The organism is Actinokineospora alba (assembly GCF_004362515.1).
GTDB lineage: Bacteria > Actinomycetota > Actinomycetes > Mycobacteriales > Pseudonocardiaceae > Actinokineospora > Actinokineospora alba.
Window position 1 is genome coordinate 6166674 of the sequence record NZ_SNXU01000001.1, and the last position, 112159, is coordinate 6278832.

A 112159-nucleotide genomic window follows, 5' to 3' on the forward strand; every position below is an offset into this window, starting at 1 on the left:
ATGTTGGCGGCAAGGGAACGAACGACATGTGCTCGTTACCGTTTCGAAATCAACAACTGGGGACGATCGGAGAACCCCTACTCGGCATGGCGCTCTGGTGTCACCCCGCCGGATGGGGCATCCTGGGAAGCTCGGTGTGCCGACCGATGAAGGATGGGCAGCGATGGCTCAAGTCAGCTTCGATTCCGCGTCGCGGGTCTACGCCGGATCCCCGCCGGTGCGGGCCGTGGACCGGCTCGACCTGTCCATTGAGGATGGCGAATTCCTGGTCCTGGTGGGCCCGTCCGGCTCGGGCAAGTCGACGGCGCTGCGGATGCTCGCGGGCCTTGAGGACGTCGACGAGGGGACCATCCGCATCGGCGACCGCGACGTCACCCATGTGCCGCCCAAGGGCCGTGACATCGCGATGGTGTTCCAGTCCTACGCGCTGTACCCACACATGACGGTCGCCCAGAACATGGGCTTCGCGCTCAAGCTGCAAGGCCTGCCGAAGACCACCATCACCGAGAAGGTCGCCGAGGCGGCCAAGCTGCTCGACCTGGAGAAGTACCTCGACCGCAAACCCAAGGCACTCTCCGGCGGCCAACGCCAGCGCGTCGCCATGGGCCGAGCCATCGTGCGCGACCCGGCCGTGTTCCTCATGGACGAACCACTGTCCAACCTGGACGCCAAACTCAGGGTGGAGACCCGCGCCAACATCGCCGCACTCCAACGACGACTCGGCACCACGACCATCTACGTGACCCACGACCAGGTCGAAGCCATGACCATGGGCCACCGGGTCGCCGTCCTCAAAGACGGGCTGCTGCAGCAGTGCGACACCCCGCGGGCGTTGTATGACCGTCCCGCCAACGCGTTCGTCGCCGGGTTCATCGGCTCCCCCGCCATGAACCTGCTGACCCTCCCGGTCCACGACGGCTCGATGCGCCTGGGCGGCGCCGACATCCCGCTGCCGCGCGCGGTCGGGAGCGGCGTCGACACGGTCACGGCGGGCATCCGCCCCGAGTCGCTGGAGCTGGCGCCGACGGGCACGGAGAACGGGGTGTCGCTCGTCGTGGAGCTGGTTGAGGAACTGGGCGCCGACGCCCTGGTCCACGCCGCCATCCAAGACGACCCCAACACCCCGCGCGTCGTGATGCGGGTCGACGGCCGGACACCGCCCGCCCTGGCCCAGACGATCACCGCCACGCTGCGCCACCCCGAGGAGATTCACCTGTTCGACGCCACCACCGGCGAACGCCTGGACTGAGCCCGAGCCGGACAGGCTGCGGCTCCGACGCGACCGCCGAGGGGTTCGCGGCCGCGCTTCGCCCGGTGGGCTTGGGCGGGCCGCGGACGAGCGGGGATTGTCGGTCGGGCCGGCTAGGGTGTCGGCATGGATTTCGCCGCCGAATTAGTCGACCAGAACCGCCTCTTCGCCGACTTGACCCGCACCGCCGACCCGGACGCCGACGTACCCACCTGCCCCGGCTGGACGCTGCGCCAACTGGTCACCCACGTCGGCCGCGGCCACCGGTGGGCGGCCACCATCAGCGGTGAGCGATCCCAGGTCGTTATCGACCCCAAGACCGTCGCCGACGGCAAACCCCCGGCTGACTGGGCGGCAGCGGTCGACTGGATGGCCACAGGCGCCCAACTCGTCCTCGACAGCGTCGAGAAGGCCGGACCGGAGACGCCGGTGTGGACATTCACCGGCCCCAAGCCGACCGCTTGGTGGATCCGCCGACGCCTACACGAGACAGTCATCCACCGCGCCGACGCCGCCATCGCGGCCGGAGTACCGTTCGAGGTGGAACCCGACGTCGCCGCCGACAACCTGTCCGAGTGGCTGGGCCTGGTCGCCGCCCGCCCCGCCACCGACGACGCACCGCTGGCCGAGGGCACGTCACTACACCTACACGCCACCGACCACAACCTAACGGTGCCCGGCGAGTGGATCCTCCGGACGGCTGACGGACGGATCACGGTGGAACACGAACACGCCAAGGGAACGGCCGCAGTGCGCGGCAAGGCGGCCGACCTGGCGCTGGCGATGCTCCGCAGGCTGCCCGCCGACCACCCCGGCTTGAGCATCGTCGGCGACGCAGCGGTGGTCGCGACCTGGCTGGACCGCACCCAGTTCTAGAGCTGTGGCCACAGGAGGTCCCACCACCCGCGACCGCAAGGAAGTCGGCCAACGCCGGCGGGCGCGACGGGCGGGTTCACCCCGACGAGATCGAACGCCGCCGCTCGGCCGCTTAGATGGACGCGGTAAGTCCCTCACCCGATCGGGAAACTCCCGTCCTGAACGTCGAACTCACCCGCCGGAATGGGCGACTCACTTACCGGAAGGGGCGACTCGCGGCTGACCGACTCGGCGGACCGGGGCTGCACGCGGGTGACCGACTTGGCGGACCGGGGCGACTCGCGGGTGACCGACTCGGCGGACCAGGACTGCACGCGGGTGACCGACTCGGCGGGCCGGGGCGAGCGGGGGCAGGGCGGCGAAACGGCGAAACGGCGAAGCGCGCGGCCTCCATCCCAACCACCGCCAATCGCAAGGGGCCCAACAGAACGGCCTGTTTGGGTGGTTCGCCTTGATTCGGGGGGAGAAGGACCTAAACTTTCGCGGCGCGGGGCAGTTTCTTCACCCTGCCCGCTTTACCCGCGCAGGTCCTTCTCCGGGGTCCCCGAATCAAGGCGAACCACCCAAACAGGCACCACCAGCCCCAAGCCGCCCGCGAACAAGACCGGGACGGGCAACGTGGCGAACGGGCCCTCCATGACGCTGACCGCCAGCCGAAGCTGGCGAACAGGCCGCTAGAACCAGCTCACCAAGTCGGCCGCAGAGGCATCCCAGAAACCCCCTTCTCCCCCACCTTCACCCCAAGCAACTGGTGCAGCTCAAGCTGATGCCGGTCGAAAGCCAACTGCGAAGCCGCCATATACAACGCCCACACCCGAGCCCGAGCGACCCCAGCGTCCTGGACAGCTTCCTCCCAGTTCTCATCGAGATTCGCGCACCAGGCCGCGAGTGTCTTCGCGTAGTGCTCACGCAGGTTCTCGTCGTGCCGGATCTCGAAACCGTTGTCCTGCATGGCGGACGCGATCTCGCCGATGCCTTCCAGTTCACCGTCCGGGAAGACATAGCGGTCGAAGAACGGGCCGACCTTGTGCGGTGCGGTGGTGTTCGTCCGCGTGATGCAGTGGTTGAGCAGCCTGCCCTGGGGCCGCAGCTTCCCATAGAGGAAGCTGAAGTAGGCGGGCAGGTTGCGGGCGCCGACGTGCTCGGTCAGCCCGATCGAGGACACCGCGTCGAAGCCGGTTTCGGTGACGTCGCGGTAATCCAGGTGGCGCACCTCGGCCTTGTCGGACAGGCCCCGCGCGGCGATCTCCTTCTGGGCCCACAATGCCTGCTCGCGCGACAGGGTCACGCCGAGTACGTCGACGCCGTAGTGCTCGGCGGCGTGCATCGCCATGCCGCCCCAGCCGCAGCCGACGTCGAGGAGGCGCATTCCCGGTTCCAGCGCCAGTTTGCGGCACACCAGGTCGAACTTCTGCCACTGCGCCTCTTCGAGCGTGGCGTCCGCGGTCGGGTAGCAGGCGCAGGTGTAGGCCATCGACGGGCCGAGGACCAGTTCGTAGAAGCGGTTCGACACGTCGTAGTGCCGGGAAATGGCTACGGAGTCACGGTTTCTGGAGTGCCGCAGCCCGAGGGCCGCTCGCCGTGCGCGCCCCGGGAGTTCCTCCGGTGGGGCCTGGACGGGCCGCAGGTGGGTGGGCGCCAACTCGCGCAGCAGCTTGATGCCGTCGCGCAGGTGCAGGTCGTCGATGATCGGCACCAGCACGTCGAGGAGGTTGTAGAGGCCGCCGGTGACCGTCAGGTGGCCGGTGACGTACGCACGCGCCAGACCCAGTTCGCCTGGCGCGGAAAGCAGATACGTCACCGCTTCCGGTGTGGACAGTTCCAATCGGACCGGAGCGTCCGGGTTTCCGGCGACGCTGCCGTCATAGGCGGACACGGCCAGCCCGCCGTCCGGCGGGATGAGGCCCTCGAAAGCCGAAGCGATTCTCGGAGTGGTCATTGCTCTCCCCTGGTCAGCGCCCCCGGACGCATTTGTCGTACAGATCGAGCAGTCTTGCCCCGGGGTCATAGCGAGTCTTGAGATCCCGGTAGGCGGGTCCGTTGTAGAGGGACCAGAACTCATCCTCTTCGTGGAAACTGGCGGAGTACAGCGATTTGCGGCCACGCATCTCGGTGACGGTCTTCTCGATGAGCCGGTTGTGGGTGTCGGCGGGCTCGCCCGGGTCGAGCGGGACCGACGACCAGAAGCCGAAGTTGACGTAGAGCGAGTCCGGGTCCATGACGTAGAGCGGCCACTGGGTCTTGTCGCGCAGCCGCACCGGGCACACCCAGACCGGGTTGATCGGGATCTCGCGGTGGAAGAAGTCGAGGAACGCCGCGGCCTGGTCGATCGGGACCTCGATGTCCTGCACGACGGTCTCCCGCTCGGGCAGGCCGCGCCACCTGTCGATCCGGGCGGACACGCCGAGCTTGCGTTCGAGGGCGACGACCTTCCAGTAGACGTCCGAGCGGAGCCGTTTGCGGCCCAGCACCCGCCGCACGAAGCGGTTCTGCACGCCGAGGGCGGCCGAGCACCAGAACCAGTCGGTGTCCCAGCGCCACAGGTAGTCGCGGACGGTCAGGTAGTCGTCGGTGCGGCCCTGGATGGAGCGGTAGTAGATGTCGAGCCAGGTGTAGTCGCTGGTGTAGGGCGCCTCGTCGGTGAAGGTGCCGAGCGTCAGATACAGCTCGTCGGGGCCGAACACGGTGCCGTCGACGAAGTCGACGGGCTTGCCGCCGTGGGTGCGGGTCTCGCAGACCTCGGCCAGCTCGGCGAAGTAGCCCGCGGCGTCGCGGTGGCGCAGGTGGCGGACGTGGACGTAGGGGCGCACGGGTTCGAGTTCGATGGTGAGCCGCAGCGCGTAGCCGAGGGTGCCGTAGGAGTTCGGGAAGCCGTGGAACAGGTCGCGGTGCTCGTTGTCGGGGCGCGCGACGACGACCTGGCCGTCGCCGGTGAGGACCTCGAGTTCCAGCACCGACTCGTGCGGCATGCCATTGCGGAAGGACGACGACTCGATGCCGAGCCCGGTGACCGCGCCGCCCAGGGTGATGGTCTTGAGCTGCGGGACGACCAGCGGCATCAGCCCGTGCGGCAGGGTCGCGTCGACCAGTTGCTCGTAGGTGACCATGCCCTCGACGTCGGCGGTGCGCGCCTCCGGGTCGACGGACAGGACGTGGGTGAAGTCGGCGACGTCGATGGTCCCGGCGCCGCTGCGGTCGCGGAACAGGTTGGATGTGCGCTTGGCCAGCCGGATCGGCGAGTCCGGCGGCAGGGCGGCGAACCGCTCGCGCAGGCGCTCCACCCGGTCCTGGTGCGCGGTCCCCGCGCTGGTCGTGGCACCCGTCATACCTGTCATTCTCACCCTATTCGGCTCGACCGGTACAGCTCTGACCGGCGCGGTCTCGTAGTCATCCCTCAGTGATAGCCGACCGGCGCGCATTTCGCTCGCGCAAGATCGGAGTTGACGGGACCGCCACGCGTGGGAAGGTGATCGGGTGAGCGAGGACGAAGTGCGCGACGGGGTGTCGCTGACCAATCTCGACCAGCCGCTGTTCGACGGGGCCGAGGCCACCAAACGCGACCTGGTCGACTACCTGGACGCGGTCCGCGACCGGATAATCCCGGTGCTGCGCGACCGGCCCCTGTCGGTGATGCGGGTGCGGCCCGGGCAGCAGCCGTTCATGCAGAAGAACCTGCCGAAATACACCCCGGACTGGGTCAAACGGGCCACCGTGTGGGCGGAGGCCTCCAAGCGCGAGATCTCCTACGCCCTCTGCGACGACCGTCGAACCCTCCTGTGGTTCGCGAACCAGCGGTCCATCGAGTACCACCCGACCCTGACCGTGCTGGAGCGGCCGGACCATGTCACCCACCTGATCCTCGACCTCGACCCCCCGGCGGGCGACGACAGCTTCGGCGCCGCCGTCCAGGCCGCTCTGCTGGTGCGGCAGGCATTGACCGACTCGGGACTCACCGGCCTGGCCAAGACCAGCGGCGCGAAGGGCGTCCACGTCTTCGTCCCGGTCGACCCGGAAGCGTCCATGGAGGACGTCGCCGCCGCCACCCGAGCCATCGCCGCCCGCGCGGAACGCATCGACCCGGCCCTGGCCACGACGGCCTACATCGTCGACGACCGGGCGGGAAAGGTCTTCCTCGACTCCACCCGGTCGGGCGGCGCCACCGTGGTCGCCGCCTATAGCCCCCGGATCCGCCCCGGCACCCCCGTCTCGTTCCCCGTGGCGTGGGAGGACCTCACGTCGGTCAAGCCCACCGACTTCACCGTGAAAACGGCCCCGGCGCTGCTCGGCGACACCGACCCGTGGGCCACCGGAATGCCCGACCCCCAGCCGCTCCCGGCTGACCTGGTCGCCGAAGGCCACACCATCCCCGTCGCCCGCGTCCAGGCGATGCACGAGGGCAAGCGGAGGGCCCGGGCCCGCAAGGCGGCGGAGGAGTCCACGTCCGGGTAGCGGTCGTTTTGCCGAACGGGGACGGGGGTAGACCCCAGCCGAACCCCAGGGAGGCCATCATGAGCGATCTCGACCCCGCCGACACCGGCGCGGAAGACTTGGACGAGGACGCATTGCACGTGGACCCGCTGGAAGAGGGTGTCGAACCCCCCGAACACTGGTCGGCGGCCGACAAGTACGGCACCACCCCGTCGGAGGCACTCGCGGGCGAGGGCCTGGAGCGGAAACTACGGGCCGAACAGGCGGACGTGACCCCGGATGACGTCCCGGACACCCCCGTGGCCGCCGCCCCGATCGACGACCTCGACGAATCCGTGGACGCCACGAACGAACCCGAGGGCTACGAGATGCCCGAACCCCAGCGACAGATCCCGGACGACGCCGCCCGGAGAGGCCAGTCGGCGGATGAGGCGGGCGGCTCGATGGCGGAAACCATTCGCACACCGCCGGACATCGACTAGAACCCGCAACTCGCAGATGGAACGCAGCACCAGACCCACGACTCGGCGACGGTTCCGCCGTGCCCATGCGAGGGAGGGTTCTTCACTTCGCACCTCCGAATGGGGCCGCCATCGGAGACAGCGCTCGCCCCGAACCTCGAACGGGGCGACTCGTCCCCCACACCTCCGGACCGGGCCACCACCAGCGACAACTCGTCGCCCTGAACGTCCGAACAGGGCCACCATCAGCGACAGTTCGTCTCCTGCACCTCCGAACAAGGCCAGCTTCGGGGATGCCCTCGTCCCTGCACCTCCAGACGTGGCCACCATCAGGGACGCCCTCGTCCCTGCACCTCCGAACAAGGCCAGCTTCGGGGATGCCCTCGTCCCTGCACCTCCAGACGTGGCCACCATCAGGGACGCCCTCGTCCCTGCACCTCCGAACAAGGCCAGCTTCGGGGATGCCCTCGTCCCTGCACCTCCAGACGTGGCCACCATCAGGGACGCCCTCGTCCCTGCACCTCCGAACAAGGCCAGCTTCGGGGATGCCCTCGTCCCTGCACCTCCAGACGTGGCCACCATCAGGGACGCCCTCGTCCCTGCACCTCCAGACGTGGCCACCATCAGGGACGCCCTCGTCCCTGCACCTCCGAACAAGGCCAGCTTCGGGGATGCCCTCGTCCCTGCACCTCCAGACGTGGCCACCATCAGGGACGCCCTCGTCCCTGCACCTCCAGACGTGGCCACCTCCAGGGACGGCTCTTCGCCCCTGCACTTCCCCCTTGCCCCTCGTCCTGGCCGCTTTTAATTCTCGATCATCGCTGTCAAGGGTCGCGCAGCGATCGCGCAGCGACGGCCGTTTACGGCCGCCCTTGACAGCGATGATCGAGAATTAAACAATCGCGCCAGAGGGGCCCACCCACTTCTCTTTGGTACCAACAAGAACAGTCCCCCTCGGCCATAATTGTTTAACTCTCGATCATCGGCGTCAAGGGCGGCGCAAGCGCCGTCGCTGCGCGATCGGCAAGCCGACCCTTGACACCGATGATCGAGAGTTAAAGATGGCCAGGACGAGGGGGCAGGGGGTAGAGCAGGGATTAAAGCCAAAGACCGCAAAGGCAACCCGCTTGGAGTGGGGCTGTGGGCGGTTTGGTTTGGCTGTGCGGCTCGGCCTGAGTTGGTGGATGCAGGCCGAGTGATGGTGTGGGCAGTGCAGTTCGGTTGGTGGTGAGTGGGGCGGTAGCGGGCTGGCCGAATGAGGTCTGTCTTGCCGTCCGGGAAGCCTCGACCCGCGACGTCAGGCGAAAGGCACTGATCGCTAGTACCGTCGATTCATGTTGATGAGGCGGGTCGCTGTGGTGCTCGCTGCCCTGGTGGGTCTCTCAGCTTGTGGGGGCGATCGCATCCGGGAGGCGGAAGACGTGGCGCGGGCCTTTCAAGGGGCGTTGGCCGAGAACCGCCCCCAGGAAGCCTGCGCCCTGTTCGCGCCGCGGGTGCTTCAGGATGAGGAATGTGCCGCCGTCCTTGAGAAGTTGAAGCCCGCCACCATCGAGGAGACCGAGGTGTGGGGTGACGGCGCCATCGTGCGGGCCGGGGCCGACACGATGTTCCTCGCCGAATTCAACCAGGGTTGGTTGATCACCGCCGCCGGGTGCGTCCGCCGCGGCGAGATTCCCTACGACTGCGCGGCGGGTGGGCCATGATCGCCCGGCTGATGTTCAACCTGACCCTGGCCATCGTGGTCGGCGGCTGTGTCTACTTCATCCTCATCGGGTTGCTCCACCGATGACGGACGACGAGAGCGAAGGCGACCGGCTGCGGCGCAACGTCAACGAGTTGCTGCAGGAACTGCGGGTCGCTCAGGCCGGGGTGCAGATCCTCTTCGGCTTCCTTCTCGCCGTGACGTTCACCGAGTCCTACGAACAGGCGACGAAGTTCCAGCAGATGGTGCATCTGGTGACAGTGCTGCTCGCCGTGTTGGCGATCGCGTTGTTCACCGCGCCCGCGGCGTGGCATCGGGTGCTGTTCCGGCAGGGCAGGCGCGACCTGATCGTCGACAGCGCCAACACGTTCGCCATCGTCGGGTTGGCCACGCTCGCCCTGGCGGTCACTGGCACCGTCCTGCTGCTCACCGATGTGATCATCGGCCAGCCCGCGGCGGCCATCCTGGCCGCGGTCACCGCTATCGGGTTCGGAACCCTGTGGTTCGCCGTGCCCGCCCGCCACCGGCGCCGCGGTGGCGGCGCATAGCCCGCAAGCCGCGGGCGATGGTGTCGCGCAGGCCGCTCGACGGGGGTTCCGTCGCCGCGATCGTCTCCGCCACCCAGGCGACCACCTCGGGCAGACCCAGCGGCGCCGGCGGCGGTCTGCGCAGGTCCACGTCCTCCTGGGCGGTCTGGAAGCACCGGACCACCGCCCCCTTGTCCTCCAACGCGCGCGCCCACTCCCCCCACGGCGAGTCGGGGGCGCAGGACTGCGGGTCGATGGCGACGAGGGACTTCACCTTCCGCGGCTGCGTGCCCGCCACCCACAGGACCGGCTCCGTGGCCACCCCCGCGGTCACGATGTGCACGCGCCTGCCTTTGGTCTCGCTCAGGATCGACGTCAGCGCCGCCAGGCCCGGGCCGTCCGCGGGCAGCCGGACCCAGCCGATGCGCAGCTTGTCGGTCAGCGGACGCCACGTCGCGGGCAGTTCCCCGTGACTGGCCTCCCCCGCCGGGTCGAGGACCACCGCGAGGTCGGCGTCCACCGGTCCCCGCCACACGATGGCGGGTCCGCGCGCGGCCATGTCCGTCATCGTCATCGACCCCCTAAGTCCTCTGTAGACTCGCCGTCCTCGCCGACGCCCACCTGGACAGCCCAGACGAGTGCGTGCACGAGCATGGACATCCGGTCGTGGCTGTCGCCGGCGTCGATCACGAGCCGGATCTGGTCGGTGACGTCCTCCGGCCGGTCGTTGAGCCACGCCAGCTGCGCGCGCAGCACGGCGCGGACCGGCGGGGCGATGGAGTCGATGTCGACGGGCAGCCCGTCGGCGTTCTGCACCTCCACGGCGAAAGCCGCGTCGGACAGCTGAACCGCCTCGGACTCCAGGATCTTCCGCCCACCCGCGCTGATCAGCGCGGTCACGATGGCGAGAAGGTCGGAGTCCGAGGCGGGTCGGCACCACTGGGCGAGCAGATCGGACACGACATCGATGTCGCGGTCTCGGACCGCGGCCACCAAGGTGTTGATCGCGTCCGCTACGCGAGGGGTGTGCTCGGCCATGGTCTTGGCCCCTCCGGTCGAGTCGGTTACGCCGTCTTGCATGGTGGCTACCCCGGTGACCGGAGGGGAAACCCGTCAAGTGCGTCGGTAACCGCTCGACGGCGGCATCGGCGCACCAGTGGGCGGAATCGGTGTGGTCGGCGCACTCGGGTCCACGCCGCCCGCGGGGACATGGCTCACGGGCCTGGCCCCCATCTGGCTCGTCTCGCTCGACTCAGGAGCGCCCTGTCGCGGCGCGGTGGCCGCGGCTTCGTCGCGCATCTTCGGGATCTCCTGCTCCGCGCGGTTCAGCCAGCCGTCCCACCGGTTCTGCATCGGCTTGATGAGACCACCGCCGACGCCGACGATCAGGATGCCGGCGACCGTCGCGAGGACCGCCACGAGAACCGGGGTGGTGACCGTGGTGGCCACACCGATCTGGTTCAGCGCGGCGATGATGCCTAGCGCCAGGATGAAGACCGAGGCGATCGTGCCGAGCATCCGCCCGTAGGACAGCCCACCCAGGGTGTTGTTGATCAGGTCCTTGACACCGGAGGCGATCGCACTGGCCACGACCACGATGATGATCGCCACGATGGCCTTCGGCAGCCACGCGACAACAGCGGTCAGCAGGTCGGAGACCGGGTTCGGCCCGAACACGCCGAACGCCATCTGCAGGGCGATCAGCAGAATCGCGTAGTAGACGATCTTCGCGATGATGTCGGAAGCGTCGTACTTGCCGCGGTCCAACATGCGTTTGATGCCGCCGCGCTCGACCGCACGATCGAATCCGACCTTTTCCAGGCCGAAGTCGACGGCTTTGGCGATCGCTTTGGCGAGAAGCCAACCGATGAACAGAATGACCAGGAACATCAGCAGCTTCGGCACGAAGGTGATGATCGACGCCCACGCATCGGATAGGCCTTGGCCGAAGTCCATGGCGTTCTCCCTTCCAGCAGGGGTCCGCGACGGTTCGCGGCCGCTGGCCGAGGAGTTACCCACATCGCCGTCGGTTACACATCCGCACTGGTGAGGTCGCCCGCCTACTCCGCGTTGCCTACCGTTGACCTGGGAGGATTCGCGATGACCTATCTCGACGCGTTTCGGCTGGCCAAGGGCGCGCTCAGCGCGCGAACCGTCTACAGCGAACCGTGCGAACGCGACGGGGTCACCGTCATCGCCGCGGCCACCATCCACGGCGGCGGTGGCGGCGGGAGCGGCATGGGGATGGTCACCGAGGGCGCGGGCTTCGGTGTCGTCGCCCGGCCCGCGGGCGCCTTCGTCATCCGCGGTTCGTCGGTGCGGTGGCGGCCCGCGATCGACGTCAACCGGCTCATCGGCACCGTCGGCGCGGTGGTCGTCGCCGTCCTGATCACCCGGCGGTGACGGCTCAGCCGCGCGACTTGAGCCGGATGTTGGGCAGGATCGGCGCGGGCAGCGTCTCGGCCCACTGCTCGGGGAACTCGCCGTAGCGCCCGGACTCCGCTCCGGAGCGGGCCCGCTGCCACTGCTCGCGGAAGGTCACGATCTCGTCGTGCGAGCGGGCGATGAAGTTCCACCACATGACGATCCGCTCCCCCAGCGGCTCGCCGCCGAGCACGAGCACCCGCGCGGGCTCGTCGCCCGCTTCGAGAGTGAGGACGGTCGACCCGGTCGGCTGGTAGACCAGCTTCCCGGCGCTCGCGGTGACTCCGGCGGCGCGGACCTCGCCGGTGTCGACGAGCACGCCGTGCTCGAACCCGGCTTCCACGTCCAGGCGCAGGTGCTGCCCTGGCCGCAGGGTGATCTCGGCCCCGAGCAGCGGCGTGTAGGTCGCCACGGGCGACGTGTGACCCAGCAGAGTTCCGAGGAACACCACGACGCGTGCGCCCTCGTGGTCGTGCACGGGCGGCGCGTAGTGCTCGAACCCCGGGTCGACGAACCGGTCGCGGTCGGGCAGCGCGATCCACAGCTGCGCCCCGTGCAGCACCGACGTCCCCGGCAGCGAGTGCTCGGAGTGCGCGATGCCCGACCCGGCCGTCATCAGGTTGATCTCACCCGGGCGGACGATCGCGTGCGCCCCGGTGGTGTCGCGGTGCTCGACCTCGCCGCTGAACAGCCAGGACACGGTCTGCAGCCCGGTGTGCGGGTGGCCGGCCACGGCCATGCCGCCGGTGGTGGAGACGTCGTCCGGGCCGTAGTGGTCGATGAAGCACCAGGCGCCGATCAGCGACTGCTCACGCTGCGGCAGCGTCCGGCGCACGAGCATCGACCGGGGCCCGCCCAGCGGCACCTGGCGTCCGTCGAGCAGTTTGCCCGTCGGCGCGGTGTCCGCCGAGCAGACCAGCTCGGCGGGCGCCTGTTCCAGGTTGCTCATTCACGCACCCACTCTCAGTCGCACCGGCGCTCGTCCGATCAGGCTATCCCGATACCTATACCTATGGTCCCAGTAGACGAACCGGGGCAAGAACCCGCCAACCACTCCCCGGTTGCGACCATCCGTGTGTGCCCCGACACTGTCAGCGACAGGTGTCGGAGAGCCGAGAGGTGTTCGATGATCCGAGTTAAGCGCGCGGCCGATGGCCACCAGCGCGTGACGTTCGCGCTGGCCCAGGACGACCTGCCGGGGATCGCCAAGGCGTCGGTGGTCGGCAACTTCAACGAGTGGGAGCCGGGCCGCCACGAACTGCGCAGGCGCAGCAACGGCACCCTGTCGACGACGGTCGAGGTCGCGGAGGGGACGACCCTGACGTTCCGCTACCTCGGTGACGACGGCGTGTGGTTCAACGACTCCCACGCCGAAGTCGACCACCTTGGCAACTGCCGGTTCACCGTCTGATCCCACCCCGCTCCGACCCTCCCGAAGACGTTCTCCGCGAAGTGACCGCCTGCCACGATCGTGTTGCCGTCGCCGACCTCGCGGAGCAGGTCGGCGCGTGTCCGCACACCCTGGTCGGGGTCGACGTCGAAGACGAAGGCCCAGTGGCTCTCGGCAACCTGGACCTGGCAGTGCATGACGTCGCCGAGCACCACCAGCCGACGCCCGTCCGCGCCTGACGGGTCGGTGACGACCAGGCTCTGGTGACCGGGCGTGTGCCCAGGAGTCGCCAGCACCCGCACGCCGGGGGCGATCTCCGTGCCGTCCGCGGTGAACTCGACGCGGTCGGCCAGCGGAGCCATCACCGCGACCGGGTGCGGCCCGACCACCTCGTCGGTGCCCGCCCAGTGCCGCCACTCCGCTTCCGCCACCAAGTGCCGCGCCTTGCCGAACGTCAGGCCCACCGGGTCGACGGGAGCGGCGCCGGGGGCGGGCGCGACCTCGCTGACCCAGCCGACGTGGTCGTGGTGCAGGTGGGTAAAGAAGACGGTGTCCACATCGGACGGTGTCAGCCCCTCGGCGGCCAGCGACGAGATCAGGGCGCCACCGCGGAAGTCCGCACGCAGGTCCTCGTTTCCCCACTCGACCGCGCCCAGCCCCAGGTCGACCAGGATCACCCGGTCGGCGACGCGGATCAGGAACGAGCCGATACTGACCGGGAAGCGCCCGTCCGACCCTAGGTACTCGGCGTGCGCGCCCCAGCCGTCCGGGGCGCTCGCGGGGAAGACGACGGCCGGGTCGAGCCAGGCGTGACCGTCGGGCAGATAGGTCACACTCGTCTGTCCGATGTGGACCTGAGAACGGGCGGCGGGGTGGATCATGGGTCCTCCAGAGGTGGTGTCCCACTCACTCTGGATCACCCGGGTGATCGGCGGAAGTACGCACTTGCAAGTGCGTACGCCTTCTGCCGTCCAATACTCTCCGTCGGTTAGCATCAAATGCATGACCCGACGGCCCCGCCCTGGCTCACCAGGACCGCCCTTGCTGCCCGACGGCAAACCCGCCGACGTGTACAGCGCTCCGTGCCCGTCTCGGGCGGCGCTCGACCGGATCGCGGACAAGTGGACGGCTCTGCTGGTCGGCGCCTTGGCCGATGGTCCGCGCCGGTTCGGCGAACTTCGCGGCGAGGTCGAGGGGATCAGCGAGAAGATGCTGACCCAGACGTTGCGCAGCCTGGAACGGGATGGGCTCGTCGAGCGGACCGCGCACCCTTCGGTGCCCCCTCGAGTGGACTACGAGCTGACCGAGTTGGGGCGGACCCTCGATGGGCCGCTTCGGGCTGTGCGGGAGTGGGCTGAGCAATATGTGAACGAAGTCCGGCTGGCTCGGCTGTCCTATGACCGGCGGACTTCGTAGCCGTACCCGCAGCGACGGCTCAGCTTGCCATGACTCGCTGGTGGATGGCGGTCACGGCGCGGCGGGCCGAGGCGAAAGCGCCTGCCTGCCAGGCTATTTCGTAAGTCAGCCAGTCGCCCGCGAAGTAGACGTGGCCCGCGGGGCTGTTGAGCAGCGCGTACTCACCCGACGTGCGCGAGGGCCACTCGACCCAGCCTGCCTCGAGGTGCGGCGTGCGGTGCCAGGCGACCGAGAAGCCCGACGCGTACTCGGCGCGGTAGGTCGGGCCGTGGACCCGTTCCCCCTGGGTCAGCGCCCGGTCGATTCGCTGCGCCGGGGTCAGAGCGCTGTAGGTGAGGGCGTCCGGGCCGACGTTGTAGTAGCCGAGCAGGACGCCGCGCTGGGTGTGGAAACCTGATGACGGGTACCAGATCTGGACGATGTCCAGGTCGGTGGCGGTGATGCCGCCGTAGATCCTCAGGTCGGTCTCCCACCAGCGCCGCCGCTGCTCGAGGCCGAGCTTCCCGACCGGAAGGGCCACCGGGTAGCGCAGGGCGGCGCCCACCCGCGGGTCCAGGTTGGTGGGAACACGGGCCATCACGTGCGGCGGCAGTGTCGACACGCAGAACTCGGCCTGGATCAGGTATTCGACGCCGTAGCGGTCGCTGAAGACCACGTCGACGCCGGTCGCCCGGTCGGCGACCCGGGTGACCTTGGCGCCCAGTCGGAGGTTGCCCGCACCGACCGCGTCGACCAGCGCACGCGGGATGGCGTCCATGCCACCGACCGGCTGCATCATCATCATCGCCTGGTCGTAGCCGAACTCGAAGGAGAAGTTCCGGCCGACCTGGCGGGCGAGCACGTCGCTGATCGCGTCCGGCGCGCCCAGCGGTGTACCCGCCTCCTCCCCCGCGCCCGGCGGGACGACGTAGCCGCGCCGGTCGGTGCCGCGGTAGGCGTAGCCGTCGGCCTTCGGGCCGACCGCGCCCCAGTCGGACAGGAAGGTGAGCAGCCGGTCTTTGTCCACAGCGGACACTCGCTGGTCCAGCGCGCCTTGGTCGAGTGCCTTGGACAGCAGTTCCGAGACATAGCCGTACATGTCGGCCTTCGCCGTGCGGAAGCGGGTCGGCGCGGGCATGTTCTGGTTGTACACATAGGCGTTGGCGTTCTGGTTGACGAACGCCTCCACCGGGACACCCAGTTCCCGGCAGTAGTCCAGCGTCACGTGCGACTGGGCGATCCGGGCCGGACCGGCGTTGAAGTACTGGCCGGGGGCGAACCGCGAGTACTGGCTGTGCCCGTCGAGGTCGGTCTCGGCCGTGCCCTCGCGGACCGTCCAGTTCCGCCCGCCGACCCGCCCCTTGGCCTCCAGGATCGTGCACTGGTAACCGGCTTTGCCCAACTCGTAGGCCGTCGCCAGCCCGGCGACCCCGGCGCCGAGGATGACGACTCTGGGCGCGACCCGGCCGGTCGTAATGAAGTCGCCGCGCTTGGGCGCCTGGTAGTTCGCCGTCTCCGCCTCAGCCGTGCCCGCGACGCCGAGGGCGCGCATGGCCTCGAACATCACCCCCGCCCCACCGGCGGCACCCAAGGAGCGCAACAAATGCCTGCGGGTGACCTCGGCGGACATGGGTGGCTCCTGCGGGTGCGGTCGACGGGCTGCACATGATGGACCACGGCGAGCCGGTCGCGCACATTCCTAGAACTGGGTGGCGATCACCACCCGGTTCGACTCGTACCCGTCGGCTCCGCCCACCCAGCGGCCACCGCAGGTGACGAGGACCAGCCGGTGCCCGCCGCTCTGGCCGAAGAACTCCTCGGCGCGCGCGGGCAGGTCGCCCTTCGAGACGGTCTCCACCCGCGACACCCGGTAGTTCCACGTGCGACCCGCCGCGTCCACGACGGACACGGGGTCACCGTTGCGCGCGTTCCACAGTTCGGCGAAGGGACCGGTCTGCCCCTTCCAGTCCACATGCCCGGCGAACACCGTCGCGCCCGTGGCCGCGTCCAGACCGGCACCCCACCACGTCGCCTCACGCACGCCGTTCGGCACCGGCAGGGTCGCGTCCGGGCCGAGTTCCTTGCGCACCAGCGTCGCCGTGCCGCCCCTGGCCAACCGGACCGTGCCCGGCCGCTGCCCGACCGGCGCGGCGGTCGGTTCGACAGGCGCCGCACTCGCCGCGGGCGGCGCGGCGGTCGTGGGCGCGGGTGCGGGTGCCTGCGGCGGCTCGGCAGGCAGCACGGTGCCGAGACCGCCGAGTGCGACCGCCTGTGGCCGTGGCGGTTCGTGCTGTCCCGCGACCGCGGTCCCGGACACCGTCACCGCCCCGCCGAAGGCCACCGCGACGAACAGACCCGCCCCGCCCGCGACCGCGGGCAGGGCGAGCCACCAGCTCTTTCGGGCCATCCGGGGTCAGCGCCCCCAGTCCCGGCGCATGCCCCGGCCGACCACGACGCGCCTGCGCGACGGTCCGTGGAGCAGGAGCAGGGCCACGAGGGCACCGCCGACGAGCACCAGGACACCGAGCCCGGCGAGCAGGCCGGTCGACGGTCCGCCGTCGTCCAGCGCCGCCGCCGCGACGGCCTGGCCGTCACCCGCGGGGATCGTCTTGGGCACCGTCGGCACGTTGGGTTTGTTCGCGACCTTGAGCGTGAGCGTCGCCCCCGGGGTGACTTCGCCGCACGCGGAAGGCGGTGCCGCGGGGTCGAACGCCTGCTCGTATCCGGGCGGCGCGGCGACCTCGATGACACAGATCTGTTGCGGGGTGCGCAAATTCGGCACCGCAGCGGTCCCGTCGGCGCCGGTCACCACGACCGAGGGCGTCCCGTCCGCGCCGGTCAGCGGCTTGCCGTCCTGGTCCACGGCGGGCTTGGTCTTGTCCGCGGCGGTGATCCGCAGCGACACGCCCGCGATGCCCTTGCCGGTCTTCTCGTCGACCTTCGCCACCGCGACCTTGCCCGGCGCGGTGACCGCCGTGACGGCCTCGGCGCCGGTCAGCTGCTTCTCGCCGCCGGTGCTCACCACGCGCTGGGTGTCGACCTGGACGGCTTGGCGCACCACGGGTTTGTCGGCCGGAGCCGATAGCGAGATCGCGACCTTCGGGTTGGGGCCGGTCGGGGTGACGTTGAGCGTCAGCGGGCCGCCGGCCTCCGGGATCGGCAGCGTGAGCGTCTTGCGACCGTCGACGAGGGCGTCGGTGAGGGTGATCTTGACCGGCACCGCGCCCACGCCCTTGCCCGCGGCGTTGGCGACCTTGACGGTCCACTTGTCGGGGGTGCCGATGATCTGCGGCGCGGTCGGCTTGGTGATGCCCGTCGTCCACGGGCCGCGGTTGGCGGTGGCGTCGGCCTTGAGCCGGTCGACGGCGGCCTTGGCGCTCGCGGGCAGTTTCGCCAGGTGGAAGGGGGCGTCGTAGGCGATCGTGCGGAAGGTGTTGGTCGGCAGGAGCTGGCCGGGGTTCTGCGGCGCGGCCGTCCAGGAGTGCAGCAGGTGCGCCAGGGCGGCGGCCTCGTCGGGGCTCTTGGTGGTCGAGTAGCGCAGCAGCAGGTAGGAGCTCTGGGCCGCGATGTCCGGGCTCAGCTCCGTTCCCCACTTGGTCTTGAGCGTCTCGCCCGGCTGGTACTGCTCGTCGGTGTCGGGTGCGAGGTACGCGTACTGCACGCACCACACTTGCTGCCCGTTGACCAGGTACGACCCGGACCAGTCCGTCGCGTCCGGGTTGCCCTTGTACGGCTGGGAAGGGGAGGTCTTGTACCCCAGAGCTTCCTGCACGGCCGCCGCGGCGGTGGGTGCGGCGCTCACGAGGAGGGCGCCCGCCAGCAGCGAGGCACTCGCCACCCCTGCGATCAGCCGGGCGCCGAAATTGGTTCGCCCCATGGTGATGTCGGCTCCTTGCCGCCGCGGCGTGACGCTGCGACGCTGATTGACGTCGGTGGGTGATTCCCTCGCGAGCCTGGTTTCTCGGGGACCGGCAGGCAATCCGCCACCGGGGCGACTCCGATCGGCGGGTCAGGTGGGCACCGCGGGGCTGGTTCTCGGTTTCCACATGATCGTTACCTGCGAATGGCGGATCGACCCCGTCCATGTGGGTGGCGGCCGGTCACGCAGAGGAGAACCGGGGCCGTTTCGGCTCCCCGGACCGAAGCACGCAACCGGGTGACTTGCCTTACGCACCACAATGACAAGAATGACGCGGCGAGCCTTGGTGCTGGGCGGCGGTGGGGTGGCGGGCATCGCCTGGGAGACCGGCATCCTCACCGGCCTGGCCGACGCGGGCGTGGACGTGACCGACGCCGAGTTGACCATCGGCACGTCGGCGGGCTCGACCGTGGCCGCGCAGCTCGGCAGCGGCCTGCCGCTGGAGGAACTGTTCCGGCGTCAGGCGGATCCGGCGGCGCACAACCGTGAGCTGGCCCCGACCGGCGCGGGCGGCGCGGAGTTCCTCGACACCTTGGCCAGGCTGATGGCCGAGACCGCGGACCCGGCCGAACTTCGCCGACGCGTCGGGGCGCTCGCCCTCGCGGCGGACACGGTGCCCGAACCGGTCCGCCGGGCGGTCATCGCGAACCGGCTCCCGAGCACCGCGTGGCCCGACCGTGCCCTGATCGTGGCGGTGGACGCGGCCACCGGCGAGCCCCGGATCTTCGGCCCCGACTCGGGTGTGGACCTCGTCGACGCGGTCGCCGCCAGTTGCGCCATCCCGTGCGTCTGGCCGCCGGTGACCATCGGGGACGCCCGCTACGTCGACGGCGGCGTGCGGTCCATGGCCAACGTCGACCTGGCCGCCGGCTGCGAACGCGCGCTGGTCATCGCCCCGATCACCGACGACGCCCTGTGGGAACCGGTCGAGGGCTGTCGGATGGAGATCGTCACCCCCGACGAGCAAACCCTTGCCGCGTTCGAGCCGGACCCCCTGGACCCGGCCACCCGCACTCCAGCCGCGCGCGCCGGTCGAGCCCAGGGAAGACGGTGCGCGGGGCAGGTCGCGGCGTTCTGGGCCTGATTGCCCCGCCGAACAGCCGATCGCCACGCCCGGGGGTCGTCGTTAACCTGACCCGATGAAGCGAACCATGATCGCCGTGATCACGGCACTTGTCGCTGGTGTGATCGTCTCGTCGCCCGCTACCGCGGAGACTGGCAAGCCCGCTCAGTGCGAGTTCACGCCGACGCCGGACAACCCCGCCGCTCGACCGGTGCGCGTGCCTCGTGCGAAAGCGAAGTCGCACGGGACCGTGGATGTCAGCATCTTCACCAACTACGGGACGCTCGACCTGCGGCTCGACCGGGACAACGCGCCTTGCGCGGTGCACAACATCGTTCACCTCGCGCGCGCCGATTTCTATGACGACAGCAGGTGTTTCCGCCTCACGAACAGCGCGCGCCTGGGTGTCCTGCAGTGCGGGGACATCTACCGCGCCGAGGAAGGCGGTCCGGGCTACAAGTTCCCGGACGAGGTCACCGGCCAGGAGACCTACCCGCGCGGCACCATCGCGATGGGCAACCAGGGACCGGGAACCAACGGCAGCGAGTGGTTCATCGTGCACTCGGTGGCCAAGATCCGGCCGGTGTACACGGTGATGGGACACGTGATCCGCGGCATCGAGGTCATGGACCGCATCGTCGCGGCGGGCATCGATCCGGACGGCGCGGTCGACGGCGCTCCCCGGTATCCGGTCGTGATCCACGACGTGCGAGTAGGCCGTTCGCACGGCTGAAACCTCGATCCGATAACGAAAGCACCCCGAAACGATCAGCGGGCTCCCTCCGTGCCAAGATCGCGCTGACGCGCGGAGGGAGTCCCGGGGGATGGCAAGAGCTCGGTCGAAAGCGATCTCGCTCCGGACTCGGCTGTTGCTGGCGCTGGCCGCGTTGGTGCTGCTCAGTCTGACCGCGGTGGCGGTCGGGTGGCTGGAGTCGCGGCCCGCGGGCGCGACACCGGCGGACATGGCGCCCGCCAACGATCCCGGCACCGCCCGGACCCAGTTGGCGGAGTTGGAAGTTCGCCCCTCCCGACCGATGGCGGGGTACTCGCGCGACTCGTTTCCCCACTGGGCCACCGTCGAAGGGCAGTGCAACGCCCGCGAAGCGGTGCTGAAGCGCGACGGCCGTGACGTGGTGGTCGACGGGCGCTGCCGGGTGGTGTCGGGCCGCTGGGTCAGCCCGTTCGACGGCGCGACCTGGACCGAACCTACCGATGTGGACATCGACCACCTGGTGCCGCTGGCCAACGCGTGGCGCAGCGGCGCGGGCGAATGGTCGAAGGAGCAGCGCCGCGAGTTCGCCAACGACATGGTTCGCCCACAGCTGATCGCGGTGACCGACAACGTCAACCAGGCCAAGGGAGACCAGGGGCCCGACACCTGGAAGCCCCCGCTGACCAGCACTTGGTGCGGGTACTCGGTCAACTGGATCGCGGTCAAGCACCACTACAAGCTGTCGGTGAACCCCGCGGAGAAGACCGAACTCGGGAAGATGCTCGACCGCTGCTGACTTGACCTGGAGCGCGCTCCAGGAGGTTGACTGCTCTCGACGCCCGGAACCACACGGGCCAGTTGAGAGGATCTCCGCGTGAAGTACCGCACGATCGGCACGGACCCGCGAACCCGCCGCACCGTCAGCGTGCTGAGCCTGGGTGCCATGCTGTTCGGCACGACCGTCGACGAGCAGACCTCGTTCGCCATCCTGGACCGCTTCGTCGAGGCGGGCGGCACGTTCATCGACACGTCGAACAACTACGCGTTCTGGGTGGGCAGCACCCAGGGCGGCGAGAGCGAGGCGCTCCTCGGCCGCTGGCGCCGCAGCCGCGGGGTGGGCGACGAGGTCACGATCGCCACCAAGCTCGGCGGCCGCCCGATCGCCCCCGACCTCAGCTTCGCCGACACGGCGCTGGCGAAGAACATCGAGGGCCTGTCCCCCAAGGTGATCCGCGAGTCGGCCGCACGCAGCGCGGAGGCACTCGGGATGTCCACTTTGGACTTGCTGTACGCCCACGTCGAGGACTATGTGACCCCGATGGACGAGACCGTGGCGGCGTTCGCCGAGCTGGTCGCGGAGGGATCGGTCGGGATGCTCGGGGTGAGCAACCACTGGGCCTGGCGGGTGGAGCGGGCCCGGACGACGGCCGCGGCGGCGGGGCTGCCCGGGTATGAAGTGCTGCAGTACCAGCACAGTTACCTGCGGCCGCGCACGGATCTGCCGGGCAGGCGCTCGGTCGACGGCAACCAGGGGTATCTCAGCGCGGACCTGCGGGCGTATCTGCGCACCGAACCGGACTTGGCGCTGGTGGCGTACTCGCCGCTGCTCGGCGGCGCCTACACCCGCGCGGACAAGCCGCTTGGCGTGGACTTCGACCACCCGGGCACGCAGTCCCGGCTCGCGGCGGCACGCAAGGTGGCCGAGGAGACAGGAGCGACCGTGAACCAGGTCGTGCTGGCGTGGATGATCGGCAACGACATCCCGGCGATTCCGCTGGTCGGCGCGTCCTCGGTGGCTCAGTTGGACGAGAGTATCGCCGCGGTGGACTTGGAGCTGTCAGCTGAGCAGCGCGCGATTCTGGATGAGGCGCGCTGATCAGAAATGCCGAAGGGGCGGGCCGAATAGCCCCCAACGCTATTCGGCCCGCCATTCATTCGATTCAGCAGGTCTCACCCTTGTACCAGGCGAACTTGATGATTCCCGCATCCCCCAGATAGGTGCGGCCCGGTCCGACGCATTCGTCGTACCCGCTGAGCCCGTGGTGTCGCTCCACGCGGATCCACACCCACGAGTCCCCGCCGCAGTGGTTGTAGTACGCCCGGCCGGACGGGCCGTCCGGGTCCCAACCGCAGGCCAGCGGGCTGACCGCGGCCCGAGGACTGTTCTGGTCGACGACCGCGGCGGCCGGGGCGGCGGCGAGTCCTGCAAAGGACAGGGCGATGGCCAGAGACGCCAATGGGCGCAGGCTTACCGATGAACGCATTTCATTTCCCCCTTGTCACATGGGGGAAGTTGATTTCCTCCCCCAAGGAGATTCCAGCGTCGCACGGGAATGGGGTGCGGAGTAGTCCCTGAAAGGGTGAAAAGAAAACAACGGCTGTGACATAGCGCCGGCTCGCCGGCGCGGCTCGGTCGCTTTGATGGTGACGTTTCGGGGGTCCCGCACGAACACGCCATCGAAGTCGTGTTCGTGCGGGACCCCCGAAACGTCACCGCGACCGAGCGGGGTGGATTGCCGGAGGCGGCGCCAATTACACAGTGAATCCGAGCGCGCGGAGTTGCTCGCGGCCGTCGTCGGTGATCTTTTCCGGGCCCCACGGGGGCATCCAGACCCAGTTGATCCGGAAGTCGTTGACCAGGCCGCCGCCGGTCAGGGCCGCGCGCGTCTGGTCTTCGATCACGTCGGTCAGTGGGCAGGCCGCCGACGTCAGGGTCATGTCGATGGTCGCCGTGTTGTCGTCCTCGACCCGGATGTCGTACACCAGGCCAAGGTCGACGACGTTGATCCCCAACTCGGGGTCCACCACGTCGCGCATGGCTTCTTCGAGGTCGTCCAAGGTGGCCAGGTCGGCGCGGGGGGCCTGGTCAGGCATCCCGGCGGCGCCGCGCTGGACTTCTTCTTCGCTCATCGCGCTGTCACTCCTTCGCCCGAACGGGCAACCGCGTCCTTGAAAGCCATCCAGCCAAGCAGAGCACACTTCACCCGCGCCGGGTACTTGGCCACACCCGCGAAGGCGATGCCGTCCTCCAGCACATCTTCATCCGGTTCGACCTGACCCCGGCCCTGCATCAGCTCCACGAACGCGTCCATAGTGGACAGTGCGTCCGTCACGTCCCGGCCGACCACCAGGTCCGTCAGCACCGACGTGGACGCCTGGCTGATCGAACAGCCCTGCCCCTCGTACGACACGTCCGCGACCTTGCCGTCGTCGAGCTTCACCCGCAGGGTGACCTCGTCGCCGCAGGTCGGGTTGACCTGGAAGGACTCCGCGTCGAACGGGTCGCGCAGACCGCGTCCGTGCGGGTTCTTGTAGTGGTCCAGGATGATCTCCTGGTACATCTGCTGCAGCTGCATCACGCCACCCCGAAGAACTTGCGGACCTGGTGCAGCCCCTCGATCATCGCGTCGATCTCAGCCTCGGTGGTGTAGAGGTAACCCGACACCCGGGTCGAGGACTGCGCGCCGAGCCTGCGGTGCGCGGGCTTGGCGCAGTGGTGACCGCCGCGCACGGCGATGCCGTACGAGTCGAGCACCTGGCTGATGTCGTGCGGGTGCAGGCCTTCCATGGTGAAGCTGATCGCCCCACCGCGGTCGACCATGTCGGTCGGCCCGAGAATCCGCACACCCGGCACTTCGAGCATCCGCTCCAGCGCGTAGCCGGTGATCGCCTGCTCGTGCGCGGCCACGTTCTCCATGCCCAGCGCGCTGAGGTAGTCGATCGCCGCGCCCAGACCGATGGCCTGCGCGATCGGCGGGGTGCCCGCCTCGAACTTGTGCGGAGCCGGAGCGTAGGTGGACCGCTCCATCCGGACGTCCTCGATCATCTCGCCGCCGCCGTGGAACGGGGGCAGCGCCGCGAGCACCTCGGACCGTCCCCACAGGACACCGATGCCGGTGGGGCCCAACAGCTTGTGCCCGGTGAAGCCGATCAGGTCGGCCCCGGTCTCGAGCACGTTGTACGGCAGCTGCGGACCCGCCTGGGCGGCGTCGAGCACGACCAGCGCGCCGACAGCCTTGGCCCGGCGGGCGATCTCGGCGACCGGGTTGATCGTGCCCAGCATGTTCGACACATGCACGAGCGAGACGACCTTGGTGCGCTCGGTGATCAGCTCGTCGATGTTCGACAGGTCGAGCCTGCCGTCGTCGGTGATGCCGAACCACTTCAGCGTCGCGCCGGTCCGCTGCGTGAGCAGCTGCCACGGCACGATGTTGGAGTGGTGCTCCATCTCGGTGACGACGACCTCGTCGCCGGGACCCACCCGGTACGGCTCATCGGCCCAGGCCAGCACGTTGGCGACCAGGTTGATCGCCTCGGTGATGCCCCGGGTGAAGATGATCTCGTCGCGGCTGGGAGCGCCGATGAACGCCGCGATCTTGTCGCGGGCGCCCTCGAACGCCGCCGTGGACTCCTCGCCGAGCTGGTGCACGGCGCGGGCCACGTTGGCGTTGTGCCGCTCGTAGTGCTCGGTGAGCGTGTCGATCACCGACTGCGGCTTCTGCGACGTGTTCGCGCTGTCGAGGTAGACCAGCGGCCTGTCCTCGGCGAGTTTCCGCTGCAGGATCGGGAAGTCCTTGCGGACCTGCTCGACGTCAAACCCGTGGCCGGTCACCTGACACCCCTCTCCGTGGTTTCTGTCCTGTGCAACGTCAGGAAGTGGTCGCGGCTTCCTGGATGCCCGCGTATTTCACGTAGCCCTCGGCCTCGAGCTGGTCGGCCAGCTCCTTGCCGCCGGACTCGACGATCTTGCCCGCCGCGAAGACGTGCACGAAGTCGGGCGTGATGTGGCGCAGGATGCGGGTGTAGTGCGTGATCAGCAGGACGCCGTGCTCGCCGGAGGCCTGGAACCGGTTGACACCCTCGGACACGACGCGCAGGGCGTCGACGTCGAGGCCGGAGTCGGTCTCGTCGAGGATGGCGATCTTCGGGTCGAGCAGCGCGAGCTGCAGGATCTCGTGGCGCTTCTTCTCGCCGCCGGAGAAACCCTCGTTGACGCTGCGCTCGGCGAAGGCCGGGTCGATGTCCAGCTCGCCCATGGCGGCCTTGACCTCCTTGACCCAGGTGCGCAGCTTCGGCGCCTCGCCGCGCACGGCGGTGGCCGCGGTGCGCAGGAAGTTCGACATCGACACGCCGGGGACCTCGACCGGGTACTGCATGGCCAGGAACAGGCCCGCGCGGGCGCGCTCGTCCACGCTCATGGCCAGGACGTCCTCGCCGTCGAGCGTGATCGTGCCCGAGGTCACCTGGTACTTGGGGTGACCGGCGATCGCGTAGGACAGAGTGGACTTGCCGGACCCGTTGGGGCCCATGATCGCGTGGGTCTCGCCTGCCTTGATGGTCAGGTCGACGCCCTTGAGGATCTCCTTGGGACCTTCGTCGGTGCTGACCGAAACGTGCAGGTCCTTGATCTCCAGCGTGGCCATGTCGTGCGGTTTCCTTCAGTTCGTGGTGGTAGTGACGTCCACATGGACGTCGCCGTCGACGATCGTCACGGCATAGACGTCGACAGGTTCGGTCGCGGGCGGAGCCGAAGGGGCGCCGGTGCGCAGGTCGAAACACGACCCGTGCAGCCAGCACTCCAGACCCTTGCGGGTCAGCTCCCCTTCGGACAGTGCCAGTTCGGCGTGCGAGCACTCGTCGCGCAACGCGTGCACCTCGTCGCCCTGGCGCACCAGCACCACGGAGACATCATCGACCTCGACGGCGTGCGGTTTGCCGTCGTCCAGATCGGACAGTGCACAAGCGCGACTCATACCCCGACTGCTTCCAGTTCGGCCTCGATCGCCGCCTCGAGGCGCTCGCGCACCTCGGGAACGGTGATCTTCATCAGCAGCTCGTGGAAGAAGCCGCGCACGACCAGGCGCCGGGCCTGGTCCTCCGGGATTCCCCGCGCCTGCAAGTAGAACAGCTGCTCGTCGTCGAAGCGGCCGGTCGCGCTGGCGTGGCCCGCCCCGGCGATCTCGCCGGTCTCGATCTCCAGGTTCGGCACCGAGTCGGCGCGCGCGCCGTCGGTCAGCAGGAGGTTCCGGTTGAGCTCGTAGGTCTGGGTGCCCTCGGCGGCCACGCGGATCAGCACATCGCCGATCCACACGGTGTGCGCGCCCTCGCCCTGCAGCGCGCCCTTGTACGTCACGTTCGACGTGCAGTTCGGCTGCGCGTGGTCCACAAAGGTCCGGTGCTCGAAGTGCTGCCCGGCGTCGGCGAAGTACAGACCGGTGAGGTCGACTTCCCCGCCCCGCTCGGCGAACGACGCCGTCGGGGACACGCGGACCAGGTCTCCACCAAGGGTGACGACGGTGTGCTTGAGCACCGCGTCCTTGCCGATCTTGGCGTGCTGCGCGGAGACGTGCACCGCGTCGTCGGCCCAGTCCTGAATGGACACCACGGTGAGCTTCGACCCCTCGGCGAGGACGAACTCCACGTTGTCGGCGTACACACCGGAACCGCGGTGGTCGATGACCACGACGGCCTCGGCGTACAGCTCGGCGCGGATCTGCAGGTGGCCGTAGGCGAGCTTGCCCTCGCCCGGTCCGGTGACCTTGACGGTCGTCGGCGCGGACGCGCGCTGCTCCTTCGCCGCGGTCAGGATCGTGGCCTCGGCGAACGAGCTGAACGCCTGGGCGGCGACCCGGTCGGCAGGCGTGCCCGCCTCGCCGAGCCGCTTGTCGCCACGGGCGACCGTCTCGACGGTGAACTCGCCGGGCGCGTCGATCTCGACCGTCGCGGCACCGGTGGCCTGCGCACCCTCGTGCAGGCCGGCGAGCCGCTTCATCGGCGTGAAGCGCCAAATCTCCTCGCGGCCGGTGGGCACCTCGAACGCGTTGACGTCGTAGGAGGAGAACCAGTCGGCACGCGATGCCTCGGGAACCCGCGCTCCGCTCTCGGAGCGTGGGCTTTCAACAGCGGCAGTCATTTAGCCGACGGCCCCTTCCATCTGCAGTTCGATCAGGCGGTTCAGTTCGAGCGCGTACTCCATGGGCAGCTCACGCGCGATGGGCTCGACGAACCCGCGCACGATCATCGCCATGGCCTCGTCCTCGGACAGGCCGCGCGACATCAGGTAGAACAGCTGGTCGTCGCTGACCTTCGACACCGTGGCCTCGTGGCCCATCTGCACGTCGTCCTCGCGGATGTCGACGTACGGGTAGGTGTCGGAGCGGCTGATCGTGTCGACCAGCAGCGCGTCGCACTTGACCGTGGACTTCGAGTGGTGCGCCCGCTTGTTGAACTGGACCAGGCCGCGGTAGGACGTGCGGCCACCGCCGCGCGCCACCGACTTCGACTCGATCTTCGAGGTCGTGTGCGGCGCGAGGTGGACCATCTTGGCGCCCGCGTCCTGGTGCTGGCCCTCGCCGGCGAAGGCGATGGACAGGACCTCACCGTGGGCGTGCTCGCCCATCAGGTAGACGGCCGGGTACTTCATGGTGACCTTGGAGCCGATGTTGCCGTCGATCCACTCCATGGTCGCGCCCTCTTCGGCCTTGGCGCGCTTGGTGACCAGGTTGTAGACGTTGTTCGACCAGTTCTGGATGGTCGTGTAGCGGCAGCGGCCGCCCTTCTTCACGATGATCTCCACGACCGCGGAGTGCAGCGAGTCCGAGGAGTAGATCGGCGCGGTGCAACCCTCGACGTAGTGCACGTAGGCACCCTCGTCGACGATGATCAGCGTGCGCTCGAACTGGCCCATGTTCTCGGTGTTGATCCGGAAGTAGGCCTGCAGCGGGATCTCGACGTGGACGCCCTTGGGCACGTAGATGAACGAGCCACCCGACCACACGGCGCCGTTGAGCGCGGAGAACTTGTTGTCCCCGTGCGGGATCACCGAGCCGTAGTACTCGGCGAACAGCTCCGGGTGCTCCTTGAGCGCGGTGTCGGTGTCGAGGAAGATGACACCCTGCTTCTCGAGCTCCTCGTTGATCTTGTGATAGACCACTTCGGACTCGTACTGCGCGGCGACACCGGACACCAGGCGGGCCTTCTCGGCCTCCGGGATGCCCAGCTTGTCGTAGGTGTTCTTGATGTCCTCGGGCAGGTCTTCCCAGGACTGGGCCTGCTTCTCCGTGGACCGCACGAAGTACTTGATGTTGTCGAAGTCGATCCCCGACAGGTCGGCGCCCCAGCTCGGCATGGGCTTGCGGTCGAAGAGCCGCAGACCCTTGAGCCGGGACTCGAGCATCCACTCGGGTTCGCTCTTCTTGGCCGAGATGTCCCGGACCACGGCCTCCGACAGGCCGCGCTGGGCGGCTGCGCCCGCGACGTCCTTGTCGGCCCAGCCGAATTCGTAGCGACCCAGGGAGTCGATGGTCTCTTCCTGGGTGAGCTGCGTGGTGGTGCGCTGCTCGGCAGCGGCAGTCATAGGGACTTCCCTCCATGCGGAACGGGTGAAGCGGTCTTGCCTGAGGACTGGAGCGGCACGTGCGTAGTGCACGCGGCGTCGCCGTTCGCGATCGTCGCCAGGCGCTGCACGTGGGTGCCGAGAAGCGCGGCGAACGCCGCCGTCTCGACCTCGCACAGCTGGGGGAACTCCGCCGCGACGTGCGCGACGGGGCAGTGGTGCTGGCAGAGCTGCTCCCCGGCGCCGACACTTCGTGTCGACGCAGCGTAACCCTCGCGGGTCAGCGCGACGGCCAGGGCCCGTGCCCGCTCCGCCGGGTCCTCGACCGAGGTGATGGCGGCGCGGTGACGGTCGACCAGGGTGCCCATCCGGCGCTCCGCGAACGCGCGGACCGCCTGCTCTCCCCCGCTCTCGGCGAGGAAGCGCAGGGCGGAGATGGCCAGGTCGTCGTAGGCGTGGCCGAACCGGGACCGGCCCGACTCGGTGAGCAGGAAGAGCTTGGCCGGGCGGCCGCGGCCGCGGTGGCCCAGGCGCGGGGCCTCACGGGTGTAGGCCTCCCCGTCGGCCACCAGGGCGTCGAGGTGCCTGCGGACGGCGGCGGGGCTGAGCCCCAGCGCCTCGGCGACCGCGACGGCCGAGATCGGTCCCTGCTCCAGCAGCAGGCGGGCCACACCAACGCGGGTGCGGCCGTCCTGCTGTCCGACCCCAGCGAGACCGGTGGTCTCCTCAGGGGCCCGCGGAGCGGGGGCGGTCTTTTTCACAACACAAGTGTGTCTTATTTCCGACGCGGGGGCAAAGGTGGGGTGCCTTCCGGTGACCACCCTCACCCCACAGCCCCCGCGAGTCGCCCCTTCCAGCAGGTGAGTCGCCCCTCCCGGCAAGCGAGTGCGACATTCGGGCAAGTGACTTCGACATTGAGGCGGGGCCGGATAAGGCGAACCCCAGTGTCCGAATGTCGATGGGTGAGGGCGAACGTCGAACTCGGTTGCCTGAATGTCGCACTCGCTTGCCGGGAGGGGCGACTCACTTGCCTGGAGGGGCGACTCGCGGGTTGGGGTGAACCGGGCTTGGGGGGTGGATGGGGGTGGATAGGCTCTTCGGCGTGGTGACGGCAGAGACGGGGCGGCGCGTGCGGGTGTCCGACAACGAGGCGGGCGCGCTCAACGCGGTGGAGCGCAAGCAGCTCGACGTCGTGCGCCGGTTCGGCACGGTAGGCGCCCTGCTACTCGCCGTGGGCTCGCTGGGCGCGGGGGCCGCTCCGGTGTTCAACCCGGTGATCCGGCTCCCGGTGTTCAACCTGTTCATGCGAATGACCACGGTGTCGCTGGCCATCGGCTTCACCGGCGTGTTCATGATCGTGGTGGCCTGGATCGCGCTGGGCACGCTGTCGCGCCCCGGCCGCGAGCGCGTCGTGTCGGTGCCGCAGATGGCCCGGACGCTGGTGATGTGGATCGCGCCGCTGGTGTTCACCGTCCCCAGCTTCAGCCGCGACGTCTACAGCTACCTCGCGCAGAGCGAGATCGTGGCCCGCGGCATGGACCCGTACACGCTCGGCCCGGCGCAGGCACTCGGTGTCGAACACCCGCTCACCCAGGGTGTGCCGACGATCTGGCGGGAGACGCCGTCGCCGTACGGTCCCCTCTTCCTCACGCTCGGCAAGGCCATCAACTGGCTCACCGGCGACCACGTCGTGCACGGTGTCGCCCTGCACCGGCTGCTGGCGCTGATCGGCCTGGCGATGATCGTGTGGTCGCTCCCCCGGCTGGCCAAGCGCTTCGGGGTCAGCCCGGTGAGCGCCCTGTGGCTGGGCGCGGCCAACCCACTGGTGCTGTTCCACCTGGTCGTGGGCGTGCACAACGAGGCGCTGGCGATCGGTTTGATGCTGGTCGGGTTCGAGCTGGCGCTGACCAGGATGGCGAAGGTGACCCCGGACGGCCCCTTCCCGCCGTGGCAGCGCGGCGAGCTGGCCTGGTACGCCATCGGCGGCGCGGTGATCACCCTCGGCGCGGCGGTGAAGATCCCGGCGGCGCTGGCCTTGGGCTTCCTCGGAGTGATGATCGCCCGGCGGATGGGCGGCACGTGGAAACACCTGTTCCAGGTCGCGGGCGGGCTGGGGGTGGTGTTCCTGGTCGTGCTCACCGCCTGTTCGTTCGGCAGCGGCCTGGGCTACGGCTGGGTCAGCACGCTGAACACCGCGTCGACCATCAAGAGCTGGCTCGCCCCGATGACCGCACTCGGGTTCGGCGCGGGTGGCCTCGGCATTCTGATGGGCCTGGGCAACCACACCGACGCGGCCATCACCGTGGCACGGCTGTTCGGCGCCATCATCGGCCCGCTGATCGCGGCGAAGCTGCTGCTCGACAGCTTCCGGTGGAAGCTGCGGCCGCTGACCGGCCTCGGCGTCGCACTGGGCGCGGTGCTGGTGTTCGGCGCGGCCGTGCACGCCTGGTACCTGTTGTGGGCGGCGCTCCCGCTGGCCGCCGCGGCGGGCAACACCCGGTTCCGCACGGCGGCGATGGTGATCAGCGCGGGACTCGCGGTGGTGCTGGCGCCGACCGGGGGGACCTTCGACGGACACATCTTCGTGCTCCCCTACGCCTACCTCGCCGCCGCGATCACCACCCTGGCCGCGGTCGCCGTGGTGTGGCGGCACCTGCCGTGGCCTCCCGCCCGCCGCGTGACCGCCGGCACGCCTTAGGCTTTCGCCTCGTGAGTGCGCCCGCCGTCGAGGTGTCCGACCTGGCCAAGAGTTACGGGTCCACCCCTGCCGTCGACGGCATCGGGTTCACCGTGGACCGTGGTTCCGTGCTGGCCCTGCTCGGACCCAACGGCGCGGGCAAGACCACCAGCATCGAGATCTGCGAGGGCTTCCTGCGCCGCGACGGCGGTTCGGTGCGCGTGCTGGGCCTCGACCCCGCCACCGACGGCGACAAGCTGCGCCCCCGGATCGGCGTGATGCCCCAGGGCGGCGGCGCCTACCCCGGCGTGCGGGTCGACGAGATGCTCACCCTGGTGGCGGCCTGCGCGGCCAACCCCCTCGACCCGGCCTGGCTGCTCGACATCCTGGGCCTCGCGGGCGCGACCCGGACCCCGTACAAGCGCCTCTCGGGCGGGCAGCAGCAGCGGCTGTCGCTGGCGTGCGCGCTCATCGGCAGGCCCGAGCTGGTGTTCCTCGACGAACCGACAGCCGGGATGGACCCGCAGGCCCGCAGGCTGGTCTGGGAACTGGTGGCCGCCCTGCGCGCCGACGGCGTGAGCGTCCTGCTGACCACGCACCTGATGGAGGAAGCCGAGGCGCTCGCCGACCAGGTGGTGATCATCGACCACGGCCGGGTGGTGGCCCAGGGCAGCCCGCGTGAGCTGACCGAGCAGGGCGCCGACGAGCAGCACCTGAAGTTCCGGGCCAAGTCCGGACTGGACACCACGCTGCTGCTGGCCGCGCTGCCCCAGGGGTGCCGGGTGAGCGAGCCGATGGCGGGGCAGTACCTGGTGACGGGCACGGTCGATCCGCAGGTCGTCTCGACGGTGACGTCGTGGTGCGCGCAGCAGGGCGTCCTCGCCCAGGAGCTGCAGGTGGGCAGGCGCAGCCTGGAGGACGTCTTCCTCGACCTGACCGGACGGGAGCTGCGCTCGTGACCGCACGATTCGAGCCCGGCACCTTCACGCCCGCGCCGGGGGCGGGCAAGCCGCTGCGGATGCTGCTCACGCACGCGCGCACCGAGGCGATGCTGACCCTGCGCAACGGCGAACAGGTCCTGCTGACGGTGCTGATCCCGCTGGCGCTGCTGGTGGGCCTGAGCGTGCTGAAGATCATCGAGATGCCCGAGCCCCGGGTCGACTCGGTGACGCCCCGGATCTTCGCCCTCGCGGTCATGTCGTCGGCCTTCACCGGCCAGGCGATCGCCTTGGGCTTCGACCGCCGCTACGGCGTCCTCAAGCGGCTGGCCGCGACGGCGCTGCCGCGCTGGCTGCTGGTCGCGGGCCGGGTGCTCGCGGCGTTGGGCGTGGTGATCCTGCAGTTGGCGCTGCTGGCACTGACGGCGGCGCTGCTGGGCTGGTCGCCGTCGTCTTCCGGTCTGGTGTGGACGGTGCTGCTCGTGGTGCTGGGCACGGTGGCCTTCGGGGCACTCGGCGTCCTGCTCGGGGGCGCGTTGAAGGCCGAGGTCGTGCTGGCGCTGGCCAACATCGTGTGGTTCGTGCTGCTGCTGGCGGGCGGCATCATCGTCGCCGCCGACTCGCTGCCCGACGGCATGGCGACGGTCGTCCGACTCCTGCCGAGCGCCGCCCTGACCGAGGGCCTGACAACGGCGTTGGTCGACGGCAAGGTGCCGGACTGGTCGGTGTTCGCGATCCTCGCGGGCTGGGGCGGCGGCGCCGCGCTGCTGGCCACCCGCACCACCAAACTCGTTTAGCGCTGCCGCCGGCCCTGGTCGAGGGGGGACGCGACCGGGCCGGCGACAGCCAAGAGAGGCGATGGGGGAGTTCGCCTCTGACGACTCAGTGTAGTAGCTCATGATCACTGCGTGGGTATGAACGGCGAACCTCGCCGAGGATCTCCCCGTTCAGCGCACGATGGGAGTCCGGCCACATCGGCGACCGGCCGCGAACGCGCTCTCAGGGGCGCCCGCCTACCATCGTCGCGTGCTGCCGCAATCGTTGAAGGACCGGATCGACCGCCTGCCCGCGCCCAGTGTCCGCGCCCAGCGGGCCGTCGCGATCGCTGTCGTCGTCACGCAGGCGCTGATCGCCGTCACCGGGTCGGTGGTCCGGGTGACCGGGTCGGGGCTGGGCTGCACGACGTGGCCGCAGTGCCACCCGGGCAGCATGGTGCCGGTCGAGCACCCGGAGTTCGCGGCCCTGCACCAGTGGATCGAGTTCGGCAACCGGATGCTGACCGGCGTCGTCGGCTTCATCGCCATCGCCGCGTTCTTCCTGGCCTACCTGGACCGCCCGCACCGCCGCCGCTACCTGCGGCTGGCGCTGATCATGCCGCTCGGCGTGCTCCTGCAGGCGGTCATCGGCGGCGCGACCGTGCGGCTGGACTTGCTGTGGTGGACCGTGGCGGTGCACTTCATGGTCTCGGCCGTGATGGTGTGGCTGGCGGTGCTGCTCGTGCACGCGGTCGACGAGGGTGACGGGCCGCGGGTCGTCCGCGGGCCCGCCGGTCTGCGCGGGCTGCTGACCGCCACGGTGGTCGTGCTCGCCGGGCTGCTCGTGGTCGGCACGATGGTCACCGGCGCGGGCCCGCACGCGGGCGACCCGCAGACGCCGCGGCTGGGGCTGCCGGTGGAGACGCTTGCGCACGTGCACGCCGCGTTCCTGTTCGTCTACCTCGGCATGGTGCTCGCGGTCGGGTTCCTGCTGCACTCGCGCGCGGACCGCTCGCTGTGGCGCCGGTTCTACGCCCTGGTCGCCGTCGTGCTCGCGCAGGGCTCGCTGGGGTTCGTCCAGTTCTGGACCGGTGTGCCGGAGATGCTGGTGTCGCTGCACGTGCTCGGGGCGATGGCGGTCATCGTGGCCACCGCGAGCCTGTGGTGCGCGACCCGCGACTACCCGCGCTCCCCCGCCGAGACGGGCGAGGCACGGGCCGTCGCGGTCTAGCTCAGCCTCGGGCCCTGGCGGCCATCTTGCGCCGGTGACCGGCGCCGATCTTGGTGGCCTCGACGGTCTCGCGGTCCCACTCCGAGAGTTCGAGGCCCTCGATCTTCGCGACGAGGGCCTCCCCCGCGGCGGGTCCGGGCACGATCACGTCGCCCATCGCGCCGTCGTCGCCGACGAGCACGACGCGGGCGCCCTTGCGCCCGATGTTCTGGACAACGGCCCGGCTCGGCTTGCCATGCTCCGCGACGAACGCGGTGGCGGCCTTGAGGGCCTGGGCGGGGACCTGGGGTTCGGTGTTCTCGTCAGCCACGGACCGAGCTTAGGACCAACCGGGCAGTGAGACCCGTCCACCGTGAGCGGTTCCACTCGGGCATGCTTGGAACATGACAAAGGCAGTGGTGGTGACGCGCACCGGTGGCCCCGAAGTACTGACCTACGCGGACCGGGAGATCCCCACGCCCGGCCCCGGCGAAGCACTCGTCCGGGTGACGGCGGCGGGTGTCAACTACATCGACACCTACCACCGCGAGGGCATCTACACCCTGCCGCTGCCCTTCGGTCTCGGCCTCGAGGGCGCCGGGACGATCACCGCGGTCGGCGACGACGTGGGCGACCTCGCGGTGGGCGACCGGGTCGCCTGGGCCGACGCGCTGGGCAGCTACGCCGAACACGTCCTGGTGAAGGCCACGGCGGCGGTCCGCGTCCCCGACGGTGTCGACGACGAGACCGCGGCGGCCGCGATGCTGCAGGGACTCACCGCCCACTACCTGGTGACCTCGACCTACCCGGCCCGACCGGTGGACACGGTGCTGGTCCACGCGGCGGCGGGCGGCGTCGGGCTGCTGCTCGTGCAGCTGGCCAAGGCGCGCGGGGCGCGGGTCATCGGCACGGTGTCCACTTCGGACAAGGAAGCCCTGGCCCGGGAGGCGGGCGCCGACGAGGTGATCCGGTACACCGAGGAGGACTTCGCCGCCAGGACACTCGAGCTGACCGACGGGGAAGGCGTGGCCGCGGTGTACGACGGCGTCGGCCGCACGACGTTCGACGGCAGCCTGTCGGTGGTGAAGCGGCGCGGGACGATGGCGTTGTTCGGCGCCGCCAGCGGCCCGGTGGCCCCGGTGGACCCGCAGCGGCTCAACAGCGGCGGCTCCCTGTTCCTGACCCGGCCGAAGCTGGCCGATCACGTTGCCACGGAAGAGGAACTGCGGTGGCGGGCCGATGAGCTGTTCGGCTCGATCGTCGACGGGAGCCTGAAGGTGCGGATCGGCGGCAGGTATCCGCTCGCCGAGGCCCGGCAGGCCCATGAGGACCTGCAGGGCAGGCGAACCACAGGGAAGCTGCTGCTCATCCCGTGATGCCGACGCCCGGGATATGGCTCCACGCCGCGGCCTGGGACCAGGTCAGTGCGGGCCAGTGCGTGCCGCCGGGCCGCGGGTACACCCTGGAGTCGTAGCTGCCAGGGGTGAACCGCGGGTCGAAGAAGCAGCCGGTGGCGTAAGTGCGGTCGAAAGCCGAGCAGGACTCCGCCACGGATGCCGGGGTCGGACGTTGTCCCGTCCGCACCCAAGTGGACAGTGCGGAGATCGCGCTCGCGTAACCCGAGTCGCTCAGCGCGCTGTGCTCGCTTTCGGTGGTGAACGTCTGCACCAGATTGTCCCCGGCCACGCTCGCCCGGTAGGCGGACTCGTGCTCCACGAACGCCGTCGGGTCGTTGACCGCGTGCATCGTCAGCACCGGCTCGGTGACCCGGCCGGTCAGATCGCTGTCGTAGGACAGGTCGCGGACAGCGGACGGGTCGGCTTGGAACCGCTCCACCCCGCGGTTGAGCGCGGCGTCGTCGTGCGAGCCGGCGTACTGGACGCCCCTGTTGCCGAACGGGTTCCGGCCGCCCAGGCGGTTGTGCACGATGTCGCGGAAGGTGAAGGTCGCGAAGCTCAGGTGCGAGGACAGTGTCCGCTCCGGGAGCTTCGTCACGGCCAGGATGTCCGACAGGTTTCGCTGCTGCAGCGGCGTGCGCAGCTGCGACGGCGACTCGATTCCGGTGCACTCCTGCAGGCGGGCCCGCAGGCCGCTGCCGGTCATCGTCGAGTCCTTGCGCAGCCCCGTCCACAGTGGATACTGCGGCTCGCTCGGCCGGGGGTGGTTGGCGCAGTAGTACTGGTAGACCACCCTCAGGTCCACCCGGTAGTCATAGCCGCGGGATCCGCCTGCCAGCACGCCGTTGGTGAGCAGGACGCCGTCGTAATCGTGCAGTTCGGCGGCCTTCGCGGCGATGTTTCCGCCCCAGGACTGGCCGTGCAGGATCGTCACATCCGGCTCGCCGAACGCGCTGGTGAACAGCTGACGCACGTTCTCGGTGTCCCGCACCGCCATCCGGGTTCCGTAGCCGCCTCGGCGGTAGGACGATCCGGCCCAGGCGTAGCCCTCACGCACCATGACCGACCAGCGGGTGAGGTCGCCGACGCTGCGGTCCTGGGTGGGCGCGCCAAGGTCCGGCCCGCCGTGCGCGTGCAGCACCAGCGTTCCGTTCCAGTTCGACGGGATCGCGATGGAGTAGAACGCCCCCGTGCTGTCCTGGCCGCCGTGGCAAGTGGTGTTCGCGGGCAACTCGGCCGGGCAAGCGACCGTCGGCAGAGGTGCGGGGATGGGGCTCATGCCCACGGGGCTCATACCCACGACGAGGGCGGTGACCAGCGATGCGGCGTACATGGCGTCCTCCTGTGCGCGTCGTCGCGCTCGAGGTGACGCTAGACACACCCAGCGGTGGCCATGGAGGTTGCGTTCATTGAGTTCGCCGCCCTGACGCGGTGCAGGTCGTACAACGCGAAATGCTCGGCTGGGAAACCCAGCCGAGCGTCTCGTCAGTGGAGGTGGGTCAGCTGACCTGAACCGCGTCGATCACGAAGACGAGGGTCTCGTTCGGCTCGATGCCGTTGCCGCCCTGGCCGTAGCCCTTGTCCGGGGGAACGACCAGGAGCCTGCGGCCGCCCTGCTTGATGCCGACCAGGCCCTCGTTCCAGCCGTCGATGACCGAGGCCTCGCCGACGCCCTGCAGCGGGAAGGGCTGGTTGCGTTTCCAGGACGAGTCCTTCTCGGTCTTGTTCGACCAGGTCACCAGGAGGTAGTGGGTCAGCATGTCGCTGCCCTTCACGACCTCCTTGCCCGTGCCCGGCGTCAAGTCCTTGACGATGAGCTTCTTGGGCGGGGCGCAGGTGGTGGGAATGGTGATCTCGGGCTTCGAGTTCGCCGCGCCGGTGACCTTGATGTCGTCGGCGGTGCACTCGGCGCCGGTGGAGGCGGCCTCGCTGGTCGGGGCGGAGGACTCGCTGGTCTTGGTGGGCTGCTGGGCCGCGGCCGGGGTGCTCGGGCCACTCGGCGGCTGGGTGGAGGCCTGCTCCGACGGGGCGCAAGCCGTCAGGCCCACCGCCACCGCCGCCGCGATCATGATCTTGCCGACGTTCTGCATGGTCAGCGAGTCTAGAAAAGGCCATCCGAGGGGCCGCACCCGGTCTGCCCGAAGGTGAATACTCACCCGATTTTCGCAATCCACGGGCAGGCGATCACGCGTAAAGTGACTCCGCGCGCCTGATCGGATACTGACCGCGTTCGTCCGTTCGGGTGCGCCCCAAGGAGGTGACCACCGTGCCCGCGGATGCCGAGGGCCTCCGCACCCACCCGATCCAGGAGCTCTTCTGGACCCGAACGGGCCTGCTGCTCCTGATCCTGCTCGTGGTGTCGGGAACGTCGATGTGGACTTCGAGCGGTCTCGACCCGGGTACGGCCAAGAATCTACTCGCCGCGCTCGGCACCGGGACCATGGTGTCCGCCGTCGTCGGGTTCGGCCAGACGCTGATCACCGCCACGGCCGCCCAGCGGGCGATGGTGACGCCGGTGATCGAGGAGAGCAGGCGCGCGCTTCGCGAGTTGTCCGCGGAGTACCGGGCCCTCAACCAGGAGTTCTTCCCCACCCACGTCTTCGAGGCGACCACCGACCCCGACCCGACGTTCAACGCCCTGATGATGCGCGACCTCAAGGACACCAGGCAGTTCTGCTTCCGCGGCTTCTCGGGCCGCCACGCCGCGGTCCGCCTGCTGCACTCCCACGCCGAGTGGGAAGTGCGGGCCGTCGTGGCCGATCCCCGGGAGCGGACGGCGATCAGCGGCCGCGCCCGGCACCTGGTGCGCAACGCCGGGGTCGACGCGGACTACGAGAAAATCCAGGCCACGCTGCACGAGGAGATCCGCATCGGGCTCGTCGGCCTCTACCTGGCCCGCGCCCGGTGTTCGGTGATCGACGTGACCGTCATCGCCGATCCCCCGCTGGACCGCCTGGAGCTGTTCGACGACAGCGTCTGGATCACTCTCTACAGCGACGTCGCCGGCGTCGCCTCGCTCTACCCGCGGACCCTGCGCTTCTCCGAGGGGTCGTTCATCTATTCCATGGAACGCGCCGATTTCGCGCGGCTGCGCGGCGCCCGCGACGCGGGGCGGTTCCAGATCACCCCGGACACCACCCGGGCGGAGTTCCTGGCGCACTTCGAACGGGTCACCGGCGCCGCGCTCACCGAGAAGCGGTTCCGTGAACTGGAAGCCAAGTTCCACGCCTTCCGCCATGACTTCTCCGCCAAAGCCGAACTGGAGGCCTGATCCCGTTGTCGACCGCGCTGTCCGAGCTCGCCGACCGGATGCGCACCACACCCGCGCGCCGCTGGTCCGCCGTGCACGACTGCTTCGGGTCCTGGGTGGACGGTCCGACGCTGCGATCCGTTCTGCGCCAACACCTGCTGAGCCTGGGGCCGGACAAGGCGGCGGCCCTGATCGGCCGCTCCCGGGAGACCACGACGCATTTCGCCTGGTGCCTGCGTGACCGGGAGGCCGAGCCGTTCACGTTCTGGCTGCACGAGTACAAACCGCAGAGCGACTGGCGGCCCGGCTACGCCGACTCCGTGCACAACCACCGGTACCACTTCTGCACGGTCATCCTGCGCGGCGGCTACCTCCACGAGCGCTACGCCACCACGATCGACCCGGACACCGGCCTGATCTCGGCGGCGACCCTGCTCCGCCGCACCGAATGCGGTGTGGGCGAGTCCGGTTTCCTGCTCGCCGACGAGTTCCACCGCATCCCCAGCGCGGCCGACCAGACGATGACGTTCCTGGTGAAATCCCGGCCCGTGAGCGCCGCCAGCCTCTCGTTCGACCCGGCCACCAAGATCGGCCACCGGCACGTCCCCGTCGAATCCCGACTTGAGGAGCTGACCAGCAGGATCTAAAACCACTTACCATCAGCCCCACCCGATTCCACACCGCTCGGGAGGGGTTCGATGTCCACGCCAGTTCTGTCCACCGAAACCGTCGGCGCCGCCGCGATCGCGCAGGTCAGCCGCCGGGTCCAAGTGCTGTGCAAGCGCTACGCCGACCGGCTGCCGTTCCACGGCTGGCACCATGTCAGCTTCGTGCGCGACAAGGCCGTCGAGTTCGCCTCGCTCAACGGCTCCGACGTGGCTGTCGTGGAGACGGCCGCGCTGGTCCACGACGTCAACTACCTCGTCCGGCGGAACTCCTTCGCCGCGGCGGGAAGCGGGCTGCGCAGGCGCATCCTCGCCGACGCGGGCATCGGCACGGCCACGATCGACTGGATCGACGCGCTCGTCGACGAGGCGGAGATGCGCACCCGGCACCGGGACATCTCGCTGGAAGCCCAGGCGCTCAGCGACGCCGACACCCTGTTCAAGGCGCTGCCGGTGACCCCGGTCGTGTTGGCGCACAAGTACTTGGCGGAGAACGGCGTCAGCCTGCGCGAGCTGGCGGACAAAATCGTCGGCGAACAACGCGACGTGCACGACGAGGGCTTCTACTTCTACTCCCCCGCCGCCGCCGCGAGCTACTCGCGGTGGGCCACGGCGAACCTCGAACTGTGGTCCTGCATCAAGGAGTCGCTGAACGACCCGACCGTCGAACGGCTACTCAGCGCGGTCGGGTGACCCGGCCTGGTTTCAACCGGCGCTGAATGGGAAATCCCTGGTCCGACACGGTTGGTCGGCACGGGGAGTGGCCATGCGGATCCTCGGAGATCGGTTGCAGCCGCTGATGGCGGCAGTGGACACCGCGTTGAGCGAGCACACGCTCCGCGCGATCATCACGGGAGTTCCGAGTCTGCTGCGCCACCCCATCTGGCGCACGACCGACCCGGACCAGGGCAACGGACAGGGTGTCGTGCTGGTACCCGGTTTCGGTGTGGGCGAATACAGTCTCGCGCTGACCGCGTCGTGGCTGCGCGCCCGCGGCTACAAGCCCATCGGTGCCCGGATCGGGTTCAACGTCGGCTGCACGACCACGCTCGTCAACCGGATCCTCCAGCGGATCACCGAACACGCCGACGCCACCGGCGGCCCGGTAGTCCTCATCGGACAGAGCCGCGGCGGCTACCTGGCCCGGCTCGCCGCGGTCCGCACCCCGGAAATGGTGCGTGGCTTGGTGATGCTCGGCAGCCCGGTGCTCGACCCGCTGGGCGCGAGCCCGAGCGTGCTCAAGGTCGCGAGGTCACTGGCCCGGCTCTCCACCTACGGGGTGCCGGGTCTGCTGGACCAGGACTGCTTCGAGGGCGACTGCTACCGGGAGAGCGTCGAAGCGCTGACCATCCCGCTGCCGCCGAACGTCCCGGCGGTGGCGGTGTACTCCCGATTGGACCGGATAGCTCCTTGGCAACTGTGCCGCGACCCGTACGCCCGCTGCGTCGAGGTGCGCAGCACCCACACGGGCATGGCGTTCGACCCGGACGTCTACACCGCGATCGAACCGCGGCTGCGCCGGTGGGCCCGGCGGCGGGACACCGGCCGAGCCCGCGAGGCCGTCAGGGTCGCGGAGACCGCCGAGATCCCGGAGACCGTCGAGGCGATGATCCCGCGGCAGCGGGCGAGCTAGGCGTCGCGGCAGTGGTCGCGGATCTCGGGACGGGGCCGGAAGCCTGCTGACTTGTAGGTCGCGACGGCGCCGACGTTGGAGCTCGGGGTGCAGACGATCGCGCTCGACGAGCCGAGTTCCCGGAGCGCGGCCGCCGCGGCGACGGTGATCGCCCTGCCGTGGCCGTGCCCACGATGGTCCCGGTGCACGCCCATCGGCTCGAGCAACCCGGGCTTGCCCGGACCGGCCGACCACACCGTCACCGCCGCCACCGCGTCGCCCCGGCCGTCATACGCGACCAGACACCGGGCGTCGGCGTACGGCGACCCGGCCGCCATCGCGCGCCAGCGATCGTCGGTGAACGTCGACCCGTCGAACGCTGCCCTCTGCACCGCGGTCCGCACGTGCGCCTGCTCCGGCCCGACCACCTCGATCCGCACACCTGGGTCCTCCACCGGCTCCGCGAGATCGCGGCGCAGCGGCGTCCACGGCTCGCCCGCGCTCCAGCCGCCCTCGGACAGCAGGTCTTGGACCAGCGCACCCGCTGGCGCCTCGACGGACACCTTCCCCGCTATCAGGACGCCACGCTCCGGCTCGGTCACGTCATCGACCAGCTGCCGCGCCAGCTCCAAGTCCCGCTGAGCGTCCGGCGCGATCGTGAGCCGCAACAGGTCGGGACCGTCGAGCAGCCCGACCGCGAGCACCCGTCCGTCGCGGCTCCAGCAGCGAACGGCCGCGGCTGTCGTCTCCGCGCCGAACCGCCAGAACCAGCCCAGGTCCCCCGGATGCAGCTGCATCGGCGCCCCTTCGTGCTGCCACTCCCGCAGCACGCGCACGGCCTCGCCCAGCCCGTCGACCCCCGGCGTTCCCAACACAATCCCCATGCCCGCGATCACACACCAGCGTGCGGGCAGTCCGCACCCGGTTTACCGCCTAGGCCAACTGCTCCACGGCCACCCGCACGATCGACATCGGATCCAGGGCCACATCGACCTCGGTCCCCGACTCGTCACCGGCCAGGCACTCCAGCGTCGCGAGCTGGGAATCGAGGAGCGCGACCGTGGCGAAATGCCCCTTGCGCCCGCGCAGCCGTTCCGCGAGCAGCGCGCGGTCGCCACGCAGGTGCAGGAACCAGAGCCGCCCCGCCTGCCGCAGCCGGTCGCGGTACCGCCGGGTCAGCGCCGAACACGCCACCACGCACCCGGTGTCGGAATGCGCGGCGATCCAGTCCGCGACGGCCGCCAGCCAGGGTTCACGGTCGACGTCGCGCAGCGGCATGCCCGCCGCCATGCGGGCGACGTTGGCCGGTGGGTGGAAGACGTCCGCGTCGACCCAGGGCAGGCCGAGCCGTTCGGCGAGCAGCGAGGCGACGGTGCTCTTGCCCGAACCCGCCACGCCCATCACGACGACAACCGGCACCTGTCCCCCCTCGCGCTCTACAGCTCAGGTAGATCCTGCTCCTGACCGACCAGCGGTGCCAGCGGATCACCGACGGCGTTCACCCGTTCCAGCACGCCGCGGATGGTCCAGCGGTCCGGGCGCAGGTCCGGGTCGTCGAGTTCGTCCCAGGTGATCGGGACCGACACCGGCGCCCCCGGTCGTGGGCGGGCGCTGAACGGCGCCACCAGCGTCTTGTTGATCGCGTTCTGCGTGTAGTCGAGCCGGGCCAGCCCCCGCCTGCGGTCCTTGTACCACTCCCAGCTGACCAGGTCAGGCACGATCCGGCCCACCACCCGGGAGACCTTGCGGACCCACTCGCGGGTGTCGGCGAAGGTGTAGCCCGCGCGGATCGGCACCCAGATCTGGATTCCGCGCTGCCCGGTGACTTTCGGCATGGCCGTGACCCCGAGGTGCTCCATCGCCGTGCGGTACAGCCGGGCGAGCACCAGGACGTCGTCGAAGCCGGTGTCGGCGCCCGGGTCGATGTCGATCAGCGCCCAGGTGGGCTGCTCGACGTCCGGCAGCGCCGACGTCCACGGGTGCAGTTCGATGGCGCCGAAGTTCGCCATCCACACCAGTGAGGCCACGCTGTCGACCACCGCGTAGCACTGCGTCTCGTCGGCGTCGGCCGCGGTGTTGTGCCACCGGGTGAGCCATTCGGGCGCGTGGTCGGGCACTTCCTTGTGCCAGAAGCCCGGTTTGTCCACACCGTCGGGATACCGGTGCGCGTTCACCGGCCTGCCCGCGAGGTACGGCAGCAGGTGCGGTGCGATCTGGAAGTGGTAGCGGATGAAGTCGCGTTTGGTGAGCGGCGGATCACCGGGGAACAGGACCTTGTCCAGGTTGGTCAGCCGCAGCTCACGGCCGTCCACCCGCCACCGCCCCGCGTTCCCGAGGTCGTCCAGCGCGGCCAGTTCGTCGGTCGGACCGGAGGCGACCTCGTCGTTGGTGCGACCGCTCTTGACCGACCGCGGTAGGTCCTCGGGATCCCAGCCGGGTGCGGCGTGGTCGTCGTTCTTGTGGATCAGCAGCCACTGCTCTTTGCCCGCTCGCCCCTGTCCCCGCGGCTGCCGTACTGACCTCACGGGATCACACCCTCGAAGTCGAAAGACTAGAAGGAGTGGTCCGCGACATGTACCGCGACCCCTTGAGCACCGGCCAGATGACCAACCGACCGTCGACCTTGAGCCGCAGGTCGCAGTGCACCCCTGCGGGCCCGGTACTGCTGATCGACCGCCCCAGGCTCACCGCCCACGGCTACCCCGCCGCCGACCTGCGCAAACGACCGCCGCCTAAGGGGACCGTGATGCAAGCCGACCACGGTGACCCACCCATCGGCACCATCACCCGGTACGTGACCCGACGTTTAAATTCCGGGGAGGCGGAACAGCCAGCCGGTCACGGGGAGCGACAGGGCCGAGTCGACGGCGAGGGCGACGAACACCAGCGTCAGGTAGCTGTTCGACAGGTGGAACAGCTTCATCGGGTTGCCCGGCTCACCGCGCCGGATGGCGCCGTTGAGGCGGTGGGCGAAGATCAGGAACCACAGCCCGGCCAGCAGCGCGAACGCCGTGTAGACCCAGCCGGTGGCGGGCACCAGCAGCAGCGTCCAGGCGACCATCACCCACGAGTAGATGACGATCTGCTTGGCCACCTGCTGCGGCGTGGCGACCACGGGCAGCATCGGCACACCGGCCGCCGCGTAGTCGTCGCGGAACTTCATCGCCAGCGCCCAGAAGTGCGGCGGGGTCCAGAAGAAGATCACCCCGAACATGACCAGCGCGGGCCAGCCGATGTCGCCGGTGACCGCCGACCAGCCGATGACCACCGGCATGCAGCCCGCCGCGCCACCCCAGACGATGTTCTGCGCGGTGCGCCGCTTCAGGATCATCGTGTAGACGAGGACGTAGAACAGGATCGCGCCGACGGCCATGGCCGCGGCGAGCAGGTTCGTGGTGGCCCAGAGCCAGGCGAACGACAGCACGCCCAGGATGACGCCGAAGACGAGCGCGTTGCGGGTCGGCACGACGTGCTGGGCCAGCGGGCGCTGCTTGGTGCGCTTCATCAGCGCGTCGATGTCGGCGTCGACCACGCAGTTGAGCGCGTTGGCGCTGCCCGCGGCCATGGTTCCGCCGAACAGCGTGGTCAGCACGAGCCACGGCGACGGGATGCCGCGCTCGGCGAGCAGCATCGCGGGCACAGTCGTGACCAGCAGCAACTCGATGATGCGTGGCTTGGTGAGAGCGACGTAGGCCTTGAAGACCTCGCCGCGGGTCGGCGCTGACGGCGGAACGGCGTCGACGGGCACTGGTATCACCGACGACATCTCGCTCCTCAGATCTGCTCGCGACCCGGCTGAGACGCCGGTCACGGCGGTTGCGTCCGCGCCACGGGACGCCCGCGACACCGAACGAAATGTTAACCGCGAGTCTCCTGGGTACCCGTATCGGGTGGCGGCGTGGGGCCCGAAGTCGGTCGCGAATCACATCGGCGGACCCCGGCGACTACGCTGACCACGGACCAGGGATGGGATGCGGGTCCGGCCAGGTCGCCCCCTACGGTATCGATCTAGAATCCAGGGGCAAAGGGTGATCATGAGCCGCGAACCCGCCAGACGTGGAAATGGGAGCTCAAGTCCGTGTCCGTCAGTGAAGTACCCAGTGAATTGACCGAACTCACCACCGCGGTGCTGCCCGAGGACTGGACTGACCTCGACAAGCGCGCGGTCGACACGATCCGCGTGCTCGCCGCCGACGCCGTGCAGAACGTCGGCAACGGCCACCCCGGCACCGCGATGAGCCTGGCGCCGCTGGCCTACACGCTCTACCAGCGCGCGATGCGCCACGACCCCAGCGACCCGGACTGGATCGGCCGCGACCGGTTCGTGCTGTCCTGCGGACACTCCAGCCTCACCCAGTACCTGCAGCTGTTCCTCTCCGGCTACGGCCTGGAGATCGAGGACATCGCCGCACTGCGCACCTGGGGCTCCAAGACCCCGGGCCACCCGGAGCACGGCCACACCAAGGGCGTGGAGATCACCACCGGCCCGCTGGGCCAGGGCCTGGCCTCCGCGGTCGGCATGGCGATGGCCGCCCGCCGCGAGCGCGGCCTGTTCGACCCGGACGCCAAGCCGGGTGAGAGTGTCTTCGATCACCACGTCTACGTGGTCGCCTCCGACGGCGACATCGCCGAGGGCGTCACCTCCGAGGCGTCGGCAATCGCGGGCCGCCAGCAGCTGGGCAACCTGATCGTCTTCTACGACGACAACGAGATCTCGATCGAGGACGACACCAAGATCGCGATGGCCGAGGACACGGCCAAGCGTTACGAGTCCTACGGCTGGCACGTGCAGCGCGTCCTCGGCGGCGAGAACGTCACCGGCATCCTCGAGGCGATCGAGAACGCCAAGGCCGAGACCGGCAAGCCGTCGTTCATCCTGCTGCGCACGGTGATCGGCTACCCGGCGCCGAAGCTGATGAACACCGGCAAGGCGCACGGCGCCGCGCTGGGCGACGAAGAGGTCGCCGCGGTCAAGAAGATCCTGGGCTTCGACCCGGAGAAGACCTTCGAGGTCGACCCGGCCGTGCTCGCCCACGCCCGCGAGGTCGGCGAGCGTGGCAAGGCCGCCCGCGCCGACTGGGAGACCGAGTTCGAGAAGTGGGCTCAGGCCAACCCGGAGCGCAAGGCACTGCTGGACCGGGCGAGCGCCTACAAGCTGCCCGCCGGCTTCGTCGAGGCGCTGCCGAGCTGGGACCCGGACGCCAAGGGCGTCGCCACCCGCAAGGCCTCCGGCGAGGTGCTCAACGCGATCGGCGACCTGCTGCCCGAGCTGTGGGGCGGCTCGGCCGACCTGGCCGAGAGCAACAACACCACGATCTCCGGCGCCGACTCGTTCGGTCCCGTGGAGTCGACCACGAAGCACTGGAACGCGCAGCCCTACGGCCGCACGCTGCACTTCGGTGTCCGCGAGCACGCCATGGGCTCGATCCTCAACGGCATCGTGCTGCACGGCCCGACCCGCCCCTACGGCGGCACGTTCCTGGTGTTCTCCGACTACATGCGCCCGGCGGTCCGGCTCGCCGCGCTGATGAAGCTGCCGGTCACCTACGTCTGGACGCACGACTCCATCGGCCTCGGCGAGGACGGCCCGACGCACCAGCCGATCGAGCACCTGGCCGCGCTGCGCGCGATCCCGGGCCTGGTCGTGCTGCGCCCGGGTGACGCCAACGAGACCGCCGCGGCCTGGAAGGCGATCCTGTCGCAGTCCGACGCCCCGGTCGGCCTCGCGCTGACCCGGCAGAACCTGCCCGTGCTGGAAGGCACGAAGGAGCTGGCGGGCGACAACGTCGCCAAGGGCGGCTACGTGCTGGCCGAGGAGACCGGCGGCCCCGCGCAGGTCGTGCTGATCGGCACCGGCTCGGAGCTGCAGCTCGCGGTCGAGGCCCGCAAGGTCCTCGAAGCCGACGGCATCCCGACCCGTGTTGTTTCCATGCCGTCCATGGAGTGGTTCCAGGATCAGGACCAGGCCTACCGCGACACCGTCATCCCGCCGACCGTCAAGGCGCGCGTGGCCGTCGAGGCGGGCATCGCCCAGCCGTGGCACCGCTACGTCGGCGACACCGGCGAGGTCATCTCGATCGAGCACTTCGGCGCGTCGGCGGACTACCAGACGCTGTTCCGCGAGTTCGGCTTCACGACCGAGGCCGTCGTGGCCGCGGCGCGTCGTTCGCTCACCGTGAATGGAGGCCAGAAGTGACCGACAACCTGAAGGCCCTTTCCGACGCCGGTGTCTCGATCTGGCTGGACGATCTGTCCCGCGAGCGCCTGACCTCGGGCAACCTCGCCGAGCTGATCCGCGAGCAGCACGTGGTCGGCGTGACGACCAACCCGACGATCTTCGCCGGCGCGCTGTCGGACGGCGAGGCGTACGACGCGCAGGTCCGTGAGCTGGCCGCGCGCGGCGCGTCGCTCGACGCGGTGGTCCGCGAGCTGACGACCACGGACGTGCGCAACGCGTGCGACCTGTTCCGCAGCCACCACTCGGCCTCCGACGGTGTCGACGGCCGGGTGTCGATCGAGGTCGACCCGCGGCTCGCGGCCGACACCGAGGCCACCGTGGCCGAGGCGGCCGACCTGTGGAAGACCGTCGACCGGCCGAACCTGCTGGTCAAGATCCCGGCCACGGTCGAGGGCATCCCCGCGATCGCGCGCACGCTCGCCGAGGGCATCAGCGTCAACGTCACGCTGATCTTCTCCGTCGAGCGCTACCGCGCGGTCATGGAGGCGTACCTGACCGGCCTGGAGCGGGCCAAGGAGAACGGCCACGCGCTCAAGTCGATCGAGTCGGTCGCGTCCTTCTTCGTGTCCCGTGTGGACACCGAGATCGACAAGCGGCTCGACGCCCTGGGCACCGACGAGGCGAAGGCGTTGCGCGGCAAGGCGGCCATCGCGAACGCCCGGCTCGCGTACGCGGCGTTCCAGGAGGTCTTCGCCGGTGAGCGCTGGGAGGCGCTCGCCGCCGAGGGCGCCCGCCCGCAGCGTCCACTGTGGGCCTCGACCGGTGTGAAGAACCCGGACTACGTGGACACCATGTACGTCGACGACCTCGTCGTCGCCGACACGGTCAACACCATGCCCGAGAAGACGCTGCGCGCGGTCGCCGATCACGGCAAGATCAGCGGTGACACCGTCACCGGCACCGCCGCGCAGGCGCAGGAGGTCTTCGACAAGCTCGCCGAGGTCGGGATCGACCTCGACGACGTCTTCCGGGTCCTGGAGACCGAGGGCGTCGACAAGTTCGAGAAGTCGTGGGCCGAATTGCTTGAGACAGTGCAGGGACAGCTCGACAAGGCGCACTAGGAAAGGCTGACGCCACGTGGCACACCCCGGAGAGACCGTCGCAGTAACCATCGTCGACCAGCGGCTCACCGAGGAAGCCGCTTCGCTCGTCCAACAACTGGTGGACGAGTCCGTGGCGTCGAAGCTCGCGGCTCAGGACCCCACGCTGTGGGGTCCTGAGGCCGAGGCCGAGTCGGCCGTTCGGCTGGCCTGGACCACGCTGCACGAGACCTCGCGCCCGCTGCTCGCCGAGATCGACGCCCTCCGCGCGGAACTGCACGCGGAGGGCGTCGACCGGGTGGTCCTCGCGGGCATGGGCGGCTCGTCGCTCGCCCCCGAGGTCATCACCGGCACGGCGGGTGTCCCGCTCGTCGTGCTCGACACCACCGACCCCGGCCAGGTGGCCGACGCGCTCGCGGGCGACCTGACCCGGACGGTGCTGGTGGTGTCGTCGAAGTCGGGGTCCACTGTGGAGACCGACAGCCACCGGCGGATCTTCGCCAAGGCGTTCGCCGACGAGGGCATCGACGCGGCCTCGCGCATCGTCGTGGTCACCGACCCGGGCTCGCCGATGGAAGCCGCTTCGGTGGAAGCGGGCTACCGCAAGGTGTTCCTGGCCAACCCGAACGTCGGCGGGCGCTACTCGGCGCTGACCGCGTTCGGCCTGGTGCCCGCCGGGCTCGCGGGCGCCGACGTCGCCGAACTGCTCGACGACGCGGCCGACGCGGCCCGGATTCTCAGCACCGACACCGAGGACAACCCGGCCCTGCTGTTGGCCGCCGCGCTCGGCGCCGCCCACTCGCGGGGCGCGGAGAAGGTCGTCATCGCCGACACCGGCTCCGGCATCAAGGGCTTCGGCGACTGGGCCGAGCAGCTCGTCGCCGAGTCCACCGGCAAGGACGGCACCGGCCTGCTGCCGGTGGTCGTGGCCGACGCCGACTCCCCCGGCTTCGCCGACGCGGGCGAGGACGCGACGCCCATCGCGATCGGCCCGCCGGTCAGCGCCATCGCCACGTCCGGTCCGCTCGGCGGGCAGATCCTGCTGTGGGAGTACGCCACCGCGATCGTGGGCAGGCTGCTGGGCATCAACCCGTTCGACCAGCCCGACGTCGAGGCGGCGAAGACGGCGGCGCGCGCGCTGCTCGACTCCCCCGACGCCTCGGCCGAGGTCGCTCCGTCCTTTGTGGATGGTGACGTCGAGCTGTATCCTTCCGACGGCTGGCTGCCCGAGGGCGTCGACTCGCTCCCGGGTGCGCTGACCGCGCTGCTCGACGCCGCGCCCGAGTTCGGCTACGTGTCCGTCCAGGCCTATCTCGACCGGCTCGACGACGCCTCGGCCCTGCTGCTGCGCTCGGAAGTCGCGCGGCGCAGCGGTTTGCAGACCACGTTCGGTTGGGGACCACGGTTCCTGCACTCGACCGGGCAGTACCACAAGGGCGGGCACCAGAACGGCGTGTTCCTCCAGATCACCGGCGCTGTGGAGGAAGACCTGCCGGTGCCCGACCGCCCCTACACCCTCGGCGTGCTCCAGCACGCCCAAGCTCTCGGCGACGGACAGGTCCTCGCCGACCACGGCAGGCCCGTCCTGCGACTGCACTTCACCGATCGCGCCGCGGGGCTCGCGCATCTGGTGAAGGCCCTCTCGGAGGTTAACCGGTGACAACGACCAAGCAGTGGGCCAACCCGCTGCGTGACGAGCGAGACAAGCGGCTGCCGCGGATCGCGGGGCCGTGCGGCCTGGTGATCTTCGGCGTGACCGGCGACCTGTCCCGCAAGAAGCTCATGCCCGCGATCTACGACCTGTCCAACCGCGGCCTGCTGCCGCCGGGCTTCTCCCTGGTCGGGTTCGCCCGCCGGGACTGGGCGGACCAGGACTTCGGGCAGATCGTCTACGAAGCGGTCAAGCAGCACGCGCGCACGCCGTTCCGTGAGGCCGTGTGGGACCGGCTCGCCGAGGGTTTCCGGTTCGTGCCGGGCACTTTCGACGACGACGCCTCGTTCGACACCCTCGCCACGACGATCGCCGACCTCGACCGCGAACGCGGCACCAGCGGCAACCACGCGTTCTACCTGTCGATCCCGCCGAGCGCGTTCCCGGTGGTGACCAAGCAACTCGCCCGCGCGGGGCTGGCCACTCCGGCCGGGCCGGACGAGTGGCGGCGGGTGGTCATCGAGAAGCCGTTCGGCCACGACCTGTCCTCGGCGGTCGCGCTGAACAAGGTCGTCAACAAGGTCTTCCCCGAGGAGTCGGTGTTCCGCATCGACCACTACCTCGGCAAGGAGACGGTGCAGAACCTGTTGGCGCTGCGGTTCGCCAACCAGCTGTTCGAGCCGATCTGGAACTCCCACTACGTCGACCACGTGCAGATCACCATGGCCGAGGACATCGGCCTCGGTGGGCGCGCGGGGTACTACGACGGCATCGGCGCGGCCCGCGACGTCATCCAGAACCACCTGCTGCAGCTGTTGGCGCTGACCGCCATGGAGGAGCCGGTCTCCTTCAACCCCAACGCTTTGCGCACCGAGAAGATCAAGGTGCTGGAGGCGACCAAACCGGTCGGGCCGTTCGCCGAGACCACCGCGCGCGGGCAGTACCTGGGCGGCTGGCAGGGCGGGCAGAAGGTGCTCGGGCTGCTGCAGGAGGAGGGTTTCGCGAAGACCTCCACCACGGAAACGTTCGCCGCGATCACGCTGGAGGTGAACACGCGGCGGTGGGCCGGGGTGCCGTTCTACCTGCGCACCGGCAAGCGGTTGGGCCGCCGGGTCACGGAGATCGCGGTCGTGTTCAAGCGCGCGCCGCACCTGCCGTTCGACGAGACGTCCACTGAGGAACTCGGGCAGAACGCGCTGGTGGTGCGGGTGCAGCCGGACGAGGGCATGACCATGCGCTTCGGCTCGAAGGTGCCGGGCAACGCCATGGAGGTCCGGGATGTGTCGATGGACTTCAGCTACGGCCACGCGTTCACCGAGTCGTCGCCGGAGGCCTACGAGCGGCTGATCCTCGACGTGCTGCTCGGGGAGCCGTCGCTGTTCCCGGTGAACCAGGAGGTCGAGCTGTCCTGGGAGATCTTGGAGCCGGTGCTGAAGTACTGGAAGACCGCGGGCAAGCCTGAGGGCTACGCCGCGGGCACGTGGGGACCCGAGTCGGCGGACAAGATGATGTCGCGGACCGGCAGGCACTGGAGGCGACCTTGATCATCGACCTGCCCTCAACGACGACTTCGCAGGTCAACAGCAAGCTGGTGCACCTGCGTGAGCAGGGCGGCGCCAACACCCTGGGCCGGGTGCTGACGCTGGTGATCGTCACCGACGACGGCGAGCGCGTCGAGGACGCCATCGACGCGGCGAACGACGCCAGCCGGGAGCACCCGTGCCGGGTGATCGTGGTGGCCCGCGGCGCGAAGAAAGCCGCGGCGCGGCTGGACGCGCAGATCCGGATCGGTGGCGACGCCGGGGCGAGCGAGGTGATCGTGCTGCGCCTTTACGGCCCGTTGGCCGACGAGGGCGCGAGCTGCGTGATCCCGCTGCTGCTTCCGGACGCGCCCGTGGTGGCGTGGTGGCCGTTCGAGGCGCCCGCGCGGCCCTCAGACGACCCGATCGGCAGGCTCGCGCAGCGGCGGATCACCGACTCGGCGGCCGAGCGGCACCCGATCAAGGCCCTGCAGACCCGCCAGAAGCAGTACGCCGACGGCGACACGGACCTGGCGTGGACCCGGCTGACCTTGTGGCGGGCGGTGCTGGCGGCTTCGCTGGACCTGCCGCCGTACGAGAAGGTCACCGCCGCGTCGGTCAGCGGCGGCGGCGACTCACCGTCGACCGACCTGCTCGCGGCGTGGCTGGCGACGTTCCTGAAGGTGCCGGTCAAGCGGATCAACGCGGGCGACGGGCACGGGATCGTCTCGGTGGCGATGGACCGCCGCTCGGGCACGGTGGAGTTGCAGCGGCCGGACGGCAAGGTCGGCACCCTGACCCAGCCGGGCCAGCCCGCGCGCCGGGTGGCCCTGCAGCGTCGGGAGGTGCGGGACTGCCTGTCGGAGGAACTGCGCAGGCTCGACGCGGACGAGATCTACGAGGCGACGCTCAACGGGCTGACCAAGGTCACCCGCGGCCGGGCGACAGCGGCCCGCAAGCCCGCCCCGGCGCAGACGGCGAACACGCCGAGGCCGTCGGCCAAGGTGGCGGCGAGAACCGCCGCGGCGGACAGCAAAGCCAAGACGACTACGGGAACCTCCACCGCGAAGTCTTCCGCGAAGACCACCGCGGCGGACGGCAAGGCGAAGCCGACAGGCGGCACGGCGAAGTCCTCGCCCAACGGATCACCCGCCTCGGCGAAGCCCCGCTCGTCGGCGGCAGGCTCCGCGGCGAAGAAGGCGGCGCCCAAGCCGAAGGCGGACTCATGAGCCGACCCCAGGTCGTCGTCTACCCGAGCCCGGCTCTGCTGGCGGCGGCAACCGCGGCCCGCCTGATCACCCGGCTCGTCGATGTGCAGGCCGCCACCGGGTCGGCGTCGCTGGTGCTGACCGGCGGCGGCACCGGCATCTCGGTGCTGGAGCAACTGCGCGCCACCCCGGCCCGCGACGCCGTGGACTGGTCCAACGTCGACCTGTACTGGGGCGACGAGCGGTTCCTGCCCTCAGGCCACCCGGACCGCAACGAAACCCAGGCAAGGGCGGCGTTGCTCGACCACGTTCCCGTGTCACCGGACCGAGTCCACGCGATGGCCCCTTCGGACGGCGAGTTCGGCAACGACCCGGAAGCCGCCGCAGCGGCCTACGCCGAGTTGCTGGCGAACGCGGCGGAGCCGGAGGATCACGGGCCGGTGCCGAAGTTCGACATCTGTCTGCTCGGGGTCGGGGAGGAAGGGCACACGCTGTCGGTGTTCCCGGGTTCCCCTGCGGTGTATGAGAAGGAGCGGACGGTGGTGGCGGTGCGCAACTGCCCCAAGCCGCCGCCTACGCGGATCAGCTTGACTCTGGAGGCGGCTCGCCGGTCGACTGAGGTGTGGCTGATGACGACGGGTGAGAACAAGGCTCCCGCTGTGGCGATGGCTTTGTCCGGTGCGGGAGAGGTTCAGCTGCCTGCGGCGGGTGCTCGCGGGACTCACCGGACCTTGTGGCTGCTGGACAAGCCTGCTGCGGCAAAGGTGCCCAACGTGTTCGCTCCGCCGCTGGCCTGACACGGCGGTCGGGGTGGTTCGCCGGCTTCGCGTGTGGGTGCCTGCTTGGGTGGTTCGCCTTGATTTGGGGCCCCTCCAAATGGGGCTGTGCGGGTCAAAGGCGGGGCAAAGGAAAGCCCACCCGCACCGCGAGTTTAGCCCCATTTGCCCCAAATCAAGGCGAACCACCCAACCAGGCCGTTCGGTTCGGCCCCTTGCGGCTGGTGGGTGGTCGCCCTTCGCTTCCCTCGTCGCTACCGCAGGCCGTTGCGGGTGGCGACCTTCACCAGGAGATCCGGGTCGTCGCTGATCAGGCCATCGACTCCGAGGTCGATCACTCGCTGCATCGTCGCCTCATCGTTCACCGTGTACGGCACCACCTTGAGCCCCCGCCGCTGCAATCCAGCGACGTCCGGACCGTGGAAGTACGCCGGGTCCTGTCGCAGGTACCAGTCCGGCGAAGTGACCTTGGTCTGGGCTGAGTCATGCACCTGCCAGTTCGCCGACACCGTCGTCGCGCCTGACTGGCGGACCAGTTTCGCCAGGTCCTGGTGTTTCCACCAGTCCAGGCCGCCGGTCCACGGGCTCTTCACCGAAGGATCGCCGTAAACCGCCTGCAGCGAGCACTCGTCGGCAAGCGCGGCGCACTCGGCCGGCCCGTACTGCCACACCAACGCCACCGTCCGCACCCGCGGGTCCAGCTCCCGAGCCAGCATGATCGTGCGCCAGTCAAAGGACTGCAGGGTGCTCCGGGAAGCGAAACCGGAGCGGCCGATTTCGCCGACCACCTTGCGGGTGAACACGTCATAAGGCGCTGTGTCGTCGGCAGTCGGGCTGATCTTCGTCTCGATGTTGAAGCCGATATCCGAACGCCCACTCGACCGAACCAGGTCGAACACCTCCGCGAGCGTGGGGATGCGCTCCCCCGGCGCGGCCTGCTGCGCCGGGAACTCCGGCAGCGTCTTCGACCCACAGTCGATCGTCTTGACCTGTGCCAGCGTCAGATCCCGGATGCGCTTCCCCACATAGGGAAACTCCGGGTCACCAGCGGAAACAGGCGCGGTGTCGACGCAGTGCGAGCCGTTCACCGTCCGGTCGTGGATCACCACGACCTGACCGTCCGCCGTAATCCCGGTATCCAGCTCCAAAGTGGACACCCCCGGATTGCGAAGCGCATGGGAGAAGGCAGCCAGGGTGTTCTCCGGCCGAACCGACCGCGCCCCACGATGGCCCTGGACGTCGAACGGCGACGCATAAGCACGCGGGAGGCGGTAGCCCCGCGAGGCGAGCAGGCCCCGCAGCCGGTCGGGGTAGTCGGTGATCAGACCGTCGACGCCGTCGTCGAGGAGCTTGGCCATGGTCGGCACGTCATTGACCGTCCACGGGATGACCTTGATCCCGTTGCGATGCGCGTGCGTCACCATCGCGCGGGTCACGTACGGGCGGTAGCCGGGGTCGACGACCGAACCGCCCTGAGGGAAGCCGTGCACCGGGGAGAACGCCGTGACACCGAAGGACTTCACGGCCGCGATGGGGTCGCCGCCGAAGTCGTCGATGTCGATGCCGCCCAGCCACGGCGAGGCGCCGGGCTTGCCGGTCTGCAGGAAGTCGAAGTTGGTCAGCGCGACCAGCGGCACCCGCGGCGCGACTTCACGCATCCGCATCAGCGCGCCCCAGTCGAAGCTCTGGACGCTAACCCGGCGCTCCACGCCCGCCGCCGCGATCTCGCGGGCGGTGAGTTGGACGAATTTCTCGCGCGGCGCGGTCTCGTGCGGGGCGCCCGCTTCGACCTTGGTCTCGATGTTGAACCGGACGTCCTTGGCGCCGTAGCGCTCGGCCAGCGCGAACACCTCGCGCAGCAGCGGCATCTTCGAGCCGGGCGCAAGCTCCTGCCCAGGACGGTCGGCGAGCCGGACCGACCCGCAGTCGAGCGTGCGGACCTGGGCGAACGACAGCGTGTGCACGAACTTCCCGACGTAGGGGAACTCCGGGTCGCCCGCGGCGACTGGTGCGGTGTCACGGCACTTGCGCGCGTCGACCCTGCGGTCGTGGGTGACCACCGCCTGCTCGTCCTCGGTGACCTGGACGTCGAGTTCCACAGTGGACACGCCGAGCCGGAACGCGTTGCCGAAAGCGCTGAGCGTGCTCTCCACGCGCAGACCAAGGCCGCCTCGGTGCGCTTGCAGGTCGAAAGCGCGAGTGGGCTCAGCTGAGACGGGAACAGCGGCGGGGACGGCGGAAAGGCAGGCCGCGGCGAGGACCACGGCACCTGCCCGGACTAACCGGGATGGGGTCATGCGCGGATCGTGGCAAGCCGAGATGGCCTACCGGTGGCCTGCGGGCAAACTCAGGACGCGCGCACGCGATCCGGGAACTCCGCGTCCAGCAGTCCGAGCATCGTGGTCGCCTTGACCGCCGTCTCCTCGTACTCCCCCGCCGGGTCCGACAGCGCGATGATCGCGCCGCCGACGCCGAAGCCGACCTGGCCGGGCCGGGCCACCAGGGTCCGGATCACCATGCTCAGATCGGCCGCGCCGCTCAGCGAGAAGTAGCCGATCGCTCCTGAGTAGACACCGCGCGGCCCGCGTTCGAGCCGGTCGATGATCTCCATGGTCCGCACCTTGGGTGCGCCGGTCATCGACCCGCCGGGGAACGCGGCGCGGACGCAACGGACGGCGGAGACCCCTTCGGACAGTTGCGCGCGGACGGTGCTGACCAGGTGGTGCACGGTCGCGTAGGTCTCCACCTCGAACAGCCCGGGCACGTGCACCGAGCCGATCTCGGCGTAGACGCCCAGGTCGTTGCGCACGAGGTCGACGATCATCAGGTTCTCGGCGCGGTCCTTCTCATCGGTGGCGAGGTCGTGGCGCAACGCCTCGTCCTCGGCCTCTGTGCGGCCGCGCGGGCGGGTGCCCTTGATCGGGCGGGACTCCACCAGGCCGGACGCCGTGACCGACAAGAACCGCTCGGGGGACGTGCTCAGCACCGACAGGTCCCCGAAGCGCAGCAGCGCGCCGAACGGGGCCGGGCTCTTGCGGCGCAAATACCGGTAGGCCTGCCACGGGTCGATCGTGGCGCCCGCGGTGAGCACGTTGGTCAGGCAGACCTCGTAGGTCTCGCCGTCGGCGATCGCGGCCTGGCACTCGTCGATCATCGCCAGGTACGCGGCGCGGTCGTGGCGCGGGGTCAGGGCGTCGGCGACCACACCGCGCTCCACCGGCTGCGCGGACGCGGGGGCGGCGGCGAGGTCGACCAGGCGGGCCGCGGTCTGCTCCGCCCACTCGGCGTCGAACGCCAGCAGGTACACCTCGCCGGTCGCGTGGTCGAACACCACCGCCCGGTCGACGAAAACCAACTGCGCGTCCGGGTCGGGCGAGTGGTGGACCCGGTCGGCGCCGCACTCGGCCTTGAGTTCGTAGCCCAGATAGCCCACCCAGCCCAGGGCGAAGCCGAACGGCAGGTCGGGGACCTCGACCCGCCACCGCGCCAGGTCGGCGTCGAGCCAGGCCAGGAACTCGTCCTGGACGACTTCGACGCCCGTGCGCGAGGTGATGGTGACCTGGCCGGTCCACACGTCGGCGGTGGCGACCCGGGCCAGCGGGCCGGCGGCGTCGCCGAGGAAGGAGAACCGGCCGCCGGTGGCGCTGTCGAGCCAGAAGGCGTGCGCGGAGTCGCGGTAGAGGGCGTCGAACGTCTCCTCCGCGGTGACCGGCACGGTCAGCTTGCGGACATGGACCCGCGCGGCGGGCGGCGGCTCGGGGTGGTGGGCCTCGGGGACCGGCGCGGCGACCACGGTCTCGCGCGGGTGTTCGGCCCACCAGCGGCGGGTCAGGTCGGCGAAGTTCGCCAGCAGCGCGTCGCCGTGTTCGGTGCACACCGACTCGGGGTGGAACTGCACGCCCCACGCGGGCCGCTCGCGGTGCCGCACGCCCATGAGGACGCCGTCCTCGGCCCAGGCGGTGGCCTCCAGCTCGTCGGGCAGGTCTTCGACGGCCAGGGAGTGGTAGCGCACGACCCGCATCGGCGACGGGATGCCCGCGAACAGCTCGCGGCCGTCGTGGCGGACCTCCGACAGCCTGCCGTGGCGCACCTCGGGCGCCCGGGTGACCTCCGCGCCCGCGAGCAGGCACAGCCCCTGGTGGCCCAGGCAGACGCCCAGCAGCGGCTGGCGCGCGGCGGCGAGGACGGCGCGGCTCAATCCCATGTCGCGGTGCACGCCGGGATGACCGGGGCCGGGCGAGATGACCACGTTGTCGAAATCGACCAGGCCGCCGAGGTCCCAGTCCTCATCATTTCGGACAACTGTCGGCCGAGCGCCATCGATGGCGGCCAAAGCCTGGTAAAGGTTGTAGGTGAAGGAGTCGTAGTTGTCGATGATCAGCGTGCGCAAATCTCCTCCTCCCTCCCCGCCAAGCTTGTGGCCGGCGATTTGCTCTCGCACAGAATCGGGCAATTCGTCGTCCCGATATGGGCGATTATCCGTCGTTGTGGGTAGCGAGCCCCGCGACTGCTCGTGGGCCAGAAAGGCGATCCATGCCACACCTACCGCGCCGCCCGGGCTCGAACCGCAAGAATGCTACAACCTCCAAGACCGTTCCCGAGCAGCGCGCGGCTACGCATGACCTGCCTGAGCAGCGAGAAACGGTCTTGGACACAGCGCTCGTCGATGGAGGTGGCACCCTGGTCGCCCAGATGGTCGTACCTGACGACACCGCGCTCGTGACGCCCGCCCGAACACCCGGGCGGCCGCGTCGCCGATTCCCCCTGCCGCCAAGACTCGCCGCCCTCTGGGCCGACCCCCGGGTCAGGGGAATCGTCTCCGACATCGCCGCCACGGCGATCGCCGCGCTCGACGTGTGGCTGGTCGAGCCGGACGGCGCCCCCGGCTACTCCAGTTGGCTGTCGTGGCTGGCCGTGCTGGCGATGCCGCTGCGCAGGCACGTGCCGTGCGTGGCGCTGGTGCTGACCATCCCGGGGTTCTTCACCGGGTGGGCCCAGCTCGCGGCCATGATCGCCCTCGGGACGCTGGCCAAGCGCTACCTGCTGACCTGGCGGACGCTGGTCGCCGCGTTCCTGGTCGGGCTGTGCAGATTCGTGCTGTGGCCGTGGGCCGACTTCCTCGAACTGACCTGGCGCGAACACTTCCTCGACGCCATCTACGGGGTGCTGGTCGCCGGGATGCCCGTGGCCATCGGCATGTTGATCACGGTCCGGCAGGAGCTGTCGGCCCGGATCAACCAGCTCGCCCGCAGCCGCGCCCGAGAGCAGCGCCTGCACGCCCAGACCGTGCGCTCGGCCGAACGGGCCAAACTCGCCCGGGAGATGCACGACGTGGTCTCCCACCAGGTGACCCTGATCGCGATGCAGGCCGGGGCGCTGAAGGTGTCGGCCAAGGACGCCGAGTCGGTGGACGCCGCGGAGACGATCCGCGCGCTGAGCACCCGGACCCTGGAGGAGCTGCGCGAGCTTGTCGGCGTCCTGCGCTCCGGTGGCGACGAGGACGAGTACCAGCCCGGCCTGGAGAACATCGGCACGCTCGTGCACGGCTGCGACGTGTCGGTGACGCTGGCGATGGAGGCGTCGCCGGAGCTGCTGCCCGCCCCGGTGTCGCGGGCGGCGTACCGGACGATCCAGGAGGCCTTGACCAACGTGCACAAGCACGCGGCGGGCTCACCGACGACGGTGCGGGTGCAGGCAGCCGGGTCGACGCTGGTGGTGGAAATCCGCAATGACCGGCCGAAATGCCGTCCATCAGGGCTTCCGTCGGGTGGGCACGGACTATTGGGACTGCGTGAACGGGCCGGTCTGCTCGGCGGCAGTTTTACCGCGGGCCCGACAGCGGACGGCGGATTCCGGGTGCGCGCCACCTATCCGCTTTCGGTTTAGATTTCAAATACTCGCCCGCCGACGTTGGTAAACGAAAAGCCACCCCAGGGAAATCCCTGGGGTGGCTTTTCAGCTGAAGGTCAGCCTTCGCGGCGGGCGCGGAGCTTGGCCAATGCCTCGGCCAGGATGGCTTCGCCATCGGCGTCCGAGCGGCGCTCCTTCACATAAGCGAGGTGCGTCTTGTACGGCTCGTTGCGCGGCGCCTTCGGCGGCTCTTTCTCGTCCAGTCCGGCCGGGAGGCCGCAGCGCGGGCAGTCCCAGGACTCTGGGCGCTCCGCGTCGAGGGCGAACGACGGACGCGACTCGTGTCCGTTCGCGCACCAGTAGGAAACTCGTTGCCGAGGGGCGGACTCGCCTCGCTCGGATTCACCCATGGGACCAGCCCCGACCCGGGTACCCCGGATCGCATTGCCACCGGCCATTGATGTTCACACCCCCACCACGTGGTTCGTCAGTTTGTCCTGCGAGCCCCGCCGCCTGGCCCCAGCCCGGCAGCGGGTGTATGCCGACTCAGATGACCTTGACGAGCAGGCCCAAGCCGATGACGCAGATGATCCAAACCGACCCGACGAACAGCGTCACACGGTCGAGGTTCTTCTCGACGACGCTGGAGCCGGAGAGGCTGGACTGCATTCCGCCGCCGAAGAGCGAGGAGAGGCCACCACCGCGACCGCGGTGCAGCAGCACCAACAGGATCAGCAGAAGGCTGGTCACAATAAGTGCGATCTGCAGGGTCAGAACCATGTCATCCTCGCTGTCAACGGTGGAAGCAACAGGCTACCTGGTGCGGCACAGGTCTTCGAGCACCGCCCCGGCCTGATCGCCGCGAACTGTTACCAGATATCCCGGGCGCCCGCATCCGCAAGAACGCCGCGGGCCGGGCAGCGCAATGCTACCCGGCCCGGGAAAAGCGTCCTCACCTACGGCAACGGTCCGCCTGCGGCCAGTGCGCAGAGCTTGGTGAACTCGTCGGCCTGCAGGCTCGCACCGCCGACGAGAGCGCCGTCGATGTCGTCCTGGGCGACCAGTTCGCCGATGCTGCCGGACTTCACCGAGCCGCCGTAGAGCACGCGCACGGTGTTGGCGACGTCGTCGCCGTACTTCTCCGACAGCTGCTTGCGCAGGGCGAAGCAGACTTCCTGCGCGTCCTGCGGGGTGGCCACCCGGCCGGTGCCGATCGCCCACACGGGCTCGTAGGCGATGACGACCTTGGCGACCTGCTCGGCCTTGAGACCCTTGAGGCCCTCGACGAGCTGCGTGGTGCAGTGCTCGACGTGGTTTCCGGCCTCGCGGACCTCGATGCGCTCGCCCAGGCACAGGATCGGCGTGATCCCGTGCTTGAGCGCGGCCTTGACCTTCTTGTTGACCAGCTCGTCGGTCTCCGCGTGGTACTCGCGGCGCTCCGAGTGGCCCACGGTGACGTAGCTGCAGCCGAGCTTGGCGAGCATCAGGCCCGACACGTCGCCGGTGTAGGCACCGGAGTCGTGCGGGGAGATGTCCTGCGCGCCGTACTTGAGCAGCAGCTTGTCGCCGTCGGTCATGGTCTGGATCGACCGGATGTCGGTGAACGGCGGCAGCACGGCCACCTCCACCTTCGCGTAGTACTTCTCGGGCAGCGAGAAGGCGATCTTCTGCACCAGGGCGATGGCCTCGAGGTGGTTGAGGTTCATCTTCCAGTTGCCCGCGATCAGGACTTGCCTTGCCACGTTCAGGCCTCCAGGACCGCTACGCCGGGGAGCTCTTTGCCCTCCAGGTATTCCAGCGACGCGCCGCCGCCGGTGGAGATGTGGGAGAACCCGTCCTCGGGCAGGCCGAGCAGCCGCACGGCCGCGGCCGAGTCGCCGCCGCCGACGACGGAGAACGAGTCACCGTCGACGATCGCCTGGGCCACACCGCGAGTGCCCGCCGCGAACGGAGCCAGCTCGAACACGCCCATGGGGCCGTTCCAGAAGACCGTTCCCGCGTCGCGCAGGACCTTGCCGTAGGCGGCGACGCTGTCCGGGCCGATGTCGAGGCCCTTCCAGCCGTCGCGGATCTCCGTGGCGGGCACCGTCTCGGTGTTGGCCTCGGCGGAGAAGTCGTCGGCGATGACGATGTCGGTCGGCAGCACGATCTTGCCGTCCGCGTCGGCCAGCAGCTTCTTGCAGGTGTCGACCATCTCGGCTTCGAGCAGCGAGTCGCCGATCCCGTGGCCCTGGGCCGCGAGGAAGGTGAAGCACATGCCGCCGCCGACGAGGAGCGTGTCGACCTTGGGCAGCAGCGACTCGATGACCGCGAGCTTGTCCGACACCTTGGAGCCGCCCAGCGCGACCACGTACGGCCGCTTGGGCTCGCCCGCGAGCTGCCGGAGCACCTCGACCTCGGCGAGCACCAGGCCGCCGGCGTAGGCCGGGAGCTTGGTGGCGATGTCGTAGACCGAGGCCTGCTTGCGGTGCACCACACCGAAACCGTCGGAGACGAACGCGCCGTCAGTGCCGACCAGCGCGGCGAACTCGTCGGCGAGGGCACCGCGCTCGGCGGCGTCCTTGCTCGACTCGCGCGCGTCGAACCGCACGTTCTCCAGCAGCGCGACGCCGCCGTCGGCCAGGCCGTCCACAGTGGACTTGGCGGACTCCCCCACGACGTCCGTCGCGAGCGCGACGGGCTTGCCGAGGAGTTCGCCGAGCCGCGTGGCGACCGGGGCGAGGGAGAACTTGGGGTCCGGGCTGCCCTTGGGCCTGCCCAGGTGCGCCGCGACGACGACCTTCGCGCCGGCTTCCGCCAGCTTGGAGATCGTCGGCAGCGACGCCTGAACGCGGCCGTCGTCGGTGATCTTGTCGCCGTCGAGTGGGACGTTCAGGTCGGAGCGCACGAATACGCGCCGACCCTGGACGCCCTCGGCGATCAGGTCGTCGAGAGTTTTCATCGCGGTCAGAGCTTGGAGGCGACGAGCGCGGTCAGGTCGGCGAGGCGGTTGGAGTAGCCCCACTCGTTGTCGTACCAGCCGACGACCTTGACCTGGTTGCCATTGACCTTGGTCAGCGGCGCGTCGTAGATGCAGGAGGCCGGGTCGCCGACGATGTCGGTGGAGACGATCGGGTCCTCGTTGTAGCGCAGGATGCCGGCGAGGGCGCCTTCGGCGGCGGCCTTGTAGGCGGCGTTGACCTCTTCGAGGCTCACCTCGCGGCCCAGGGTGACCGTGAGGTCGGTGGCCGAGCCGGTCGGCACGGGCACGCGCAGCGCGTAGCCGTCGAGCTTGCCCTTGAGCTCGGGCAGGACCAGGCCGATGGCCTTCGCGGCACCGGTCGAGGTCGGCACGATGTTCAGGGCGGCGGCGCGGGCGCGACGAAGGTCGCTGTGCGGGGCGTCCTGCAGGTTCTGGTCCTGGGTGTAGGCGTGGATCGTGGTCATCAGACCACGCTCGACGACGAACGAGTCGTGCAGCACCTTCGCCAGCGGAGCCAGGCAGTTGGTGGTGCAGGAGGCGTTGGAGATGACGGTCTGCGAGCCGTCGTACTGGTCGTCGTTGGCGCCGAGGACGACGGTCAGGTCCTCACCCTTGGCGGGCGCGGAGATGATGACCTTCTTGGCCCCACCCTCGTCGACGTGCTTGCGCGCGTCCGCGGCGTTGGTGAAGAACCCGGTGGACTCGATCACGACGTCGACGCCGAGGTCCTTCCAGGGCAGCTTGCCCGGGTCGCGCTCGGCGAGGGCCTTGAGGTGGTGGTCGCCGACCTGGATGCCCTCGTCGGTCACCTTCACGTCGTGGGGCAGGCGGCCCAGCACGCTGTCGTACTTGAGCAGGTGCGCCATGGTGTTGATGTCACCGAGGTCGTTGAAGGCCACGATCTCGATGTCGTGGTCGCTGGCCTCGAGCGCCCGCCAGAAATTGCGGCCGATGCGACCGAAACCGTTGACACCTACGCGAACCGTCACCGTGCGTCTCCCTTGGGCTGGCTTACTGGTACTCCGATGAACCCTAGCGCCCGGGCGTGGTGCCGCAGGTCAAGAGGTCAGCGGTCTCTCTTTATCGAATCAGAGAGACGTCATGAACACCAGAGGCCTGGCCGAGGTGATTGAGCGCCGGTGACTGAAACACGGCTGATGGGTCGGGATGCGGGCCGGAGTGGAGTCCGCCCGCCCCCACGTCGGGCGGACTCCAGTCCGATTCCCCCCTCTCGCGGATGCTCCTCCCCCAAGCAGCACCCGCGCTCCCATGAGTTCAAGTGCGGGGTTTTGGGGTGGGGATACATGGATGAGACGGGGGTCACATTTTTGGGTTCTTCGGGCTGCGCTTCACCGGCGTCTTGGGGGCTCACCGGCGTCTTGGGGGCTCACCGGCGTCTTGGGCATGGGGTGCCTGTTTGGGTGGTTCGCCTTGATTCGGGGACCCCGGAGAAGGACCTGCGCGGGTAAAGCGGGCAGGGTGAAGAAACTGCCCCGCGCCACGCGAGTTTAGGTCCTTCTCCCCCCGAATCAAGGCGAACCACCCAAACAGGCCGTTGCGTTGGGCCCCTTGCGATCCGGGGGTTGGGATGGCCACCACCACCCCACAGGCCGCCCTGTTCCGCGCCTTGCGATGCGGCAATCCGGTGGCGTCACATCTCTACGCCCACGGAGACTCAACCCGACGCCCGAGGCGAGGCCACCAACCCCACTGCAGCTTCGGGTGGTTGGGCTTTATTCGGGGCGGAGATGGCCCTACCCTCGCGGGGGCGGGGCTTCCCTTTCCCCACGCTCTTGACCCGCAGGGCCATCTCAGGGGTCCCCGAATCAAGCCCAACCACCCGAAGGTGCACCCACCACCCAAGCCCGGTGTGTGGACCCACCACACAAGTCGGGGAATCAAGCCCCGCATCGAGAACCCAGCCACCCCACAGGGGAACCCGGTACCGCGAGGCGTCGCCCTGTTAAGCGTCGGCCTCGAGCATGTCCGGGGTGACAGCCGATTCCGTGTCCGGCAAGCCAAGTTCCTTCGCCCGCTTGTCGGCCATCGCCAACAGGCGACGAATCCGGCCCGCCACCGCGTCCTTCGTCATCGGCGGCTCCGAGAGCTGACCCAGTTCCTCCAACGACGCCTGCTTGTTCTTCAACCGCAGCTCCCCCGCAGCGGTCAGGTGTTCCGGCGCCTCCGGCCCCAAGATCTCCATCGCGCGCTCCACCCGGGCAGCGGCGGCAACCGCCGCACGGGCGCTGCGGCGCAGGTTGGCGTCGTCGAAGTTTGCCAGGCGGTTGGCGGTGGCCCGCACCTCCCGGCGCATGCGGCGTTCTTCCCATGCCAGGACGCTGGAGTGGGCACCCAGCCTCGTGAGCATGGCGCCGATGGCGTCGCCGTCGCGGACGACGACTCTGTCCGCTCCGCGGACCTCGCGGGACTTGGCCTGGATGCCCATGCGCCGCGCGGCGCCGACGATGGCCAGGGCGGCTTCGGGGCCGGGGCAGGTGATCTCCATCGCCGACGAGCGGCCGGGTTCGGTCAGGCTGCCGTGGGCGAGGAACGCGCCGCGCCACGCGGCTTCGGCGTCGCAGACGCCGCCGGAGACGACGGGGGCGGGCAGGCCACGCACCGGGCGGCCGCGCGGGTCCAGCAGGCCCGTCTGGCGGGCCAGGCCGTCGCCGTCCTTGACCACCCGGACGACATACCTCGTGCCTTTGCGCAGGCCACCGGAGGTGATCACGTGCACGTCCGCGTGGTGCCCGTACAGGTCATGGATGTCCTTGCGCAGGCGACGGGCCGCCGAGCCGGTGTCCAACTCGGCCTCGACCACCACCCGCCCGGCCACGATGTGCAGGCCGCCGGCGAACCGCAGCAGCGACGACACCTCAGCACGCCTGCAGCACGTCTTGGACACCGCCAGTCTGCTCAGCTCGTCCTTGACCGCGGCTGTCATCGCCACTGGTACTCCTCTCCCTGGCCCGGGATACGGGCCGCCCCGCCGTCTATCCCACCACGACACGCCGAAGGGCTCAGCGTCCCCTCACCGAACCGACGGCGCGTCGCAGGCTCTCGGCGAGGGCCTCGGGGTCGTGGCGGTCACCCGCCGGGCCCGAGGCGATGGTATCGAGCAGCAGGTCAGCCCCAAGTGCCTTCGCCGCACGTCGGAGGCGGTCCGGGGTGGACACGGAGTCCGCGTCGGCGACGACCGCGTCGATCCGCAGCCGGGGCGCGTGTTCGCTCAGGACGTCGAGATGACGCTCCGGGGAAAATCCGGCGGTTTCCCCCGGTTGGGGGACGAGATTGAGCACGACGACCCGGATCGCGGCGGTCCGCACGAGCGCGTCGTGCAGTTCCGGGACGAGCAGGTGCGGCAGGACGCTGGTGAACCACGAGCCCGGACCGAGCAGCACCACGTCGGCGTCACCGACCGCGGCGACCGCCTCCGGGCACGCCGTCGGTGGCTGGTCGCGGTGGGCCGCGTTGTGCAGGCGGATGCGGCGCACCCGGCCCGGCGTGGTCGCCACGGCGACCTGGCCGCGGATGCGGCGGACCGTGCTCGGGTCTTCCTCCAACCCGGTCACGTCGGCCTCGATGTCCAGTGGCTCCAACGACATCGGCAGCACCCGGCCGGTCACGCCGAGCAGCCGCGCGGCTTCGGCGAGTGCGGCGACCGGGTCGCCGAGGACCTCCAGCAGACCCGCGAGGACGAGGTTGCCGATCGCGTGGCCCGCGAGCGCCCCGGTGCCGCCGAAGCGGTGTTCGAACACCTCGGCCCACGCCTGGGGACCGGCGAGCGCGGTCAGCGCCTTGCGCAGGTCGCCCGGTGGGAGCAGGCCGAGTTCACGGCGCAGCCTGCCCGAGGAACCACCGTCGTCGGCGACGGTCACCACGGCGGTGACGTCGTCGGTGAGCACGCGCAGCGCGGTCAGCGTGGCGTGCAGCCCGTGGCCGCCGCCGAGGGCGACGGCCCGGAGGCCTGGTTCCGGTGCGCTCACTCGCGCCCCAGGTCGCGGTGCACGACCTTCACCGCCATACCGTCCTCATCGGACAGTCGCCTGGACAGTTCCTCGGAAATCGCGACGCTGCGGTGCTTTCCGCCCGTGCAGCCGACCGCGAGCGTCAGGTAGCGCTTGCCCTCGCGGCGGTATCCGGCGCCGATGAGGCGCAGCAGCTCGTGGTAGCGGTCGAGGAACTCGTCGGCGCCTTCCTGGCTGAGCACGTAGTTGCGGACGTCCTCGTCGCGGCCGGTCTGGTCCTTCAACTCGGGGATCCAGAACGGGTTCGGCAGGAACCGCACGTCCATGACCAGGTCGGCGTCCATCGGCAGGCCGTACTTGTAGCCGAAGGACAGCACGGTGACCCGCGTGCTGGTGCCCGCGTCGGAGCCGAAGGCGTCCTCGATCTTCGCGCGGAGCTGGTGCACCGACAGGGTGGACGTGTCGAGGATGAGGTCGGCTTCCTCGCGCAGCGGCATCAGCAGCGAGCGCTCGGACTTGATGCCGTCGACGAGCCTGCCCTCGCCCTGCATCGGGTGGCCGCGGCGGACGTGCTCGAAGCGGCGCACCAGGACGTCGTCGGTGGCCTCCAGGAACAGCACCCGCGGCTTGTACCCGCGCGCGTCGAGGTCCTTGATGATCGCGGAGAGGTCTTCGGTGAAGGCGCGGCTGCGCACGTCCATCACGACGGCGACCTTGGAGATCGCGCCGCGGGCCTGCGAGCCCAGCTCCACCATCGTGGAGATCAGCTCGGGTGGCAGGTTATCGACGACGAACCAGCCGAGATCCTCCAGACACTTGGCGGCCGTGCTTCTGCCCGCGCCGGAAAGACCCGTGACCACGGCGACTTCGACGCCGGGCCCAACATGTTCCGTGCTCACTGCTTTTCCTCGCCCCTGTTCAATGCGGTGTGAACGGCTTTCGCTGTGGCCAGGCCGATGCCCGGCACCTGGGTGATCTCCTCGACGGTGGCCGCCGTGAGCCGCTTCACCGAGCCGAAGTGCTTGATCAGCACCGCCCGGCGACTCTGGCCCAGTCCGGGCACATCGTCCAACGCGGACATTGTCATCCGCTTGGCGCGCTTCTGCCGGTGATAGGCGATCGCGAACCGGTGGGCCTCGTCACGGACCCGCTGCAGCAGGTAGAGCGCCTCGCTGGTGCGCGGCAGGATGGACGGCTCCGGCTCGGCGGGCAGCCACACCTCTTCGAGCCGCTTGGCCAGCCCGATCACGGCCACATCGGTGACGCCGAGGTCGGCGAGGACGTCGGCGGCGGCGTTGGCCTGCGGGCCCGCGCCGTCGACGACCAGCAGGTTCGGCGGGTAGGCGAAGCGGCGGGGTTTGCCGGTGTCCGGGTCGATGCCGGGCGTGCGGTCCTGGCCGCCGGACTCCCCCGCGTACTTGGCGAAGCGGCGGCGCACGACCTCGGCGATCGAGGCGACGTCGCCCTCGGTGGCGGCCTCGCGGATGGCGAAGCGCCGGTATTCGTTCTTGCGGGCCAGGCCGTCCTCGAACACGACGAGCGAGGCGACGACGTCGCTGCCCTGGATGTGGCTGATGTCGATGCACTCGATGCGCAGCGGCGCGCTGTCGAGACCCAGGTTGTCCTGCAACTCCTGGAGGGCGGCCGAGCGGGCCGTCAGGTCGCCCGCGCGGCGCAGTTTGTGCTGGGTGAACGCCTCTTTGGCGTTGCGCTCGACGGTCTCCATCAGCGCCCGCTTGTCCCCGCGCTGCGGCACCCGGACCTGGACCCGCGAGCCGCGCAGCCCGGTGAGCCACTCGCCGATGGCCTCGGCGTCGGCGGGCAGTTCCGGGACCAGGACCTCGCGCGGGACCGAGTTGGCGACATCGTCCTCAAGGTCGGCCTGGTCGCCGTAGAACTGGCTGAGGAACTGGTCGACGAGCCCGGTGACCGGGGATTCCTCGCCCGCGTCCTCCAGTCGGTCGACGACCCAGCCGCGCTGGCCGCGGACCCGGCCGCCGCGCACGTGGAAGACCTGGACGGCGGCTTCGAGTTCGTCGTAGGCGAAGGACACCACGTCGGCGTCGGTGCCGTCGCCCAGGACGACGGCCTGCTTCTCCATGGCGCGGCGCAGAGCGCCGATGTCGTCGCGCAGCCGGGCGGCGCGCTCGAACTCCAGCTCACTCGACGCCTGGGCCATCTCCTTCTCCAGCCGGCGGACCATGGCGTCGGTCTTGCCGGAGAGGAAGTCGCAGAAGTCGAGCACGATGGCCCGGTGCTCGTCGGCACTGACCTTGCCCACGCAGGGCGCGGAGCACTTGTCGATGTAGCCGAGCAGGCAGGGCCGCCCGATCTGGCCGTGGCGGCGGAAGACCCCGGTGGAGCAGGTGCGGGCGGGGAAGACACGCAGGAGCAGGTCGAGGGTCTCGCGGATGGCCCACGCGTGGGCGTACGGGCCGAAGTACCGCACACCCTTCTTGCGGGCGCCGCGGTAGACGTGCAGGCGCGGGTATTCCTCGTTGAGGGTGACGGCCAGGACCGGGTAGGACTTGTCGTCGCGGTAGCGGACGTTGAACCGCGGGTCGAACTCCTTGATCCAGTTGTACTCCAACTGGAGCGCCTCGACCTCGGTGGACACCACCGTCCACTCGACAGCGCCCGCGGTGGTCACCATCTGGCGGGTGCGCGGGTGCAGCGAGGTGATGTCGGCGAAGTACGAGTTCAGCCTGGAGCGCAGGCTTTTCGCCTTGCCCACGTAGACGACCCGGCCACCAGGATCACGGAATTTGTACACGCCAGGCGCGTCCGGGATGGTGCCGGGAGAGGGTCGGTAGGCGGACGGGTCGGCCACATCCACAACCCTACGGCCGAGCACCGACAAAGGATCGGGTCGGGGTCTTGCGCGCGGCTGACCCCGCCTGCATACTGCTTTCACTCCTTAAGTAGTGAAAGGGTGTTGGGTGATCGAGTTCCGGATCGACCGCCGTTCCGGTGTCGCCGCCTATCTGCAACTGGTGCACCAGACCAAGCAGGCGCTGCGGCTCGGGCTGCTCGTGCCCGGCGACCGGCTGCCCACGGCCAAGGAGGTCATGACCGCCACCGCGATGAACCCCAACACGGTGTTGAAGGCGTATCGCGAGCTTGAGCGGGAAGGCCTGGTCGAGGGTCGGCGAGGTCTGGGCACGTTCGTCATCGGGACGCTCGCCCGCCCTGGGGCGGCCGACGACGGCGCGCTACGTGAGGAGCTGACCGCCTGGTTGGCCGGTGCGACAGCGGGAGGGCTGGCGCGCGAAGACGTGGAAGCACTGCTGAACGCCGTGCTCGATGAGTACTACGACGTTGGGGGAACCAAATGATCGAGGGGTCGGCCGCGCTCGACGCGACCGGATTGGGCAAGCGCTACCGAAGGGGGTGGGCGCTTCGGGATTGCACGTTCACGCTCCCGACCGGAAGGGTCGCGGCACTGGTCGGGCCGAACGGGGCGGGCAAGAGCACGTTGATGTCGCTGGCCACCGGGTTGGTGCGGCCGACTGAAGGCACGGTCGACGTACTGGGCAAGCCCGGGCTCCTGGCGCAGGGCAAACCGCTGTACCAGCGGTTCACCGTCACCGAGATGCTGCGCGCGGGCCGCGCGCTGAACCCGGACTGGGACGACGCCTACGCCCGGCGGCTGGTGGCCGAGGCGGGCGTTCCGTTCGACGCGCGGATCGGCACGCTGTCCGGCGGTCAGCGGACGCGGGTGGCGCTCGCGGTGACCCTCGGCAGGCGCCCACCCGTGGTGCTGCTGGACGAGCCGCTGGCGGACCTCGATCCGTTGGCCCGCCAGGAGGTGATGCAGGCACTACTGGCCGAGGTCGCCGAGACCGGGACGACAGTGCTGTTGTCGTCGCATGTGATCGCCGACCTCGACGGGATCTGCGACCACCTGGTGCTGCTCTCCGCCGGCCGTGTCCGGCTGACCGGTGACGTCGACGACCTGCTGGCGGAGCACCGCCTGCTCATCGGGCCGCGCACGCTCGACGTGCCCGCCGAGGCGGTCGTGGAGCGGCGGGACACAGCCCGGCAGACGACCATGCTGGTCCGCGGCCTGGGCGACGTGCCCGGTTGCGAGGCGCACGAGCCGACCTTGGAGGAACTGGTCTTGTCGTACTTGCGCGCGGACCGCGTCGAGTCGGTGCGGGAGGTGGCGGCATGACGTGGGTCGCGTGGCGGCAACAGCGGGCACAGCTCATGGTGGCGTTCGCCCTGGTCGCCTTGGTCGCGGCGGTGATGGTCTTCGTGCGGATCGACGTGTCGTCGATGCCCGGCGACCAGGGACAGCTCAGCGACCGCTACAACCAGTTCCTCAGTTATGTCCCGATGGTCATGCTCGTGCTGCCCGTGCTGCTGGGGATGTTCGCGGGCGCACCGGTGTTCGCCCGCGAGATCGAGCAGGGCACCCACATCTTCGGACTGACCCAGTCGATCAGCCGGAGCAGGTGGTGGGCGACCAAGCTGGCGGTGGCCGGGCTGCCGATCATCATCGCGATGGCCACGCTCGGCATAGTCAACGCGTGGGCGTTGGGGCCGCTGAACTTCATCATGTCCGGCCGGATGCGCACGCCGCTGTTCGAGAGCCAGGGCCTGGTGCTGGGCGCGTACACGGCGGTGGCGTTCGCGATCGGCGCGACGGCGGGTCTGTTGGTGCGCAACACCTTGGCCGCCATGGCGATCACCCTCGGCGGGTACACCGCGATGCTCGTGGTCGTGTCGAACGCGGCCCGCCCGGCCTACGCCGACCCGACGTACTCGACGGGCCTGCTGCCGACCGACGTCTGGCGCGTGGAGTCCGGATACCTCGACGGCGCGGGCAAGCCGGTGTCGATCGCCCCCGAGAAGTGCGGCATGGAAACCATCGCGGAGTGCCTCGCGGGGCAGGGAGTGCGCAGCGAGTTCGCGTGGTTCCACGCCGGGGAGCGGTTCTGGAGTTTCCAGGCGATCGAGGCCGGCCTGTTCGCCGCGCTGACGGCGGCCGTGCTCGCCCTCGGCGCTTGGGCCGTGCACCGGCGACTCCGCTAGTCGGAACTCGTCGTCGGTGGGCGACAGTACGGTGAAGGAGCCGGATCTCGATCAACGACGGAGTCGACATGGGTGTGCGGACCGCTCTGCGGAAGATGCTCGCGAGCCAGTTGGGCAATCCCCGCGGCTTGATGGGCAAGTCGGTCGCGAAGCGGCTGAACAAGTTCAACTTCGCCGCCACCAGCGGGGCCGTCGAAGCGCTCGCCGTGGTGGACGGCGAGGTCGTCGCCGACCTGGGCTTCGGCGGCGGGGTGGGCCTGCGGCTGCTGCTCGACACCAAGGCGTCCGAGGTCCATGGCGTGGACTACTCCGCGTCCATGGTGGACCGCGCCCGCCGCGAGTTCCACGACGACCGGCTGCGGCTGGCGACCGGGTCGATCACGGCGCTGCCGCTGCCCGACGACTCGGTCGACGGGCTGATCACGCTGAACACGATCTACTTCATCGAGGACCTGGCCACCGCGTTCGCCGAGATCGGTCGGGTGCTCCGACCGGGCGGGCGGGCCGTGATCGGCATCGGCGATCCGGAGGGGATGGCGAAGATGCCGGTCACCCAGCACGGGTTCATCGTCCGACCGGTGGAGGACGTCGTGGCGACGCTGGCCGGGGCGGGGCTTGTGCTGACTGATCACCGGCGGGTCAGTGAGTCGGAGCTGGCCCCTCACTTGCTGGTGGTGTGCCACGCGAAGTAGGCGGTCACGGGCGAGCGGGGTGACCGCTCGCCCGTGAGTCGTTCAGGCGACAAGGACCTCGGGGCAGAGCTGCTCGGCGAAAGCCTGGACGTCGGCGCCCCCGACGATCTGCAGAACGATGTACCGGGCCGAGAACTCGTTGGGCAGCCGAAGCAGTTCGACCTCCACCTTGGCCTTGTCGATCGCGGCGGGCCTGCCCGCCACCGGTGTGTCCTTCGACCCCGGTCGCCCGAAGTCGGTCACGTAGAGCGTGACCTCACCGATCCGGCAGTAGCCCGTCGCGCTTGGCCGGACCTCGCTGTCGGGCTTGCGAAGGAGGCGCGCCGCGGCGGTGCACAGCACGAGGGACTGGATCGGTCGGGGCAGGTCGACCAGCGGCACTCCCGGCGGTGGCGCTGTCGGGGTGAACGGAAGGTCCTGCACGCCCTCGACGAACGGGGTCGGGGGGCCGGGCGCGGCGAGGCGCGGGACGATCACGGCAACCAGCTCGCGCAAGCGGGACATGACACTGCCCCAGTGTTCAGTCCCGCGAACCGTCGCGGACGCGTGGAAAACCGGTGCGGCGGCCTCCGACTCGACTTGCTCCTTGACCGACTTCAGCCCAAGGGTGACGATCGCGACAGCGGCGACAGCGTGTCCGTCGCCGCTCGCGAACCGGGCCGGGCGGCCCGCGACCTTCTCGTCCACGGTCCCGGTTGTCGCGAGTCCGTGCTTGGTCATCGCCAGTTCCACCCGGAGCACGCCGCTCTCCACCTCGCAGGCCTCACCCGAGGGGGCGAGGCCGTACGACCGCGACACCGGACCGCCCAGGGCGGCTTCCCATTCCTCGGGCGAGAGCGCGTGGCACAGCGCCTGCGCGGCGGTCTCACCGCGGACATGGACGATGCCGTCGCCCGCCGGCATGGGCACTGGGCGAAGGTGCCGGTCCGCCGCGGGCGGCGGCGCGGGCGGGTCGGCGGGCAGGGTCCCGACCGCACCGTGCGGGTCGTCCGCGGCGCAGCCCGCGACCAGGGACAGCGCCGCGATAACCGCGGCGATCTTGATGAACATCCTCGGAGCCCCCTTGATCAGCCGGGAAGCTACCAGCGATCAAGGGGGCGAGGTGTGGATATGCCGGAGTGGCCGAGGGGTCACATCGTCAGGCGAAGACGACCTGGTCGCCCTCCACCTTGACCGGGACCTCCTTGAGCCCCGTCGTGGCCGGGCCGCCCTTGAGCGCGCCGGTGGCGCCGTCGAAGGTGCTGCCGTGGTTGGGGCAGGTGATCGTGCCGCCCGCCGGGGCCGAGACCACGGTCCCCTGGTGCGGGCACGACGCGTTGAACGCCTTGACCGTGTCCGGGGTGGGGCGGACCAGCACCAGCGGGCCCTTCGGGGTGCTCTGCAGCACCAGGCCGCCGCCCTTGGGGACGTCGGCCAGCGCGGCCAGCGGACCCGACGGGGCGGCGCCGCCCGACGTGCCCGTGCCACCGCCGGAAGGAGCGGGGGCGGTGGTGTCGGAACAGGCGGCGACGAGTGCGCCCGGGGCGACCAAGGCCACCATCAGGCCGCACAGGACCTCGCGGCGGGACCGGGCTTCGGGTTTCGTGGTGGGTTCTACGGCGGTCAAGCGAGCCTCCAGGTCCGGGAAGGATCTACACCTTTCCCTACGCGGGCCCAAAGCACGAGGTTCACCCCAGGGCGAGATGCGTGCGCAAAGCGTCGTCGAGGCGGTCGAGCAGCTCCGGGGGCAGCTTGCCGATGCGCTTGCGCACCCGGTTGGTCGCGATGGATCGGACCTGCTCAGCCTGCGCTTTCGAGTCGACGACCAGCCCGCACGCCCGCGACGGCAGCAGGACCTGGAAGCCGAACACGCGCTCGATGTTCGACGTGATGGGGACCACAGTGATCACGCCACGCCCCGTGCGCGCGGCGACGGCGTTGGCGGCGTTGTTGCTGACGATCACGGCCGGGCGGACCTTGTCGGCTTCGGAGCCGCGGGCCGGGTCGAGGTCGACCAGGTGGATGTCACCGCGCCGCATCGGCCATGCCGTCGGCGGTGGCGGCGTCCCACAGGCCCGCTTCCTCGGCCGCGTCCCACTCGTCGAAGGCGGCCGTGTACTCGTCCTGCAGCTGCGACTCGCGCAGGCGGGCGATGGCGAGCTGGATCACCGAGGACCGCGAGGCCTCACCGGCGCGCGCGGAGTACTCGTCGATGAACCGGACGTCGTCCTCCGGCAGACTGACACTGAGCTTCACACCGCCGATACTACCCGTGGTAGCACCCGGCTTGCTACTGCTGCCGTGCGTGCGCTTCCCGGTGTAGGCGCCGCAGCTCGCGGATGCCCTCGACCGCGCGGGCGCCGTCGACCGACTGCAGCGCCATGACCGGCACATACTCGTCGTCGGGCAGCTCCAGGCGAGCCCACGAGGCGCTCTCCGGGAAGCTCACCGACTCGATGACCGACCAGTCGAAGTGCGTGGTCCCCAGCAGGTTGCGCACGTCGACACCGTCGGCGTCCGCGGTCACCTTCGGCCGGGTGAACCACAGCGCGCCGCAGGCCAGGAGCACGCCGATGCCCGCCATCGCGACCTGGTCGGACGGCTGGAAGAAGACGCCGGTCGGGGTGTTGCGCAGCAGGACCGCCACGGTGGTGAACACGACGAGGAACACCACCGCGAACGCCCCGGCGACGAAGCGGACCCTGCGCGGTCGAGCGGTCACTGGAATCCCTGTTCCGTCCACGGGTGCCGCAGCCCGCGCACCGCGAGCGCCGTCTCCAGCGCCGCTGCGCAGGCCTCGTAGCCCTTGTCCTCCGCCGAGTCCGGCAGGCCGCTGCGGTCGATGGCCTGCTCCTCGGTGTTCACCGTGAGCACCCCGTTGCCGACCGGCGTGCTCTCGTCGAGCGACACCCTGGTCAGGCCGTAGGTCACCGCGTCGCACACGTACTCGAAGTGCGGGGTGCCGCCGCGGATGACCACGCCGAGCGCGACGACGGCGTCGTGGTGCTTGGCCAGTTCCTGGCAGACCACCGGCAGCTCGATCGCGCCGGGGACACGGACGACCGTGGGTTCCACGATGCCCGCCTCGGTCGCGGCGGCAAGCGCGCGCTCCAACAGCCGGTCGGTGATCTCCGCGTGCCACTTGGTGGCCGCGATGCCCAGCCGGACGCCCTCACACCGGGGAACCCCGGTCTGGGGCCTGCCTTCGCCACTCACCAGGATCTCCCGTCGATGCTCCGGCATTCACGCCGGGGAGGAATGGGGTTTCGCATGGCCACGACTTGAGCGTGCCCCAGCCTGTCCGGTCTCAACAGTGTCTCCTGGTTTTGTCGGTAGTGGCCGCTAGCTTGATCGGCATGTCCCGGTTCCGCCTTCAGCCGACACCCACTCAGGAGCGGGTGTTGGTGGAGCATTGTTGGCATGCCCGGTTTGTGTGGAATCTCGCCGTGGAGCAACACGCACACTGGCGGCCGGGTCGCAGGGCGGCGCCGGGGTTCATCGAGCAGTGCCGTCAGTTGACCGAGGCGCGGGCGGCGAACCCGTGGTTGGCGGCCGGTTCGGTGATCGTGCAGCAGCAGGCGTTGAAAGACTTCACCGAGGCGATGGCCAACTTCTTCCGCCGGACCCACCGACGGCCCACCTGGCGCCGACGCGGCCGGGCCGAGGGGTTCCGGATCGTGGCGGTCAAACCGGGCGATGTACGTCGGGTCTCCCGCAAGGTCGGCGAGGTGAAGGTGGCCAAGATCGGGTGGGTGCGGTTCCGCTGGTCGCGTGCGGTCGCCGAGGGTGTGAAGTCCTACCGCATCACCTGTGACCGGGCGGGCCGTTGGCACATTGCGTTCGCCGTGGCGCCCAAGCCCATCGCCGGACCGGGCGCGGGTGCGGCGGTGGGTGTGGATCGCGGAGTGGTGGTGTCGGCGGCGTTGTCCACCGGGGAACTGCTGAACGCACCCACGTTGCGCCGACCCGAGAAGGCGCGACTGCTGCGGCTGCAACGCAAGCTCGCCCGAGCACAACGCGGCTCCAACCGGCGCAGCAAGGTCAAGACCGCGATCGCGAAACTCAGGGCCCGCGAAACCGACCGGCGCAAGGACTGGGTCGAGAAGACCAGCACCTACCTCGCCCGGCAGTTCGACGTGATCGCGGTCGAAAACCTCAAGATCACCAATATGACCCGGTCGGCGAGGGGCTCCCGGGATGTGCCGGGCCGTGGTGTGCGGCAGAAGGCGGGCCTGAACCGGGGCATCCTCGCCAACGGATGGGGCCTGCTCGTAACCCGGCTGGAGCACAAGGCTCCAGGCCGGGTGGTGAAGGTCGACCCGCGATACACGAGTCAGCGTTGTTCGGCGTGCGGGATCGTGGATCGGGAGGCGCGCGAGAGCCAAGCCGCCTTCCGGTGCCGGTCCTGCGGCTTCGCCGCCAATGCCGATGTGAACGCGGCACTGAATATTCGGCACGCGGCAGGGCATGCCGTGACTGCACGGGGAGGCCCGCCGTTGGGTGAGCTTATGAACCGTGAACCTCAACGCGACCTCCTCCCTGTGCGGTAGTTGCTGTTGAATCCCCGGCCTTGAGGCCGGGGAGGACGTCAAGCTTTGTCCTCCCCTGTCGTCGTCGTCGACACGACCGCCGCCGTGCCGCCGTCGTAGTGCTCGAGCTCGGCCAGGTGGTGGCCCATCCGGTCGCGCTTGGTGCGCAGGTAGTGCACGTTCTCCGGGTTCGGCCACACCGACAGCGGCACCCGGTCGACCACGGTCAGCCCGTAGCCCTCCAGGCCGACCCGCTTGGCCGGGTTGTTCGTCAGCAGCCGCATCGTGCGAACGCCGAGGTCGACGAGGATCTGCGCGCCCGTGCCGTAGTCGCGGGCGTCGGCGGGGACACCCAGCGCGAGGTTCGCGTCGACGGTGTCGTGGCCGTCGTCCTGCAGCTGGTAGGCCTGCAGCTTGTGCATCAGGCCGATACCGCGGCCCTCGTGCCCGCGCATGTAGAGCACGATCCCGCGGCCCTCGGCGGCGACGGCCTCCAGGGCGGCGTCGAGCTGCGGGCCGCAGTCGCAGCGCAGCGAGCCGAAGACGTCGCCGGTGAGGCACTCGGAGTGGACCCGGACCAGGACGTTGTCGCCGTCGCCGATCTCGCCGTAGACCAGCGCCACGTGCTCGATGCCGTCGAGCAGCGAGTCGAACCCGACCGCGCGGAACGTGCCGTGCGCGGTGGGGATGCGGGCCTCGGCGACCCGCACGACCTGCTTCTCGGTGCGCCTGCGGTAGGCGATCATGTCGGCGATCGTGATGATCGCCAGGTCGTGCTCGGCGGCGAAGACCTGCAGCTCGTCGAAGCGGGCCATGTCGCCTTCGTCCTTCTGCGACACGATCTCGCAGAGCACGCCCGCGGGTCGGAGACCGGCCATGCGAGCCAGGTCGACGGCGGCCTCGGTGTGCCCGGGCCTGCGCAGCACGCCGCCTTCCTTCGCGCGAAGCGGCACGACGTGGCCGGGGCGGTTGAAGTCGCCCGGCGTGGAGTGCTCGTCGGCGAGCAGCCGGATGGTGTGGGCGCGGTCGGCGGCCGAGATGCCGGTGCTGACGCCTTCCTTGGCGTCCACGGTCACCGTGTAGGCCGTGCCGCGCACGTCCTGGTTGGTGTGGAACATCGGCGGCAGGTCGAGCCGGTCGCAGTCGGACTCGGTCAGCGGCACACAGATGTAGCCGGAGGTGTAGCGGACCATGAAGGCCATCAGCTCCGGGGTGGCCTTCTCCGCGGCGAAGATCAGGTCGCCCTCGTTCTCGCGGTCCTCGTCGTCGACGACCACCACGGCCTTGCCCGCGGCGATGTCGGCGATCGCCCGCTCGATGGCAGCGAAGTCACTCACCGGTGTTCTCCTCCTCGGTGCCGCGCCCGGTTGATCCGAGGTGCGGGATAGCCAGTCTTTCCACGTACTTCGCGATGACGTCCACTTCCAGGTTGACCTTGTCACCGGGCTTGCGGACGCCGAGCGTGGTCGCGCGCAGCGTCTCCGGGATCAGGCTGACCGAGAACCAGTCCGCACCCACCTCGACGACGGTCAGGGACACGCCGTCGACGGTGATCGAGCCCTTCTCCACCACATACCGCGCCAGGCCGCCCGGGAGGCTGATCTTGACCAGTTCCCAGTGCTCGGAGGGCTCGCGCGAGATCAGCTCGCCGGTGCCGTCGACGTGGCCCTGCACGATGTGCCCGCCGAAGCGCTGCCCCACGGCGGCGGCGCGCTCCAGGTTCACGTGGTCGCCCTTGGCGACCTTGTCGAGGCTGCTGCGCAGCAGGGTCTCGCGCATGACGTCGGCGGTGAAGCTGCCGTCGGCGAGTTCCACCACGGTCAGGCAGACGCCGTTGACCGCGATCGAGTCACCCTGCTTGGCGTCGCTGGTGACCAGCGGCCCGGCGATGGTGACCCGCGCGGCGTCCGCGAGATCCGCCACGGCGATGACCTCGCCGCGTTCCTCGACGATCCCGGTGAACACCGACTGCCTCCTCAGTTCCGGTCCGGCACGGCGGAGATCCGCACGTCCGGTCCACACATGGTGACGCCTTCGACCCTGAACCGGTGAGCTCCGGTGATGGTCGACACGCCCGATGCGCCCAACGCCACAGGGCCATCACCCAGAAGGGTAGGCGCTACGTAAGCGAGGACCCGGTCGACCGCACCCGCTTGGACGAACGCACCCGCCAGCGTCGGGCCGCCTTCGAGCAGCACGTCGACCACTCCGCGCTCCCCTAGAGCGGCCAAGACCTCGCTTGGCTCGCGCGTGCGCAGGTGCAACGTCTCTGCGGCGTCGTCGAGCACGCGTGCGCCCTCGGGCAGGTCTCCGGTTCCCACGACCACTCGCAACGGCTGCCGGTCCGCCGTTGTTCCGTCGGCGTCGCGGGCGGTGAGCGCGGAGTCGTCGGCCAGGATCGTGCCCCGGCCCGCGACGATCGCGTCGATGCGTCGGCGCAGGTCGTGGACCTGCGCGCGGGACGCCGGCGAGCTGATCCACCGGCTGGTCCCGTCGGCGGCGGCGACCCGGCCGTCGAGGGTGGCGGCGTACTTCCAGGTCACGTGCGGGCGCCCGGTCCGCGCGTAGTGCAGCCAGGCGCGCAGCGGGCCGCGCTCGACCTCGTCGGCCAGCAGTCCACTCTCGACGGTGACGCCCGCCTCAGTCAGGACGGTGCGGCCGCCCGCGGCGGCCGGGTTGGGGTCGGCGACGGCGAAGACGACGGTTTTGACGCCGGCGGCGATGAGGGCGCGGGTGCAGGGCGGGGTGCGGCCGTGGTGGGCGCACGGTTCGAGCGTGACCACGGCGGTGCCGCCCCGGGCCTTGGTCCCGGCGTCGACCAGGGCCATGACCTCGGCGTGCGAGCCGCCGGGCGGCTGGGTGGCGCCCACGCCGACCTGGTTTCCGTCGGCGTCGAGGATGACGCAGCCCACCGGCGGGTTGGGACTCGTCGTCCCCCGCACCGCGTCGGAACCCGCGATGGCGGCCCGCATCGCCGCGGTCAGCTTGTCGTCCACCCGATCAGTTTCGCAGGTTCACCGATCCGGACTTGCCGGCGGCTCACCGGGGTCGGTCTCGTTGGCCGGGACACCGGCCACGGCGCGTCGGCGGTTGCGCCACAGCGTCCATCCCGCCGCGCCGAGGACCGGAATGGTCAGGCCGGTCATCGGCCAGTACGTCTTGAGCCAGTTGGTGATCCCGTAGGCCAGGTTGACTTCGACCTCCACCGGTTGGTCATACGTCTTGTAGTAGGTCGATGCGCCTTCTCTTGTCAGGTCCACGACCTTGATGACCAAGTCGAGCTTGAGCGATCCGCTGCGGGTTGGGCGCACGTCCCGGGCCCACTCGGCGAAACTGTCGGTGAGGAGAGTCCGCCTGTACGGACTGCTCAGATCGGCCACCATGACTGTGCCGATCATTGTCGAACTGATGTTGATTCGGCCGGTTCCCGGCAGCTCGGCAGTCACCCCCGAGGACGCGGCCTTCTCCGCGCCCCGCACCGTGACCCGATGCGAGTCGTTCACTCGCATCGGAGGGGGTGCCCGGTAGACGACCTCGCCTTTCGCAGCAGCGTTTCCTGCCGCTCGGCGAGCATCCGCCGGCCATCATCGGTAGTGGACGTGACCGGGGGTTCCGCGGTCGGGCTGACCGGCCAAATGGTGGTCGTCCCCTTGGTCGTGGTCTCCGGCTCCCAATACCACCGCGGCCATCCTCCAGGCGCGCGGAATGTTCCATGCCTTCGCAGGGGCCATGGCGACCACCTCACCCAAGAAAGCGTGGCCGGGCCGGGCCCAGCCGTCTCACCTGCACAATCGGTGAAACGACCTGCCGTGTTAGTGACCGATCAGGCGAACCTGTGGTTGGCCGAGACCGCCTGGGTGCGCAACGCCTCGATCGCGCGCGCGGGATCGGCGGCGCCATAGACGGCGGAGCCTGCGACGAAGCAGTCGACACCGGCCTCCGAGGCCTGCTCGATGGTGTCGCTGTTGATGCCGCCGTCGATCTCCACCAGCAGGTTCAGGTGGCCGGTGTCGACGAGGTTTCGCACGGTGCGGACCTTGTCGAGGACGTGGGCGATGAAGCTCTGGCCGCCGAAGCCGGGCTCGACCGACATCACCAGGAGGGTGTCGTACTCCTTGAGCACGTCGAGGTACGGCTCGATGGGCGTGCCCGGCTTGATCGACAGGCCGGCCTTCGACCCGGCGGCGCGCAGGTCGCGGGCGAGCTTGATCGGGTCCTTGGCCGCCTCGATGTGGACGGTGACGTTGTGGGCGCCCGCCTCCGCGTAGGCGATGGCCCAGCGGTCCGGGTCCTCGATCATCAGGTGGCAGTCCATCGGGATGTCGGTGACCTTGAGCAGCGACTCGACGATGGGCAGGCCGAGGGTCAGGTTCGGCACGAAGTGCGCGTCCATGACGTCGACATGGACCCAGTCGGCGCCGTGGATCGCGGCGAGTTCGTCGGCGAGCCGGGCGAAGTCGGCGGACAGGATGCTGGGCGCGATCATCGGTGCGGTGGACACAGGCCGGGAGCATAAGCGCCGGTCGGGGCCGCGCACGAACCGGGAACCCGCGCCGTGAGCCAGCTCTCGCAAATGCGGTGGCGGCCTTGGGTACGTTCGGTTCATGGCGAACGTGCTCTCGGTCAACGTAGGCGTCGCGCGACCCGTCGAGGGGAAGTCGGGGCTCAGCGCGATCGACAAGCGCCCGGTGGACCACCCGGTGGCGGTGCGCGAGCCCGGGCCCGCGGCCAGCGGGGTGGCCGGCGACGAGATCTGCGACAAGAAGCACCACGGCGGCCCCGACCAGGCGGTCTACGCGTACGCGCGCGAAGACCTCGACGCCTGGCAGACCGAGCTGGCCACTCCCCTGCCGTCCGGCGTGTTCGGCGAGAACCTGACCACGCGCGGCGTCGACGTGACCGGCGCCGAGGTCGGCGAGCGGTGGCGGATCGGGCCGGACCTGGAACTGCAGGTCACCGAGCCGCGCGTCCCGTGCCGGGTGTTCGCGGTGTGGATGGCGCAGCAGGGCTGGATCAAGACCTTCACCCAGCGGGCGATCCCGGGCGCGTACCTCAAGGTCATCACGCCGGGATCGGTCAGCGCGGGCGACGAGATCACCGTGGTCCACCGGCCCGGGCACGGGGTGACGATCGGGATGATGTTCCGGGCGATCACGACCGAGTCCGAGCTGCTGCCCGACCTGCTCGCCGCCGACGACCTCTCCGACGACCTTCGGTCCTGGATCACCACCCGGCTCGCGAAGTGACCCGTTTCCTCCGCCGCAAACGGCTCACCACCCGACTGTCGGCGTACGGAATCTGCGTGCGGGACGGGAAAATCCTGCTGGCCCGGTGGATCCACGGCGAAAGTCCACTGTGGAGCCTCCCGGGCGGCGGGGTCGACTTCGGCGAGGACCCGTGGGACGCCGTGGTGCGCGAGGTCGCCGAGGAGACCGGCTACGACTTCGAGGCCGACACCCTGCTCGGCATCGACAGCCTGCACCGCGAGGGCACCTTCCACGGTGTCCGCGTGTTCTACGAGGGCCGGGTCGTCGGCGGCGAACTGCGCCACGAGGCGAACGGGTCGACCGACATGGCCGCCTGGTTCGACCTGACGGAGCTGGACTCGCTGCCCGTCAGCGACCTCGTGGGGCCCGGACTCGCACTCGCCAAGGCCAGGCCCGCGACCGGCCACACCGACTAGCCCTCATAGCGGTTGGCGACCGCTGCGGCGCGGTCGCGTAGGGCGGTGCGCAACCATTGCGGGGCCAGGGCTTCCGCGTTCGTGGAGAGTTGCCACAGCGCCCACTCGGCGTGTCGCGGATCTTGGAAGGTCACCTCCATCCGCAGCAGGCCAGCCGAGTCGGGCTCCTCGGAGAGGACGGCCAGCGCGGTGCCCACCAGTTCCTCTCGGCGCGCCGGGGCCACGCGCACCAGCGCGGTGACTTGGTCGCCACCGGCGCGAAACCGCGTGCTTCGCTGCTGCCAGGCCCGGTCCAGGTCGACCCGGGCCGGTCGCTGAGCGGGTTCGGCGAGTTCCTCGGCGGCCAAGACCCTGGACAGCCGGTACGTGCGGTCCGCACCCGATCTCGTGGCCAGCAGGTAGCCCTGGTCTCGCACGGTGACCAGGCCGATCGGGTCCACCGTGCGCCACTTCGGTGCCTGGTCCACGGCCGCGTAGTGGATGCGCAGCTTGTGTCCGGCGAACACCGCGCGGCGGATCTCGGCCACGATGGCGTCCGGCACCTCCTCGGCGACCTGCCGACGCGAGAGGAGGTCGGTCTCCGGGTCGATGAGCAACCGCTCGGCCACGTCCGCCGCGGTGTTCCGATGGCTTTCCGGTAGCGCGTCAACCACCTTGAGCATCGCCGAGGCGAGCGCCGAGCCGAGCCCGAACGCCTGCGCGCCGCGCCGTGATCCGGCGACCAGCAAGGCGAGGGCCTCGTCGTCGTTCAGTCCGGTGAGTTCGGTCCGGAAACCGGGCAGCAACGCGAAACCGCCGTGCCGACCGCGTTCGGCGTAGACCGGAACCCCCGCGGCGGACAGGGATTCGATGTCGCGCAGGACGGTGCGGGTGGACACCTCCAGCTCGCGGGCCAACGCCGTCGCGGACAGCCGACCACGCTGGCGCAGCAGCAACACCAGCGAGACCAACCGGTCGGCGCGCATGCGAAAACCTTATCGGAATACATGACACAGGATGTCGTGATTCACCGAGAGGCTTCGTCTTACAAACGCTCGATGAATCGGATGGAAGTTCATATGGCAGTGGAACGAACGGCGATCAACCCGGTGGCGTGGTCTGTGGCGATGGGCTTCAACCAGGGCGAGGTCGTCTCCGGGCACACCCGCACCCTGTACTGCTCCGGGCAGACCGCGATGAGCGGCGACGGCGAACCCCAGCACGACGGTGACATGGCGGCGCAGGTGGCGCTGAGCCTGGACAACCTGGAGGCCGTGCTCGGCGAGGCGGGCATGTCGCTGGCGAACCTGGTCCGGCTCAACGTCTACACCACCGACGTCGACCTGCTTTTCCAGCACTACGGCGTGCTGGCGGCGCGGTTGGGCGCCGCCCGGGTGGCGCCGACCACCACGATGCTCGGCGTGACCCGGCTGGCGATCCCCGGCCAGCTGGTGGAGCTGGAGGGAACCGCCGTCGCGTGAGTGACCCACGTCGGCCGCCGCCCGCACCGGGGCTGTCCCGGTGCGGGCGGCGGGGAATCCGGTTACCAGCCCCAGATCTGGATGGGGAAGGTGGTCTTGCCGGTGGCACCGGAAGTGTTGGTGGCAGTGACCGTGACCGTGAAGGCACCCGACGCTCCGGGCGTGCCGTTGATCTGGCCCGAGGAGGAAATCGTCAGGCCGGCAGGCAGCCCGGTCGCCCGGAAGGTGACCGGTGTGCTGTCGCTGGACGCCGCCTTGATCTGCCAGGACACCGGCCAGCCGCGGAAGGCCGTCAGGGTGCCGGGGTTGGTGACGGTGACCGTGCCGGTGGGCGGCTTCGGGACAGCCGCGACCGTCTTGGCCGCGTCCGCCAGGCCCGCGCCACACCCTGGTGGGCAGCCCGCTGGCAGCGGGCGGGCGTTGGCCTTCATGATCGACTGGATCTGACTGGGGGTGAGCTTGGGATTCTTGGCCAGCATCAGCGCGGCCAGGGCGGCGATGTGCGGCGCGGCGAAGCTGGTGCCGCTGCCCGCGCGGTACCCCTCGGCGCCGGGGGTGGTCGTCGAGGTGTTGGTGGTCGACCAGATACCGCTACCGGGGGCGGTGATGCTCACCCCGCCGCCATAGTTCGAGTACGACGCCTTCGCCCCGTTCGAGTCGCTGGCGGCCACGCTGATCACACCGTTGCAGCCGCTGGGCGAGTGATTGGTCGCGTCGACGTTCGAGTTGCCCGCGGACGCGACCACGGTGGTACCCCGGGAGAGGGCGCCGTCGATGGCGTTCTGGGTCGACGTGTTGCATCGGCTGCCCCAGCCCAGACTCATGCTGATCACCTTGGCCGGACGGGGATTCGCCGGTACACCGGGTACCGCGCCACCGGAGGCCCAGGTGATCGCGTCGAGGATGTCGCCACCCACCGCGCCGCACGAGCCGAAGACCCGGATCGACTGGATGCTGACCCGCGGGGCGACCCCGGCGATTCCTTTGGCGTTGTTGCCGATCGCGCCGATGATGCCGGCCACCATGGTGCCGTGCCAGCCCGATTTCCCGGCCTTGTGGCCCGTCCCGCAGTGGCCGTCGGTAAACCAGGTGCCCTCGTCGGTGGGGTCGCTGTCGCGACCGTCGCCGTCACCTGCCCGGCTCTTGTCACCGACGAAGTCGTACCCCGGGCCGCTGTTGGCGGCCAGGTCCGAGTGCTTGGTGATGCCGGAGTCGATCACCGCGACCGTGACGCCCGCACCCGTGGACACCGGCCAGGCGGCGGGCACGTTCATGCCTGCCGAGGTGGCGGCCAGGTTCCACTGCTTGGGGTAGTAGGTGTCATTCGGGTCGGCATCGGGCGTGAACACCGGCTCACGTTCGACCGCGGCCACCTCGGGATCGGCTGCGAACGCGTCCCGCAGCTCACGGATCGCGCGGGCGTCCGCGGCAGCTCCCAGGTCGACCAGCGCGGCCCCGGTGCCCAGCCGCCGGACCAGCTTCGCGTCGTGCCGCATCCGAGCCGCCAGCGCCGCGACCTGTGCGCCGGCGTCGGCGTCCACCGACGCCGCACGGGCACCGGACTTGTACGTCACGATCAACCGGTTGGTCACGGCCGATCGGTCATCACCGACCCGCGAAACCGCCGGCGACGCATCGGGCCGGGCAGCAGCCTGCCCCAAAGTCACCATTGTTATTCCAGTGACCGAAGAGACGGTCAGAATTGCCGCCAAGCCGGTCCTCATTAGCCGAGACGCCATTTCCAAAGCCTTTCCCGGGAACCTTCGATGCCAGCCGAACACCCAGCCGGCCAGGGGAAACTAGCAAGGGGAAAGGCAGCTGTACACCCACGGAGAAGGCAACGTTCGATATTCGATGCGATTTGTCGGAATTGCGTTCAAGTCAATTGGTAAAAATACGTAACCCATACTGAGATCGGCCTACCGGAGGTAGACCCGCAGGCCCTCGATCATCAGTCCCAGCCCGAAGTCGAACAGGTCCTCGCCGCTGCCGGCGAAGGCGTCCTCGGACAGCGCGGCCATCATGGGGTACTTGCCGGTGGCCAGGGCCTTCTCCAGGATCGGCGCCTGCGTTGTCCAGAACTCCTCGTCGGTGACGCCGGTCCGCTCCTCGGCGCGCTTGGCGTTGACCTGCGAGCGGGCGCAGCTGCTGACGAACCCGTCGACGAGCACCAGGATGTTGACCTTCTTCTGGTCCGACAGCGCCATCCCGCTCAGCCCGCTCAGGGCGTGTTCGATGCCGGCGAGCTGGTTCGGGCCGAGCACCGGGCGGGCCTGGTCGACCTGCAGCATCCACGGGTGGCGCAGGTAGAGGTCCATCGCGCCGCGCGCGTAGCGCTCCATCGCGGTCTGCCAGTCGGTCGCGGGCTCGGCGTCGGACTCGGGGATGACGCAGACGCTGTCGAGCATCAGGTCGAGCAGTTCGGCCTTGCCGGGCACGTAGCGGTACAGCGACATCACGCCCGCGCCGAGTTCGCTGGAGATCCGCCGCATCGACACCGCCTCCAGCCCGTCGGCGTCGGCGATGGCCACGGCGGCGGCGACGATGCGCTCCAGGGAGAGGCCGGGCTTGCGGCCCCGTCCGGGTTTGTCGGCGTAGTCCCACAGCAGCTCCAGGCTGCGGTTCAGGTCGCCGCTGCCGCTGTGTTCCATCGTCATCCAGTGCTCCCGACAAATTGATGGGTACACCGTACCCATATTCGGGTACGGTGTACCCATGCCTGGTGAAGAGTATGCCGTCCTCGCGGAGGACTTGCAGAAGCGATATGGGGAGAAGCGCGCGCTCGACGGTCTCGACCTGACGGTGCGGCGCGGTGAGGTGCACGGGCTACTGGGGCCCAACGGCGCGGGGAAGACGACGGCGGTGCGCATCCTGGCGACACTGCTGCGGATGGACGGGGGCCGCGCGGTGGTCGCCGGACACGATGTGGCGCGCGAGCCCGCGCTGGTGCGTCGCAGCATCGGCCTGGCGGGTCAGTTCGCCGCGGTGGACGAGATTTTGTCCGGTCGGCAGAACCTGGAGATGTTCGGCCGCCTGTTCCATCTGGGCGGGCGCGCGGCGAAGGCCAGAGCGAAGGAGTTGCTGGTCCAGTTCGACCTGGAGGAGGCGGCCGAGAAGACGGTCAAGGACTACAGCGGGGGCATGCGCAGGCGGCTGGACCTGGCCGCGAGCATGATCCTGGCGCCGGAGGTGATGTTTCTCGACGAGCCCACCACGGGGCTGGACCCGCGTGGCCGCAACGAGGTGTGGCAAGCAGTGCGGGCGCTGGTCGCGGAGGGCACGACGGTGCTGCTGACGACGCAGTACCTGGAGGAAGCCGATCAGCTCGCGGACCGGGTGGCGGTGATCGACCGCGGCCGGACGATCGCCGACGACACCCCGGACGCGCTCAAGCGGGACATCGGGGACCGCATCGAGGTGGTGGTCCGGGAGGCAGGTGATTTGCCGAAGGCGGCGAGCATCGTGGCTCGGGCGTCCTCGGCGGAGCCGACTGTGGACCAGGACGAGCGCACGGTGCAGGCCCCGGTGCAGGACCGGGTTGCGGCGCTGACCGAGGTGGCTCGGGCGCTCGCCGACGCGGGGGTGCGGGTGGAGGACATCGGTTTGCGCAGGCCGACGCTGGATGAGGTGTTCCTGCGCCTGACCGGGCATCGGACGGAAGAGACCGAGGAGGCGGCGCGATGACCACGGCTTTGGACAACCAGCATCGCCCGACCCAGCGCCGAGACGGCGGCGCGGCGGCCATCGTCGGCAGGCAGGCCGTTCACGAGCGCCAGAGCAATTCCGAGGAGGGGGGCCGATGACTACCGCTGTGGAAGCACCCAAAGGCAAGCTCTACTGGGCCGTCGCCGACTGCTTCACGATCGTGCGCCGGGACCTCAGCCACCTGATCCGGCAGCCCTCGCTGTTCGCGTGGCAGCTTGGGTTTCCGATCGTCTCGGTGCTGCTGTTCGTCTACGTGTTCGGCAGTGCGATGGATGTCGGGGCCGCCGACTACAAGAGTTTCGCGATGCCCGGCATGTTCGCGATGACCATGGCCTTCGGGTTCATGAACACCGCCTACCAGGTCGCCATCGACAAGGAACGTGGGATCACCGACCGGTTCCGCTCGATGCCGATGGCGCAGTCCGCCGTCGTCACCGGGCGCGGGGTGTCCGACCTGCTCAGCGCGACCATCGACCTGGTGGTGCTGGCGGCCATCGCGCTGGTGGTCGGGTGGCGGTCGAACGGGTCGTTCATGGCGACCCTGTCGGCGTTCGCTTTGCTGCTGTTGCTGCGGTTCGCGCTGATCTGGATCGGGGTGTTCCTCGGTCTGCTGGTGCCGAACGTGGAGGCGGCGGGCAGCCTGTTCGCCGTGGCGTTCCCGTTCGGGATGATCTCCAGTGTCTTCACGCCGCCGCACCTCATGCCGGACTGGCTCGGGGCGATCGCGATGTGGAACCCGGTGTCCTCCACGGCGAACGCGGTGCGTGAGCTGTTCGGCAACCCGGTGCCCAGCGGCGGCAGCTGGATCGAGGAGAACGCGATGCTGATGGCGGTCGTGTGGCCGCTGGTGATCACCGTGGCGTTCCTGCCGTTGGCGGTGCGGAAGTTCCAGCGGCTGGGTCGCTGATCTGGGTCAAGCAGAAGGGGTGCCCGGCCGGGTCGGCGAACACTCGCCAAGTGTCCCCGACCGGCTGGGCCTCCGGCTTGGTCGCGCGAGCCGCGCTGGGTGCACAACTCCCAGCACGCACAATGCGCTGACCTGAACAACTTCCGGCCTCCTACCCGTTCGTGATCAATGTGGAGGGACGGGGAACGGTACTGTTCGGCAATGGGCGGTACGCAGGTGCGACCGGCACGGGTCGGGAATCTTCCCGTCGAGCTGACCAGCCTGGTGGGTCGCGACCGGGAGGTGTCCGACGTCCGGCGGCTGCTCGACGCCGGGCGGCTGCTGACCTTGACCGGCCCTGGTGGAGTGGGCAAGACGCGGCTCGCCTTGCGGGTCGCGGACGCGCTGGGCCGCCGGTTCGACGGGCAGGTGTGGCTGGCCGAGCTGGCGGAGCTGTCCGACCCCGCCCTGCTGCCGCACACGGTCGCCGCGGCGCTCGACGTGCCCGATCCCGGCGGTGGCGACGCGACCGACGCGGTCTTGGAGTTCCTGTCCGGCAAGCGCCTGTTGCTGGTGCTGGACAACTGTGAGCACCTTCTCGACGCGGTGGCCGACCTGGTGAGCCTCATCCTGAAGGACGCGCCGGAGGTGACCGTGCTGGCCACGGGCCGGGAGCCCCTGGGGATGCCCGGCGAGGTGAGCTTCCCGGTCCCGCCGCTGCCGGTGCCGGAACCTGACTCGGCGTCGTCGGTGGCGGCGGTGCTCGGCTACGACGGCGTGAAGCTGCTGGTCGAGCGCGCCCAGGCGGTCGTGCCGAGCTTCCAGGTCGATGAGGCCAACTTCGCTGCGGTGGCGCGGTTGTGCGCGGAGTTGGACGGCATCCCGCTGGCGATCGAGCTCGCCGCGGTGCGGTTGCGGTCGTTGTCGGTCCAGGACGTCGTCGATCGGCTCGGCGACCGCTACCGGCTGCTGAGCAGGGGACGCCGGGGCAGTCCGGCGCGGCATCAGACGCTGTGGGCCACGATCGAGTGGAGCTATGAGCTGTGCACGGCGACCGAGCAGGCGCTGTGGGCGCGGGCCGCGCTGTTCGCGGGCGGGTTCGATCTCGAAGCGGCCGAAGCGGTGCCCACCGGGGACGACCTGCCCGCGGCCGAGGTGCTCGACGTGCTGGCGTCACTGGTGGACAAGTCGATCCTGGTCCGCGAGGCATCCGGCGAGCGCACCCGGTACGTCATGCTGGAAACGTTGCGCGACTTCGGTATGCGCCGCCTCACCGACTCCGAGCGGACAGCGGTGCGGCGCAGGCACCGCGACTTCTACACCGGGTTGGCCCTGTGGTCCCGGGAGGAATGGCGGCGCGGCGGATCGAAGACCGCCATGGCCCGGCTGCGGCCGGAGCGGGGCAACCTGCGCGCCGCGCTCGAGTTCAGCCTCACCGAACCGGGTGAGGCTCCCGCGGGCCTGCGCCTGGCCGCCACCCTGGACTACTACTGGATAACGGCCGCCGCCGTCGAGGGCGCACAGTGGCTGGACCGGATGCTGGCGGCAGCCAAGCCCACCCCGAACCTCGACCGGATCGACGCGTTGCACACGCGCGCCTGGCTCCCCATCGCCCCCGGCAGCGGCGTGCCGCCGCCGCGCGAACTCCTCGCCGAAGCCATGCGGATCGCTGACGAGACACCCGATGCCTGGCTGTGGCGCGTCAGAATCCTGCGGTCCCAGGCTGCCCTGAGCCTGAGCGCCGACCGGGTCGCCGAAGCCGTGGCGCAGTTGGTCGAGGCCGCGGACATTCTCCGCAGTGCTGTCCCCGCCTCGGAGCAAGAGCGGGAGAACATCGAGTTCCTGCGGCTGGTGACCCAGAGCGTCCTCGGCCATGGTTATTGCATGACCGGCGACTACGCGAAGGCTGAACCCGTGCTGCGCGAGGGCATCGCGGCAGCGGCCGACCGCGGCAACGTCGATCTGCTCGCCAACATGACCTGGAACCTGGGCATGGTCCTGCTCGAACGCGGCGAGGTCGCCGAGTCCGCCGACCTGGCCCTGCGCAGCCTGAGCGCGGCCCGCGAGCTCGGCCATCCCCCGCGGACCTTCGACGCGTTGCAGTTGCTGGCCTCCATCGCCACCGCGCAGGGCGACCACACCCGCGCGGCGCGGCTGTTCGGCGCGGCCGACGACCTGGTATCCGACGTCGCCGCGATGTCGCTGTCCGAGTGGGAGCAGGCGATCAGCAGCCGCGACCGCGACCGCGCGCGCCAAGCCTTGGGCGAGAAGGACTACGACGACGCCTACCAGTGCGGCGCGCGGCTCGAAACCGACGAGGCCATCGCCCTGGCCACGGTGGGGAAAGTCCCCGAAACAGGCAAGCCGCTCACCAGACGGCAAGCCGAGATCGCCGACCTCGTCGCCGAGGGCCTGACCAACCGCCAGATCGCCCACCGGCTCGTGATCTCGGTGCGCACCGCGGAGACCCACGTCGACCACGTCCTGACCAGACTCGGCTTCGCCAACCGCTCCCAGCTCGCCGCGTGGGTCACGGGCCGAAAAGCCGCGCCCGACGCTGAACCGCCGTCATAGCCGCTCGACCACTCGCGCGAGTTGATCGGTGGTGGCGCCCCAGCCCTCGGCGAAGCCCAGCTCGGCGTGCAGGGCGCGGGTGGCGGGGTCGCCGTGGCGGACGGTGATCCGGTAGTCGGTGCCGTCCGGGTGGTCGAGCAGGACGATCTCCGCGGTCATCGCGATCGGCGTGGGACTCGCGGGCCGCAGGGCGCTGTCGATCGCGTTGGTGAACACGATCCGCTCGTAGTCGTCCACCACGAGGAAGCACCCGTCCAGATGCGGGACGAACGCGTCGCCGTCGTCGCTCATCAGCGTGACGAACGCACCGCCGGGCCGGGCGTCGAGACGCTCGACGCGGCAGCGGGCCGGGGCGGGAACCCACCACTGCGCCAGTTTGGCCGGATCGGTCGGCCAGCCAGTCCTCCACGAGCGCGAACCGCTCCTGGTTGAGCTCGCAGGTGCGTACCCGGCCGGACTTCGCCGTGCGGATCAGGCCGTTCGACTCGAGCACCCGCACGTGCTTCATGAACGACGGCAAGGTCATGGTGGTCTCGCCCGCGAGGTCGCCGACACTCGCGGGCCCGCGACCGAGTCGCCGGACCACCGCGCGCGTGGGCAGGAGTCAACCAGCCGCGATCAAGACCTTGGCCGCAGCAGCGTCAGTGACAAGCGTGGTGATAACACCAGAATTGAGAGCCGCGCGAATAGCGACCGTCTTGTGCTCACCCGCCGCAACAGCAATCACATCGGAAACCTCACGGAGTTCGTCGATCGTGATCCCGATAGTGCGGTCGGCGAAGTCAGGAACCGGGTTCCCCTCCCCGTCCAACATGCGACCACAGACATCAGCCCGAACCCCATGACGACGCAACGCGGCGCTTTCGGTCGGAGGCAAGGAATCCGACAACAGCGAGTCGGGAGGCTGCCAGGAGCCGATAGCAACCACCGCTTTCGTCAAAGCGCCATATCTCTTCAGTGCGTCGGCGACCTGTGGCTGTTTACGCAGGCTCCGAACAGTCGCCGGACCATCAACGATGAGAGGAGCGTAGATAGGATATGCCGGGCCACGCGCCAGACTCGCCAACCGCCGGACGAGTTCTACGGAGTTCTCGCCAAGGCCGCCCGTGTGGACACCGCTGAGCTGGACCACCGTCAGCTTGGGCAGTTCAGTCAGGGCGCGGGCCATTTCGTGGAGGGTGCGGGAGCAAGCCAGGCCCACCACATCACCCTCGTGGAGGATCTCGGTGAGGTGGGTTGCCGCGAGCCTGCCCACCCGCTCGCGTGCCGACGCCGCGGGGCCGTCCGCCGCGACGATCGCGTCCTTGAGGCCGAACCGCGACCGCAGGCGGTCCGACAGGTCCGCGTCAATGTCGTCGGGGACGGTGATCTCGATGCGGACCAGGCCCGCTGCCTGGGCATCAGCCAGCATGCGGGCGACTTTGAAGCGGCTGAGACCGAACTCCTCCGCGATGTCTACTTTAGACACACCGTCGATGTAGTACCGACGGGCGATGCCTGCCGCACGGATCAGCTCCGCCGGGCGTAACCGCTCCACCGTCCCAACCCCTCTGCTCAGATGAGCACGCTCATGCACATCTTTGCACATCGGCTTGACGTATGACTGCCGTCACAAGTGTACTGAACTCCGCTCACATGCAAGTTCTCCCGCTCACATGAGCACGGTGGTGGAGGTTAGGTCGATGACGACACCGGCATTAGACGACTTGAAACACGTGCCGGGCACCGGCATCAGAGCCCGGGTCCAGCGGTTCGGGGCCCAGCTCGCGGGCATGATCATGCCCAATATCGCCGCGTTCATCGCGTGGGGACTGATCACCGCGCTGTTCATCCCGGCAGGCTGGCTGCCCAACGAGACACTGGCCAAGCTCGTCGGGCCGATGATCACCGTGCTGCTGCCGGTGCTCATCGGCTACACCGGCGGCAGGCTGGTGCACGGACAGCGCGGTGCGGTGGTCGGTGCCGTCGCGACGATCGGCGTGGTGGTCGGCACCGACGTGCCCATGTTCCTCGGCGCGATGCTCATCGGGCCGCTGACGGCATACCTGCTCAAACTGGTCGACGACTATCTCGCGGGCCGCACCAAGGCCGGGTTCGAGATGCTGGTCGCGAACTTCAGCGCGGGCATCCTCGGCGGGGCGATGGCGGTCGCGGGCGCGCTCGGGGTCGGCCCGGTAGTCCAGACGCTGACGAAGGCCGCGGGCAGCGGGGTCGACGCGCTGGTGAGCAGCAACCTGCTGCCCCTGGTGTCGATCATTGTGGAACCGGCCAAGGTCCTGTTCCTCAACAACGCGCTCAACCACGGCGTGCTGGCCCCGCTCGGCGTGCAGCAGGTGACCGAGACCGGCAAGTCCGTGCTGTTCATGATCGAGACCAACCCTGGTCCCGGCCTCGGCATCCTCATCGCCTACCTGCTCTTCGGCCCGCGGCTGCTGCGCCCGTCGGTGCCCGGCGCGATGGTCATCCACTTCCTCGGGGGCATCCACGAGATCTACTTCCCGTACGTGCTCATGAAGCCGCGGCTCATCCTGGCCGCCATCGCGGGCGGCGCGGCCGGTGTCGGCACCTCGCTGGCCACCGGCGCGGGCCTGGTCGCCACCCCGTCGCCGGGCAGCATCTTCGCCTACCTCGCGGTGACGCCCAAGGGCGGCTACTTCGGTGTCCTCGCCGCGATCGTGGTCGCCACCGGAGTCTCCTTCGTCGTGGCAGCCGCGCTCCTCGGCTTCGGCCGATCGTCAGCCGAGCAGGCGGCGGACAGCCCACCCGAGACCGTGCCCGACGCCGGACCCGCCCACGCGATCGAGGGCAAGGGCGTGACCGGGATCGTCGTCGCGTGCGACGCGGGGATGGGCAGCAGCGTGATGCTGGCGGGCCAGCTGACCAAGCGGCTCAAGCCCTACGGCGTGAGCGTCACCCACAAGTCGATCAACGAGATCCCCGCGGGCACCGAGCTCGTGCTGACCCACACCGACCTCGCCGCGCGGGCACGGCAGGTCGCGCCTGGCGCGGTGGTCGTGGAGTTCACGTCCTTCCTCGGCGACCCGGCGTTCGACCGGGTCGAGGCCGCCATCCGCGAAGGCGGCGAGATCCGTGGCTGATGTCCTCGCGAGGAACGGCATACGGCTCGGCCTGACCGCGGCCGACAAGTGGGACGCCATCGCCCAGTCCGGTGCGCTGCTCGACGAGCTCGGCGCCGTCGACCCCGGCTACGCCCAGACCATGGTCGACCGCGAGCGCTCCGTCACCACCTATATCGGCGAAGGCGTCGCGATCCCGCACGGGACCGACGCCGCCCGGGCCCTGGTCCGGCGCACCACGCTCGGGGTTCTCCAGTTCCCGGACGGCGTCGACTGGAACGGCAACACGGTGACCATCTGCGTCGCCATCGCGGCCAAGGGAGACGAGCACGTCGCGGTGCTCTCCGCGCTCGCCCGAATCCTGATGGAACCGGACCAGGCCCACACCCTGCGCACCTCGTCCACCGCGGACGACGTGTACGACCTGTTGCACTCGATCGGAAAGGGTATCGACGAATGAGGGTCGCTCGCTTCTACGCACCGGGAGACCTGCGGCTGCAGGACGTGCCGGAGCCGACTCCCACGGCAGCCGAGGTCAAGATCCGGGTGCGCAACTGCTCCACGTGCGGGACCGACGTGAAGATCTTCAACCACGGCCACCAGAACCTCTCGCCGCCGCGGGTCATCGGCCACGAGATCGCCGGTGAGGTGGTCGAGGTCGGGTCCGAAGTGGAGGGATGGGCGGCAGGCGACCGCGTGCAGGTGATCGCCGCGGTGCCGTGCGGGATCTGCTACGAGTGCAGCCGCGGCCGGATGACGGTCTGCCCGGACCAGACGTCGGTCGGCTACCAGTACGACGGCGGGTTCGCCGAGTACCTCATCGTGCCGGAGGCGGTGCTGCGGGTCGACGGGCTCAACCGCATCCCGGACGGCGTGAGCTTCGCCGAGGCATCGGTGGCCGAGCCGCTGGCCTGCGTGATCAACGGGCAGATGCTCGCCGGGGTGGGCACGGGCGACGTCGTGGTGGTGGTCGGCGCCGGGCCGATCGGATGCCTGCACGTGCGGCTCGCGCGCGCCCGCGGCGCTCGGCAGGTGTTCCTCGCGGACCTGAACAGGGGCAGGCTCGACATGTCCGCCGCCGTCGTGCGGCCGGACGCGGCCATCTGCGGGTCCGAAGTGGACATCGCCGACGAGGTGCTGAAGCTGACCGACGGCCGCGGCGCGGACGTGGTGATCACCGCGGCCGCGTCCGGTGCCGCCCAGCAGGACGCGCTGCAGATGACCGCGCGGGGCGGTCGGATCAGCTTCTTCGGCGGCCTGCCCAAGACCGCGCCGACCATCACCCTGGACTCCAACCTGGTGCACTACCGCGAACTCGCCATCGTGGGAGCCAACGGCTCCAGCCCCGCCGACAACCGGGACGCGCTCGACCTCATCGCCTCCGGCGGCGTGCCCGTGCTCGACCTGATCACCCACCGGCTGCCGCTGTCGCAGGTGTCGGAGGCGATCAGGATCGTGGCGGCGGGGGAAGGGATCAAGGTCACCATCGAGCCGTGACCAGTCCGCCTCACGGTCCCCTTAGGCGGCGGTCGAATGTCCATCACAGTGGTCGGGTCTCGGCGATAGGGTGCGGGCTGGGGGTTACCCCGGCCCGCACCCGCCCGAAGGGAATCCATGTCCGCGAACCCGCGCAAGACCCGGCTCGCCGCCTACGTGATCTGTGTCGACGACGGCAAGGTGCTGCTCTCGCGCTGGGTCAGCCCGAAAGGCCCGGTGTGGATGCTGCCCGGCGGCGGGGTCGACTTCGGCGAGCACCCGATGGACGGCGCGATCCGCGAGGTCGAAGAGGAAACCGGGTATATCGCCGAAATCGACACCCTGCTCGGCATCGACACGATCGTGCGACCGGACTTCCACGGCGTGCGCGTGATCTACGAGGGACGGGTCGTCGGCGGGGAACTGCGGTTCGAGGTCGGCGGCAGCTCGGACATGGCCGCCTGGTTCGACCTCGACGAGGTCGCCGACCTGGTCCACGCCGAGATGCTCGACACCGCACTGGCCCTGCTGCGCACCCGACCGGCGACGGGTCGACTGGCCAGTTGAGTTTCCGGGGGTGAAATCTCGTCCCCGATCGGGCAATGGCTGATCACCGTGTCCCCTGGTGAGATGATCAGATGACCAAGCACGACACCGCCAGGGACCGCGCGATCGGCAGCCTGTTCGCCGAACTGCGCGCGGCAGCCGAAATGAGCACCTCGGTCGCGGCCGAGAAGGCGGGCTTCTCCAACGCCAGCCTGAATCGGATGGAGAACGGCATCCGCCCGACCAGCCCCGAATCCGCCGCCGCCCTCTTGACCGTCTACGCCGTCCCCAAACTTGAACGCAAACGCATCCTCACACTGATCAGCAGCCCACTGTCACCGACCTGGTGGAGCCTGCTCTCCGCCATCCGCGTGACCAAGCAGCCCATCCTGGCGGCGTTCGAAGCGCAGGCCACCTGGATCTCGCACGTCAACATGGTTCGAATACCCGGCTTGCTGCAAACCCCCAGCTACATCCGCACTTTGGTGCACGCCGTCGGAATCGGCGGCGAGGAAGCCGAGCATGGCATCAAGGCTCGGTTGGAGCGGCAGGCAGTTCTCCGGAAGCCACGAGCGCCCAAGTACCTCGCCATGCTGGACGAGTCCGCCCTTCGGCGGATCGTCGGAAGCGCCCAGGTGATGGCCGAACAGGTCCAGCACCTCGCCGACCTAGCAGAACTGCCACACATCGACATTCGTGTGGCCCCCTTCGATCTGCCCAGGTGGGAAGGTTCCGACAGCAACTACGGCCTCCTGCAATTCAGCAAGGCGCCGACAGTGCTGCACTTCGATACCTCGGTCATGATCTTCACTGATGACCCTGGTGAAGTCGGGAAGTGTCACGCAAGTCTGGATAAGATGCTCGGAGAAGCACTGAGTTCAGCCGAATCGGTGAAGTTCCTCCGCCGCGTGGCCCTCGAATACCGACGAAGGTGAAACACGATGGATCTTGATCACGCACGGTGGCGCAAGTCCAGCCGCAGCACTGGCGACACGGAAACAGAGTGTGTCGAGGTCGCGTTCGTGCCGGGGACCGTGGGTGTGCGGGATTCCAAGAAGCCTGAGGCGGGCGCGCTGGTCGTCTCCGAGCGAGCCTGGCGATCGGCCCTAGTCAGCTTCCGCTGAGCGTGGAGTTCATCGAGGCCGTGCGAGCCGGGTTGGCCGAGGTCGGCGACCCGGCGCGGGCACCCGAGATGCAGCGCTACATGAAGTCCGACATGCCCTTCCGCGGCGTCCCCAAGCCCGAGCGGACGGCACTGGTCCGCACCCTGTTCGCCGAGCACGTCTTCACCGACCGCGCCGACTGGATCGCCGCCGTCACCGAACTCTGGCGCGACGCCACGTACCGCGAGGAGCGCTACGTCGCCCTCGACCTGCTCGCCCACAAGCGTTACACCCCCTGGAACGGCCTCGACCTACTCCCCCTCTACGAGGAAATGATCGTCACCGGGGCCTGGTGGGACTTCGTCGACGAGCTCGCTGCCCGCCGAGTCGGCCCGCTGGTACTCGCCCACCCCGACGTCCTCACCCCCACCATGCGCGCCTGGGCCACCGACCCGGACCGCTGGAAGCGCCGCACCTCAGTCCTCTGCCAGCTCAAGGCCCGCGACGCCACCGACACCGACCTGCTGACCGACACCATCGAGTCCACACTGGACGACCCGGACTTCTTCCTGCGCAAGGCGATCGGGTGGGCGCTGCGCGAGTACGCGAAAACCGACCCGGGCTGGGTGCGCCACTTCGTCGAAACCCACCCCGAGCTGTCACCCCTGTCCCGCCGTGAGGCGCTCAAACACCTCTGACCTCACTTCACGGACAAGGCCGTTTCACTGCGAAGCGCCCGCAGCGTGTCGAGTTCACGATCCAGGTCGCGCCGCTTGGCTTCGAGGCGCTCGACTTCCTGGGCGAGCAACCGCTCCATGACTCCGGTGCGCTCCTCAGGTGGGGCCTCCAGGCACGGGAGCAACTCGTTGATGGTGGCGCTGGACAGGCCGGCCGCGAACAGGTGCTGGATCATGACCACCCGCTCGACCATGGCGCTGTCGAAGTCGCGCCACCCGCCCGGCGTGCGCTCGGAGCGGATCAGCCCGTGCTCCTCGTAGTACCGCAGGGACCGGGTGCTGACCCCGCTCGCGTCCGCCAGTTCACCGATGCGCATGGACCCAGTCTTGCACTTGACACCGGTGTGAGGTTCCACGATGGCAGGGCACCCGCGTGACCCACCTCAAGGACTGGACACCCGCCATGCACTGGCTGTACCTCGGCATCGCCGTGATCTTCGAGATCACCGTCGCCATCTCCGCGGGCAAAGCCCACGGCTTCACCCGACCCGCCTGGACCGCCGCCACGCTGGTCAGCGGCGGTATCGCCACCTACTTCCTCAGCCTGGCGCTGCTCACCTTCGACGTCGGCGTCGGCTACGCGATCTGGACCTCCGTGGCAGGCGTCGGGATCGTCGTCCTCGGCGCGCTGCTGCTCGGCGAGCGGGTCGGCTGGCGCAAGCTCCTCGGCATCGCCGCCGTCATCGTCGGCGTCGTCGGCCTGCAGCTCAGCGGGGCGGCGTGATGACCCGCGCCTGGCTCGCGCTCCTGCTCGCCGGAGCCTTCGAGATCGGCTACGCCCTGTCCGTCGGGGGCAGCCAGGGCTTCACCGTGCTGTCCTGGTCGCTCGTGGCGGTCGTGTTCTTCCTGCTGACCCTGTTCGCCCTCAGCCTCGCCCTGCGCACCATCGACGTGGGCATCGGCTACGCCGTCTGGGCAGGCATCGGCGCCGTCGGAGCCGCCCTGCTCGGCCCCCTCTTCTTCAGCGAAACCCTCACGCCGGTCAAGGCGTTCTGGCTCGCCGTGATCATCGCGGGCGTCGTCTGGCTCAAGCTTTCCGACCGGACGGCACCCGACTAGGGGTGTCCGGGCCGGAACACCGTCCGCGTCCAGTCGCCCGCGTTGTCCGACGCTGCCCGCACGCCCGGTGTGGGCTGCGGGTGCGGGTCGCACTTGCTGTCGGACACCCGGCCCGGCTCGCGTCGCGGGAGTTCGCCGGTGGCCAGGTAGTCGGCCACCTGGTTGTCGACGCAGAGGTTGCCGAACAGGCTCGACGAGTGGGTGGTGCCGCCGACGCCCTCGATCAGGGCCGAGTTCGGGAAGCGGTCGCGGACCTCAAGCGCGCCCTCGAACGACGTGGCGCCGTCCAGGGTCTCGCTGATCAGCAGCACCGGCGGCGCCTTCGAGCCGTCGACCTCGATGGGCTTGCCCGGCTTTCCCGCCCAATGCACGCAAGGCGCGTTGTACCAGGCGTTGCTCCACGTCTCGAACGGCGCGGTCGCGTAGATCCGCCAGTTGTCGGCCCGCCAGCGGTCCCAGTTCGTCGGCCACGGCGCGTCCGTGCACTGGACGCCCAGGTACATCGCGTAACTGTTGTCCGACCCCGGTTTCTGACTGTTGATCCCATCCCAGAGCGCCTTGATCCCGGCGATGTCGCCCGCACCACGGTACTTCGAGTACGCGGACGCCAGATCCGTCCAGCCGTACACGAAATACGCGGCCCGCAGGAACACGTCCGCCAACTCGTCCGGGCCGATCACCCCACCGGCGGGCGTCTGCCGCAGCTTCTCCAACTCGGCGTAGTACCCGGCCTCGATCGCCCGCCCGTCGGTGCCCAGGTGGTACGCATCATCGTGCTTGGCGAGCCAGTCGAAGTAGATCTTGATGTTCCGGTCGAACGCCACGTCCTGGTTGAGATTGAGCTGGTACCAGACGCTTCGCGGGTCGACCACGCCGTCGAGGACCATCCGGCGCACCCGCTCGGGGAACAGCGTCGAGTAGACCTGGCCGAGGTAGCTGCCGTAGGAGTACCCGTAGAAGTTGAGCTTCTCCTCGCCGAGCGCCGCACGCAGGAGGTCCATGTCCTGGACCGTGTCGACCGTGCGCAGGTGCCCCAGCAGGTCGCCGCCCGCGGCCTCGCAGGCCTTGGCATACCCCTTGGACCGGTCGAGCCACGTCTGTTCGAGGTCACGCGACACCGGCACGTAGTACGGCCGGTTGTACGTGAAATACCCGCTGTCGCACGACAGCGAGGGCTCACTCGCCCCGACCCCACGCGGGTCGAGACCCACCCAGTCGTAGGCCTTCCCCGCGCCGTTCGGCACCCGCTCGCCCAGCACGGCCAAGCCGAGCCCGGCGCCGCCGGGTCCGCCCGGGTTGATCAGCATGACGCCCTGGTACTGGTCCGCGGGCACCGTCGCCTTGATCCGCGACACCGCGAGCTTGATCTTCGCGCCTGCCGGATCCGCGTGGTTCAGCGGGACTTCGAGCTTCCCGCATTCCGCCCCACGCAACACCAACTCCGGACGCTCGCACGGACCCCAGACGATCGGCTCCTGGGACGCGCCCACAGTCGGCGTCAGAAGGACGGTTCCCGCCACGACACCCACAGCCGCGGCGGCGGCCACGATCTTCCTCACAGTGCCCCTTAGATCATGTCCGGTCGACGAACCGGATCACCCGATGCTGCCCGGTGCGGCTCCACAGGGGAACCGCACCGCGCCGCGTTCTCGGTGGGGACTGGAGAAAACACTCAGCCGTCGTGGGCCATTGGTGTCACGCGCGCAGCGCGGCGCCGAAACGCTCGGCCGCCGTAGCCACCGCAGCATCCCGCGCCGCTGTCGCCTCGTCCACTTTCAGCGTGCGGTCCGCCGCGCGGAAGCGCAGCGAGTACGCCAGCGACCGCTTGCCCTCGCCGACCTGCTCACCGGTGTACACGTCGAACAGGCTCAGGTCTTCGAGCAGCTCGCCGCCGCCCGCACGCAACGCGTCGGACAGCTCCTCGGCGGGCACCTCGTCGTCGACGACCAGCGCCACGTCGAGCAGCACCGGCGGGTACGGCGAGACGCGCGGCACGGGCCTGCGCTCGGTCAGCGGCAGCGCGTCCAAGTCGATCTCCATCGCGCAGGTGCGCGCGGGAAGACCCATCGCCTCGGTGACCTTCGGGTGCAGCTCACCCGCGTGCCCGACGGGGAACCCGCCGACGCGCAGCTGCGCGCACCGACCCGGGTGCCACGGGGCCAGGTCGGCCTTGTGGACGGTCAGCTCGACCCCGGCGGCCCGGGCGACGGTCTTGGCCGCCTCGACCGCGTCGGCCCAGCTCGCCTGCTCGCCCTTGCCCCACCAGCCCGCGCGCTGCCGGTGGCCCGCGAGGACCACGGCGACGTGCGCGGGCTGCACCGGCAGGGTGCCGTTGAGCTGGAGGAGGTCCTCGTCACTGGGCCTGCCCTCGACGCCCACCTCGGGCATCGGGACCCGCTCGGTGCGCGGCAGCACGACCTGTCCGATGTGGAAGATCGCGACGTCCTTCGCGCCACGGGAGACGTTGCGCGACAACACATCGAGCATCCCCGGCAGCAGCGTTGACGCCAGCTCGGCGCGGTCGGCCTCCAGCGGGTTGCTCACCGACAGGGTGCGCCTGCGGATGTCGTCCTCCGCGAGACCCAACTGGTCCCAGACCGTCTTGGCGACGAACGGGAACGGCAGCACCTCGACGTAGCCCGCCTCGGCGAGCGAACGGGAGACAGCGCGCTGACGCCGCTGCTTCGGGCTCAGGCCCTGACCGGCGGGCGCGGGCGGCAGCACCGACGGGATCGTGTCGTAACCCTGCAGGCGCAGCACCTCCTCCACCAGGTCGGCGGGCTGGGTGAGGTCGGCGCGCCACGTCGGCGGGTGCACGGTGACGCTCGGCTTGCCGTCCTCGCCGGTGCCGAAGTCGACCAGGCAGCCGATCTGCTGCAGTCGGGAGACCGTGACGCCGCGGTCGTAGCGGATGCCCGCCACGCGGTCGGGCAGGTCCATGGCCATGGTGAGGGCCGCGGGCGCGGTCGGGTTGCCCACGTCGGTGCGGCCGGGCTGGATGCTGCCTTCGCCGTGCTCGCGGAGCAGGCGCGCTGCCCGCTCCAGCGCGGCGGGCGGCAGCGCCGGGTCGACCACGCGCTCGAAGCGCTTGGACGCCTCACTCGGCAGCTTGTGCCTGCGTACCGCGCGGGCGATGGAAGCCGGGTCCCAGATGGCCGCTTCGAGCAGGATGTCGGTGGACTCGGCGCTGACCTCGGTGCTCGCGCCGCCCATGACACCGGCGAGCGAAATCGGGCCGGTCTGGTCGCACACGACGATGTCGTCGGGGTCGAGCGTGCGGGTCACGTCGTCGAGGGTGACCAGCTTCTCCCCCGCCTTCGCCCGGCGGATCGAGAGACCGCCCTTGAGCTTGGTGGTGTCGAAGGCGTGCATCGGCTGGCCCATCTCGAGCATCACGTAGTTGGTGATGTCGACGGCCAGCGAGATCGAGCGGATGCCCGCGAGCATCAGCCTGCGGTGGATCCACCACGGCGTCGGCGCGGTCGGGTCGACACCGGTGACGCGGCGGACCACGAACCGGGCGCAGCCGTCGGAGTCCTCGATGGTGACCGGCACGGACTCGGAGTCGGCCTCGGGCACCTCGATGGCGGCCGGGTCGATCATCCGCAGGTCGAACGCGCAGGCCAGCTCACGGGCCAGGCCGCGCACCGAGAAGCAGTAGCCGCGGTCGGGGGTCAGGGCCAGCTCGATGACCTTGTCGGTCAGGCCGAGCAGGTCGATCGCGTCGTCGCCGGGGGCGGTCTCGCCGGTGGGCAGGACCATGATCCCGGCGTGGTCGTCGCCCAGGTTCAGCTCCCGCGCGGAGCAGATCATGCCCTTGCTGACGCGGCCGTAGGTCTCGCGCGCGGTGATCTTGAAGTCGCCGGGCAGGACGGCGCCGGGCAGCGCGACGACGACCAAGTCGCCCTCGACGAAGTTGGTCGCACCGCAGATGACCTGCGTGGACGCCGGAAGCGCGTCCGGGTCGTCGGAGTCGACGTCTTCGGGGTCGCCAAGCTCGACGGTGACGAAGCGGATGGGCTTCTTGAACTCGGTGAGCTCCTCGATCTCGGCCACCCGGCCGACCACGAGCGGACCGGTGACCGGCCCGAGCGTGCTGATCTCCTCCACCTCCATGCCGACCCGGACGAACGCGTCCGCGATCTGCTCGGCGGTGAGGTCCCGGTGTTCCTCGGTGAGCTCAAGCTGCTGGATGAGCCAGCTGACGGGGATCCTCAACTACGCCTCCGTGCCGAAGGGAAGGGTGAACCGGACATCGCCCTCGACCATGTCGCGCATGTCGGGGATGCCGTTGCGGAACTGGAGAGTGCGTTCCAGGCCCATGCCGAACGCGAAACCGGAGTAGACCTCCGGGTCGACGCCGCAGGCGCGCAGGACGTTGGGGTTGACCATGCCGCAGCCACCCCACTCGATCCAGCCGGGGCCGCCCTTCTTCTCGGCGAACCACACGTCGAGCTCCGCGGAGGGCTCGGTGAACGGGAAGTACGACGGGCGCAGCCGGACCCGCGCGTCGGGGCCGAACATGGCCCGGGCGAACGCGTCGAGCGTGCCCTTGAGGTGGGCCATCGTCAGGCCCTTGTCGACGGCGAGGCCCTCGACCTGGTGGAACACCGGCGTGTGCGTCGCGTCCAGGGCGTCGGTGCGGTAGACCCGGCCGGGGCAGACGACGTAGACCGGCAGCTCACGACCCAGCAGCGAGCGGATCTGCACCGGCGAGGTGTGTGTGCGCAGCACCAGGCCCGAGTTCTCCGGGGCCACGTAGAACGTGTCCTGCATGGTGCGCGCGGGGTGGTCCTTCTTGAAGTTCAGCGCGTCGAAGTTGAACCACTCGGTCTCGACCTCGGGGCCCTCGGCCACCTCGTAGCCCATGCCGACGAACACGTCGGCGACCCGCTCGGACAGCGTGGTCAGCGGGTGGCGGGCGCCCCTGGGGGTGCGGTCCCACGGCAGCGTGACGTCGACGCCCTCCTCGCGGAGCACGTGCTCGTCACGCTCGGCTTGTAAGACCGCGCGGCGCTCGTCGAAGGCGGCGTTGATCAGGACCTGGGCCTCGTTGACCCGCTTGCCCGCCTCGGAACGCGCCTTGGGAGGCAGCGCGCCGATCTCGCGGCGGGCCTGCAGGAGGGGGGACTTGTCACCCAGGTGGGCGGGCTTCACCGCGGCGAGCGCGTCGAGGTCGGCGGCGGCGGAGAACTCCTCGCGCGCCTTCTCGACAGCGGCCTGCAGGGTCTCCGGTGAGAGCGCCGCGACCTCTTTGGGGTCGTACGGGTCGTTGGCTCCGGACATGGTTGGTGGACAGCTCCCGAGGTCCTGTGATGGCCGAGCGGTACACCCGATCGGCCGGGTGAGCAGCTTGATCCTAGGCGATGGAGGTCGAGCGTCCCCATCGAGTTACCTCGGGGACATCTTCACCACCGAATGTCACAGACCTAGGTCTCAGGACACCTGTACTGTCACAGCGCCCGCGCTCCCTATCGCTGTTGAGGTTCCGTCTTGGCCCAGACCTTCGGTGTGAACCTGCGCGGCGTCATCGATCTGCTCAGCCACCACCTCTACAGCAGCCCCCGGGTCTACCTGCGCGAACTGCTCCAGAACGCGGTCGACGCGGTCACCGCGCGCAGGCTCGCCGACCCCTCGGCGCCCGGTCGGATCCTGATCGAGTCCACCGAGCGGACCGGCAACGGCACCCTGCGGATAACGGACACGGGGATCGGCCTCGACGAGTCCGAGGTGCACTCCCTGCTGTCCACCCTGGGCGGCACGTCCAAGCGCGACGAGCTCGGGTTCGCCCGGCAGGACTTCCTCGGGCAGTTCGGCGTGGGGCTGCTGTCCTGTTTCCTGGTCGCCGACGAGGTGCGGCTGGTGAGCCGTTCGGCCAACGGCAGCCCGGCGGTGCGCTGGGTCGCCCACGGCGACGGCACCTACGAGGTCGAGGTCGACGACACCGCCCGCGCCGAGGTCGGCACGACGGTGGAGCTGGTCCCCCGGCGCGACTGCGACCACTGGGCCGAGTACGACACGGTGGCGATGCTGGCCGCCGAGTTCGGGTCGCTGCTGCCGGTGGAGGTCCGGGTCGCCGGGCCGAACGGGCAGGTGCTGGTCACCGAGGACGAGCTGCCGTGGACCCGCCGCAAGGACGAGTCGGTCGCCCAGCACCACGAGCGGCTGGCCGAGTACTGCCGCGAGACGATGGGCTTCGAGCCGTTCGACGTGGTGCCGCTGGAGTTCGGCGCGGTCGGGCTGACCGGGGCGGCGTTCGTGCTGCCCGCGGGCGCCAACCCGGGGACCCGGCAGGCGCACCGGGTGTACCTCAAGCGGATGCTCGTGGGCACGTCGATCGAGGGCCTGCTGCCCGACTGGGCGTACTTCGTCCGGTGCGTGGTCGACACGTCGGCGCTGCGCCCGACAGCGAGCCGCGAGTCCCTCTATGAGGACGAGACGCTCCTCGCCGTGCGCGACGCGCTGGGCACGCGGCTGCGTGACTGGCTGCTGCGGCTGGACGCGACCGAGCCAGAGCGGGCGGGCGCGATGCTCGCCGCGCACCAGCTCGGCATCAAGTCCGTCGCGCTGATCGACGACGAGCTGCTGCGCCTGGCCGAGCGCTGGGTGCCGTTCGAGACGACCCGCGGCACGATGCCGCTGCGCCAGTTCCGCCGCGGCCACGCCACGGTGCTCTACACCCCCGACGTCGACGAGTTCCGCCAGCTCGCGCCGGTGGCCCGCGCCCAGGGCATCGGCCTGGTCAACGCCGGCTACGCCTACGACACGGAGCTGCTCAAGCGCCTGGCCACCCTCGACGGCGCCAACACCGCCCGCCGGGTGGAGCCCTCGGAGCTGCTGGCCGCCCTCGGCCGCCCCAGCGCCCAGGTCGCGGCGGCGATGAAGCGGACCATGTCGGTGGCGGCCAAGGTCCTCGACAGCCACGACTGCGAACCCATGCTGCGCGACTTCGACCCGGTGTCGCTGCCCGCGCTGCTGGTGGCCGACGCGGGAGGAGCGCGCAGGCGCGACGCCGCCGACGCCCGGGAGACCGCCGACCCGCTGTGGCAGGACCTGCTCGGCAGGCTGGTGGACGCCGACTCGGGCGCGGCCCAGCAGTTGGTCTTGAACACGCGCAACCCGCTGGTGGCCCGCCTGGCAGGCATCGACGACCCGACGCTGCTGGAAACGGCCGTGCTCGCGTTGTATGTCCACGCCGTGCTGCAGTCGCACCGCCCGCTGCGCCCCAAGGACACCGCGACGCTCAACGGGTCCTTCCTGGACTTGCTGGACCGCGCGATCGGCGACTGAGAGCAGAATATGTCCACGTCAGAGCCCGATGAGTCGCGTGACCGTGTCGCCCACATGGTGCACTCGACCGAGTCCATGCCCGCGGGCCAGGCCAAGTGCGAGGCGCTGGAGCGGGCGGCGCGCGCGGCCGACGCGGCGGGCTTCACCGACTACGCCGTCGCCGCCCGGCTGATCCTGGTCAACGCCTACCGGGAGATCCGCCGCTACGACCTGATGCTGACCCCGTTCGCCTGGCTGCGCACCACCGAGCGGCTGCACCCGGAGAGCTTCGACGAGTGGGCGCTGCACCAGTTCAACTGGATGCACAAGTGGCTGCCGACCGGGCTGCTCGGCGATCCCCGGTTCAGCCTGGAGCAGATCGGCTCCGTGGTGGAGGAACTGGCCGAGCGCTACCGGCAGCAGGGTTATTCGCTGCACCCGGTGCACGACAAGCTGCGCGCGATCGCCCACCACATCGGCGACACCGAGGCGGCCGACGCGCACTTCGCCGCGTGGCGGGCCGCGGAGCCGGACGAGATGAGCGACTGCGCGGCGTGCGTCGTGGACAGTCAGGTCGGGTACTTCGTGTCCCGCAAGCGGTTCGCCGAGGCCATCGACGCGGCCCGCTCGGTGTTGACGGAGCCGTCGGACTGCGCCGAGCAGCCGCACGGGGTGATGGCGTCGCTGCTGGAGGCGTACCTCGCCACCGGCAGGCTCGACGAGGCCGCCCGCGCGCACCTGGTGTCGTACCGGGTGGTGCGTGACACCCCGCAGGCGCGGTCGGCGCTGCACGCGCACCTGCGGTTCTGCGCGTTGACCGGCAACGCCGCGCGCGGGCTGGAGATCCTGACCCGCAACCTCGACGTGCTCGCCGACGCGCCCAGCCCGAAGGTGCGACAGGACTTCGCGGCCGCCGCCGCCCTGCTGCTGAGCCGCGTGCCCGACCGCGCGGACCGGATGTTCCGGGTCGGCGACAGCGCGCTCACCGGTGAGGAACTGTGGGCGCACTGCGTCGACACGGCGCGGAGCACGGCCAAGAAGTTCGACGAGCGCAACGGCACCGACGCGGCGAGCAGGCGGGTCGAGGAGACCCTGGCGCTGCCCGACGCTCAGCCGATCGTGCTCGCCGTGCCGGGAACCGTTGTCCCGCTTAGGGATTCCGAGCCGGTGGACCTGGCCGACCCGGTGGACGTCGCCGAGCGCGCGTGCGCCGCGATGGACGGCGGCGGACTGTTCACCGGGGCCCGACTGCTGGCCGCGCTGCCCGCCGACCTCGACGGACTGCTGCCCGACGGGCTCGCAGCCCGGGTCGCCGTGCACCGCACCTGGCTCGCGCGACGGGCCACACCCGAGGAGCTGATCGACAGCCTCAACGGCATCCTCGTCCGGCTCACCGCCGCCGGCGAGGACGCGGCGGCAGCCCGGCTGCACTCGTTCCTCGCCGACCTGCTCAGTTCGGTCGAACGCCCGGACGACGCCGCCTCGCACGCGGCCCTGGCGCTGGAGATCGCGCACCGCGCGGGCGACCCGATCGGCGTCATGCGCGCCCACCTGGCGACGGCGGATCTGCTCGCCGAGACCGACCCGGACCGCGCGGCGTCCGAAGTGGACGAAGCGGAGCGGATCGCGGTCGAGTCGGCACCCAACCGGCTCGGCGGGGTCCGCAAGGCGCGCGCGGAACTGTTGGAGCGCAAGGGAGATCTCGAAGGCTCGCTGAAGATCATCGAAGCGTTGGCGGCCGACTCCGAGCGGTGGCCGGAGTCGACCCGGCTCGCGGTGAGCGGCCACCGGGCCCGGCTGCTGGCCAATCTCGGGCGGGTCGAGGAGTCGGTGGAACAGTTCGCGCACTTCGTCGAGGTGGCGCGCACGTACCCGGGTCCGTGGGTGGCCGAGGCGCTGATGCAGTCGGCGAGCCTGCTCGACCAGACCGACCTCGCGGGGTCACACCTGCCGGTCCTGATCGACGCGGTCGCGGCGGCCAGGACGTACCTGACCCCGGGCGCGGTCGGCCAGGCGTGCCTACACCTCTCGGCCGGGTACCTGGCGGCCGGTCGAGACGTCGAGGCGGCGGAGACCCTGGAGGAAGCGCTGCGGCTGATGCCCACGGCGTTCGTCGGCCCGGTCGCGGACATCCACTACCGGCTGGCCCTGGCCTGCCGAAACCTCGGCGAGTTCGACGGCGCCGCCAACCACTTCGACGCGGTCCTGGCCACGGCGGACGACGGCGACCACGGCCTGCGCGCCCACGTCCTGTTCCAACTCGGCGACGCGCGGCTGGAACTCGGGGACTACCCGGGGGCGGCGGCGTCCTTCCGCGAGTCGGCGGCGACGTGGCAGATAGCGGACAACCCGGTGGCGGCGGCGGAGTCGTTGGTCAAGCTCGCGCACGCGGCGGGGCTGGACGACCTGCAGGCGGGATTGCTGGCGTTGGACGAAGCGGCCGACTTGCTCCCGGACGACTCGGTGCCGGGGGCGCTGGACCAGCAGGCGGATGTGATCGGGTTCCGGGTGGCGTTGCTGGCGCACCACCAGCGGTTCGCCGAGGCGCTGGAAGTCAACCAGCGCACGGAGGAGTACGCGGTCCGGCTGGGAAACAGCGAGTGGCACGCCTTCCTGGCGGGCCGCGCGGCCCGGCTGCGGTTGGACCTCGGGCAACTCGCGGCGGCCGAGTCGGACGCCCGGCGGGCGGCGGCGTTGCTGACCGCCGATGCCGGGGACGCGACGGTCGGGGCGGTGTTGGGGACGTTGGCTCGGACGTTGGAGGAGCAGGCGAAACCGGTGGACACCGATCCCCTGGTCCGCGAACTCACCGACCGGTTGTCCCACTAGGGATCTCGCGGGACACCCGCACGGCGGCACTGTCCGCCCACCGCCACCTGGACCCCGACGGCCGCCGCCGGTACTCGTTCAGTCCCCCACCCGGCCGGTGTCGTACGCCCACATCGCGATCTCGACCCTGTTTCGGGCGCCGATTTTGGTCAGCAGGCTGGCGACGTGGGTCTTGGCGGTCGTCAAGCCGATGAACAGCTCGGCGGCGATCTCGGCGTTCGTGCGGCCACGGGCGACCAGCGTCAGCACCTCTTCCTCGCGTTCGGTGAGCCGCTCGATCGGTTGGGTCCGTCGGCTCGACGGTTTCCTGGCGGCGAGGGTGGCCAGCAGCCGCCGGGTGATGTTCGGCGCGATCAGGGCATCGCCGACGGCGGCGGCATGGACGGCCTGGACGAGCAGCTCCGGCCCGGCGTCCTTGAGCAGAAAGCCTCGGGCGCCTGCCCGGAGCGCGCCCTGGACGTACTCGTCGAGGTCGAAGGTCGTGATCACCACTACCGCGATCGGGTCCGGGACGCCCCGCCCGGCGAGGAGCTCGGTCACCTCGATGCCGTCGAGCCCTGGCATCCGGATGTCGACCAGGCACACGTCGGGACGGAGCCGATGCGCCAGCTCGACCGCGGCGTGGCCGTCGGCGGCCTGGCCGACGACCTCGATGTCGGGCTGCGCGTCAAGGATCATCGACAGGCCGGTGCGCACCAGATCTTGGTCGTCGGCCACCAGCACGCGCACCGTCATCGGCGTACCTTAGTCGGCAGTTCGGCGTCGACCGCCCACCCGCCCTCGGGCGCAGGCCCGGCACGCAGCGTGCCGCCGAGCAGCTGCACGCGCTCGGTCATCCCCAGCAGCCCGAAGCCATGGTTCACCGACCGTGCCGGGTCGATCTGTCCGTCGTCGGTCACGCGTAGTCGCAGCTTTCCTCCACCCTCGACGACCCGGATCTCCACACGCGAGGCGTTGCGGGCGTGCCGCAGGGCGTTGGTCAGCGCCTCTTGCGCCAGCCGGTAGACCGCCGTGTCGACCTGGAGCGGAAGTTCGTCCAGGTCACCCGGCACCTCCACGTCGACGACCGGCACCGGGTCGCGGCGGGCGAGGGACACCAGGTCGGCAACGCCGGGCTGGGGGGCGTACTCCGCCGGCGCTCCGTCGCGCAGCACCCGGACCATCGCCCGCATCTCCGCGAGCGTCCGCGACGCTTCCCCTTCGATGGCCGCCAGCACCTCGAGCGCCGCCTCAGGTCGCTGCCCGGCCATCGCCCGGCCCGCCTGCGCCTGCACAGCGATCGCCGAGACGTGGTGGGCGACCATGTCGTGCAGCTCGCGCGCGAGGCCGACCCGCTCCTGGCTGCGGATCTGGTCCGACGCCCGGCGCCAACTCTCGGCGCGGTAGCGGAACGCCGCTCCGCCCGCCGCCGCCGCCACCAGGACGGCGAACCCGCCAAAGAGCTCGGTCGGCCCGGCGTAGTCGGTCGCAATGCTGAATACCGCAGCCGCCGCCACCACCGCCAGCCCGATCACGATCTCGCGCCCTGAGCCCCAGCGGACCAGCGCGTAGACGAGCACCAGGAGGTAGACCATCGTGTTCAGGCCCACGTTCGGGACCCCGCCCAGCAGGCTCGCCAGTCCCAACGCCATGCCGGTGCCGAAGCCCACCACGACACAGGCCAACGGGTGGGTACGCCGCCACAGCAGCACCGGCGCGAGTCCGACCGCCACGATCGTCGCGAACGGCCGCCAGGCGACGTCGTCCCGAAGGACTCCCTCGAGCAGCGCCGTCACCATCGACACCCCGACCAGCACCCAGTCGCGCCACACCCGTTCGGGAACGTCCGTGGCGCGGGGCTCGGCCCACAGCGAGCGCAGGGCGGTGGTGATCACACATCGAGTCTAGGGACCGCCGAGGCGTCGGGGACCGACCGAAAGAACGAGACGCCGCTCCTCCCACCGAACGAGGCGGGTCCGGCCTCGACGCCGATGTGCCCGCCGCCGGGCTCAGCGATCGTTGACCTACCGATCCTCACCACAACAACGGAGCCAGGATGAAAACACGTCAACCCACCGCCACCACACTGGAAGACCAGCCGATCCCGGTGAGGGCCAAGCTCGCCGCATTGTGGACAGGCGTCATGTTCCTGTACGCCTATGTGGACATTCTCGCCTTCTTCAAGCCGGGCGTCATCGATGACATCCTGGCCGGCGTCGTCTTCGAGTTCGACATCAGCCAGACGTTGTTCGTCACCTTCCTCGCGCTCATGGCGATCCCGATCCTCATGGTCGTACTGTCGATGACGCTGCCCGCCCGGGCGAACCGCGTCACGAACCTCGTCGTGGCCTCGGTACAGGTCCCCTTCGCCGCATTCAACGCGGTGGGCGAGTCCTGGAGGTACTTCTACGGCCTTGGCGTCGTACTGGAAGTGATCCTTCTCGCCCTCATCCTGCGGTACGCCTGGACCTGGCCCCGCACCGCACCGTCGGCGACCAGCCCGGACCGTGAAACCGTTCGCGCCCAGCAGTAAGCGTGAACCCGACGGCGACAAGACCGCCGTGTGGCCGCGTTACTTGGCGTGTTGTCGGCGGACTATCTCGGTGATCCAGCTCGGTGCGAACGGGGACGTGCAGCCCGGTGGTGTCGGGTAGTCCTTGAGCACCTGCAGGCGCTCCCCGATCTCGATCGCACGCGCGCGGTGCTCGGCGTGGTCGATGCCGATTTGGGCCAGGCAGTGGTTCATCGCCCACTGCAGCCGATCCGGGGCGTCCTTCATCTGCGCCTCGATGGTGTCGAGCAGTCCGGCGAGGTCCAGGCCCTCAGGCTTCTTCGCGACCCGGTCGGTCGTCAGCGCCCAGCCCGCGCTCGCGACCACCGGGTCCGGGTCGGCGAACCAGGCCAGGCGCAGGGCTTCCGCGTGTGGGCTCTTCTTCACCACGTAGCTCACGAGCCAGTCGTGCACCTTGGGGACGCGTGCCTCGCGCAGCATGGCGTCCAACTCGTTGCACTCGAAGGACTTCGGGCGGCAGATCAGGATGGCCACCAGCCTCGCCGCGGTGTCACCTGTCCCCCACAGTGCGCGAGCGAGTTCCTGTTGCGTCTTCAATCGCTTCGCGAGGGCGCGCAGCTTGGTGAGGTTCACCCCGTGATCGTCGCCGTGTCTCTCGTTGACCGCGCGCATCTTCGGGTCCTCGAGCGCGGCCAACTCGGCCATGACCTCGGCCACCGTCGTCTCAGTCACTCAGCCTCCCGCGTCCCCGTGAGACGTTAGCTCCCGCGACTCATGGCTGCCTGTCCGCGTACGCGAGGGCCGAGGGGGTCAGCCTGCCGACGATGGC

113 protein-coding genes (1 of these 113 running past the window's edge) are annotated in these 112159 nt (G+C 69.9%); 52 read left to right on the forward strand and 61 right to left on the reverse strand.

What is annotated here, in order from left to right:
- Positions 1-163 precede the first annotated feature (163 nt).
- Positions 164-1249, forward strand: a complete 1086-nt coding sequence (locus tag C8E96_RS28030) for an ABC transporter ATP-binding protein (RefSeq protein WP_091383552.1) — start codon at positions 164-166, stop codon at positions 1247-1249.
- 126 nt (positions 1250-1375) lie between these two features.
- Complete coding sequence (locus C8E96_RS28035) at positions 1376-2125, forward strand: maleylpyruvate isomerase family mycothiol-dependent enzyme (protein ID WP_091383551.1); 750 nt, start codon at positions 1376-1378, stop codon at positions 2123-2125.
- Between the two features lie 685 nt (positions 2126-2810).
- Here C8E96_RS28035 and C8E96_RS28040 read toward each other — a convergent pair.
- Positions 2811-4064 (reverse strand): class I SAM-dependent methyltransferase, encoded by a 1254-nt coding sequence (locus C8E96_RS28040; RefSeq protein WP_176926852.1) that lies wholly within the window; start codon positions 4062-4064, stop codon positions 2811-2813.
- A 13-nt stretch (positions 4065-4077) separates the two neighbouring features.
- Positions 4078-5451, reverse strand: a complete 1374-nt coding sequence (locus C8E96_RS28045; protein ID WP_228770308.1) for an FAD-binding oxidoreductase — start codon at positions 5449-5451, stop codon at positions 4078-4080.
- 148 nt (positions 5452-5599) lie between these two features.
- Here C8E96_RS28045 and C8E96_RS28050 point away from each other — a divergent pair, with 148 nt between their 5' ends.
- The 4 genes from C8E96_RS28050 to C8E96_RS28065 all read left to right on the forward strand — a co-directional run bounded on the left by C8E96_RS28050 (position 5600) and on the right by C8E96_RS28065 (position 9264).
- Positions 5600-6574, forward strand: coding sequence for a DNA polymerase domain-containing protein (locus tag C8E96_RS28050; protein WP_091383547.1), 975 nt, complete (start codon positions 5600-5602; stop codon positions 6572-6574).
- A gap of 59 nt (positions 6575-6633) precedes the next feature.
- Positions 6634-7035 carry a hypothetical protein gene (locus C8E96_RS28055; RefSeq protein ID WP_091383546.1) on the forward strand — a complete coding sequence of 134 codons (402 nt, stop codon included), beginning with the start codon at positions 6634-6636 and terminating at the stop codon, positions 7033-7035.
- Between the two features lie 1400 nt (positions 7036-8435).
- The gene (locus C8E96_RS28060) at positions 8436-8717 is read left to right on the forward strand and encodes a hypothetical protein (RefSeq protein WP_133794839.1); all 282 of its coding nucleotides are present in this window, start codon (positions 8436-8438) and stop codon (positions 8715-8717) included.
- A gap of 82 nt (positions 8718-8799) precedes the next feature.
- Positions 8800-9264: a DUF6328 family protein gene (locus tag C8E96_RS28065; protein ID WP_091383314.1), complete on the forward strand. Its 465-nt coding sequence runs from the start codon at positions 8800-8802 to the stop codon at positions 9262-9264.
- Here the strand turns inward: C8E96_RS28065 and C8E96_RS28070 are convergent.
- The 3 genes from C8E96_RS28070 to C8E96_RS28080 form a co-directional block, all read right to left on the reverse strand.
- Complete coding sequence (locus tag C8E96_RS28070) at positions 9197-9817, reverse strand: hypothetical protein (protein ID WP_133794841.1); 621 nt, start codon at positions 9815-9817, stop codon at positions 9197-9199. The two genes, C8E96_RS28065 and C8E96_RS28070, sit on opposite strands and share 68 nt — an antisense overlap.
- Complete coding sequence (locus C8E96_RS28075) at positions 9814-10281, reverse strand: hypothetical protein (RefSeq protein ID WP_133794842.1); 468 nt, start codon at positions 10279-10281, stop codon at positions 9814-9816. The genes C8E96_RS28070 and C8E96_RS28075 overlap by 4 nt, the downstream gene beginning before the upstream one ends.
- A 75-nt stretch (positions 10282-10356) precedes the next feature.
- The gene (locus C8E96_RS28080) at positions 10357-11199 is read right to left on the reverse strand and encodes a mechanosensitive ion channel family protein (protein ID WP_091383311.1); all 843 of its coding nucleotides are present in this window, start codon (positions 11197-11199) and stop codon (positions 10357-10359) included.
- A gap of 144 nt (positions 11200-11343) precedes the next feature.
- Between C8E96_RS28080 and C8E96_RS28085 the strand changes: the two genes are divergently transcribed.
- Positions 11344-11646 carry a sporulation protein gene (locus C8E96_RS28085; RefSeq protein WP_091383310.1) on the forward strand — a complete coding sequence of 101 codons (303 nt, stop codon included), beginning with the start codon at positions 11344-11346 and terminating at the stop codon, positions 11644-11646.
- Between the two features lie 4 nt (positions 11647-11650).
- On the opposite strand, the gene C8E96_RS28090 is transcribed toward C8E96_RS28085, so the two are convergent.
- Complete coding sequence (locus C8E96_RS28090) at positions 11651-12616, reverse strand: pirin family protein (RefSeq protein ID WP_091383309.1); 966 nt, start codon at positions 12614-12616, stop codon at positions 11651-11653.
- 177 nt (positions 12617-12793) lie between these two features.
- Here C8E96_RS28090 and C8E96_RS28095 point away from each other — a divergent pair, with 177 nt between their 5' ends.
- Complete coding sequence (locus C8E96_RS28095; RefSeq protein ID WP_091383308.1) at positions 12794-13078, forward strand: hypothetical protein; 285 nt, start codon at positions 12794-12796, stop codon at positions 13076-13078.
- On the opposite strand, the gene C8E96_RS28100 is transcribed toward C8E96_RS28095, so the two are convergent.
- Entirely contained in the window at positions 12997-13938 is a 942-nt protein-coding gene (locus C8E96_RS28100) for an MBL fold metallo-hydrolase (RefSeq protein WP_091383307.1), read from the reverse strand. The two genes, C8E96_RS28095 and C8E96_RS28100, sit on opposite strands and share 82 nt — an antisense overlap.
- A gap of 121 nt (positions 13939-14059) precedes the next feature.
- Between C8E96_RS28100 and C8E96_RS28105 the strand changes: the two genes are divergently transcribed.
- Positions 14060-14473, forward strand: coding sequence for a winged helix-turn-helix transcriptional regulator (locus C8E96_RS28105; RefSeq protein ID WP_091383306.1), 414 nt, complete (start codon positions 14060-14062; stop codon positions 14471-14473).
- Between the two features lie 19 nt (positions 14474-14492).
- On the opposite strand, the gene C8E96_RS28110 is transcribed toward C8E96_RS28105, so the two are convergent.
- The 3 genes from C8E96_RS28110 to C8E96_RS28120 form a co-directional block, all read right to left on the reverse strand.
- A complete protein-coding gene (locus tag C8E96_RS28110) occupies positions 14493-16082 on the reverse strand; it encodes a flavin monoamine oxidase family protein (RefSeq protein WP_091383305.1) in 1590 nt (529 codons plus the stop codon).
- A 69-nt stretch (positions 16083-16151) separates the two neighbouring features.
- A complete protein-coding gene (locus C8E96_RS28115; RefSeq protein ID WP_091383304.1) occupies positions 16152-16859 on the reverse strand; it encodes a class F sortase in 708 nt (235 codons plus the stop codon).
- A 6-nt stretch (positions 16860-16865) separates the two neighbouring features.
- On the reverse strand, positions 16866-18329 hold the full coding sequence (locus C8E96_RS28120; protein ID WP_166658140.1) for an MSCRAMM family protein: 1464 nt from the start codon (positions 18327-18329) through the stop codon (positions 16866-16868).
- 310 nt (positions 18330-18639) lie between these two features.
- Between C8E96_RS28120 and C8E96_RS28125 the strand changes: the two genes are divergently transcribed.
- From C8E96_RS28125 to C8E96_RS28140, 4 genes are all read left to right on the forward strand, one after another.
- A complete protein-coding gene (locus C8E96_RS28125) occupies positions 18640-19455 on the forward strand; it encodes a patatin-like phospholipase family protein (protein ID WP_091383303.1) in 816 nt (271 codons plus the stop codon).
- A 55-nt stretch (positions 19456-19510) separates the two neighbouring features.
- Positions 19511-20167 (forward strand): peptidylprolyl isomerase, encoded by a 657-nt coding sequence (locus C8E96_RS28130; protein ID WP_091383302.1) that lies wholly within the window; start codon positions 19511-19513, stop codon positions 20165-20167.
- Positions 20168-20258: 91 nt separating this feature from the next.
- Positions 20259-20942, forward strand: a complete 684-nt coding sequence (locus C8E96_RS28135; RefSeq protein WP_091383301.1) for an HNH endonuclease family protein — start codon at positions 20259-20261, stop codon at positions 20940-20942.
- Positions 20943-21020: 78 nt separating this feature from the next.
- Positions 21021-22022: an aldo/keto reductase gene (locus C8E96_RS28140; protein WP_091383300.1), complete on the forward strand. Its 1002-nt coding sequence runs from the start codon at positions 21021-21023 to the stop codon at positions 22020-22022.
- Between the two features lie 64 nt (positions 22023-22086).
- Here the strand turns inward: C8E96_RS28140 and C8E96_RS28145 are convergent, their stop codons facing one another.
- From C8E96_RS28145 to C8E96_RS28185, 9 genes are all read right to left on the reverse strand, one after another.
- On the reverse strand, positions 22087-22410 hold the full coding sequence (locus tag C8E96_RS28145; protein WP_133794844.1) for a DUF6355 family natural product biosynthesis protein: 324 nt from the start codon (positions 22408-22410) through the stop codon (positions 22087-22089).
- Between the two features lie 268 nt (positions 22411-22678).
- On the reverse strand, positions 22679-23056 hold the full coding sequence (locus tag C8E96_RS28150; RefSeq protein WP_091383298.1) for a metal-sulfur cluster assembly factor: 378 nt from the start codon (positions 23054-23056) through the stop codon (positions 22679-22681).
- The gene (gene sufU, locus C8E96_RS28155) at positions 23053-23502 is read right to left on the reverse strand and encodes a Fe-S cluster assembly sulfur transfer protein SufU (protein ID WP_091383297.1); all 450 of its coding nucleotides are present in this window, start codon (positions 23500-23502) and stop codon (positions 23053-23055) included. The genes C8E96_RS28150 and sufU overlap by 4 nt, the downstream gene beginning before the upstream one ends.
- Positions 23502-24758, reverse strand: a complete 1257-nt coding sequence (locus C8E96_RS28160) for a cysteine desulfurase (RefSeq protein ID WP_091383296.1) — start codon at positions 24756-24758, stop codon at positions 23502-23504. The genes sufU and C8E96_RS28160 overlap by 1 nt, the downstream gene beginning before the upstream one ends.
- A gap of 37 nt (positions 24759-24795) precedes the next feature.
- The gene (gene sufC, locus C8E96_RS28165; protein WP_091383295.1) at positions 24796-25569 is read right to left on the reverse strand and encodes a Fe-S cluster assembly ATPase SufC; all 774 of its coding nucleotides are present in this window, start codon (positions 25567-25569) and stop codon (positions 24796-24798) included.
- A 15-nt stretch (positions 25570-25584) separates the two neighbouring features.
- Positions 25585-25899 (reverse strand): non-heme iron oxygenase ferredoxin subunit, encoded by a 315-nt coding sequence (locus C8E96_RS28170; protein WP_091383294.1) that lies wholly within the window; start codon positions 25897-25899, stop codon positions 25585-25587.
- On the reverse strand, positions 25896-27059 hold the full coding sequence (gene sufD, locus C8E96_RS28175; RefSeq protein WP_091383293.1) for a Fe-S cluster assembly protein SufD: 1164 nt from the start codon (positions 27057-27059) through the stop codon (positions 25896-25898). The genes C8E96_RS28170 and sufD overlap by 4 nt, the downstream gene beginning before the upstream one ends.
- Positions 27060-28502: a Fe-S cluster assembly protein SufB gene (sufB, locus tag C8E96_RS28180; protein WP_091383292.1), complete on the reverse strand. Its 1443-nt coding sequence runs from the start codon at positions 28500-28502 to the stop codon at positions 27060-27062.
- Positions 28499-29242 carry a helix-turn-helix transcriptional regulator gene (locus tag C8E96_RS28185; protein WP_091383291.1) on the reverse strand — a complete coding sequence of 248 codons (744 nt, stop codon included), beginning with the start codon at positions 29240-29242 and terminating at the stop codon, positions 28499-28501. The genes sufB and C8E96_RS28185 overlap by 4 nt, the downstream gene beginning before the upstream one ends.
- 341 nt (positions 29243-29583) lie before the next feature.
- Here C8E96_RS28185 and mptB point away from each other — a divergent pair, with 341 nt between their 5' ends.
- The 4 genes from mptB to C8E96_RS28205 all read left to right on the forward strand — a co-directional run bounded on the left by mptB (position 29584) and on the right by C8E96_RS28205 (position 34082).
- On the forward strand, positions 29584-31179 hold the full coding sequence (gene mptB, locus C8E96_RS28190) for a polyprenol phosphomannose-dependent alpha 1,6 mannosyltransferase MptB (protein ID WP_228770270.1): 1596 nt from the start codon (positions 29584-29586) through the stop codon (positions 31177-31179).
- An 11-nt stretch (positions 31180-31190) separates the two neighbouring features.
- Entirely contained in the window at positions 31191-32117 is a 927-nt protein-coding gene (locus C8E96_RS28195) for an ABC transporter ATP-binding protein (protein ID WP_091383331.1), read from the forward strand.
- A 59-nt stretch (positions 32118-32176) separates the two neighbouring features.
- Positions 32177-32893, forward strand: coding sequence for an ABC transporter permease (locus tag C8E96_RS28200; RefSeq protein ID WP_091383330.1), 717 nt, complete (start codon positions 32177-32179; stop codon positions 32891-32893).
- A 229-nt stretch (positions 32894-33122) separates the two neighbouring features.
- Positions 33123-34082, forward strand: a complete 960-nt coding sequence (locus C8E96_RS28205) for a COX15/CtaA family protein (RefSeq protein ID WP_228770269.1) — start codon at positions 33123-33125, stop codon at positions 34080-34082.
- Position 34083: 1 nt separating this feature from the next.
- On the opposite strand, the gene C8E96_RS28210 is transcribed toward C8E96_RS28205, so the two are convergent.
- Positions 34084-34392, reverse strand: coding sequence for a hypothetical protein (locus C8E96_RS28210; protein ID WP_091383289.1), 309 nt, complete (start codon positions 34390-34392; stop codon positions 34084-34086).
- A gap of 73 nt (positions 34393-34465) precedes the next feature.
- Here C8E96_RS28210 and C8E96_RS28215 point away from each other — a divergent pair, with 73 nt between their 5' ends.
- The gene (locus tag C8E96_RS28215; protein ID WP_091383288.1) at positions 34466-35437 is read left to right on the forward strand and encodes a quinone oxidoreductase family protein; all 972 of its coding nucleotides are present in this window, start codon (positions 34466-34468) and stop codon (positions 35435-35437) included.
- On the opposite strand, the gene C8E96_RS28220 is transcribed toward C8E96_RS28215, so the two are convergent.
- Together C8E96_RS28220 and C8E96_RS28225 are read right to left on the reverse strand one after the other, a co-directional pair.
- Positions 35427-36791, reverse strand: a complete 1365-nt coding sequence (locus C8E96_RS28220; RefSeq protein WP_228770268.1) for an alpha/beta hydrolase — start codon at positions 36789-36791, stop codon at positions 35427-35429. The two genes, C8E96_RS28215 and C8E96_RS28220, sit on opposite strands and share 11 nt — an antisense overlap.
- Positions 36792-36957: 166 nt before the next feature.
- Positions 36958-37548 carry an FKBP-type peptidyl-prolyl cis-trans isomerase gene (locus C8E96_RS28225; RefSeq protein WP_091383286.1) on the reverse strand — a complete coding sequence of 197 codons (591 nt, stop codon included), beginning with the start codon at positions 37546-37548 and terminating at the stop codon, positions 36958-36960.
- Between the two features lie 176 nt (positions 37549-37724).
- Here C8E96_RS28225 and C8E96_RS28230 point away from each other — a divergent pair, with 176 nt between their 5' ends.
- The 4 genes from C8E96_RS28230 (at position 37725) to C8E96_RS28245 (ending at position 41006) form a co-directional block, all read left to right on the forward strand.
- The gene (locus tag C8E96_RS28230) at positions 37725-38729 is read left to right on the forward strand and encodes a hypothetical protein (protein WP_091383329.1); all 1005 of its coding nucleotides are present in this window, start codon (positions 37725-37727) and stop codon (positions 38727-38729) included.
- A complete protein-coding gene (locus C8E96_RS28235; RefSeq protein ID WP_407642688.1) occupies positions 38726-39355 on the forward strand; it encodes a hypothetical protein in 630 nt (209 codons plus the stop codon). The genes C8E96_RS28230 and C8E96_RS28235 overlap by 4 nt, the downstream gene beginning before the upstream one ends.
- 51 nt (positions 39356-39406) lie before the next feature.
- On the forward strand, positions 39407-40066 hold the full coding sequence (locus tag C8E96_RS28240) for an HD domain-containing protein (RefSeq protein WP_176926844.1): 660 nt from the start codon (positions 39407-39409) through the stop codon (positions 40064-40066).
- Positions 40067-40139: 73 nt separating this feature from the next.
- Positions 40140-41006, forward strand: a complete 867-nt coding sequence (locus C8E96_RS28245) for an alpha/beta fold hydrolase (RefSeq protein ID WP_228770267.1) — start codon at positions 40140-40142, stop codon at positions 41004-41006.
- Here the strand turns inward: C8E96_RS28245 and C8E96_RS28250 are convergent.
- The 4 genes from C8E96_RS28250 to C8E96_RS28265 form a co-directional block, all read right to left on the reverse strand.
- Entirely contained in the window at positions 41003-41869 is an 867-nt protein-coding gene (locus tag C8E96_RS28250; protein ID WP_091383284.1) for a GNAT family N-acetyltransferase, read from the reverse strand. The genes C8E96_RS28245 and C8E96_RS28250 overlap by 4 nt on opposite strands.
- A 49-nt stretch (positions 41870-41918) precedes the next feature.
- Positions 41919-42404, reverse strand: coding sequence for a gluconokinase (locus C8E96_RS28255; RefSeq protein WP_091383283.1), 486 nt, complete (start codon positions 42402-42404; stop codon positions 41919-41921).
- Between the two features lie 17 nt (positions 42405-42421).
- Positions 42422-43510 (reverse strand): DNA polymerase domain-containing protein, encoded by a 1089-nt coding sequence (gene ligD / locus C8E96_RS28260; protein WP_228770266.1) that lies wholly within the window; start codon positions 43508-43510, stop codon positions 42422-42424.
- Positions 43511-43791: 281 nt separating this feature from the next.
- Positions 43792-44751: a heme o synthase gene (locus C8E96_RS28265; RefSeq protein ID WP_091383282.1), complete on the reverse strand. Its 960-nt coding sequence runs from the start codon at positions 44749-44751 to the stop codon at positions 43792-43794.
- Positions 44752-45063: 312 nt separating this feature from the next.
- On the opposite strand from C8E96_RS28265, the gene tkt reads away from it, so the two are divergent.
- Genes tkt through pgl form a run of 6 tightly spaced genes read left to right on the forward strand, consistent with a single transcriptional unit; the run spans position 45064 to position 53439 of the window.
- Positions 45064-47181 carry a transketolase gene (tkt, locus tag C8E96_RS28270; protein ID WP_228770265.1) on the forward strand — a complete coding sequence of 706 codons (2118 nt, stop codon included), beginning with the start codon at positions 45064-45066 and terminating at the stop codon, positions 47179-47181.
- On the forward strand, positions 47178-48284 hold the full coding sequence (gene tal, locus C8E96_RS28275; protein WP_091383280.1) for a transaldolase: 1107 nt from the start codon (positions 47178-47180) through the stop codon (positions 48282-48284). The genes tkt and tal overlap by 4 nt, the downstream gene beginning before the upstream one ends.
- A gap of 16 nt (positions 48285-48300) precedes the next feature.
- On the forward strand, positions 48301-49923 hold the full coding sequence (locus C8E96_RS28280) for a glucose-6-phosphate isomerase (RefSeq protein ID WP_091383279.1): 1623 nt from the start codon (positions 48301-48303) through the stop codon (positions 49921-49923).
- Complete coding sequence (gene zwf, locus C8E96_RS28285; protein ID WP_091383278.1) at positions 49920-51458, forward strand: glucose-6-phosphate dehydrogenase; 1539 nt, start codon at positions 49920-49922, stop codon at positions 51456-51458. Before C8E96_RS28280 ends, zwf begins: the two co-directional genes overlap by 4 nt.
- On the forward strand, positions 51455-52663 hold the full coding sequence (opcA, locus tag C8E96_RS28290; RefSeq protein WP_091383277.1) for a glucose-6-phosphate dehydrogenase assembly protein OpcA: 1209 nt from the start codon (positions 51455-51457) through the stop codon (positions 52661-52663). The genes zwf and opcA overlap by 4 nt, the downstream gene beginning before the upstream one ends.
- Complete coding sequence (gene pgl, locus C8E96_RS28295; protein ID WP_091383276.1) at positions 52660-53439, forward strand: 6-phosphogluconolactonase; 780 nt, start codon at positions 52660-52662, stop codon at positions 53437-53439. Before opcA ends, pgl begins: the two co-directional genes overlap by 4 nt.
- A 233-nt stretch (positions 53440-53672) precedes the next feature.
- Here pgl and C8E96_RS34690 read toward each other — a convergent pair whose 3' ends face one another.
- Both C8E96_RS34690 and pabB read right to left on the reverse strand, forming a co-directional pair.
- Positions 53673-55715 (reverse strand): glycerophosphodiester phosphodiesterase family protein, encoded by a 2043-nt coding sequence (locus C8E96_RS34690; RefSeq protein WP_091383275.1) that lies wholly within the window; start codon positions 55713-55715, stop codon positions 53673-53675.
- Positions 55716-55765: 50 nt separating this feature from the next.
- A complete protein-coding gene (pabB, locus tag C8E96_RS28305; protein WP_091383274.1) occupies positions 55766-57808 on the reverse strand; it encodes an aminodeoxychorismate synthase component I in 2043 nt (680 codons plus the stop codon).
- A 302-nt stretch (positions 57809-58110) separates the two neighbouring features.
- On the opposite strand from pabB, the gene C8E96_RS28310 reads away from it, so the two are divergent.
- Positions 58111-59304, forward strand: coding sequence for a sensor histidine kinase (locus C8E96_RS28310; protein ID WP_091383326.1), 1194 nt, complete (start codon positions 58111-58113; stop codon positions 59302-59304).
- 80 nt (positions 59305-59384) lie between these two features.
- On the opposite strand, the gene C8E96_RS28315 is transcribed toward C8E96_RS28310, so the two are convergent.
- From C8E96_RS28315 to uvrC, 9 genes are all read right to left on the reverse strand, one after another.
- Positions 59385-59726 carry an RNA polymerase-binding protein RbpA gene (locus C8E96_RS28315; protein ID WP_091383273.1) on the reverse strand — a complete coding sequence of 114 codons (342 nt, stop codon included), beginning with the start codon at positions 59724-59726 and terminating at the stop codon, positions 59385-59387.
- A gap of 88 nt (positions 59727-59814) precedes the next feature.
- Positions 59815-60048, reverse strand: coding sequence for a preprotein translocase subunit SecG (gene secG, locus C8E96_RS28320; RefSeq protein ID WP_091383272.1), 234 nt, complete (start codon positions 60046-60048; stop codon positions 59815-59817).
- Between the two features lie 176 nt (positions 60049-60224).
- Positions 60225-61010 (reverse strand): triose-phosphate isomerase, encoded by a 786-nt coding sequence (gene tpiA / locus C8E96_RS28325; protein WP_091383271.1) that lies wholly within the window; start codon positions 61008-61010, stop codon positions 60225-60227.
- A gap of 2 nt (positions 61011-61012) precedes the next feature.
- Complete coding sequence (locus C8E96_RS28330; RefSeq protein WP_091383270.1) at positions 61013-62209, reverse strand: phosphoglycerate kinase; 1197 nt, start codon at positions 62207-62209, stop codon at positions 61013-61015.
- Positions 62210-62214: 5 nt separating this feature from the next.
- Positions 62215-63219, reverse strand: a complete 1005-nt coding sequence (gene gap, locus C8E96_RS28335) for a type I glyceraldehyde-3-phosphate dehydrogenase (protein ID WP_091383269.1) — start codon at positions 63217-63219, stop codon at positions 62215-62217.
- A gap of 974 nt (positions 63220-64193) precedes the next feature.
- Positions 64194-65180: a DNA-binding protein WhiA gene (whiA, locus tag C8E96_RS28340; protein ID WP_091383268.1), complete on the reverse strand. Its 987-nt coding sequence runs from the start codon at positions 65178-65180 to the stop codon at positions 64194-64196.
- Positions 65181-65250: 70 nt separating this feature from the next.
- Positions 65251-66216 (reverse strand): gluconeogenesis factor YvcK family protein, encoded by a 966-nt coding sequence (locus C8E96_RS28345; protein ID WP_091383267.1) that lies wholly within the window; start codon positions 66214-66216, stop codon positions 65251-65253.
- Positions 66213-67097 carry an RNase adapter RapZ gene (gene rapZ / locus C8E96_RS28350; RefSeq protein ID WP_091383266.1) on the reverse strand — a complete coding sequence of 295 codons (885 nt, stop codon included), beginning with the start codon at positions 67095-67097 and terminating at the stop codon, positions 66213-66215. Before rapZ ends, C8E96_RS28345 begins: the two co-directional genes overlap by 4 nt.
- Positions 67094-69028, reverse strand: a complete 1935-nt coding sequence (gene uvrC, locus C8E96_RS28355) for an excinuclease ABC subunit UvrC (protein ID WP_091383265.1) — start codon at positions 69026-69028, stop codon at positions 67094-67096. The genes rapZ and uvrC overlap by 4 nt, the downstream gene beginning before the upstream one ends.
- A 109-nt stretch (positions 69029-69137) precedes the next feature.
- Between uvrC and C8E96_RS28360 the strand changes: the two genes are divergently transcribed.
- The 4 genes from C8E96_RS28360 to C8E96_RS28375 all read left to right on the forward strand — a co-directional run bounded on the left by C8E96_RS28360 (position 69138) and on the right by C8E96_RS28375 (position 71927).
- Complete coding sequence (locus C8E96_RS28360) at positions 69138-69533, forward strand: GntR family transcriptional regulator (RefSeq protein WP_091383264.1); 396 nt, start codon at positions 69138-69140, stop codon at positions 69531-69533.
- Entirely contained in the window at positions 69530-70372 is an 843-nt protein-coding gene (locus tag C8E96_RS28365) for an ABC transporter ATP-binding protein (RefSeq protein ID WP_091383263.1), read from the forward strand. The genes C8E96_RS28360 and C8E96_RS28365 overlap by 4 nt, the downstream gene beginning before the upstream one ends.
- On the forward strand, positions 70369-71235 hold the full coding sequence (locus C8E96_RS28370; RefSeq protein ID WP_091383262.1) for an ABC transporter permease: 867 nt from the start codon (positions 70369-70371) through the stop codon (positions 71233-71235). Before C8E96_RS28365 ends, C8E96_RS28370 begins: the two co-directional genes overlap by 4 nt.
- Before the next feature lie 68 nt (positions 71236-71303).
- A complete protein-coding gene (locus C8E96_RS28375) occupies positions 71304-71927 on the forward strand; it encodes a class I SAM-dependent methyltransferase (RefSeq protein WP_091383261.1) in 624 nt (207 codons plus the stop codon).
- A gap of 42 nt (positions 71928-71969) precedes the next feature.
- Here the strand turns inward: C8E96_RS28375 and C8E96_RS28380 are convergent, their stop codons facing one another.
- The 6 genes from C8E96_RS28380 to ribH form a co-directional block, all read right to left on the reverse strand.
- Positions 71970-72977, reverse strand: coding sequence for a hypothetical protein (locus C8E96_RS28380; RefSeq protein WP_091383260.1), 1008 nt, complete (start codon positions 72975-72977; stop codon positions 71970-71972).
- Positions 72978-73065: 88 nt separating this feature from the next.
- Positions 73066-73533: a Rieske (2Fe-2S) protein gene (locus tag C8E96_RS28385; protein WP_228770263.1), complete on the reverse strand. Its 468-nt coding sequence runs from the start codon at positions 73531-73533 to the stop codon at positions 73066-73068.
- Positions 73534-73594: 61 nt separating this feature from the next.
- Positions 73595-73945 (reverse strand): type II toxin-antitoxin system PemK/MazF family toxin, encoded by a 351-nt coding sequence (locus C8E96_RS28390; protein WP_091383259.1) that lies wholly within the window; start codon positions 73943-73945, stop codon positions 73595-73597.
- Positions 73932-74162, reverse strand: a complete 231-nt coding sequence (locus tag C8E96_RS28395; RefSeq protein ID WP_091383258.1) for a ribbon-helix-helix domain-containing protein — start codon at positions 74160-74162, stop codon at positions 73932-73934. Before C8E96_RS28395 ends, C8E96_RS28390 begins: the two co-directional genes overlap by 14 nt.
- A 34-nt stretch (positions 74163-74196) precedes the next feature.
- On the reverse strand, positions 74197-74628 hold the full coding sequence (locus tag C8E96_RS28400) for a PH domain-containing protein (protein ID WP_228770262.1): 432 nt from the start codon (positions 74626-74628) through the stop codon (positions 74197-74199).
- A complete protein-coding gene (gene ribH, locus C8E96_RS28405) occupies positions 74625-75122 on the reverse strand; it encodes a 6,7-dimethyl-8-ribityllumazine synthase (RefSeq protein WP_091383257.1) in 498 nt (165 codons plus the stop codon). Before ribH ends, C8E96_RS28400 begins: the two co-directional genes overlap by 4 nt.
- Before the next feature lie 140 nt (positions 75123-75262).
- Between ribH and C8E96_RS28410 the strand changes: the two genes are divergently transcribed.
- Positions 75263-76456, forward strand: a complete 1194-nt coding sequence (locus C8E96_RS28410) for an RNA-guided endonuclease InsQ/TnpB family protein (protein WP_091383323.1) — start codon at positions 75263-75265, stop codon at positions 76454-76456.
- Between the two features lie 38 nt (positions 76457-76494).
- Here C8E96_RS28410 and C8E96_RS28415 read toward each other — a convergent pair whose 3' ends face one another.
- The 5 genes from C8E96_RS28415 to rpe form a co-directional block, all read right to left on the reverse strand.
- The gene (locus tag C8E96_RS28415; protein WP_091383256.1) at positions 76495-77772 is read right to left on the reverse strand and encodes a bifunctional 3,4-dihydroxy-2-butanone-4-phosphate synthase/GTP cyclohydrolase II; all 1278 of its coding nucleotides are present in this window, start codon (positions 77770-77772) and stop codon (positions 76495-76497) included.
- Positions 77765-78400, reverse strand: coding sequence for a riboflavin synthase (locus C8E96_RS28420; protein ID WP_091383255.1), 636 nt, complete (start codon positions 78398-78400; stop codon positions 77765-77767). Before C8E96_RS28420 ends, C8E96_RS28415 begins: the two co-directional genes overlap by 8 nt.
- A gap of 11 nt (positions 78401-78411) precedes the next feature.
- Positions 78412-79407, reverse strand: a complete 996-nt coding sequence (gene ribD / locus C8E96_RS28425; RefSeq protein ID WP_091383322.1) for a bifunctional diaminohydroxyphosphoribosylaminopyrimidine deaminase/5-amino-6-(5-phosphoribosylamino)uracil reductase RibD — start codon at positions 79405-79407, stop codon at positions 78412-78414.
- Positions 79408-79449: 42 nt separating this feature from the next.
- On the reverse strand, positions 79450-79938 hold the full coding sequence (locus C8E96_RS28430) for a hypothetical protein (RefSeq protein ID WP_091383254.1): 489 nt from the start codon (positions 79936-79938) through the stop codon (positions 79450-79452).
- A gap of 320 nt (positions 79939-80258) precedes the next feature.
- On the reverse strand, positions 80259-80921 hold the full coding sequence (rpe, locus tag C8E96_RS28435; RefSeq protein WP_091383321.1) for a ribulose-phosphate 3-epimerase: 663 nt from the start codon (positions 80919-80921) through the stop codon (positions 80259-80261).
- A 118-nt stretch (positions 80922-81039) separates the two neighbouring features.
- Between rpe and C8E96_RS33775 the strand changes: the two genes are divergently transcribed.
- Positions 81040-81681 carry an MOSC domain-containing protein gene (locus C8E96_RS33775; RefSeq protein WP_091383253.1) on the forward strand — a complete coding sequence of 214 codons (642 nt, stop codon included), beginning with the start codon at positions 81040-81042 and terminating at the stop codon, positions 81679-81681.
- Positions 81678-82118, forward strand: a complete 441-nt coding sequence (locus C8E96_RS33780) for an NUDIX hydrolase (protein ID WP_228770261.1) — start codon at positions 81678-81680, stop codon at positions 82116-82118. The genes C8E96_RS33775 and C8E96_RS33780 overlap by 4 nt, the downstream gene beginning before the upstream one ends.
- Here C8E96_RS33780 and C8E96_RS28450 read toward each other — a convergent pair.
- A complete protein-coding gene (locus C8E96_RS28450) occupies positions 82115-83083 on the reverse strand; it encodes a helix-turn-helix transcriptional regulator (protein WP_091383252.1) in 969 nt (322 codons plus the stop codon). The genes C8E96_RS33780 and C8E96_RS28450 overlap by 4 nt on opposite strands.
- A 99-nt stretch (positions 83084-83182) precedes the next feature.
- Between C8E96_RS28450 and C8E96_RS28455 the strand changes: the two genes are divergently transcribed.
- A complete protein-coding gene (locus tag C8E96_RS28455) occupies positions 83183-83578 on the forward strand; it encodes a RidA family protein (RefSeq protein ID WP_228770271.1) in 396 nt (131 codons plus the stop codon).
- Positions 83579-83640: 62 nt separating this feature from the next.
- Here C8E96_RS28455 and C8E96_RS28460 read toward each other — a convergent pair whose 3' ends face one another.
- Complete coding sequence (locus C8E96_RS28460; RefSeq protein WP_166658143.1) at positions 83641-85170, reverse strand: S8 family serine peptidase; 1530 nt, start codon at positions 85168-85170, stop codon at positions 83641-83643.
- Between the two features lie 327 nt (positions 85171-85497).
- The gene (locus C8E96_RS28465) at positions 85498-86235 is read right to left on the reverse strand and encodes a TetR/AcrR family transcriptional regulator (RefSeq protein WP_091383249.1); all 738 of its coding nucleotides are present in this window, start codon (positions 86233-86235) and stop codon (positions 85498-85500) included.
- A gap of 58 nt (positions 86236-86293) precedes the next feature.
- Here C8E96_RS28465 and C8E96_RS28470 point away from each other — a divergent pair, with 58 nt between their 5' ends.
- From C8E96_RS28470 to C8E96_RS28480, 3 genes are all read left to right on the forward strand, one after another.
- On the forward strand, positions 86294-87262 hold the full coding sequence (locus tag C8E96_RS28470; RefSeq protein WP_091383248.1) for an ATP-binding cassette domain-containing protein: 969 nt from the start codon (positions 86294-86296) through the stop codon (positions 87260-87262).
- Positions 87263-87377: 115 nt separating this feature from the next.
- Positions 87378-88190: an ABC transporter permease gene (locus C8E96_RS28475; protein WP_091383247.1), complete on the forward strand. Its 813-nt coding sequence runs from the start codon at positions 87378-87380 to the stop codon at positions 88188-88190.
- 201 nt (positions 88191-88391) lie between these two features.
- Positions 88392-90743, forward strand: coding sequence for an ATP-binding protein (locus tag C8E96_RS28480; protein ID WP_166658144.1), 2352 nt, complete (start codon positions 88392-88394; stop codon positions 90741-90743).
- Here C8E96_RS28480 and C8E96_RS28485 read toward each other — a convergent pair.
- Entirely contained in the window at positions 90738-91118 is a 381-nt protein-coding gene (locus C8E96_RS28485) for an SRPBCC domain-containing protein (protein ID WP_091383245.1), read from the reverse strand. The two genes, C8E96_RS28480 and C8E96_RS28485, sit on opposite strands and share 6 nt — an antisense overlap.
- 229 nt (positions 91119-91347) lie before the next feature.
- Positions 91348-92280: a sugar-binding transcriptional regulator gene (locus C8E96_RS28495; RefSeq protein ID WP_228770260.1), complete on the reverse strand. Its 933-nt coding sequence runs from the start codon at positions 92278-92280 to the stop codon at positions 91348-91350.
- 145 nt (positions 92281-92425) lie between these two features.
- On the opposite strand from C8E96_RS28495, the gene C8E96_RS28500 reads away from it, so the two are divergent.
- The 7 genes from C8E96_RS28500 (at position 92426) to C8E96_RS28530 (ending at position 97643) form a co-directional block, all read left to right on the forward strand.
- Complete coding sequence (locus C8E96_RS28500) at positions 92426-93841, forward strand: PTS mannitol transporter subunit IICB (RefSeq protein ID WP_091383243.1); 1416 nt, start codon at positions 92426-92428, stop codon at positions 93839-93841.
- Positions 93834-94280 carry a PTS sugar transporter subunit IIA gene (locus C8E96_RS28505; RefSeq protein WP_091383242.1) on the forward strand — a complete coding sequence of 149 codons (447 nt, stop codon included), beginning with the start codon at positions 93834-93836 and terminating at the stop codon, positions 94278-94280. The genes C8E96_RS28500 and C8E96_RS28505 overlap by 8 nt, the downstream gene beginning before the upstream one ends.
- Entirely contained in the window at positions 94277-95317 is a 1041-nt protein-coding gene (locus C8E96_RS28510) for a zinc-dependent dehydrogenase (protein ID WP_091383241.1), read from the forward strand. Before C8E96_RS28505 ends, C8E96_RS28510 begins: the two co-directional genes overlap by 4 nt.
- A gap of 117 nt (positions 95318-95434) precedes the next feature.
- Positions 95435-95863: an NUDIX hydrolase gene (locus tag C8E96_RS28515; protein WP_091383240.1), complete on the forward strand. Its 429-nt coding sequence runs from the start codon at positions 95435-95437 to the stop codon at positions 95861-95863.
- 71 nt (positions 95864-95934) lie between these two features.
- A complete protein-coding gene (locus C8E96_RS28520) occupies positions 95935-96777 on the forward strand; it encodes a helix-turn-helix domain-containing protein (RefSeq protein ID WP_091383239.1) in 843 nt (280 codons plus the stop codon).
- Positions 96778-96783: 6 nt separating this feature from the next.
- Complete coding sequence (locus C8E96_RS28525; protein WP_091383238.1) at positions 96784-96966, forward strand: DUF397 domain-containing protein; 183 nt, start codon at positions 96784-96786, stop codon at positions 96964-96966.
- Between the two features lie 2 nt (positions 96967-96968).
- On the forward strand, positions 96969-97643 hold the full coding sequence (locus C8E96_RS28530; protein WP_228770259.1) for a DNA alkylation repair protein: 675 nt from the start codon (positions 96969-96971) through the stop codon (positions 97641-97643).
- A gap of 2 nt (positions 97644-97645) precedes the next feature.
- On the opposite strand, the gene C8E96_RS28535 is transcribed toward C8E96_RS28530, so the two are convergent.
- On the reverse strand, positions 97646-97999 hold the full coding sequence (locus C8E96_RS28535) for a MerR family transcriptional regulator (protein ID WP_091383236.1): 354 nt from the start codon (positions 97997-97999) through the stop codon (positions 97646-97648).
- A gap of 56 nt (positions 98000-98055) precedes the next feature.
- Between C8E96_RS28535 and C8E96_RS28540 the strand changes: the two genes are divergently transcribed.
- Together C8E96_RS28540 and C8E96_RS28545 are read left to right on the forward strand one after the other, a co-directional pair.
- Complete coding sequence (locus tag C8E96_RS28540; protein WP_228770258.1) at positions 98056-98406, forward strand: DMT family transporter; 351 nt, start codon at positions 98056-98058, stop codon at positions 98404-98406.
- Positions 98406-98741, forward strand: coding sequence for a DMT family transporter (locus tag C8E96_RS28545; protein WP_091383235.1), 336 nt, complete (start codon positions 98406-98408; stop codon positions 98739-98741). The genes C8E96_RS28540 and C8E96_RS28545 overlap by 1 nt, the downstream gene beginning before the upstream one ends.
- Here the strand turns inward: C8E96_RS28545 and C8E96_RS28550 are convergent.
- From C8E96_RS28550 to pheS, 3 genes are all read right to left on the reverse strand, one after another.
- Positions 98738-100300, reverse strand: a complete 1563-nt coding sequence (locus tag C8E96_RS28550; RefSeq protein ID WP_091383234.1) for an alpha/beta hydrolase — start codon at positions 100298-100300, stop codon at positions 98738-98740. The genes C8E96_RS28545 and C8E96_RS28550 overlap by 4 nt on opposite strands.
- A gap of 136 nt (positions 100301-100436) precedes the next feature.
- The gene (gene pheT / locus C8E96_RS28555; protein ID WP_091383233.1) at positions 100437-102959 is read right to left on the reverse strand and encodes a phenylalanine--tRNA ligase subunit beta; all 2523 of its coding nucleotides are present in this window, start codon (positions 102957-102959) and stop codon (positions 100437-100439) included.
- A complete protein-coding gene (pheS, locus tag C8E96_RS28560; RefSeq protein WP_091383232.1) occupies positions 102960-104027 on the reverse strand; it encodes a phenylalanine--tRNA ligase subunit alpha in 1068 nt (355 codons plus the stop codon). It lies immediately after the preceding gene.
- Positions 104028-104234: 207 nt separating this feature from the next.
- Here pheS and C8E96_RS28565 point away from each other — a divergent pair, with 207 nt between their 5' ends.
- Positions 104235-106031, forward strand: coding sequence for an HSP90 family protein (locus C8E96_RS28565; RefSeq protein WP_091383231.1), 1797 nt, complete (start codon positions 104235-104237; stop codon positions 106029-106031).
- A gap of 9 nt (positions 106032-106040) precedes the next feature.
- Positions 106041-108839, forward strand: coding sequence for a tetratricopeptide repeat protein (locus C8E96_RS28570; RefSeq protein ID WP_091383230.1), 2799 nt, complete (start codon positions 106041-106043; stop codon positions 108837-108839).
- A gap of 78 nt (positions 108840-108917) precedes the next feature.
- Here C8E96_RS28570 and C8E96_RS28575 read toward each other — a convergent pair whose 3' ends face one another.
- Positions 108918-109574, reverse strand: coding sequence for a response regulator (locus tag C8E96_RS28575; RefSeq protein WP_091383229.1), 657 nt, complete (start codon positions 109572-109574; stop codon positions 108918-108920).
- Entirely contained in the window at positions 109571-110713 is a 1143-nt protein-coding gene (locus tag C8E96_RS28580; protein ID WP_091383228.1) for a sensor histidine kinase, read from the reverse strand. Before C8E96_RS28580 ends, C8E96_RS28575 begins: the two co-directional genes overlap by 4 nt.
- A gap of 161 nt (positions 110714-110874) precedes the next feature.
- Here C8E96_RS28580 and C8E96_RS28585 point away from each other — a divergent pair, with 161 nt between their 5' ends.
- Positions 110875-111351: a DUF6326 family protein gene (locus C8E96_RS28585; protein WP_091383227.1), complete on the forward strand. Its 477-nt coding sequence runs from the start codon at positions 110875-110877 to the stop codon at positions 111349-111351.
- Between the two features lie 39 nt (positions 111352-111390).
- On the opposite strand, the gene C8E96_RS28590 is transcribed toward C8E96_RS28585, so the two are convergent.
- Complete coding sequence (locus C8E96_RS28590) at positions 111391-112062, reverse strand: DNA alkylation repair protein (RefSeq protein ID WP_228770257.1); 672 nt, start codon at positions 112060-112062, stop codon at positions 111391-111393.
- A 40-nt stretch (positions 112063-112102) separates the two neighbouring features.
- Positions 112103-112159 carry the final stretch of an NAD(P)-dependent oxidoreductase gene (locus tag C8E96_RS28595; RefSeq protein ID WP_091383226.1) on the reverse strand. Its footprint extends 636 nt past the window's final position, so 57 of the gene's 693 nt are visible here — the last part of the coding sequence; its start codon lies off the right edge, out of view — the gene reads right to left on this strand; its stop codon occupies positions 112103-112105.

Coding starts and splice junctions, on each gene's coding strand:
- C8E96_RS28030 (WP_091383552.1), top strand. CDS start 164: ATGGCTCAAGTCAGCTTCGATTCCGCGTCGCGGGTCTACGCCGGATCC.
- C8E96_RS28035 (WP_091383551.1), top strand. CDS start 1,376: ATGGATTTCGCCGCCGAATTAGTCGACCAGAACCGCCTCTTCGCCGAC.
- C8E96_RS28040 (WP_176926852.1), bottom strand. CDS start 4,064: ATGACCACTCCGAGAATCGCTTCGGCTTTCGAGGGCCTCATCCCGCCG.
- C8E96_RS28045 (WP_228770308.1), bottom strand. CDS start 5,451: ATGACGGGTGCCACGACCAGCGCGGGGACCGCGCACCAGGACCGGGTG.
- C8E96_RS28055 (WP_091383546.1), top strand. CDS start 6,634: ATGAGCGATCTCGACCCCGCCGACACCGGCGCGGAAGACTTGGACGAG.
- C8E96_RS28065 (WP_091383314.1), top strand. CDS start 8,800: ATGACGGACGACGAGAGCGAAGGCGACCGGCTGCGGCGCAACGTCAAC.
- C8E96_RS28070 (WP_133794841.1), bottom strand. CDS start 9,817: ATGACGATGACGGACATGGCCGCGCGCGGACCCGCCATCGTGTGGCGG.
- C8E96_RS28075 (WP_133794842.1), bottom strand. CDS start 10,281: ATGGCCGAGCACACCCCTCGCGTAGCGGACGCGATCAACACCTTGGTG.
- C8E96_RS28080 (WP_091383311.1), bottom strand. CDS start 11,199: ATGGACTTCGGCCAAGGCCTATCCGATGCGTGGGCGTCGATCATCACC.
- C8E96_RS28085 (WP_091383310.1), top strand. CDS start 11,344: ATGACCTATCTCGACGCGTTTCGGCTGGCCAAGGGCGCGCTCAGCGCG.
- C8E96_RS28090 (WP_091383309.1), bottom strand. CDS start 12,616: ATGAGCAACCTGGAACAGGCGCCCGCCGAGCTGGTCTGCTCGGCGGAC.
- C8E96_RS28095 (WP_091383308.1), top strand. CDS start 12,794: ATGATCCGAGTTAAGCGCGCGGCCGATGGCCACCAGCGCGTGACGTTC.
- C8E96_RS28100 (WP_091383307.1), bottom strand. CDS start 13,938: ATGATCCACCCCGCCGCCCGTTCTCAGGTCCACATCGGACAGACGAGT.
- C8E96_RS28105 (WP_091383306.1), top strand. CDS start 14,060: ATGACCCGACGGCCCCGCCCTGGCTCACCAGGACCGCCCTTGCTGCCC.
- C8E96_RS28110 (WP_091383305.1), bottom strand. CDS start 16,082: ATGTCCGCCGAGGTCACCCGCAGGCATTTGTTGCGCTCCTTGGGTGCC.
- C8E96_RS28115 (WP_091383304.1), bottom strand. CDS start 16,859: ATGGCCCGAAAGAGCTGGTGGCTCGCCCTGCCCGCGGTCGCGGGCGGG.
- C8E96_RS28120 (WP_166658140.1), bottom strand. CDS start 18,329: ATGGGGCGAACCAATTTCGGCGCCCGGCTGATCGCAGGGGTGGCGAGT.
- C8E96_RS28125 (WP_091383303.1), top strand. CDS start 18,640: ATGACGCGGCGAGCCTTGGTGCTGGGCGGCGGTGGGGTGGCGGGCATC.
- C8E96_RS28130 (WP_091383302.1), top strand. CDS start 19,511: ATGAAGCGAACCATGATCGCCGTGATCACGGCACTTGTCGCTGGTGTG.
- C8E96_RS28135 (WP_091383301.1), top strand. CDS start 20,259: ATGGCAAGAGCTCGGTCGAAAGCGATCTCGCTCCGGACTCGGCTGTTG.
- C8E96_RS28145 (WP_133794844.1), bottom strand. CDS start 22,410: ATGCGTTCATCGGTAAGCCTGCGCCCATTGGCGTCTCTGGCCATCGCC.
- C8E96_RS28150 (WP_091383298.1), bottom strand. CDS start 23,056: ATGAGCGAAGAAGAAGTCCAGCGCGGCGCCGCCGGGATGCCTGACCAG.
- sufU (WP_091383297.1), bottom strand. CDS start 23,502: ATGCAGCTGCAGCAGATGTACCAGGAGATCATCCTGGACCACTACAAG.
- sufC (WP_091383295.1), bottom strand. CDS start 25,569: ATGGCCACGCTGGAGATCAAGGACCTGCACGTTTCGGTCAGCACCGAC.
- C8E96_RS28170 (WP_091383294.1), bottom strand. CDS start 25,899: ATGAGTCGCGCTTGTGCACTGTCCGATCTGGACGACGGCAAACCGCAC.
- sufD (WP_091383293.1), bottom strand. CDS start 27,059: ATGACTGCCGCTGTTGAAAGCCCACGCTCCGAGAGCGGAGCGCGGGTT.
- sufB (WP_091383292.1), bottom strand. CDS start 28,502: ATGACTGCCGCTGCCGAGCAGCGCACCACCACGCAGCTCACCCAGGAA.
- C8E96_RS28200 (WP_091383330.1), top strand. CDS start 32,177: ATGCTGCTCACGCACGCGCGCACCGAGGCGATGCTGACCCTGCGCAAC.
- C8E96_RS28215 (WP_091383288.1), top strand. CDS start 34,466: ATGACAAAGGCAGTGGTGGTGACGCGCACCGGTGGCCCCGAAGTACTG.
- C8E96_RS28220 (WP_228770268.1), bottom strand. CDS start 36,791: ATGTACGCCGCATCGCTGGTCACCGCCCTCGTCGTGGGTATGAGCCCC.
- C8E96_RS28225 (WP_091383286.1), bottom strand. CDS start 37,548: ATGCAGAACGTCGGCAAGATCATGATCGCGGCGGCGGTGGCGGTGGGC.
- C8E96_RS28240 (WP_176926844.1), top strand. CDS start 39,407: ATGTCCACGCCAGTTCTGTCCACCGAAACCGTCGGCGCCGCCGCGATC.
- C8E96_RS28245 (WP_228770267.1), top strand. CDS start 40,140: ATGCGGATCCTCGGAGATCGGTTGCAGCCGCTGATGGCGGCAGTGGAC.
- C8E96_RS28250 (WP_091383284.1), bottom strand. CDS start 41,869: ATGGGGATTGTGTTGGGAACGCCGGGGGTCGACGGGCTGGGCGAGGCC.
- C8E96_RS28265 (WP_091383282.1), bottom strand. CDS start 44,751: ATGTCGTCGGTGATACCAGTGCCCGTCGACGCCGTTCCGCCGTCAGCG.
- pgl (WP_091383276.1), top strand. CDS start 52,660: ATGAGCCGACCCCAGGTCGTCGTCTACCCGAGCCCGGCTCTGCTGGCG.
- C8E96_RS34690 (WP_091383275.1), bottom strand. CDS start 55,715: ATGACCCCATCCCGGTTAGTCCGGGCAGGTGCCGTGGTCCTCGCCGCG.
- C8E96_RS28310 (WP_091383326.1), top strand. CDS start 58,111: ATGGTCGTACCTGACGACACCGCGCTCGTGACGCCCGCCCGAACACCC.
- C8E96_RS28315 (WP_091383273.1), bottom strand. CDS start 59,726: ATGGCCGGTGGCAATGCGATCCGGGGTACCCGGGTCGGGGCTGGTCCC.
- secG (WP_091383272.1), bottom strand. CDS start 60,048: ATGGTTCTGACCCTGCAGATCGCACTTATTGTGACCAGCCTTCTGCTG.
- C8E96_RS28330 (WP_091383270.1), bottom strand. CDS start 62,209: ATGAAAACTCTCGACGACCTGATCGCCGAGGGCGTCCAGGGTCGGCGC.
- C8E96_RS28365 (WP_091383263.1), top strand. CDS start 69,530: ATGATCGAGGGGTCGGCCGCGCTCGACGCGACCGGATTGGGCAAGCGC.
- C8E96_RS28370 (WP_091383262.1), top strand. CDS start 70,369: ATGACGTGGGTCGCGTGGCGGCAACAGCGGGCACAGCTCATGGTGGCG.
- C8E96_RS28375 (WP_091383261.1), top strand. CDS start 71,304: ATGGGTGTGCGGACCGCTCTGCGGAAGATGCTCGCGAGCCAGTTGGGC.
- C8E96_RS28380 (WP_091383260.1), bottom strand. CDS start 72,977: ATGTTCATCAAGATCGCCGCGGTTATCGCGGCGCTGTCCCTGGTCGCG.
- C8E96_RS28390 (WP_091383259.1), bottom strand. CDS start 73,945: ATGCGGCGCGGTGACATCCACCTGGTCGACCTCGACCCGGCCCGCGGC.
- C8E96_RS28410 (WP_091383323.1), top strand. CDS start 75,263: ATGTCCCGGTTCCGCCTTCAGCCGACACCCACTCAGGAGCGGGTGTTG.
- ribD (WP_091383322.1), bottom strand. CDS start 79,407: ATGCGGGCCGCCATCGCGGGTTCCGACGCGGTGCGGGGGACGACGAGT.
- rpe (WP_091383321.1), bottom strand. CDS start 80,921: ATGATCGCGCCCAGCATCCTGTCCGCCGACTTCGCCCGGCTCGCCGAC.
- C8E96_RS33775 (WP_091383253.1), top strand. CDS start 81,040: ATGGCGAACGTGCTCTCGGTCAACGTAGGCGTCGCGCGACCCGTCGAG.
- C8E96_RS28450 (WP_091383252.1), bottom strand. CDS start 83,083: ATGCGCGCCGACCGGTTGGTCTCGCTGGTGTTGCTGCTGCGCCAGCGT.
- C8E96_RS28465 (WP_091383249.1), bottom strand. CDS start 86,235: ATGACGATGGAACACAGCGGCAGCGGCGACCTGAACCGCAGCCTGGAG.
- C8E96_RS28470 (WP_091383248.1), top strand. CDS start 86,294: ATGCCTGGTGAAGAGTATGCCGTCCTCGCGGAGGACTTGCAGAAGCGA.
- C8E96_RS28475 (WP_091383247.1), top strand. CDS start 87,378: ATGACTACCGCTGTGGAAGCACCCAAAGGCAAGCTCTACTGGGCCGTC.
- C8E96_RS28480 (WP_166658144.1), top strand. CDS start 88,392: ATGGGCGGTACGCAGGTGCGACCGGCACGGGTCGGGAATCTTCCCGTC.
- C8E96_RS28500 (WP_091383243.1), top strand. CDS start 92,426: ATGACGACACCGGCATTAGACGACTTGAAACACGTGCCGGGCACCGGC.
- C8E96_RS28510 (WP_091383241.1), top strand. CDS start 94,277: ATGAGGGTCGCTCGCTTCTACGCACCGGGAGACCTGCGGCTGCAGGAC.
- C8E96_RS28515 (WP_091383240.1), top strand. CDS start 95,435: ATGTCCGCGAACCCGCGCAAGACCCGGCTCGCCGCCTACGTGATCTGT.
- C8E96_RS28520 (WP_091383239.1), top strand. CDS start 95,935: ATGACCAAGCACGACACCGCCAGGGACCGCGCGATCGGCAGCCTGTTC.
- C8E96_RS28525 (WP_091383238.1), top strand. CDS start 96,784: ATGGATCTTGATCACGCACGGTGGCGCAAGTCCAGCCGCAGCACTGGC.
- C8E96_RS28535 (WP_091383236.1), bottom strand. CDS start 97,999: ATGCGCATCGGTGAACTGGCGGACGCGAGCGGGGTCAGCACCCGGTCC.
- C8E96_RS28545 (WP_091383235.1), top strand. CDS start 98,406: ATGACCCGCGCCTGGCTCGCGCTCCTGCTCGCCGGAGCCTTCGAGATC.
- pheS (WP_091383232.1), bottom strand. CDS start 104,027: ATGTCCGGAGCCAACGACCCGTACGACCCCAAAGAGGTCGCGGCGCTC.
- C8E96_RS28570 (WP_091383230.1), top strand. CDS start 106,041: ATGTCCACGTCAGAGCCCGATGAGTCGCGTGACCGTGTCGCCCACATG.
- C8E96_RS28575 (WP_091383229.1), bottom strand. CDS start 109,574: ATGACGGTGCGCGTGCTGGTGGCCGACGACCAAGATCTGGTGCGCACC.
- C8E96_RS28585 (WP_091383227.1), top strand. CDS start 110,875: ATGAAAACACGTCAACCCACCGCCACCACACTGGAAGACCAGCCGATC.